This window comes from Brevundimonas sp., assembly GCF_047617075.1.
Classification (GTDB): Bacteria; Pseudomonadota; Alphaproteobacteria; order Caulobacterales; family Caulobacteraceae; genus Brevundimonas.
In genome coordinates this window covers 1-107,606 of sequence record NZ_JBLGCI010000005.1, presented here as the reverse complement: position 1 = coordinate 107,606, position 107,606 = coordinate 1, and the positions used below count along the sequence as shown (strand labels likewise).

General features: G+C 68.6%; 115 protein-coding genes and 2 tRNA genes (1 of these 117 running past the window's edge). 49 read left to right on the top strand and 68 right to left on the bottom strand.

Going from position 1 to position 107,606, the window contains the following annotated elements; translation table 11 throughout:
- The 3 genes from ACI8U3_RS07060 to ACI8U3_RS07050 all read left to right on the top strand — a co-directional run.
- Positions 1 to 805: the 3' portion of an MJ0042-type zinc finger domain-containing protein gene (locus ACI8U3_RS07060; RefSeq protein ID WP_415014162.1), read on the top strand. 62 nt of this gene lie to the left of the window's left edge; 805 of the gene's 867 nt are visible here — the last part of the coding sequence; its start codon lies beyond the left edge, outside the window; the stop codon is at positions 803 to 805.
- The gene (locus ACI8U3_RS07055; RefSeq protein WP_415014161.1) at positions 798 to 1,328 is read left to right on the top strand and encodes a phosphoribosyltransferase; all 531 of its coding nucleotides are present in this window, start codon (positions 798 to 800) and stop codon (positions 1,326 to 1,328) included. Before ACI8U3_RS07060 ends, ACI8U3_RS07055 begins: the two co-directional genes overlap by 8 nt.
- A gap of 89 nt (positions 1,329 to 1,417) precedes the next feature.
- On the top strand, positions 1,418 to 1,762 hold the full coding sequence (locus tag ACI8U3_RS07050) for a hypothetical protein (RefSeq protein WP_415014160.1): 345 nt from the start codon (positions 1,418 to 1,420) through the stop codon (positions 1,760 to 1,762).
- Here ACI8U3_RS07050 and ACI8U3_RS07045 read toward each other — a convergent pair whose 3' ends face one another.
- Positions 1,763 to 2,491 carry a ribonuclease T2 family protein gene (locus ACI8U3_RS07045; protein ID WP_415014159.1) on the bottom strand — a complete coding sequence of 243 codons (729 nt, stop codon included), beginning with the start codon at positions 2,489 to 2,491 and terminating at the stop codon, positions 1,763 to 1,765.
- A gap of 112 nt (positions 2,492 to 2,603) precedes the next feature.
- Between ACI8U3_RS07045 and ACI8U3_RS07040 the strand changes: the two genes are divergently transcribed.
- The gene (locus ACI8U3_RS07040) at positions 2,604 to 3,557 is read left to right on the top strand and encodes an ABC transporter ATP-binding protein (RefSeq protein ID WP_415014158.1); all 954 of its coding nucleotides are present in this window, start codon (positions 2,604 to 2,606) and stop codon (positions 3,555 to 3,557) included.
- Positions 3,554 to 4,315, top strand: coding sequence for an ABC transporter permease (locus ACI8U3_RS07035; RefSeq protein ID WP_415014157.1), 762 nt, complete (start codon positions 3,554 to 3,556; stop codon positions 4,313 to 4,315). Before ACI8U3_RS07040 ends, ACI8U3_RS07035 begins: the two co-directional genes overlap by 4 nt.
- Here ACI8U3_RS07035 and ACI8U3_RS07030 read toward each other — a convergent pair.
- From ACI8U3_RS07030 to ACI8U3_RS07010, 5 genes are all read right to left on the bottom strand, one after another.
- A complete protein-coding gene (locus ACI8U3_RS07030) occupies positions 4,305 to 6,452 on the bottom strand; it encodes a histidine kinase dimerization/phosphoacceptor domain -containing protein (protein WP_415014156.1) in 2,148 nt (715 codons plus the stop codon). The genes ACI8U3_RS07035 and ACI8U3_RS07030 overlap by 11 nt on opposite strands.
- Before the next feature lie 10 nt (positions 6,453 to 6,462).
- Entirely contained in the window at positions 6,463 to 7,020 is a 558-nt protein-coding gene (locus tag ACI8U3_RS07025; RefSeq protein ID WP_415014155.1) for a biliverdin-producing heme oxygenase, read from the bottom strand.
- 126 nt (positions 7,021 to 7,146) lie between these two features.
- Entirely contained in the window at positions 7,147 to 7,695 is a 549-nt protein-coding gene (locus ACI8U3_RS07020) for a lipocalin family protein (RefSeq protein WP_415014154.1), read from the bottom strand.
- A 45-nt stretch (positions 7,696 to 7,740) separates the two neighbouring features.
- Positions 7,741 to 9,249: a sodium/proline symporter PutP gene (putP, locus tag ACI8U3_RS07015; RefSeq protein WP_415014153.1), complete on the bottom strand. Its 1,509-nt coding sequence runs from the start codon at positions 9,247 to 9,249 to the stop codon at positions 7,741 to 7,743.
- A 43-nt stretch (positions 9,250 to 9,292) separates the two neighbouring features.
- Positions 9,293 to 9,682, bottom strand: coding sequence for a hypothetical protein (locus ACI8U3_RS07010; RefSeq protein ID WP_415014152.1), 390 nt, complete (start codon positions 9,680 to 9,682; stop codon positions 9,293 to 9,295).
- 128 nt (positions 9,683 to 9,810) lie between these two features.
- Between ACI8U3_RS07010 and ACI8U3_RS07005 the strand changes: the two genes are divergently transcribed.
- From ACI8U3_RS07005 to ACI8U3_RS06995, 3 genes are all read left to right on the top strand, one after another.
- On the top strand, positions 9,811 to 10,302 hold the full coding sequence (locus tag ACI8U3_RS07005; RefSeq protein WP_415014151.1) for a MerR family transcriptional regulator: 492 nt from the start codon (positions 9,811 to 9,813) through the stop codon (positions 10,300 to 10,302).
- A 3-nt stretch (positions 10,303 to 10,305) separates the two neighbouring features.
- Positions 10,306 to 12,084, top strand: a complete 1,779-nt coding sequence (locus ACI8U3_RS07000; RefSeq protein WP_415014150.1) for an acyl-CoA dehydrogenase C-terminal domain-containing protein — start codon at positions 10,306 to 10,308, stop codon at positions 12,082 to 12,084.
- Positions 12,085 to 12,238: 154 nt separating this feature from the next.
- Positions 12,239 to 13,402 carry an acyl-CoA dehydrogenase family protein gene (locus ACI8U3_RS06995; RefSeq protein WP_415014149.1) on the top strand — a complete coding sequence of 388 codons (1,164 nt, stop codon included), beginning with the start codon at positions 12,239 to 12,241 and terminating at the stop codon, positions 13,400 to 13,402.
- Between the two features lie 6 nt (positions 13,403 to 13,408).
- Here the strand turns inward: ACI8U3_RS06995 and ACI8U3_RS06990 are convergent, their stop codons facing one another.
- Entirely contained in the window at positions 13,409 to 14,206 is a 798-nt protein-coding gene (locus tag ACI8U3_RS06990) for an SDR family oxidoreductase (protein WP_415014148.1), read from the bottom strand.
- Positions 14,203 to 14,532 carry a nuclear transport factor 2 family protein gene (locus ACI8U3_RS06985; RefSeq protein WP_415014147.1) on the bottom strand — a complete coding sequence of 110 codons (330 nt, stop codon included), beginning with the start codon at positions 14,530 to 14,532 and terminating at the stop codon, positions 14,203 to 14,205. The genes ACI8U3_RS06990 and ACI8U3_RS06985 overlap by 4 nt, the downstream gene beginning before the upstream one ends.
- 52 nt (positions 14,533 to 14,584) lie before the next feature.
- On the opposite strand from ACI8U3_RS06985, the gene ACI8U3_RS06980 reads away from it, so the two are divergent.
- From ACI8U3_RS06980 to ACI8U3_RS06955, 6 genes are all read left to right on the top strand, one after another.
- The gene (locus tag ACI8U3_RS06980; RefSeq protein ID WP_415014146.1) at positions 14,585 to 14,953 is read left to right on the top strand and encodes a winged helix-turn-helix transcriptional regulator; all 369 of its coding nucleotides are present in this window, start codon (positions 14,585 to 14,587) and stop codon (positions 14,951 to 14,953) included.
- A gap of 53 nt (positions 14,954 to 15,006) precedes the next feature.
- Positions 15,007 to 15,798 (top strand): 16S rRNA (uracil(1498)-N(3))-methyltransferase, encoded by a 792-nt coding sequence (locus tag ACI8U3_RS06975; RefSeq protein WP_415014145.1) that lies wholly within the window; start codon positions 15,007 to 15,009, stop codon positions 15,796 to 15,798.
- Positions 15,799 to 15,862: 64 nt separating this feature from the next.
- Complete coding sequence (locus ACI8U3_RS06970) at positions 15,863 to 17,230, top strand: glutamate--cysteine ligase (protein ID WP_415014144.1); 1,368 nt, start codon at positions 15,863 to 15,865, stop codon at positions 17,228 to 17,230.
- 129 nt (positions 17,231 to 17,359) lie between these two features.
- Complete coding sequence (locus ACI8U3_RS06965; protein WP_415014143.1) at positions 17,360 to 18,910, top strand: ATP-binding protein; 1,551 nt, start codon at positions 17,360 to 17,362, stop codon at positions 18,908 to 18,910.
- A gap of 46 nt (positions 18,911 to 18,956) precedes the next feature.
- The gene (locus ACI8U3_RS06960; RefSeq protein ID WP_415014142.1) at positions 18,957 to 19,706 is read left to right on the top strand and encodes a DUF72 domain-containing protein; all 750 of its coding nucleotides are present in this window, start codon (positions 18,957 to 18,959) and stop codon (positions 19,704 to 19,706) included.
- A 56-nt stretch (positions 19,707 to 19,762) separates the two neighbouring features.
- Positions 19,763 to 20,824, top strand: a complete 1,062-nt coding sequence (locus ACI8U3_RS06955; RefSeq protein WP_415014141.1) for an NAD(P)-dependent alcohol dehydrogenase — start codon at positions 19,763 to 19,765, stop codon at positions 20,822 to 20,824.
- On the opposite strand, the gene ACI8U3_RS06950 is transcribed toward ACI8U3_RS06955, so the two are convergent.
- Complete coding sequence (locus ACI8U3_RS06950; RefSeq protein ID WP_415014140.1) at positions 20,821 to 21,474, bottom strand: thiamine phosphate synthase; 654 nt, start codon at positions 21,472 to 21,474, stop codon at positions 20,821 to 20,823. The genes ACI8U3_RS06955 and ACI8U3_RS06950 overlap by 4 nt on opposite strands.
- Here ACI8U3_RS06950 and ACI8U3_RS06945 point away from each other — a divergent pair.
- Positions 21,473 to 22,147, top strand: a complete 675-nt coding sequence (locus ACI8U3_RS06945) for a YggS family pyridoxal phosphate-dependent enzyme (RefSeq protein WP_415014139.1) — start codon at positions 21,473 to 21,475, stop codon at positions 22,145 to 22,147. The two genes, ACI8U3_RS06950 and ACI8U3_RS06945, sit on opposite strands and share 2 nt — an antisense overlap.
- A gap of 81 nt (positions 22,148 to 22,228) precedes the next feature.
- A complete protein-coding gene (locus tag ACI8U3_RS06940) occupies positions 22,229 to 22,915 on the top strand; it encodes a response regulator transcription factor (RefSeq protein ID WP_021696190.1) in 687 nt (228 codons plus the stop codon).
- Here the strand turns inward: ACI8U3_RS06940 and ACI8U3_RS06935 are convergent, their stop codons facing one another.
- The 5 genes from ACI8U3_RS06935 to ACI8U3_RS06915 form a co-directional block, all read right to left on the bottom strand.
- Positions 22,916 to 23,740: a S1 family peptidase gene (locus tag ACI8U3_RS06935; protein ID WP_415014138.1), complete on the bottom strand. Its 825-nt coding sequence runs from the start codon at positions 23,738 to 23,740 to the stop codon at positions 22,916 to 22,918.
- Positions 23,741 to 23,759: 19 nt separating this feature from the next.
- Entirely contained in the window at positions 23,760 to 24,203 is a 444-nt protein-coding gene (locus tag ACI8U3_RS06930; protein ID WP_415014137.1) for a DUF350 domain-containing protein, read from the bottom strand.
- Between the two features lie 103 nt (positions 24,204 to 24,306).
- Positions 24,307 to 25,470 carry a 23S rRNA (adenine(2503)-C(2))-methyltransferase RlmN gene (rlmN, locus tag ACI8U3_RS06925; protein ID WP_415014136.1) on the bottom strand — a complete coding sequence of 388 codons (1,164 nt, stop codon included), beginning with the start codon at positions 25,468 to 25,470 and terminating at the stop codon, positions 24,307 to 24,309.
- A gap of 73 nt (positions 25,471 to 25,543) precedes the next feature.
- Positions 25,544 to 25,918, bottom strand: coding sequence for an ammonium transporter (locus ACI8U3_RS06920; protein WP_415014135.1), 375 nt, complete (start codon positions 25,916 to 25,918; stop codon positions 25,544 to 25,546).
- Positions 25,915 to 26,211 carry an autorepressor SdpR family transcription factor gene (locus tag ACI8U3_RS06915; protein ID WP_415014134.1) on the bottom strand — a complete coding sequence of 99 codons (297 nt, stop codon included), beginning with the start codon at positions 26,209 to 26,211 and terminating at the stop codon, positions 25,915 to 25,917. Before ACI8U3_RS06915 ends, ACI8U3_RS06920 begins: the two co-directional genes overlap by 4 nt.
- 102 nt (positions 26,212 to 26,313) lie before the next feature.
- Between ACI8U3_RS06915 and ACI8U3_RS06910 the strand changes: the two genes are divergently transcribed.
- The gene (locus ACI8U3_RS06910) at positions 26,314 to 26,523 is read left to right on the top strand and encodes a ParD-like family protein (RefSeq protein WP_415014133.1); all 210 of its coding nucleotides are present in this window, start codon (positions 26,314 to 26,316) and stop codon (positions 26,521 to 26,523) included.
- The gene (map, locus tag ACI8U3_RS06905; RefSeq protein ID WP_415014132.1) at positions 26,520 to 27,290 is read left to right on the top strand and encodes a type I methionyl aminopeptidase; all 771 of its coding nucleotides are present in this window, start codon (positions 26,520 to 26,522) and stop codon (positions 27,288 to 27,290) included. Before ACI8U3_RS06910 ends, map begins: the two co-directional genes overlap by 4 nt.
- Before the next feature lie 163 nt (positions 27,291 to 27,453).
- Here map and ACI8U3_RS06900 read toward each other — a convergent pair whose 3' ends face one another.
- From ACI8U3_RS06900 to ACI8U3_RS06870, 7 genes are all read right to left on the bottom strand, one after another.
- The gene (locus ACI8U3_RS06900; RefSeq protein WP_415014131.1) at positions 27,454 to 28,206 is read right to left on the bottom strand and encodes a dienelactone hydrolase family protein; all 753 of its coding nucleotides are present in this window, start codon (positions 28,204 to 28,206) and stop codon (positions 27,454 to 27,456) included.
- A gap of 1 nt (position 28,207) precedes the next feature.
- A complete protein-coding gene (gene purH / locus ACI8U3_RS06895) occupies positions 28,208 to 29,812 on the bottom strand; it encodes a bifunctional phosphoribosylaminoimidazolecarboxamide formyltransferase/IMP cyclohydrolase (RefSeq protein ID WP_415014130.1) in 1,605 nt (534 codons plus the stop codon).
- 78 nt (positions 29,813 to 29,890) lie between these two features.
- Positions 29,891 to 31,666 (bottom strand): heparinase II/III family protein, encoded by a 1,776-nt coding sequence (locus ACI8U3_RS06890; RefSeq protein ID WP_415014129.1) that lies wholly within the window; start codon positions 31,664 to 31,666, stop codon positions 29,891 to 29,893.
- Positions 31,663 to 32,328: a ribulose-phosphate 3-epimerase gene (rpe, locus tag ACI8U3_RS06885; RefSeq protein ID WP_415014128.1), complete on the bottom strand. Its 666-nt coding sequence runs from the start codon at positions 32,326 to 32,328 to the stop codon at positions 31,663 to 31,665. Before rpe ends, ACI8U3_RS06890 begins: the two co-directional genes overlap by 4 nt.
- A 110-nt stretch (positions 32,329 to 32,438) precedes the next feature.
- Positions 32,439 to 34,088 carry a chaperonin GroEL gene (groL, locus tag ACI8U3_RS06880; RefSeq protein ID WP_415014127.1) on the bottom strand — a complete coding sequence of 550 codons (1,650 nt, stop codon included), beginning with the start codon at positions 34,086 to 34,088 and terminating at the stop codon, positions 32,439 to 32,441.
- A 57-nt stretch (positions 34,089 to 34,145) separates the two neighbouring features.
- Positions 34,146 to 34,433, bottom strand: a complete 288-nt coding sequence (groES, locus tag ACI8U3_RS06875) for a co-chaperone GroES (RefSeq protein ID WP_021698725.1) — start codon at positions 34,431 to 34,433, stop codon at positions 34,146 to 34,148.
- Positions 34,434 to 34,568: 135 nt separating this feature from the next.
- The gene (locus tag ACI8U3_RS06870; RefSeq protein WP_415014126.1) at positions 34,569 to 36,008 is read right to left on the bottom strand and encodes a tetratricopeptide repeat protein; all 1,440 of its coding nucleotides are present in this window, start codon (positions 36,006 to 36,008) and stop codon (positions 34,569 to 34,571) included.
- Positions 36,009 to 36,176: 168 nt separating this feature from the next.
- On the opposite strand from ACI8U3_RS06870, the gene ACI8U3_RS06865 reads away from it, so the two are divergent.
- Positions 36,177 to 36,626: a YMGG-like glycine zipper-containing protein gene (locus ACI8U3_RS06865; RefSeq protein ID WP_415014125.1), complete on the top strand. Its 450-nt coding sequence runs from the start codon at positions 36,177 to 36,179 to the stop codon at positions 36,624 to 36,626.
- 71 nt (positions 36,627 to 36,697) lie between these two features.
- Here ACI8U3_RS06865 and pgi read toward each other — a convergent pair whose 3' ends face one another.
- A complete protein-coding gene (gene pgi, locus ACI8U3_RS06860) occupies positions 36,698 to 38,302 on the bottom strand; it encodes a glucose-6-phosphate isomerase (protein ID WP_415014124.1) in 1,605 nt (534 codons plus the stop codon).
- Between the two features lie 105 nt (positions 38,303 to 38,407).
- On the opposite strand from pgi, the gene ACI8U3_RS06855 reads away from it, so the two are divergent.
- On the top strand, positions 38,408 to 38,854 hold the full coding sequence (locus ACI8U3_RS06855; RefSeq protein WP_415014123.1) for a hypothetical protein: 447 nt from the start codon (positions 38,408 to 38,410) through the stop codon (positions 38,852 to 38,854).
- 3 nt (positions 38,855 to 38,857) lie between these two features.
- Here ACI8U3_RS06855 and ACI8U3_RS06850 read toward each other — a convergent pair whose 3' ends face one another.
- The 4 genes from ACI8U3_RS06850 to ACI8U3_RS06835 all read right to left on the bottom strand — a co-directional run bounded on the left by ACI8U3_RS06850 (position 38,858) and on the right by ACI8U3_RS06835 (position 44,997).
- Positions 38,858 to 39,532 carry a thioredoxin family protein gene (locus ACI8U3_RS06850; RefSeq protein WP_415014122.1) on the bottom strand — a complete coding sequence of 225 codons (675 nt, stop codon included), beginning with the start codon at positions 39,530 to 39,532 and terminating at the stop codon, positions 38,858 to 38,860.
- A 29-nt stretch (positions 39,533 to 39,561) separates the two neighbouring features.
- The gene (locus ACI8U3_RS06845) at positions 39,562 to 41,703 is read right to left on the bottom strand and encodes a protein-disulfide reductase DsbD family protein (RefSeq protein ID WP_415014121.1); all 2,142 of its coding nucleotides are present in this window, start codon (positions 41,701 to 41,703) and stop codon (positions 39,562 to 39,564) included.
- A gap of 85 nt (positions 41,704 to 41,788) precedes the next feature.
- Positions 41,789 to 42,643 carry a haloacid dehalogenase-like hydrolase gene (locus tag ACI8U3_RS06840; RefSeq protein ID WP_415014120.1) on the bottom strand — a complete coding sequence of 285 codons (855 nt, stop codon included), beginning with the start codon at positions 42,641 to 42,643 and terminating at the stop codon, positions 41,789 to 41,791.
- Positions 42,640 to 44,997: an ATP-binding protein gene (locus tag ACI8U3_RS06835; RefSeq protein ID WP_415014119.1), complete on the bottom strand. Its 2,358-nt coding sequence runs from the start codon at positions 44,995 to 44,997 to the stop codon at positions 42,640 to 42,642. The genes ACI8U3_RS06840 and ACI8U3_RS06835 overlap by 4 nt, the downstream gene beginning before the upstream one ends.
- A 119-nt stretch (positions 44,998 to 45,116) precedes the next feature.
- On the opposite strand from ACI8U3_RS06835, the gene ACI8U3_RS06830 reads away from it, so the two are divergent.
- Positions 45,117 to 45,536 carry a metallopeptidase family protein gene (locus ACI8U3_RS06830; RefSeq protein WP_415014118.1) on the top strand — a complete coding sequence of 140 codons (420 nt, stop codon included), beginning with the start codon at positions 45,117 to 45,119 and terminating at the stop codon, positions 45,534 to 45,536.
- Between the two features lie 186 nt (positions 45,537 to 45,722).
- Here the strand turns inward: ACI8U3_RS06830 and ACI8U3_RS06825 are convergent, their stop codons facing one another.
- Genes ACI8U3_RS06825 through tsaD form a run of 3 tightly spaced genes read right to left on the bottom strand, consistent with a single transcriptional unit; the run spans position 45,723 to position 48,248 of the window.
- Complete coding sequence (locus ACI8U3_RS06825; RefSeq protein WP_415014117.1) at positions 45,723 to 46,106, bottom strand: Rieske (2Fe-2S) protein; 384 nt, start codon at positions 46,104 to 46,106, stop codon at positions 45,723 to 45,725.
- Positions 46,106 to 47,107, bottom strand: a complete 1,002-nt coding sequence (locus ACI8U3_RS06820; RefSeq protein ID WP_415014116.1) for an NAD(P)H-dependent glycerol-3-phosphate dehydrogenase — start codon at positions 47,105 to 47,107, stop codon at positions 46,106 to 46,108. The genes ACI8U3_RS06825 and ACI8U3_RS06820 overlap by 1 nt, the downstream gene beginning before the upstream one ends.
- 10 nt (positions 47,108 to 47,117) lie before the next feature.
- Positions 47,118 to 48,248 (bottom strand): tRNA (adenosine(37)-N6)-threonylcarbamoyltransferase complex transferase subunit TsaD, encoded by a 1,131-nt coding sequence (gene tsaD / locus ACI8U3_RS06815; protein ID WP_415014115.1) that lies wholly within the window; start codon positions 48,246 to 48,248, stop codon positions 47,118 to 47,120.
- A 58-nt stretch (positions 48,249 to 48,306) separates the two neighbouring features.
- Between tsaD and hemC the strand changes: the two genes are divergently transcribed.
- The 3 genes from hemC to ACI8U3_RS06800 all read left to right on the top strand — a co-directional run bounded on the left by hemC (position 48,307) and on the right by ACI8U3_RS06800 (position 50,083).
- Positions 48,307 to 49,245, top strand: a complete 939-nt coding sequence (gene hemC / locus ACI8U3_RS06810; protein WP_415014114.1) for a hydroxymethylbilane synthase — start codon at positions 48,307 to 48,309, stop codon at positions 49,243 to 49,245.
- A complete protein-coding gene (locus ACI8U3_RS06805) occupies positions 49,245 to 49,967 on the top strand; it encodes a uroporphyrinogen-III synthase (RefSeq protein WP_415014113.1) in 723 nt (240 codons plus the stop codon). Before hemC ends, ACI8U3_RS06805 begins: the two co-directional genes overlap by 1 nt.
- Before the next feature lie 40 nt (positions 49,968 to 50,007).
- Positions 50,008 to 50,083: transfer RNA gene (locus ACI8U3_RS06800), tRNA-Thr, on the top strand.
- A gap of 21 nt (positions 50,084 to 50,104) precedes the next feature.
- Here the strand turns inward: ACI8U3_RS06800 and ACI8U3_RS06795 are convergent.
- Genes ACI8U3_RS06795 through sdhC form a run of 6 tightly spaced genes read right to left on the bottom strand, consistent with a single transcriptional unit; the run spans position 50,105 to position 54,266 of the window.
- Positions 50,105 to 50,437: a PilZ domain-containing protein gene (locus ACI8U3_RS06795; RefSeq protein WP_415014112.1), complete on the bottom strand. Its 333-nt coding sequence runs from the start codon at positions 50,435 to 50,437 to the stop codon at positions 50,105 to 50,107.
- 46 nt (positions 50,438 to 50,483) lie between these two features.
- Complete coding sequence (locus tag ACI8U3_RS06790) at positions 50,484 to 50,804, bottom strand: 2Fe-2S iron-sulfur cluster-binding protein (RefSeq protein ID WP_415014111.1); 321 nt, start codon at positions 50,802 to 50,804, stop codon at positions 50,484 to 50,486.
- Positions 50,805 to 50,813: 9 nt separating this feature from the next.
- Positions 50,814 to 51,617 carry a succinate dehydrogenase iron-sulfur subunit gene (locus ACI8U3_RS06785; RefSeq protein ID WP_415014110.1) on the bottom strand — a complete coding sequence of 268 codons (804 nt, stop codon included), beginning with the start codon at positions 51,615 to 51,617 and terminating at the stop codon, positions 50,814 to 50,816.
- A gap of 2 nt (positions 51,618 to 51,619) precedes the next feature.
- Positions 51,620 to 53,404 carry a succinate dehydrogenase flavoprotein subunit gene (sdhA, locus tag ACI8U3_RS06780; protein ID WP_415014109.1) on the bottom strand — a complete coding sequence of 595 codons (1,785 nt, stop codon included), beginning with the start codon at positions 53,402 to 53,404 and terminating at the stop codon, positions 51,620 to 51,622.
- A gap of 8 nt (positions 53,405 to 53,412) precedes the next feature.
- Positions 53,413 to 53,817: a succinate dehydrogenase, hydrophobic membrane anchor protein gene (gene sdhD / locus ACI8U3_RS06775; protein WP_415014108.1), complete on the bottom strand. Its 405-nt coding sequence runs from the start codon at positions 53,815 to 53,817 to the stop codon at positions 53,413 to 53,415.
- Positions 53,814 to 54,266 (bottom strand): succinate dehydrogenase, cytochrome b556 subunit, encoded by a 453-nt coding sequence (gene sdhC, locus ACI8U3_RS06770; RefSeq protein WP_415014107.1) that lies wholly within the window; start codon positions 54,264 to 54,266, stop codon positions 53,814 to 53,816. Before sdhC ends, sdhD begins: the two co-directional genes overlap by 4 nt.
- A gap of 173 nt (positions 54,267 to 54,439) precedes the next feature.
- On the opposite strand from sdhC, the gene ACI8U3_RS06765 reads away from it, so the two are divergent.
- Both ACI8U3_RS06765 and ACI8U3_RS06760 read left to right on the top strand, forming a co-directional pair.
- The gene (locus tag ACI8U3_RS06765) at positions 54,440 to 55,051 is read left to right on the top strand and encodes a hypothetical protein (RefSeq protein ID WP_415014106.1); all 612 of its coding nucleotides are present in this window, start codon (positions 54,440 to 54,442) and stop codon (positions 55,049 to 55,051) included.
- Between the two features lie 31 nt (positions 55,052 to 55,082).
- The gene (locus ACI8U3_RS06760) at positions 55,083 to 56,219 is read left to right on the top strand and encodes a serine hydrolase domain-containing protein (RefSeq protein WP_415014105.1); all 1,137 of its coding nucleotides are present in this window, start codon (positions 55,083 to 55,085) and stop codon (positions 56,217 to 56,219) included.
- Here the strand turns inward: ACI8U3_RS06760 and ACI8U3_RS06755 are convergent.
- Complete coding sequence (locus tag ACI8U3_RS06755) at positions 56,216 to 57,187, bottom strand: NAD(P)H-quinone oxidoreductase (RefSeq protein WP_415014310.1); 972 nt, start codon at positions 57,185 to 57,187, stop codon at positions 56,216 to 56,218. The two genes, ACI8U3_RS06760 and ACI8U3_RS06755, sit on opposite strands and share 4 nt — an antisense overlap.
- An 80-nt stretch (positions 57,188 to 57,267) precedes the next feature.
- Between ACI8U3_RS06755 and ACI8U3_RS06750 the strand changes: the two genes are divergently transcribed.
- Entirely contained in the window at positions 57,268 to 57,474 is a 207-nt protein-coding gene (locus ACI8U3_RS06750) for a DUF1192 domain-containing protein (protein WP_415014104.1), read from the top strand.
- Positions 57,475 to 57,581: 107 nt separating this feature from the next.
- Entirely contained in the window at positions 57,582 to 58,085 is a 504-nt protein-coding gene (locus tag ACI8U3_RS06745) for a DUF1465 family protein (RefSeq protein ID WP_415014103.1), read from the top strand.
- Positions 58,086 to 58,087: 2 nt separating this feature from the next.
- Here ACI8U3_RS06745 and ACI8U3_RS06740 read toward each other — a convergent pair whose 3' ends face one another.
- Both ACI8U3_RS06740 and rpmE read right to left on the bottom strand, forming a co-directional pair.
- Positions 58,088 to 59,683 carry a L,D-transpeptidase family protein gene (locus tag ACI8U3_RS06740; RefSeq protein ID WP_415014102.1) on the bottom strand — a complete coding sequence of 532 codons (1,596 nt, stop codon included), beginning with the start codon at positions 59,681 to 59,683 and terminating at the stop codon, positions 58,088 to 58,090.
- 154 nt (positions 59,684 to 59,837) lie between these two features.
- The gene (gene rpmE, locus ACI8U3_RS06735) at positions 59,838 to 60,062 is read right to left on the bottom strand and encodes a 50S ribosomal protein L31 (protein WP_415014101.1); all 225 of its coding nucleotides are present in this window, start codon (positions 60,060 to 60,062) and stop codon (positions 59,838 to 59,840) included.
- Between the two features lie 147 nt (positions 60,063 to 60,209).
- Between rpmE and ACI8U3_RS06730 the strand changes: the two genes are divergently transcribed.
- The 3 genes from ACI8U3_RS06730 (at position 60,210) to ACI8U3_RS06720 (ending at position 63,599) form a co-directional block, all read left to right on the top strand.
- On the top strand, positions 60,210 to 62,054 hold the full coding sequence (locus ACI8U3_RS06730) for an ABC transporter transmembrane domain-containing protein (protein ID WP_415014100.1): 1,845 nt from the start codon (positions 60,210 to 60,212) through the stop codon (positions 62,052 to 62,054).
- A gap of 95 nt (positions 62,055 to 62,149) precedes the next feature.
- Positions 62,150 to 62,362, top strand: coding sequence for a hypothetical protein (locus ACI8U3_RS06725; RefSeq protein ID WP_415014099.1), 213 nt, complete (start codon positions 62,150 to 62,152; stop codon positions 62,360 to 62,362).
- 40 nt (positions 62,363 to 62,402) lie between these two features.
- The gene (locus ACI8U3_RS06720; protein ID WP_415014098.1) at positions 62,403 to 63,599 is read left to right on the top strand and encodes a CaiB/BaiF CoA transferase family protein; all 1,197 of its coding nucleotides are present in this window, start codon (positions 62,403 to 62,405) and stop codon (positions 63,597 to 63,599) included.
- 50 nt (positions 63,600 to 63,649) lie between these two features.
- On the opposite strand, the gene ACI8U3_RS06715 is transcribed toward ACI8U3_RS06720, so the two are convergent.
- The 6 genes from ACI8U3_RS06715 to ACI8U3_RS06690 all read right to left on the bottom strand — a co-directional run bounded on the left by ACI8U3_RS06715 (position 63,650) and on the right by ACI8U3_RS06690 (position 67,244).
- Positions 63,650 to 63,724: transfer RNA gene (locus ACI8U3_RS06715), tRNA-Gly, on the bottom strand.
- Positions 63,725 to 63,807: 83 nt separating this feature from the next.
- Positions 63,808 to 64,749, bottom strand: coding sequence for a TraB/GumN family protein (locus ACI8U3_RS06710; RefSeq protein ID WP_415014097.1), 942 nt, complete (start codon positions 64,747 to 64,749; stop codon positions 63,808 to 63,810).
- 55 nt (positions 64,750 to 64,804) lie between these two features.
- Positions 64,805 to 65,449, bottom strand: coding sequence for a hypothetical protein (locus ACI8U3_RS06705; RefSeq protein WP_415014096.1), 645 nt, complete (start codon positions 65,447 to 65,449; stop codon positions 64,805 to 64,807).
- A gap of 11 nt (positions 65,450 to 65,460) precedes the next feature.
- Positions 65,461 to 65,649, bottom strand: a complete 189-nt coding sequence (locus ACI8U3_RS06700; protein WP_045318646.1) for a helix-turn-helix transcriptional regulator — start codon at positions 65,647 to 65,649, stop codon at positions 65,461 to 65,463.
- Positions 65,650 to 65,651: 2 nt separating this feature from the next.
- Entirely contained in the window at positions 65,652 to 66,101 is a 450-nt protein-coding gene (locus ACI8U3_RS06695; protein WP_415014095.1) for a hypothetical protein, read from the bottom strand.
- 102 nt (positions 66,102 to 66,203) lie between these two features.
- Complete coding sequence (locus ACI8U3_RS06690) at positions 66,204 to 67,244, bottom strand: 2'-deoxycytidine 5'-triphosphate deaminase (protein WP_415014094.1); 1,041 nt, start codon at positions 67,242 to 67,244, stop codon at positions 66,204 to 66,206.
- A gap of 90 nt (positions 67,245 to 67,334) precedes the next feature.
- On the opposite strand from ACI8U3_RS06690, the gene apaG reads away from it, so the two are divergent.
- Positions 67,335 to 67,742 carry a Co2+/Mg2+ efflux protein ApaG gene (apaG, locus tag ACI8U3_RS06685; protein WP_415014093.1) on the top strand — a complete coding sequence of 136 codons (408 nt, stop codon included), beginning with the start codon at positions 67,335 to 67,337 and terminating at the stop codon, positions 67,740 to 67,742.
- 126 nt (positions 67,743 to 67,868) lie between these two features.
- Here the strand turns inward: apaG and ACI8U3_RS06680 are convergent, their stop codons facing one another.
- Positions 67,869 to 68,384, bottom strand: coding sequence for a GcrA family cell cycle regulator (locus ACI8U3_RS06680; RefSeq protein ID WP_196838349.1), 516 nt, complete (start codon positions 68,382 to 68,384; stop codon positions 67,869 to 67,871).
- Positions 68,385 to 68,598: 214 nt separating this feature from the next.
- Between ACI8U3_RS06680 and ACI8U3_RS06675 the strand changes: the two genes are divergently transcribed.
- Both ACI8U3_RS06675 and ACI8U3_RS06670 read left to right on the top strand, forming a co-directional pair.
- Positions 68,599 to 69,417 (top strand): ABC transporter permease, encoded by an 819-nt coding sequence (locus ACI8U3_RS06675; protein WP_415014092.1) that lies wholly within the window; start codon positions 68,599 to 68,601, stop codon positions 69,415 to 69,417.
- A 33-nt stretch (positions 69,418 to 69,450) separates the two neighbouring features.
- Positions 69,451 to 70,338 carry a M28 family metallopeptidase gene (locus tag ACI8U3_RS06670; RefSeq protein WP_415014091.1) on the top strand — a complete coding sequence of 296 codons (888 nt, stop codon included), beginning with the start codon at positions 69,451 to 69,453 and terminating at the stop codon, positions 70,336 to 70,338.
- 3 nt (positions 70,339 to 70,341) lie between these two features.
- On the opposite strand, the gene ACI8U3_RS06665 is transcribed toward ACI8U3_RS06670, so the two are convergent.
- Complete coding sequence (locus tag ACI8U3_RS06665) at positions 70,342 to 71,010, bottom strand: J domain-containing protein (RefSeq protein WP_415014090.1); 669 nt, start codon at positions 71,008 to 71,010, stop codon at positions 70,342 to 70,344.
- Positions 71,011 to 71,065: 55 nt separating this feature from the next.
- On the opposite strand from ACI8U3_RS06665, the gene ACI8U3_RS06660 reads away from it, so the two are divergent.
- The 4 genes from ACI8U3_RS06660 (at position 71,066) to ACI8U3_RS06645 (ending at position 75,296) form a co-directional block, all read left to right on the top strand.
- The gene (locus tag ACI8U3_RS06660; RefSeq protein WP_415014089.1) at positions 71,066 to 71,368 is read left to right on the top strand and encodes a BolA family protein; all 303 of its coding nucleotides are present in this window, start codon (positions 71,066 to 71,068) and stop codon (positions 71,366 to 71,368) included.
- Positions 71,369 to 71,443: 75 nt separating this feature from the next.
- Positions 71,444 to 73,276, top strand: coding sequence for an ATP-binding protein (locus ACI8U3_RS06655; RefSeq protein ID WP_415014088.1), 1,833 nt, complete (start codon positions 71,444 to 71,446; stop codon positions 73,274 to 73,276).
- A gap of 58 nt (positions 73,277 to 73,334) precedes the next feature.
- Positions 73,335 to 74,276, top strand: coding sequence for a mechanosensitive ion channel family protein (locus ACI8U3_RS06650; RefSeq protein ID WP_415014087.1), 942 nt, complete (start codon positions 73,335 to 73,337; stop codon positions 74,274 to 74,276).
- A gap of 3 nt (positions 74,277 to 74,279) precedes the next feature.
- Positions 74,280 to 75,296 carry a threonine aldolase family protein gene (locus tag ACI8U3_RS06645; RefSeq protein ID WP_415014086.1) on the top strand — a complete coding sequence of 339 codons (1,017 nt, stop codon included), beginning with the start codon at positions 74,280 to 74,282 and terminating at the stop codon, positions 75,294 to 75,296.
- A 42-nt stretch (positions 75,297 to 75,338) separates the two neighbouring features.
- Here ACI8U3_RS06645 and ald read toward each other — a convergent pair whose 3' ends face one another.
- Entirely contained in the window at positions 75,339 to 76,454 is a 1,116-nt protein-coding gene (gene ald / locus ACI8U3_RS06640; protein ID WP_415014085.1) for an alanine dehydrogenase, read from the bottom strand.
- Between the two features lie 131 nt (positions 76,455 to 76,585).
- Between ald and ACI8U3_RS06635 the strand changes: the two genes are divergently transcribed.
- Positions 76,586 to 77,062 (top strand): Lrp/AsnC family transcriptional regulator, encoded by a 477-nt coding sequence (locus ACI8U3_RS06635; protein WP_415014084.1) that lies wholly within the window; start codon positions 76,586 to 76,588, stop codon positions 77,060 to 77,062.
- Positions 77,063 to 77,094: 32 nt separating this feature from the next.
- Positions 77,095 to 77,502 (top strand): hypothetical protein, encoded by a 408-nt coding sequence (locus ACI8U3_RS06630; protein WP_415014083.1) that lies wholly within the window; start codon positions 77,095 to 77,097, stop codon positions 77,500 to 77,502.
- A 1-nt stretch (position 77,503) separates the two neighbouring features.
- Here the strand turns inward: ACI8U3_RS06630 and ACI8U3_RS06625 are convergent, their stop codons facing one another.
- The 6 genes from ACI8U3_RS06625 to ACI8U3_RS06600 form a co-directional block, all read right to left on the bottom strand.
- On the bottom strand, positions 77,504 to 78,955 hold the full coding sequence (locus ACI8U3_RS06625) for an NAD-dependent succinate-semialdehyde dehydrogenase (RefSeq protein ID WP_415014082.1): 1,452 nt from the start codon (positions 78,953 to 78,955) through the stop codon (positions 77,504 to 77,506).
- 63 nt (positions 78,956 to 79,018) lie between these two features.
- On the bottom strand, positions 79,019 to 80,686 hold the full coding sequence (locus tag ACI8U3_RS06620; RefSeq protein WP_415014081.1) for an MFS transporter: 1,668 nt from the start codon (positions 80,684 to 80,686) through the stop codon (positions 79,019 to 79,021).
- Between the two features lie 130 nt (positions 80,687 to 80,816).
- Complete coding sequence (locus ACI8U3_RS06615; protein WP_415014080.1) at positions 80,817 to 80,954, bottom strand: entericidin A/B family lipoprotein; 138 nt, start codon at positions 80,952 to 80,954, stop codon at positions 80,817 to 80,819.
- Between the two features lie 89 nt (positions 80,955 to 81,043).
- On the bottom strand, positions 81,044 to 82,768 hold the full coding sequence (locus ACI8U3_RS06610; RefSeq protein WP_415014079.1) for a sensor histidine kinase: 1,725 nt from the start codon (positions 82,766 to 82,768) through the stop codon (positions 81,044 to 81,046).
- A 4-nt stretch (positions 82,769 to 82,772) separates the two neighbouring features.
- A complete protein-coding gene (locus tag ACI8U3_RS06605; RefSeq protein WP_415014078.1) occupies positions 82,773 to 83,384 on the bottom strand; it encodes a sigma-70 family RNA polymerase sigma factor in 612 nt (203 codons plus the stop codon).
- Positions 83,381 to 83,608 (bottom strand): NepR family anti-sigma factor, encoded by a 228-nt coding sequence (locus tag ACI8U3_RS06600; RefSeq protein WP_415014077.1) that lies wholly within the window; start codon positions 83,606 to 83,608, stop codon positions 83,381 to 83,383. Before ACI8U3_RS06600 ends, ACI8U3_RS06605 begins: the two co-directional genes overlap by 4 nt.
- 203 nt (positions 83,609 to 83,811) lie before the next feature.
- On the opposite strand from ACI8U3_RS06600, the gene ACI8U3_RS06595 reads away from it, so the two are divergent.
- A complete protein-coding gene (locus ACI8U3_RS06595; protein WP_415014076.1) occupies positions 83,812 to 84,606 on the top strand; it encodes a response regulator in 795 nt (264 codons plus the stop codon).
- Positions 84,607 to 84,661: 55 nt separating this feature from the next.
- Here ACI8U3_RS06595 and ACI8U3_RS06590 read toward each other — a convergent pair whose 3' ends face one another.
- Positions 84,662 to 84,949, bottom strand: a complete 288-nt coding sequence (locus ACI8U3_RS06590) for a hypothetical protein (RefSeq protein ID WP_415014075.1) — start codon at positions 84,947 to 84,949, stop codon at positions 84,662 to 84,664.
- A gap of 332 nt (positions 84,950 to 85,281) precedes the next feature.
- Here ACI8U3_RS06590 and ACI8U3_RS06585 point away from each other — a divergent pair, with 332 nt between their 5' ends.
- Positions 85,282 to 86,301 carry an NADP-dependent oxidoreductase gene (locus ACI8U3_RS06585; RefSeq protein ID WP_415014074.1) on the top strand — a complete coding sequence of 340 codons (1,020 nt, stop codon included), beginning with the start codon at positions 85,282 to 85,284 and terminating at the stop codon, positions 86,299 to 86,301.
- Positions 86,302 to 86,303: 2 nt separating this feature from the next.
- Positions 86,304 to 86,714 carry an acyl dehydratase gene (locus ACI8U3_RS06580; RefSeq protein WP_415014073.1) on the top strand — a complete coding sequence of 137 codons (411 nt, stop codon included), beginning with the start codon at positions 86,304 to 86,306 and terminating at the stop codon, positions 86,712 to 86,714.
- Positions 86,715 to 86,786: 72 nt separating this feature from the next.
- Here the strand turns inward: ACI8U3_RS06580 and ACI8U3_RS06575 are convergent, their stop codons facing one another.
- Positions 86,787 to 87,578, bottom strand: coding sequence for a SapC family protein (locus ACI8U3_RS06575; protein WP_415014072.1), 792 nt, complete (start codon positions 87,576 to 87,578; stop codon positions 86,787 to 86,789).
- A 220-nt stretch (positions 87,579 to 87,798) separates the two neighbouring features.
- Here ACI8U3_RS06575 and ACI8U3_RS06570 point away from each other — a divergent pair, with 220 nt between their 5' ends.
- Together ACI8U3_RS06570 and ACI8U3_RS06565 are read left to right on the top strand one after the other, a co-directional pair.
- Complete coding sequence (locus tag ACI8U3_RS06570; RefSeq protein ID WP_415014071.1) at positions 87,799 to 88,173, top strand: Fur family transcriptional regulator; 375 nt, start codon at positions 87,799 to 87,801, stop codon at positions 88,171 to 88,173.
- A 61-nt stretch (positions 88,174 to 88,234) separates the two neighbouring features.
- Positions 88,235 to 89,062, top strand: a complete 828-nt coding sequence (locus ACI8U3_RS06565; RefSeq protein WP_415014070.1) for an alpha/beta fold hydrolase — start codon at positions 88,235 to 88,237, stop codon at positions 89,060 to 89,062.
- Here ACI8U3_RS06565 and ACI8U3_RS06560 read toward each other — a convergent pair.
- Together ACI8U3_RS06560 and ACI8U3_RS06555 are read right to left on the bottom strand one after the other, a co-directional pair.
- On the bottom strand, positions 89,053 to 89,577 hold the full coding sequence (locus tag ACI8U3_RS06560) for a CHAP domain-containing protein (RefSeq protein WP_415014069.1): 525 nt from the start codon (positions 89,575 to 89,577) through the stop codon (positions 89,053 to 89,055). The two genes, ACI8U3_RS06565 and ACI8U3_RS06560, sit on opposite strands and share 10 nt — an antisense overlap.
- 123 nt (positions 89,578 to 89,700) lie before the next feature.
- On the bottom strand, positions 89,701 to 90,153 hold the full coding sequence (locus ACI8U3_RS06555; protein WP_415014068.1) for a COG3650 family protein: 453 nt from the start codon (positions 90,151 to 90,153) through the stop codon (positions 89,701 to 89,703).
- Between the two features lie 82 nt (positions 90,154 to 90,235).
- On the opposite strand from ACI8U3_RS06555, the gene dcm reads away from it, so the two are divergent.
- Positions 90,236 to 91,366, top strand: coding sequence for a DNA (cytosine-5-)-methyltransferase (gene dcm, locus ACI8U3_RS06550; protein WP_415014067.1), 1,131 nt, complete (start codon positions 90,236 to 90,238; stop codon positions 91,364 to 91,366).
- Here the strand turns inward: dcm and ACI8U3_RS06545 are convergent.
- From ACI8U3_RS06545 to ACI8U3_RS06530, 4 genes are all read right to left on the bottom strand, one after another.
- The gene (locus tag ACI8U3_RS06545; RefSeq protein WP_415014066.1) at positions 91,350 to 91,673 is read right to left on the bottom strand and encodes a hypothetical protein; all 324 of its coding nucleotides are present in this window, start codon (positions 91,671 to 91,673) and stop codon (positions 91,350 to 91,352) included. The two genes, dcm and ACI8U3_RS06545, sit on opposite strands and share 17 nt — an antisense overlap.
- Before the next feature lie 17 nt (positions 91,674 to 91,690).
- Complete coding sequence (locus ACI8U3_RS06540; protein ID WP_415014065.1) at positions 91,691 to 92,053, bottom strand: DUF1318 domain-containing protein; 363 nt, start codon at positions 92,051 to 92,053, stop codon at positions 91,691 to 91,693.
- 12 nt (positions 92,054 to 92,065) lie between these two features.
- On the bottom strand, positions 92,066 to 92,254 hold the full coding sequence (locus ACI8U3_RS06535) for a YnbE family lipoprotein (RefSeq protein ID WP_415014064.1): 189 nt from the start codon (positions 92,252 to 92,254) through the stop codon (positions 92,066 to 92,068).
- A gap of 81 nt (positions 92,255 to 92,335) precedes the next feature.
- On the bottom strand, positions 92,336 to 95,551 hold the full coding sequence (locus tag ACI8U3_RS06530) for a YdbH domain-containing protein (protein WP_415014063.1): 3,216 nt from the start codon (positions 95,549 to 95,551) through the stop codon (positions 92,336 to 92,338).
- Between the two features lie 325 nt (positions 95,552 to 95,876).
- On the opposite strand from ACI8U3_RS06530, the gene ACI8U3_RS06525 reads away from it, so the two are divergent.
- Entirely contained in the window at positions 95,877 to 97,232 is a 1,356-nt protein-coding gene (locus tag ACI8U3_RS06525; RefSeq protein ID WP_415014062.1) for a peptidoglycan DD-metalloendopeptidase family protein, read from the top strand.
- Here the strand turns inward: ACI8U3_RS06525 and mnmD are convergent.
- From mnmD to ACI8U3_RS06490, 7 genes are all read right to left on the bottom strand, one after another.
- Positions 97,223 to 99,019, bottom strand: a complete 1,797-nt coding sequence (mnmD, locus tag ACI8U3_RS06520; RefSeq protein WP_415014061.1) for a tRNA (5-methylaminomethyl-2-thiouridine)(34)-methyltransferase MnmD — start codon at positions 99,017 to 99,019, stop codon at positions 97,223 to 97,225. The genes ACI8U3_RS06525 and mnmD overlap by 10 nt on opposite strands.
- 108 nt (positions 99,020 to 99,127) lie before the next feature.
- On the bottom strand, positions 99,128 to 99,385 hold the full coding sequence (locus ACI8U3_RS06515) for a hypothetical protein (protein ID WP_415014060.1): 258 nt from the start codon (positions 99,383 to 99,385) through the stop codon (positions 99,128 to 99,130).
- A 124-nt stretch (positions 99,386 to 99,509) separates the two neighbouring features.
- A complete protein-coding gene (gene motA, locus ACI8U3_RS06510) occupies positions 99,510 to 100,379 on the bottom strand; it encodes a flagellar motor stator protein MotA (RefSeq protein WP_415014059.1) in 870 nt (289 codons plus the stop codon).
- A gap of 385 nt (positions 100,380 to 100,764) precedes the next feature.
- Complete coding sequence (gene lpdA / locus ACI8U3_RS06505) at positions 100,765 to 102,159, bottom strand: dihydrolipoyl dehydrogenase (protein ID WP_415014058.1); 1,395 nt, start codon at positions 102,157 to 102,159, stop codon at positions 100,765 to 100,767.
- Between the two features lie 156 nt (positions 102,160 to 102,315).
- Positions 102,316 to 103,971, bottom strand: coding sequence for a 2-oxo acid dehydrogenase subunit E2 (locus ACI8U3_RS06500; protein ID WP_415014057.1), 1,656 nt, complete (start codon positions 103,969 to 103,971; stop codon positions 102,316 to 102,318).
- Position 103,972: 1 nt separating this feature from the next.
- On the bottom strand, positions 103,973 to 105,040 hold the full coding sequence (locus tag ACI8U3_RS06495) for an alpha-ketoacid dehydrogenase subunit beta (protein WP_415014309.1): 1,068 nt from the start codon (positions 105,038 to 105,040) through the stop codon (positions 103,973 to 103,975).
- A 214-nt stretch (positions 105,041 to 105,254) separates the two neighbouring features.
- The gene (locus ACI8U3_RS06490) at positions 105,255 to 106,508 is read right to left on the bottom strand and encodes a thiamine pyrophosphate-dependent enzyme (RefSeq protein ID WP_415014056.1); all 1,254 of its coding nucleotides are present in this window, start codon (positions 106,506 to 106,508) and stop codon (positions 105,255 to 105,257) included.
- A gap of 150 nt (positions 106,509 to 106,658) precedes the next feature.
- Here ACI8U3_RS06490 and ACI8U3_RS06485 point away from each other — a divergent pair, with 150 nt between their 5' ends.
- Together ACI8U3_RS06485 and ACI8U3_RS06480 are read left to right on the top strand one after the other, a co-directional pair.
- Complete coding sequence (locus ACI8U3_RS06485; RefSeq protein ID WP_196838340.1) at positions 106,659 to 107,144, top strand: Lrp/AsnC family transcriptional regulator; 486 nt, start codon at positions 106,659 to 106,661, stop codon at positions 107,142 to 107,144.
- A 32-nt stretch (positions 107,145 to 107,176) separates the two neighbouring features.
- A partial coding sequence (locus tag ACI8U3_RS06480) for a pirin family protein (RefSeq protein ID WP_415014055.1) occupies positions 107,177 to 107,606 on the top strand: 430 nt, incomplete at its 3' end.

Genomic DNA, 107,606 nt, shown 5'->3' with positions numbered 1-107,606 from the left:
GAACGGGCGACGCGTGCGCTGTCAGTCCTGCGCCCACACCTGGCGCGCGACTCCCAATGATGAGCCGCTGGAGCTCACCGCAAAGGCCGAAGAACCGACGGCCTTCGGCAAGCGGGACGATGTCTCCCCCGAATCCCTGGCCGAGGCGCCGGCGCCGGAGCTGCCCAAGGCGTTCCGCGCCCGGGCCGAGCAGCAGCGCCGCATGCGCCGGGCCGCCGCCGTGGGCGGGGTCTGGGCCGGGCTGGCCTGCCTGTTCGTGGGCCTGCTGGGCGCAGCCTGGCTGTTCCGGGTTCAGGTGGTGGAGATGGTCCCCCGCACCGCCGCCGCCTACGCCGCCGTGGGCGCCCCGGTGAACCCGGTGGGACTGGAGTTCGCCTCGGTGCGCGCCCGCCCCGCCCCCAATGACCATGGCCGGGTGCTGGTCTCGGGGGCCCTGAGGAACGTTCGGGACCATGCGGTCACACCGCCGGTGGTGCGCATCGCCCTGCTGGACGCCGAGGGCCGCGAGATCGGGCATCAGATGCTGACCGTGCCCGGCCCGGCCATCGAACCCGGCGCGGTGCTGGGCTTCGCCACCCTGGCGCCGGACCCGCAGGCCCAGGTGGCCGACATTGGCGTAGCCTTCGACCTGACCGCCCGGCCTCAGCCGCCTCCGGCCGCCGTTCCGCCGCCGGACGCCTCTGTGCAGTTCCGGCCCGAGCCCATACTGCGCGGGCCCGTGGGGCTGGAGACGCCGGAAGAGGCCGTTGAGGCCGAACCCCTCGACACCCTGCCCCGCGAGGCGCTATCCGCCTCGCATGGCTGACCCCGCAACGCCCGCCGTTCTCCTGCCCGAAGCCCAGGTCGCCGCCCATGTGGCGGATCTGGCCGCGCGCATCGCTCCGGTCATCGACGACGAGACCATCGCCGTGTGCCTCCTGACAGGCGGGCTGTGGTTCGCCGCTGACCTGACCCGCGCTTTGGCCCGGCTGGGCCGCCATGTGCGCTTCGACGCCCTGTGGCTGGCCTCCTACGGCGACGGCAAGGCCAGCAAGGGCCAGGTGGAGGTGCGCGCGCCGTGCCAGCGCTCGCTCCAGGGCGCCCGGGTGCTGATTCTGGACGACGTGTTCGACACCGGCCTGTCCCTTGCCGAGGCCGTGCGCATCACCCGCGAGGCGGGCGCCGCCGAGGTGCTGACCTGCGTCTTCGCCCGCAAGCCCTGGCCCGAACCGCGCGCCCTGACCCCCGACTTCGTGGGCTGGGAGGCGCCCAGCCGGTACCTTGTGGGCTATGGTCTGGACGCGGGCGGGCGGCTGCGCGGCCTGCCCGACATCTGCGCCCTGGATTAGATGCCGTGAAGCAGGCTCTCGCCTCAGGCTGGAGCCGGACGCGCCCGGGCGCGTTCATCCCCGGACGCCACCTCTAGGAGCCCTCGCCCATGCGCCGCCTGATCGCCCCCGTCGCCGCCCTGGCTATGCTGGCCGCCTGTCAGCAGGCCGAGGAGCCTGCGCCCCCGACGGCTGAAGCGCCGGCGACCCCCGCGCCGACCCAGCCGGCCCCTGAACCGGCGACCGGGACGCCGGCGGCCGAACCGGTCAGCTGTGAGGCCGAGCTGGGGCTGGAGGCGGCCCAGGCGCTGGTCGAGCGGTGCGTACGCGTCAGCCCGGCCACCCGCCCGCCCTGCAACGTGGCCAACCCCTGCGCCATGATCCAGGGCGAGATCGACCGCAGCTGCGCCCTGTGGGAAGACGACGACAACGTCCCCGCCGAGTGCACGGCCTGATCAGCCTTGCGGCTGGACCGTCAGGACCGCGTGATCCGGCGCGCCGAGACCGCGCGGGCAGGCGCCCGGGGCGTAGGTGAGGTCGTAGCACAGTCGCACCTCGCGTAGCCGTCCGTCATCGGTGGTCGCCAGATAGACGCCGTCGCGGCGCAAACGGGGATTGGCCCGGACCCAGGCGTCGCGAAGCGACCCGGCGGTGGTGCGGGTCGGGGGTTCAGGGAGGCTCAGCGCGCTCCACAATTCGGCCGACTGGTCGAAATAGGCGTCCGGATCGTCCCAGCCGCAGGTACCGTGCGCGGCCCATTCGTGCTGGAGCAAGGCCTCCGACGGCACCATGCAGAAATGCTCGCGCACCTCGGCCTCGGTCATGGCCCGGGCGGGGCTGATCGAGCAGTAGCGGGGATGATCCCCCTCGGCCGCGTTTGGCCAAAGCCCGTGCAGGAACCAGCCCACCTCGCGATCCTGGGGCGTCAGGGCGTAACCGCGCCCGTCGCGGTTGCCTTCCTGCCAGTAGGGCCCCCACGCGATGGCCAACATGTAGTAGGCGACCTCTGCGTCCGCGACGATCTCGTCGGCGTCGGGTGTTTCCGGGCCCACCGGCGTGAGGCGGTCCGGAACGGTGCAGGCCTGGGCGGCCGGGGTCGCGGCCACGGGCGAAGAGGCCTCGGGCTGGGACCGGCAGGCGGCGGCGAAAAGGATCAGCGGGATCAGGGCGAGGGCGCGGTTCATGCTGTGTCTTCTAGCGGCTGCATATGACGGCTGCGACAAATTGTGCGTGCGGCGCCTTGTGATCCCCGGCGAGGCGACCATCTTGTCGGGACCGCACAGCCGAGGGGGCCGTATGTCCGCAGTATCCATAGACGGCCTGACAAAGACCTACGCCGGGGGGCATCAGGCCCTCAAACGCGTGGATCTTGAGATCGCCAAAGGCGAGATCTTCGCCCTTCTGGGTCCTAACGGGGCGGGCAAGACCACCTTGATCAGCATCGTCTGCGGCATCGTCAACGGGACGACGGGCACGGTGCGCGCGGGCGGGTTCGACATCCAGAAGGATTATCGCAAGGCCCGGTCCATGATCGGCCTGGTGCCCCAGGAGCTGACCACCGACGCCTTCGAGACAGTGTGGGCCACAGTGACCTTCAGCCGGGGCCTGTTCGGCAAGGCGCCGAACCCGGCCATGATCGAGCAGATCCTTCGCGACCTGAGCCTGTGGGACAAGAAGGACGCCAAGATCATGACCCTGTCCGGCGGCATGAAGCGCCGGGTGATGATCGCCAAGGCCCTGAGCCACGAACCCGAAATCCTGTTCCTGGACGAACCCACCGCCGGCGTGGACGTGGAGCTGCGCCGGGACATGTGGAACCTGGTGCGGGGCCTGCGTGAGAAGGGCGTGACCATCATCCTGACCACCCACTACATCGAGGAGGCCGAGGAGATGGCCGACCGGGTGGGGGTGATTTCCAAGGGCGAGCTGATCCTGGTCGAGGAGAAGACCGCCCTGATGAAGAAGCTGGGCAAGAAGCAGCTGACCCTGAACCTACAGGAGCCGATGACGGCCATTCCGCCGGAACTGTCCGAGTGGGCGCTGGCGCTGAAGGCCGACGGCGCCGAGCTGGAATACGTCTTCGACGCCAACGCCGAGCGCACCGGCGTGCCCAGCCTGCTGCGCAAGCTCAGCGACATGGGCATCGGGTTCAAGGACCTGAACACCCGCCAGAGCTCGCTGGAGGACATCTTCGTGGGTCTGGTGCACGACAGTTCGCGCGATGCGCCCGAACAGGAGGCCGCGCGATGAACGGTTATGGAATCTGGGCCATCTATCGGTTCGAGATGGCCCGCGCCCTGCGCACCGTGTGGCAGAGCATCGTCACCCCGGTGATCACCACCTCGCTGTATTTCGTGGTGTTCGGCGCCGCCATCGGCTCGGCCATGACCGAGGTGAACGGGGTGCCCTACGGCGCCTTCATCGTGCCCGGGCTGGTGATGCTGAGCCTGTTCACCCAGTCGATCTTCAACGCCTCGTTCGGCATCTATTTCCCGAAGTTCACCGGCACCATCTACGAGATCCTGTCGGCCCCGGTCAGCTATATCGAGATCGTCATCGCCTATGTGGGGGCGGCGGCCACCAAGTCGATCATCCTGGGGGTGATCATCCTGGCCACCGCGCGGCTGTTCGTGCCGCTGGAGGTGCTGCACCCGCTGACCATGATCACCTTCCTGGTGCTGACGGCGGTGACCTTCAGCCTGTTCGGTTTCATCATCGGCATCTGGGCCCAGGGCTTCGAACAGCTGCAGTTCATTCCCATGCTGGTGATCACGCCGCTGACCTTCCTGGGCGGGTCGTTCTATTCCATCGACATGCTGCCGGGCGTGTGGCGCACCGTCAGCCTGTTCAATCCGGTGGTCTATCTGATCTCGGGGTTCCGCTGGAGCTTCTTCGGAACCTCGGACGTGAACATCGCCGTCAGCCTGACGGCGACCCTGTGCTTCTTCGCCATCTGTCTGGCGATCGTGGCGTGGATCTTCAAGACCGGCTACCGCCTCAAGAGCTAGACGGCTGGATCGGGGCGGTAACCACCACCCGAAGGCCCGGATCGTTGGGCAGGTGCTCGATCCGGCCCTCCAGCTGTTTCACCAGGCTGTCGATCATGCGCGAGCCGAAGCCGCCGCCCTGGGCCGCGCCCTCGGCCTGACCCTCGCCCTGATCGGCGACGATCAGGCGTAGTCGGTCACGGTCCTCCTCCAGGAGGATTGAAACGGGCCCCGGGCAGCCGCCATAGGCGTACTTCTGGACATTGATGATCAGCTCGGTCAGCACCAGTCCCAGACTGACCGCCCGTGTGGTCTGGATGGAAACCGGCGCAAGGGTCATCTGCACGTCCCGGGCCCAGTCCGCGCCCATGGACTCGATCAGCTCGTCGCCCAGTTCGCGCAGGTAGCGCGACAGGTCGAGGGTCTCGAACTGGTCGGCCCGGTAGAGTCGGTTGTGGACCAGACCCACGGCCTTGATGCGGCGACGCGCCTCTTCCAGAGCCACGGCGACCGACGCCTCCTCCCTGTGCTCGCGCACCTGCAGGGCCAGGAAGCTGGAGACCAGCTGAAGGCTGTTCTGGATGCGGTGGTTCACCTCGCGCAGCAGGAAGTCCTGCTGCTTCAGCAGGGTGTCCTTGTCCGCTACGGTTTCGCGCAGGGTGTCGTTCAGGCGGCGCAGCTGGCGGGCCGAACGCAGGTCGAAGATGGACTGCCGCAGGCGCGTGGCGCTTTCCACCTGGGCGGCGGTCCAGCGGCGCGCGCGGCCCCGAACCGTCTCGGCCCAGGCGTCGAAGGAGGCGCGGGGGGTCAGCTCGCCCGAGGGGCCGTGCTTGACAGCTTCATGGGGATTGCCTGCCCAGCGCACGGTTTCCACCTGTTCGGCGCGGAACCACATCATCACGAAGGGTTCTTCGGTGGTGACGGTGAAGGCCAGCATGCCGCTGGCGCTGGACGCCCAATCGGCGGCGGCCGGATAGAGTTCGGGCAGGCGGTCCGTGACCAGGGGCTCGGCGCGGCCGCGCCCGGCCGCCCATCGGGCCAGCTCCGGCAGCGCCTCTTCCGGCGGGCACGAGCCGTATCGCGCGATCTGGTCCCCCCGCAGCACCACAGCCCCGTCCGCGTCCAGCAGCTGGGCGACCCGGGACAGGTGGCGGCCCAGCGGCCGGTGCAAGGGTTCGCTGAACGGCAGACGCGCCACCAGCTCGTCCTCGAGGCCACGCAGGCGCAGGCGCTCGCGATAGATTTCCGCCTCCTCGCGCGACTTGATCTGGCGCGACAGATTGCGGGCCAGACTGGCGGCGGCGACACGCACCTCGTGGGTCATCAGCTGGGGCCGGGCGCTGTGACAGGCGACAAGCCCCCACAGCTCGCCGTCCTTGACGATGGACACCGAGGCCGAGGCGCCCACGTCCATGTTGCGCAGGTACTGTAGGTGGATCGGCGAGACGCTGCGCAGGGCGCAGTCGCTCATGTCCAACGCCTCCTCGGCTGCAGGGCGCAAGGGCTGCGGCTCGTAGCGAACGTTGGGGATCACGCGGACCAGATTGCGCACATAAAGCGCTCGGGCCTGACGCGGAATGTCGGCGCCGGGAAAGTGGTGGTTCATGTAGGACGGCAGTTCCGGAGAGCCGTCCTCCGCCAGCACCACGCCGGATTCGTCATCCAGAAAGCGGTAGATCATGACCCGGTCGAAACCGGTCAGGCGGCGAAACTCGCGCGCGGCGTGCTCGCACAGGGAGCGCACGCTGGCGGCGCGCTCGAAGGCCGTGCCTGCGCGGTCAAGCCGGCTCAGAAGGTCGACGCCGAGATAGGCCTCCTGGGAACTCTGCTCCACCTCGACGATCTGCACGTCGCCGGCGGCGTGGGTCGTCACGTCGTAGTCCAGTCGCGAGAGCGAGCGCCAGCGCGCCACATGACCCGTCAGGCCGGACGCCATCATCTCGCGAAGAGTGTCGGCGACCGCCGCGCCGAGGACGTCCGACACCGGCGCGCCCTGCCAGTCCTCTATGCCGGCGAGGCCCTCGATGTCGCCGCCCGCGCGGCGGATGGTCAGGTCCGACCGATCCAGCACCATGACGAAGCCATGGGGCTGAATGGCTTCCGGAATGTGGATCGGCTCGCGCGCGCAGGCATCCAGGTCGAGAGCCGTATCCGTCATGTTCCGCGCCTCACTCAGTCAACCACATTCGCGCCAGTCGAAACCCGTCCAGGGCGCCGGCGACGATTTCTTCCGCGTCCGCCCGGCCTGCGGCATGCTCGCGGCCCAGAACTTCGATAAACGCACGCCATCGCGCGCCCGTCTGGTCCCCATAGGGATCAAAGAACGACAGACCGCGCTGGTCCACGTCCGTATCAGACAATTGCCGGTGAATCACCCGCCCGCCCAGCGACGAGCCTTCGAGCACATAGAACAGGCCCAGCGCATAGCCCAGCGAGGTCACCGTGGGCCGTTCGCGTGACGGTGCAGGCTTTCCGCCCAGCGCCAGCAGGTCGGCTCCGATGCGGGGCAGCCGCCGCCGCGCGGCGAAGTCCAGGCCTTCGACGGTTTCAAGCCAGGGGGCAAGGCAGTGCTCGGCGTCCGCGTGAAAGCCGTAAAATCCGGCCACCAGGGCGCGGCGCCGCTCCAGGTCTGACAAGCGCGCTTCCAGATTGACCGCGCCTTCCAGCGCCAGGTGCTCGGCGCCGGTCGCGCCGCGCAGGATGACAATGATCTCGGGTTGCTTCATCCGGAAAGCGTAACGGCGGTCTTTGGTGCGAAGGCGCCGCAAACTTGGCCGCAGACCGCGATACGGCCCCGCACGAGGCCACATCAAGGCCGAAACAAGAGCTTGGCCGTTAAATTCGCTGAGTAATCAGTTCGGCAAGGGCTCCGGAAACTCCAGCCGGTCGGTGTCGTAGCCCAATTCCGCGGCGCGACGGACCAGCGCGTCCAGCTCGGCCTGGGTCGGAACCTCGCGGGTATAGATGAACAGCTTGTCGAAGGACGGATCAGAGGAAATGAACCAGCTGTAGTCCTCGGCCCGGTCCAGCACCCAGTACTCCCAGACGATCAGCCAGAGATAGCGCACCCGCAGCTTGGCGTTGGTTCCCGGGTCCACAAAGGTCCCCACGCCGGAAATGGCCCGCTCGCGCCCCTGGGGCGTGTCCACCTGACAGGTGTCGCGCACGTCCACCTTGCCGTCGTCGCGCAGCGCATAGGCGGTGGCGCCGGCCACGCAGCCGTCGGTAATGTCCATGGGCAGGCGCGCCACTTCCAGCCAGCGGCCGGAATAGAAGCGCTCGGCGTCGATGGACTGCAGGGGCTGGGGCGCCCCGGGGCCGGAGCCGCCCCCGCTGAGGCTGGCGCATCCGGCCAGGGTCAGGATCAGGCCGACTGCGGCGATCAGGCGAAGAGCGGACATGGGCAGGCTCCGTAGCTGGGTCAGGTTCAGCTACGAAGCCTGGGTTCACTCGGATGAGCGAGCGGCGTGAAGTTCGGCCTTGGCCTGGTCGAAGGTGGCGACGACGCTCTCGGGCGGCCGCCCCATAAGGCTGACGATCACCGTGGCCAGGGTCGCCAGAATGAAGCCGGGCACGATCTCGTAGATCACCGTGGTCAGGGCCTCGCCGCTCGGCAGGACCGGGACGAAGACCCAGAACAGCACCGTCACCGCGCCCACGATCATGCCGGCCAGGGCGCCGTTGCGGGTCACGCGGCGCCATAGAAGGCTGAGGATCACAAGCGGTCCGAAGGCGGCGCCGAACCCGGCCCACGCATTGGACACCAGGGTCAGGACGTTGCTGTCGGGATCATAGGCCAGATAGATGGCCACCAGCGACACCAGCACCACCGCCAGACGGCCTACGGTCACCAGCTCCCTCTGGCTGGCGTTGCGGCGGAAGAAGACGCCGTAGAAGTCTTCGGTCAGCGAGCTGGACGAGACCAGCAGCTGGGACGAAATGGTGCTCATGATCGCCGCCAGGATGGCCGCCAGGAGGAACCCGGTCACCAGCGGATTGAACAGCACGTCGGACAGAATGATGAAGATGGTTTCAGGGTCCGCGACCTCAACGCCGTTGCGCGTGGCGTAGGCCAGGCCCGTGAGGCCGGTGGCCAGGGCGCCGACGATGGTCACGGCCATCCAGGTCATGCCGATGTTGCGGGCTGCGGGGATATCCTTGACCGAGCGGATGGCCATGAAGCGCACGATGATGTGCGGCTGGCCGAAATAGCCCAGCCCCCAGGACAGGGCGGATATGATTCCGATCAGACTGGTGCCGGTCAGAAGGCCCAGCAGGGCCGGGTCGATGCCGCGCACGGTTTCGGTCAGGCCGCCCACACCGCCCACGTCGGTCAGGGCCACGATGGGCACCACGATCAGGGCCACGAACATGATGCAGCCCTGCACGAAGTCGGTCATGCTGACGGCCATGAAGCCGCCGAACAGGGTGTAGGCGACCACCACCCCGGCGGTGACCCACAGGCCCCAGGCGTAATCGACGCCGAAGGCGCTGTCGAAGAGCTTGCCGCCCGCCACCAGGCCGGACGAGGTGTACAGGGTGAAGAAGATCACGATCACCACCGAGGAGATGATCCGGAGCAGCCGCGACCGGTCCTCGAACCGCTTTTCGAAATAGTCGGGGATGGTGATCGCGTCGTTGGCCAGCTCTGTGTAGACGCGCAGGCGCGGCGCCACGAGCAGGTAGTTGGCGAAGGCGCCGACGAACAGGCCGATGGCGATCCATGACGCGGACAGGCCGGAAACGAACATGGCGCCCGGCAGGCCCAGCAGCATCCACCCGGACATGTCCGATGCGCCCGCCGACAGGGACGTCACGGCCGGACCCAGCTTCCTGCCGCCCAGCATGTAGCCGGACACGTCGCTGGTGGATTCCTTGAAGGCGTAAAGCCCGATGCCCAGCATCAGAAGGAAATACAGGGCGAGGGTGATGATCGTTCCGGTTTCCATCCCCATGGCGTAGCAGCGTTGCCGCAGGGATGAAACCGGGGGTCGGAATTTACCCCGATGCGCCGTTCAGGGACAGATAACCGCGCTCCACCATCCGCCGCATGGCCTCATAGGCCTCGCTGAGCTCTTCGAAGACCAGCCGCATCTGCGCCAGCCGCTCCGCCTGTTCGGCGCTGACCGGCCCGGCTACGGACGTGAGGCGCAGCGCCTCGGCCACCCAGGCGGCGCGGGCGTTGGCGGCGGCCACGGCCAGCCGCTGGAAGGCGGCCATGTCGGCGGGCCCCAGCTTCTGGCCGATCAGTTCGCGGTTCGAGATGAAGGCGGCGTAGTCAATCTGTTCCAGCTGGCCGCGCAGGCGGCGCTGGTCCTCCGGGCTGATGTCCTGCGGCTCGAAATGGTCGCGGACGCGCCGGTAGCTGGAAGTCATCGTGGACGCCATGACGCCCCTCCCGTGAACGCGACCCGGTGGTCGCGGCGACAGGATCGCGCGCCTCGGTTAAGGCTTGGACAACGGCGGCCTGTGCGGAAAAAGCTTCCCTTTACGCACACGTCAAGTTATGAAGCGGCATGGCGTCCGCAGACGATCACCGCACCTATTCGATCCGCCAGCTCTGCCGCGAGTTCGGGGCCACGGCGCGTGCGCTGCGCTTCTACGAGGACAAGGGGATGCTGTCGCCGGCCCGCCGGGGCCAGACGCGGGTCTATGACGCCAAGGACCGGGCGCGGCTGAAGCTGATCCTGCGCGGTCGCCGCATCGGGTTCACCCTGGCCGAGATCCAGGAGATGATCGATCTGTATGACCGCAAGGACCACAACGTCCATCAGATGGCGGTCGCCCTGCCCCGACACCGCGCCCAGGTGGAGGCGCTGAAGCGTCAGCGCGAGGATCTGGACGAGGCCATCAAGGTGGCCGAGGCCGCCTGCGAAGCCATGGAAAAGCGGCTGTCGGAACACCGGCCCGACCTTCTGCCCGGCGCCGAGGACTATGAGTCCGCCCTGCGCGCGCGACTGAACCATCACCACGACGACGATCAAGATTTCTTCAAAGCGAGAGCCTGACCCATGGCCTACAAGGCGCCTGTCCGCGACTTCCAGTTCATTCTCAACGAGGTGCTGGAGATCGACCGCTACGAAAATCAGCCCGGCTTCGAGGACGTGTCCTCCGATCTGGTGGGCCAGATCCTGGAGGAAGGCGCCAAATTCGCCGAGGAGGTGATCGCGCCCATCAACCGCGCGGGCGACCAGCACGGCTGTGAATGGAAGGACGGCGTCGTCACCGGACCGCCCGGCTGGAAGGAAGCCTATCAGCAGATGGTGGAGGCCGGCTGGCCGGCCCTGCACGCCCACACCCAGTACGGCGGCCAGGGCATGCCAGCGGTGGTGTCCATGGCCGTGGGCCAGATGACGGCGGCGGCCAGCCCCGCATTCAGCATGTATCCGGGCCTGACGGCGGGCGCCTATGCGGGCCTGCACGCCAACGCCTCGGACGCCATCAAGGACCGCTATCTGCCCAAGCTGGCCACCGGCGAATGGGGCGGCACCATGAACCTGACCGAGCCCCAGTGCGGCACGGACCTGGGCCTGATTCGCACCAAGGCGATCCCCAACGGCGACGGCAGCTATGCCATCACCGGCCAGAAAATCTGGATCTCGTCGGGCGAGCACGACTTCACCGACAACATCATCCATCTGGTTCTGGCCCGCATCGAGGGCGCCCCGGCCGGCATCAAGGGCATCAGCCTGTTCGTGGTGCCCAAGGTGTTCGTGAACGATGACGGCTCGCTGGGCGAGCGTAACGAGGGCGTCCAGTGCGCCGGCCTCGAGCACAAAATGGGCATCCACGGCAACGCCACCTGCGTCATGTCCTATGAGAACGCCAAGGGCTGGCTCGTGGGCGAAGAGAACCGCGGCATGCCCGCCATGTTCGTGATGATGAATGAAGCGCGGCTCGGCACCGGTCTTCAGGGTCAGGCCATCGGCGACGCGGCGCTGCAAGCCGCCGTGGAGTTCGCCAACGACCGCCTGCAGGGCCGCAGCCTGACCGGGCCCAAGAACCCGGACGGCCCGGCGGACCCGATCATCGTGCACCCTGACGTGCGGCGCATGCTGCTGGAGTCCAAGGCCTATATCGAGGGCGGCCGCGCCTTCATCCTGTGGACCGCGCTGCAGGCCGACCTGCAGAAGTCAGAGGACGAGGCCGTCGCCACCAAGGCCAAGGATTACATGGGCCTGATCACCCCGGTGGTGAAGGCGTTCCTGACCGACCGGGGCTTCCATGTGACCAGCCTGGCCATGCAGGTGCACGGCGGCTCGGGCTACACCGAGCACTTCACCGCCTCCCAGTCCCTGCGCGATGCGCGGATCACCATGATCTATGAGGGAACCAACGGGGTTCAGGCGCTGGATCTGGTGGGCCGCAAGCTGCCGGCCAACGGCGGCCGCGCGGTCATGAGCTGGTTCGCCGACATCGACGCCTTCGTGGGCGCCAACGGCGGGGACGAGGCGACCCAGCCCTTCATCGACGGCCTGGCCGACGCCAAGAAGAACCTGCAGGAAGCCACCATGTGGCTGATGCAGAACGGCATGCAGAACCCCGACAACGCGGGCGCGGCCTCCACCGACTATCTGCACATCTTCGGCCTGACCGCGATGGCCTACATGTGGGCCCAGATGGCGGTGGCGGCGCAGAAGAAGGCGAGCGACAGCGACCCGTTCTACGCCAACAAGCTGGCCGTGGGCCGCTACTTCGTCGAGCGCATCCTGCCCGACGCCGAGGCGCACCTGAAGAAGCTGAAGACCGGCTCGGACGTGCTGATGGCCCTGCCGGCGGAGGCGTTCTGAGGCCCTGAAACCGTCATCCTCGGGCTTGTCCCGAGGACCCATTGCTCAGCCGCACGACAGGCTGCCGATGGTTCGATCGATCACCTCGCCCCGGCCGCACGTGCAGCGGACCCGTGGGTCCTCGGGACAAGCCCGAGGATGACGGATTAGCTGAATGAACATCCTCAACATCCCCGCCCCTGACTTCATGGCCGAGGAGGAGATCACCCTCTTCTCCGACAGCGTCGGCAAGTGGATCGACGAGCACGCCGGGCCCGAGAAGATGGCCGAGTGGATCGCCGCCTCGTCGGTGCCGCGCGAGCTGTGGACCAAGGCCGGAGATGCCGGCCTGCTGAACCTGTCCATGCCCGAGGAATGGGGCGGCATGGGTGGCGACTACCGCCATGAAGTGGTGCTGATGGAGCAGCTGGGCTGGAAGGGCGCGGACCATTTCGGCATCTCGCTGCACAACGCCATCGTCGCCCCCTATGTGGCGCACTACGGCTCGGACGAGCAAAAGGCCCGCTGGCTGCCGAAACTGGCCACGGGCGAACTGGTGGGCGCCATCGCCATGACCGAGCCGGGCGCGGGCTCGGACCTGCAGGGCGTCAAGACGACGGCCATCAAGAAGGGCGACCACTACGTCCTGAACGGCTCCAAGACCTTCATCACCAACGGCCAGCTGGCCAATTTCATCATCGTGGTGGCCAAGACCGATCCGGCCGAGGGCGCCAAGGGCATCAGCCTGGTGGTGGTGGAGACGGACGGGCTTGAGGGCTTCGAGCGCGGCCGCAACCTGCACAAGATCGGCATGGAGGCCAACGACACCTCCGAGCTGTTCTTCAACGACGTGAAGGTGCCGGTGGAGAACATCATCGGCGAGGCGGAGGGACGCGGCTTCTATCACCTGATGGAGCAACTGCCCCAGGAGCGCCTGAACATCGCGGTGCAGGGCGTCGCGGCGGCCGAGCGCGGGCTGAAAGAGACCCTTGCCTACGTCAAGGAGCGCAAGGCGTTCGGCAAGCGGGTCATCGACTTCCAGAACACCCAGTTCAAGCTGGCCGAGGTCAAGACCAAGCTGACGGTGGCGCGGGTGTTCGTGAACCATTGCATCGGTCTGCACCTGAAGGGCCAGCTGGACGCCGCCACCGCCTCCATGGCCAAATACTGGGTCACCGACATCCAGGGCGAGACCATCGACGAGATGCTGCAGCTGCACGGCGGCTATGGCTACATGACCGAATATCCCATCGCCCAGCTGTACAAGGACGCCCGCGTCCAGCGCATCTACGGCGGGACGAACGAGATCATGAAGCTGCTGATCGCCCGCACGCTCTGATCCGGGTCAGACGGTGGGCACGGTCCCGCCGTCGATCAGATATTCAGCGCCGTGAACGGCGCCGGCCCGGTCCGACGCGAGGAAGGCGACCAACTCGGCGACCTCCTCGGGCCAGGCGGGACGCCCTATGGGAATGCCGCCCAGGCCGTCCAGGATGGCTTGTCTGGCGGTGGCTTCGTCCGAACCGTCGGCCTCGGCTATGCGCGATACCAGCGCCTGGGCCGCCGATGTGTTGATCCATCCCGGCGCAACCGAAACGACCCGGACCCCCTTGGGCCCGACTTCCTTCGACAGCGCCTTGGAGTAGGTGGACAGCGCAGCCTTGGCGGCGGCGTATGCGGTGGTGGATTCGGGCAGGGGCAACCGGCTCTGGATGCTAGACACATGGATCACCACGCCCCGCCCGCGCTTCACCATGCCGGGGACGAGTGCGCGATCCAGCCGCACGGCCGGCATCAGATTCAGGTCCAGTTCAGCGCGCCACGCGGCATCGTCCAGTGCGGCGAAGCCGCCGCCGGGCGCACTGGACCCGCCCAGCACATGGACCAGGGCGTCAAGACGTTCGGCGTCATCGCCCAGCGCCTTCACCAGATCCGCGACCCCCTGCGCCGTCGTCAGATCGGCGGCGACGAACCGGCCCGGCCCGGGCTCTTCCGGCCGGGTGCGGGCTGCGGAAACGACGGCTGCGCCCGCCGCCGACAGACGCCGGACAACGGCCAGCCCCGTCCCCTTTGTGCCGCCGGTGACCAGCACCGTTCGGCCGGAAAATTCGGATGGGTCGATGCGGAAGACAGGCGGGGTCAAAGCGTGATCTCCAGCGTCTCGATGCCGTCCGGTCCCATGGCGAAGCGGTAGGTGAAGTCCAGCGGACTGCCGGGGAAGGTTCCTGTCACGCGCGCAAGGACGATGTGATGGTCGGCGTCCCGGCTCACGGACAGGATGTCGTTATGCATCCGGTAGCGTCGCAACGTGTCTTCAGCCCAGGCCGAGATGGCGGCGCGCCCCCGGTGATCCGCCCGCTCGTCGCGCACCAGCCCATCCGGCGCGAAGGCGGCGGCCACATCCTCGATACGGCCCAGATTGACCGCATCAAAATAGGTTCGGATGGCCGTCGGTGTTTCTGGAGGCATGGTTCTATCTCCGTGGTTTGCACTGGAGACGAGGTGAGCCTAAGCTGCACAAATGACAAGTACAGACAAAAAAGTCAGGTACTTACCTGAAGGTAAGCCCCAGCGTACGCCGCTGACCGCCGCCGAGGGCGTGGCGGCCGCCTTCCGGATTCTGGAAGGCCGCTGGAAGATGCTGATCCTGTTTCACCTGTTCAGCGGCGACGCCTTGCGTTTCTCAGAGCTGGAACGCGCGATTCCGACCGTGTCCCAGAAGATGCTGATTCAGCAGTTGCGCCAGCTGGAGAGCGACGGCGTGGTGCAGCGCATCGTCTATCCCGAGGTGCCGCCGAAGGTGGAGTACCGTCTGACGCCCTGGGGACACGACCTTTGCCCGGCCCTGGACGCCATCCTGACCTGGGCGGAGAGCAGACCGACCCCCTGACGTCCGGGCCGACAGGCGGTACCGTCCTGTGACAAAGCATATTATTCAGGACCATGATCCGTCTTTACGTCCGCTCAGACCTATCCCCCGGCGCCGCCGTTGCGCCCACCGTCGATCAGGCCCGCTACCTGACCCAGGTGATGCGGCTGAAAGCGGGGGATGACCTGCTGATCTTCAACGGCCGGGACGGCGAATGGCGCGCCGTTGTGGCCGAGGTGCTGAAACGCGGCGTGGTTCTGAAAGCCGAGGAACAGGTGCGGCCGCAGGCCTTCGGACCGGACCTGGACCTGATCCTGGCGGTGGTGAAGAAGGCGCGGGTGGAGACGGTGGTTGAGAAGGCCGCCGAGCTGGGCGCGCGGCGTGTGCGGCTGACCCTGACCCGCTACACCAACGCCGAGCGTCTGCGCATGGACCGGCTGGACACAATCGCCGAGGAAGCCGCCGAACAGACCGGCCGTCTGGACGTGCCCGAGATTCACGATCCGAAGAAGCTGGACGCCCTGCTGGACGGCTGGCCCAAGGGGCGCCGGCTGATGTTCTGCGACGAACGGGGCGGTCCGCCGGCCTTCGAGGCTTTGCGCGACGGACATACCCCCTCCACCGCTTCGCGGTCCCCCTCCCCCGATGGGGGAGGAGAGTCCTGGTCCATCCTGATCGGGCCCGAGGGCGGGTTTTCGCCGGAAGAGCGCGAGCGCCTGTTGTCCCTGCCCTTCGCCACGCCCGTGTCGCTGGGCCCGCGGGTTCTGCGGGCGGACACCGCCGCCATATCAGCCATGACCCTGTGGCAGGCCGCGCGGGGCGACTGGAAGGGCGCGCATGTGACCACATGGACCGAAGGGGCTTGAGCATTCGCCTCCGTCCGCCCATCTAGCCGCCACAGGCCGCGCATGCGGCGAAGGGGCGACCGACATGGCCGACGACGCGAACGAGCCGCTGACGCTTGAGGCCATGGCCGGTTATCTGGCCGAGGGAATCAAGCCCAAGGAGCAGTGGCGCATCGGCGCTGAACACGAGAAGTTCGGCTTCCTGAAGGACGGCTTCGGCCGTCCGGACTATGACGGCCCGTCGGGCATCCGCGCCATGTTGATGGGCCTGACCCGGTTCGGCTGGGCGCCCGTGGAAGAGGGCGGGCATGTCATCGCCCTTGAGAAAAGGAACACCGAGGGCTTCTCCGCCTCGGTCAGCCTTGAGCCCGGCGGCCAGTTCGAGCTGTCAGGCGCGCCGCTGAAGGACATCCACGACATCTGTTCGGAGACCGGCCAGCATCTGGTCGAGGTCAAGATGGTGGCCGACGAGCTGGGCCTCGGATTCCTGGGCCTGGGCTTCGACCCCCTGTGGACCCGGGCCGACATCCCGGTGATGCCCAAGGGCCGATACGACATCATGCGCGCCTACATGCCCAAGGTGGGGAACCTCGGGCTCGACATGATGCTGCGCACCTGCACCATCCAGGCGAACATGGACTTCGACAGCGAAGCCGACATGGTGATGAAGTTCCGCACCTCCCTGGCGCTGCAGCCCATCGCCACGGCCCTGTTCGCCAACAGCCCGTTCACAGAGGGCAAGCCCAACGGCTTCCTGTCCGCCCGCGCCAATGTCTGGACCGACACCGATCCGGACCGCACCGGCATGCTGGATTTCGTGTTCGCCGACGGCTTCGGGTTCGAGACCTATGCGGCCTACGCGCTGGACACGCCCATGTATTTCGTCAAGCGCGACGGCAAGTATGTGGACGCCTCGGGCCAGTCGTTCCGCGCCTTCATGAAGGGCGAACTTCCGGCGCTGCCAGGCGACACGCCCACGCTGAAGGACTGGACCGACCACCTGACCACCCTGTTCCCCGAGGTGCGGCTGAAACAGTACCTGGAGATGCGCGGCGCCGACGGCGGGCCGTGGAGCCGCATCTGCGCCCTGCCGGCCCTGTGGGCGGGCGTGTTGTATGACGCGCCGTCGCTGGCCGCCGCCTGGGACCTCTGCAAGGACTGGGACATCACCGATCACGAACGCCTGCGCCGCGACGTGACGCGTCTGGGGCTGAAGGCCGAGGTGGCTGGCCGTTCGGTCCAGGATGTGGCGAAGGACATGGTCGCCATCGCGCGTCAGGGCCTGAAGAACCGCGCGAGATTCTCCGGCGGCATGGTGGACGAGCGCGGCTATCTGGCCGAACTGGAAGACATCGCCGAAAGCGGCGTCACCCCGGCCGAACGTCTGCTGGAGGCGTATCATGGCCGCTGGAGCGGCGACGTGCGTCAGGTCTATGCGGAGCAGGCCTACTGACGCCGCAACAGGAGTTTAACGGGTCGGGATTAGTCTGGGGCCAGTTCGCCTTGAGAGCCCTCCCTCATGACCTGTCAGCCGCTCGAAGTCTCGCCTCGTCCGACTGACGCAGGGCGCTCGGCGTCCGGCGTGGATCTGAACACCTTCTTCGATGTGTCGCTGGACCTGCTGGTGGTCCGGGAGCTGGATGGGACGGTGGTCAAGGCCAGCGCGTCCTGGCTCAGCATGCTGGGTTATCGTCCCGACGAGATCGAGGGCCGGGACCTGCCGCGCCTGATCCATCCCGAGGATCTGGCCGCCACCCGGGCCAGCATCGTCGAGGTGGAAAGCCGGCGCCCCGGCGATCCGGTGCTGGGCCAGGTGAATCGTTATCGGCACAAGCACGGTCACTACGTCACCCTTGAATGGCGCGCCCAGCGCCACGGCGACCGCATCTACGCCGTGGCCCGGGACGTGACCGACAAGGTGGCCGCCGAGCGTGATCTGATCGAGGCCAAGGCCGCCGCCGAGGCGGCCAGCCGCGCCAAGTCCGACTTCCTGGCCAATATGAGCCACGAGATCCGCACGCCCCTGAACGGGGTGATCGGCATCGTCGACGCCCTGTCGCGCACGCCCCTGTCCCCCGATCAGGCCGAGATGGTCGCCCTGATCGCCTCGTCAGGCGTCACCCTGGAGCGGCTGGTGTCCGACATTCTGGACGTCTCCAAGATCGAGGCCGGGCAGCTGGATCTGGAAGAGCGACCCTTTGACCTGGACGAGGCCCTGGCCGCCCCGCTGGACGTCATGCGGCTGCGAGCGGAAGACAAGGGGCTCGACTTCGTGGTCCAGCGCGCGCCGGACGCGCGCGGCATGTTCGTGGGCGACAGCACCCGGATCCGCCAGGTGCTGGGCAATCTGTTGTCCAACGCGGTCAAGTTCACCCATCAGGGCGCAATCACCGTCCGCGTCGATGTGACGGATCCCTCTGACGGCCAAACCGCGCTGAAATTCGAGGTCGAGGACACCGGCGTGGGCTTTGATTCCGATCACGCCGCGCGCCTCTTCGATCGGTTCAATCAGGCCGACGCCACCATCACCCGCCGGTTCGGCGGCACCGGCCTGGGCCTGTCCATATGCCGGTCGCTGGTGGAGATGATGGGCGGGCGCATCGCCGCCACCTCCGCCCCCGGCGCCGGCAGCCGGTTTGAGGTGGAGATTCCGCTGAGCCGGGCCGCCTCCCTGGCCGACTATGACGCCCGCGACCGCACGCCGACCCTGACCGGCGGGGGACTGGACCGGCCCCTGCGCGTCCTGCTGGCCGAGGACCACCCCACCAACCAACGGGTGGTGCAGCTGATTCTGGGCGCCCACGCCGCCGAGGTGGTCATCGCCGAGGACGGCGCCCAGGCCGTGGCCGCCTTCGCCGACGACCGCTTCGACGTGGTGCTGATGGACATGCAGATGCCGGGGATGGACGGCCTGACCGCCACCCGCGAAATCCGCCGGCTGGAGGCCGAGCGAGGCGCGACCCCAACCCCCATCGTCATGCTGAGCGCCAACGCCATGACCGAGCACCGGGATCAGTCCCGCGAGGCCGGGGCCGACATCCATGTGCCCAAGCCCATCACCGCCGCCACCCTGCTGGCGGGGATCGCGGCGGTGACGGCGCAAGGGTGCGCGGGCGAACAGACTGCGTCATAATCCGGCGTGGCCGCGCCGTGCGGCTGAAGACGGAGGGGGACCGGTCATGAGCGGAGCCATCCACATCGGCGTCGGCGGCTGGACCTATGAGCCGTGGCGGGGCGTGTTCTATCCGGAGGGTCTGGTCCAGAAGCGCGAGCTGGAATACGCCGCGTCGAAGCTGAGCTCCATCGAGATCAACGGCACCTACTATTCCACCTTCAAGCCCGACAGCTGGCGCAAGTGGCGGGACGAGACGCCGGACGGGTTCGTCTTTTCGGTCAAGGCCAGCCGCTACTGCACCAATCGCAAGATCCTGTCCGAGGGCGGCGACAGCTTCGATCGGTTCCTGTCCCAGGGCCTGACCGAACTGGGCGACCGGCTGGGGCCGATCAACTGGCAGTTCATGGCCACCAAGAAATTCGACCCGGAGGATTTCGAGGGCTTCCTGAAGCTGTTGCCGAAGGAAAAGGACGGCCTTCGCCTGCGCCATGCGCTGGAGGTGCGTCATCCCAGCTTCGATGTGCAGGAATTCTACGATCTGGCGGCGAAATACGGCGCGGCCATCGTCTACGCCGAGGACGACGAGGCGCCGGAGTGGCCGCGCATCGACCAGGACACGGCCGATTTCCGCTACGCCCGGCTGATGTCCAGCCGCGAGGACGAGCCCGCCGGCATGACTGCCGTAGAGCTGGACGCCGCGGCGGACCGGGTGAAGGGCTGGAGCGCCACGGGCGAGGTGTTCGCCTATTTCATCGCCGGGGCGAAGGTGAGGAACCCGGCGGCGGCCCAGGCGCTGATCGAAAGGGTCTCTTGACGGTTGCGCCTGACGCCCCCGGACCACACCTAAGCTGACGCTTTCAGGAGATCTCCATGCCCATCGCCACCCGCGCCTTCGCCGCCGTCGCCGCCGACAAGCCGCTCGAGCCCTACCGCTTCGACCGTCGCGATCCCGACGCGGACGACGTGGCCATCGAGATCAAATACTGCGGCGTCTGTCACTCGGACCTGCACATCGCAAAGAACGATCTGGGCGGCACGCGCTATCCCATCGTGCCGGGTCACGAAATCGCGGGCGTGGTGACGGCGGTGGGCGGGAACGTCAGCCGCTTCAAGGTCGGCGACCGCGTGGGCGTCGGCTGCATGGTGGACAGCTGCCGCACCTGCCCGGCCTGTCAGGAGGGCGAGGAGCAATACTGCGTCCCCGGCATGACCCAGACCTATGGATCGGCCGATCCCAAGGGCGAGGCGGTGGGCCAGACCATCACCCAGGGCGGTTATTCGGACCGCATCACGGTGAACCAGGACTTCGTTCTGCGCATTCCCGACAGCCTGCCGCTGGACGCCGCCGCGCCCCTGCTGTGCGCCGGCGTCACCACCTGGTCGCCCCTGCGCCACTGGGGCGTGGGCGAAGGCTCGAAGGTCGCCGTGGTGGGTCTGGGCGGCCTGGGCCACATGGCGGTCAAGCTGGCCCACGCCATGGGCGCCGAGGTCACTGTACTGTCCACCTCGGACCGCAAGAAGGCCGACGCCGAGCGCATGGGCGCGAAACACTTCCTCATCAACTCCGACAAGGCGGCCATGCAGGCTGCGGCGGAGAAGTTCGACCTGATCATCAACACGGTCAGCGCGACCCACGAAATCGCCGGGCACCTGAACCTGCTGGCCCGGGACGGGACCATGGTCATGCTGGGGCTGACCACCGAAGCCATGCCCGTATTCGCCATGCCGCTGCTGTGGCGCCGCCGTTCGGTGGCCGGCAGCCTGATCGGCGGCATCCGCGAGACCCAGGAGATGCTGGATTTCTGCGCCGAGCACGGCATCGTCTGCGACATCGAGACCATCGCCCCGGACCAGATCAACGAGGCCTACGCCCGTATGGAGAAGTCGGACGTGCGCTACCGCTTCGTCATCGACATGGCGAAGATGAACTAGGGCGCCCTGGCCGGGTGGAAGGCACGGGCGATTCCTTCCACCGCAGCCACGCCGCAGGCCCCGCTGGCCGAAAGGTCCGCCGCGTTGCCGGCATGAACGCCGCCCAGGGCGATCACCGGCAACCCGGCTGTGCGCGACCAGTCGGCGAAGCGCTGGACACCCAGCGCAGCGCCGCCGGACGGGCTGGTGGTGGGAAAGACCGGCGACAGCAGGGCCGCGTCCAGCCCCAGGACCGCCGCGCGCGCCAAAGCCTCTGGCGAATGGGCCGCCCCGGTGACCAGGGCCAGTCCCCGCGCGCGCGCCTCGGCGGCCAGATCGAGGGCGCGCTCGGGCAGATGCACGCCGTCGGCGCCGACGGCCACGGCCAGCGCCACGTCCAGCCCGATCAGCAGGCGCACCCCCGCCGCCCGCGTCACATCCCTCAGCCGCCGGGCGTCCGCCGCCGCCCCGGGCCTGCCGAAGGTGCGGTGGATCACCGCCGCGCCTGCGGGCAAGTTTTCGGCGATCGCCCAGGGATGAGGCGTGCGGTCCGGGTCGGTGACCAAGATCAGGGGCGGAAGGGCCGCTGCTGATGGGCTGACACGAGCGGCGGCGCGGTTTAAGGCCTTGGCCGTCTCCCACAACCGGGTCGCTTCGTCGGACAGGACCATGGATTCTCTCGTCGCCTCAGCCCTGGACACGGTGCGCCGCCGGATCGCCAGGGCGGCGCGCGCGGCGGGGCGGGATCCTTCGGATATCACGCTGACCGCCGTTTCCAAGCAACAGCCCGACCCCGCCATCCAGGCCGCCCTGGACGCCGGCCAGCGCGTGTTCGGCGAAAACCGGGTTCAGGAGGCGCAGGGCCGCTGGACCGAACGGCGGGCCGCCCTGCCCGACCTTCATCTGCGCCTGATCGGCCCCCTGCAGTCCAACAAGGCGGATCAGGCCCTGGCCCTGTTCGACGTGATCGAGACCCTGGACCGGGACAAGCTGGCGCGGGCGCTCGCCGAGGCGGGGATGAAGGCAGGGGTCCGGCCCCGGGTGCTGATCCAGCTCAACACCGGCGAGGAACCCCAGAAGGCCGGCGTTCTTCCCGCCGAGGCGGACGCCTTCATCGCCCGGGTCCGTTCCGAGTACGACTTCGACCTTCAGGGCCTGATGTGCATTCCGCCGCTTGAGGAAGAGCCGGCCATGCATTTCGCGCTGCTGGCCCGGATCGCGGCGCGCAACGGCCTTGAGACCCTGTCCATGGGCATGAGCGGGGATTACGAAACCGCCGTGCGGTTCGGCGCGACCCATGTGCGTGTCGGTTCAGCCCTGTTCGGCGCCCGTTGCGGCGGCTGATCGGACGAGAAGTCCCGCAAGACGTGCGAATTTCGCCGTTCAAGCCTTGGCGAGAGGCGCGGCGCTCGCCATTCTTGTTCCATGGCGCAATCCAAGACTCTCCTGATCATCGACGACGACACCGAGCTGCGCGAGGCGCTGGCCGAACAGCTGGACATGCATGACGAGTTCCGGACCGTTCAGGCCGCCACGGCGACGGACGGCGTACGCATGGGCAAGGAGATCCGCGCCGACCTGATCCTGCTGGATGTGGACCTGCCCGACATGGACGGGCGCGAGGCCTGCCGCCAGCTGCGCAAGGCCGGGGTCAAGACACCGATCATCATGCTGACCGGCGCCGTGGCGGACTCCGATGCGATCCTGGGTCTGGACTCCGGCGCCAACGACTATGTGACCAAGCCGTTCCGGTTCGGCGTACTGCTGGCGCGGATCCGCGCCCACCTGCGCAGCCACGAACAGTCCGAAGACGCGGTCTTCACCGTCGGGCCCTACGAGTTCCGGCCCGCCGGCAAAATGCTGATGGGCCCCAAGGACAAGAAGATTCGCCTGACGGAGAAGGAAACCAACATCCTGAAGTACCTCTACCGCGCCGGCGCCAAGCCGGTGTCGCGGGAAGAGCTGCTGGCGGAAGTGTGGGGTTACAACGCCGGAGTGACCACTCACACCCTGGAGACTCACATCTATCGTCTGCGTCAGAAGATCGAGCCCGAACCGGGCCAGGCGCGACTGCTGGTCACCGACGCGGGCGGCTACCGCTTGCAGCCCTGATCACCCCAGGCACACCACCTGCGCCACGCGCAGTTCGCGGCGCAGGTCGTCGGAGACGCGGCCGTAGTTGTCGATGGTGACCGGCTGGCCCAGCACCGGCTCGTCGGCGGGCGCGGCGCCGCGCACAACCGGGGACAGGGTGTCGGGCGAGGTGGTGTAGATGCGGCCCCGGCGCGGCGCCTCGGCGATGGTCACGCCCACCACCCGCCCCTGACGGTCCACCGCCGGCGCGCCGGACAGGCCGGCCAGGGTGCCCGCCATGCCGTCGGTGCGCCCCACTTCGGCCCAGGCCAGAACCGGTTCGTCTCGCGCGCCCCGTCCGCTGATCCTCAGGGTCTCGCGGCCCAGAAGGCGCGACGTCACCTCGCCCGGCGATCCTTGCGGATAGCCCGGGTGAAACGCCCGCTGGCCCTGACGCAGGGGCGCATCCACCGCCAGCGGCAGGGCCGTGGGCCCGCCGTCGGTGATCAGCAGGGCCACGTCCGCGCGCGGCGCCAGTCGCACATCCGCCGCCACAGCCCGTCCGCCGCCCACGATCAGGGCGGGCCGGCGGCACCCCTCCACCACATGGCGCGCGGTCAGCCAGCGTCCGCGCGACGATATGGCGAAGGCCGTGCCCATGGAGGGCTGGAAGTTTGGCGGGGTTTCCACCACCACCGTGGGGTCGAATGGCGTGACGGGGCCCAGCAGGGCGCCCTCGGTCTCGTCGGGGGGCGGCGGGGCCGGCGGGGCGTCGGCGCGCTCGCGCCGGTCCACCGCGACCAGCACCAGGGCCAGGATCACGACCCCGTAGATCAGCCAGTCCGGAACCCGGGGAAAGCGCACGGTGTGGTTCGGACCCCCGTCAGCCGGTCAGCGCCGCGGCCAGGATCAGGGCCGTGGCGATCTTGGCGGAAACCAGCAGCACCGCCGCCGGAACCTCGCCGTCCTGGATACGCTGGGGCAGGCCGGTCAACACCATGTCCACGACGCGGAACGCCAGCAATTGCATGACGATGGTCGCCACGCCCCAGATGACGATGTCGCGCACCGATGTGGACACCGACAGGCTCACCGACAGCGGGATCGCCAGTCCCACCAGCACCCCGCCCAGGGCCACGGCGGCGGCGGCGTTGCCTTCGCGGATCAGTTCGATCTCTTTCCACGGCGTCAGCATGGCGTACAGCGACGACCCGGCGAACAGCAGGCCGATGGTCACGGCCGCATGCATCAGGGCGATGGGAAACCCGGCCGCGAAGGCCTGGACTTCCGGGCTGGACAGGCTGGGAACGAGCGACTGCGGATCCATGGCGCTTCATATAGGGGCGAAGGGTGTCGAAAGCCTTGCCTGAATCACGCCCCAATCCGCAAGCGCACACGGGTCACACGGCGAGGAATTCGCCGATGGGTTGTCAGGCGGCCGCCTCGGACGCCGGCGGCGGCCGTCTCGCGCTGGCCCGCAGCTTCTCGCTCTCGGACTTCAGCTGTCCGCACGCCGCCAGGATGTCACGCCCGCGCGGGGTGCGGATCGGGCTGGCGTAGCCGGCCTTGTTCAGGATCGCCGCGAAGCGCTCAATGGTCTTCCAGTCCGAGCACTCGTAATCGGTCCCCGGCCACGGATTGAACGGGATCAGGTTCACCTTCGCCGGAATGCCGGAAATCAGTTTCAGCAGCGCGTGCGCTTCTTCCGGGCTGTCGTTGACGCCCTTCAGCATGACGTACTCGAACGTCACCCGCCGGGCGTTGGACAGACCCGGATAGGCGCGGATGCCCGCCATCAGGTGTTCCAGATCGTACTTCTTGTTCAGCGGCACCAGCACGTCGCGCAGGGCGTCGTTGGTGGCGTGCAGGCTGATGGCCAGCATGGCCTGGGTCCGCGTGCCCAGCGCGTCCAGCTGCGGCACGACGCCTGAGGTGGAGACCGTGATCCGGCGGCGCGACAGGGCGATGCCCTCATTGTCCGAGATGATGTCGATGGCGTCGGCCACGTTGTCGAGATTGTAGAGCGGCTCGCCCATGCCCATGAACACGATGTTGGACAGGCGGCGATCTTCCTTGGGCGACGGCCATTCACCCAGATCGTCGCGGGCCACCTGCACCTGGGCCACGATCTCGGCGGCGGTCAGGTTGCGCACCAGCTTCTGTGTGCCGGTGTGGCAGAAGGTGCAGTTCAGGGTGCAGCCCACCTGCGACGACACGCACAGGGCCCCGGCCCGGCCCACATCGGGAATATAGACCGCCTCGATCTCGATGCCCGGCGCGGTGCGGATCAGCCATTTGCGGGTGCCGTCCTTCGACACCTGACGCTCGACGATCTCGGGGCGGGCCAGGGTGAAGGCTTCGGCCAGCTTGGCCTGGGTGTCCTTCGCGATATTGCTCATGGCCGCGAAATCGGTGACGCCGTAGTGGTGGATCCAGCCCCAGATCTGGCTGGCGCGCATCTTCGCCTTCTCCGGCGGGCAGATGTCGGCGTCGATCAGGGCCTGACGCAGCCCCGCGCGCGTCAACCCGGACAGATTGACGGGGGCCGCTGCGGCCGCGCTGGAAACACGCGAAAGATCGAGGGTCACGCCCACGGGCAAAGGTCCATGCGTTGAAAGGAGACCGCCCCTATAGCACGAAACGGAGCGGATTTAAGGTGGGGCGCCGTCAGGCCTCCACGGGCCTGCCGCGAAGCCACAGACAGTAGCCCACCGTCACCGCCATGCCGGCGATGATCGCGCCGCAGCCGACCCACAGCGCCACGGGCAGCGGCGCGAAGGCCCACAGACCGGCGTAGATCAAGCCGCTGATCGCCAGCGACCATCCCCCGACCCGCTGGGCCTTGCGCGCCCGCTCGCTGGGCGCGAACCGCTTGGGCATCCGGTTGCCGAACGCGGCGACCATAAGACCGGTGGCGCCGATGACGATGCGCGTGGTCGTGTCATGATCGATGACGCCCTGGCTGCGGGCGTAGCTGGCGCAAAGGGCAAGAACGAGTATGCCCCCGCCCCAGGCCAGATCCCGAATGAGATCCTTTTTCATGGGTGATCCTTTTTGATCGCGCCCGACGACTCTGCGCCCGGGCTGAATGAACCGACGAAGCCCAGCAGCGCATCCTCGAGCACCGTGAGCTTCAGGTGATAGATGACGGACTTGCCCGCCTTCTCGGCGTGAACCAGGTCGGCTTCCTTCAACACCGCGAAGTGCGCCGACATGGTCGGTTTGGAGACGTCGAATTTATCGCTGAGCTCGCCCGCGCTCATGGGCCCCTTGCGCAGGAGCTGCAGCACCCGGCGCCGGGTCGGATCGGAAAGGGCTCTGAAAACCTGGCTCATAATGTGATGATTAGCTAATCATCGAAATGAGTCAATGCTTGTTGCGTCCGGCCGCTGCGAATATATGGAATATATTCACTTCATATATACTGAGGAGCGCCCATGGGCATCGTCAACATTGAGGATGAGCTGCACGAGCAGCTGCGCCGGGCCAGCCGCGCGTCGTGCCGATCGATCAATGGTCAGGCCGCGTTCTGGATCAGGATCGGCATGCTTTGCGAACTCAGCCCGAACCTGACCTTCCGCGAGATCGTAGCGCGCGAGCTCAAGGCGGCGGGCGTGGAGGCCCCCGACCTGACCGCCGCCGCATGATCAAGAGCCCCGCCGAGGTCGAGCTCATGGCCGAATCCGGTCGCCTGCTCGCCTCCGTGTTCACCCATCTGGACAGCCTGCCGCTGGCGGGCATGAGCACGCTGGAGATCAACGACCGGGTCGAGGCCTTCATCACCGGTCAGCTGAACGCCCGGCCCGCCAGCAAGGGCCAGTACGGCTACGGCTTCGTGCTGAACAGTTCGCGCAATGCGGTGGTCTGCCACGGCGTGCCGTCCGCAGACGACATCCTCACGGGCGGCGACATCGTCAATCTGGACATCACCCTGGAGAAGAACGGCTTCATCGCCGACTCGAGCAAGACCTACCTCATCGGAACCGTGAACGCCCCGGCCCGGCGGCTGGTGCGCACCACCTACGAAGCCCTGTGGAAAGGCATTGCGGCCGTCCGTCCCGGCGCCCGGCTGGGCGACATCGGTCACGCCATCGAGCGCCACGCGAAGAAGGCCGGCTATTCCGTGGTGCGGGAGTATTGCGGCCACGGCATCGGCCGCGAGATGCACGAGGCGCCCCAGGTGCTGCATTTTGGCCGGCCCGGAACCGGCCCGGTGCTCAAGGAGGGCATGGCCTTCACCATCGAGCCCATGCTGAACCAAGGCCGCGCGGCGGTCCGCACCGAGGACGACGGCTGGACCGTGGTCACCGCCGACGGCAAGCTCTCCGCCCAGTTCGAACACACTGTCGCGGTGACGAAAACCGGCGTCCGGGTGCTGACGTTGCGGCCCGACGAGCGCCGCTCAGCAGCCTGAGCGGTAAAGACGTGGCGAACTCCAGCCCACCTCATCCACTCGTCATCGCCGGGCTTGTCCCGGCGATCCATACCCTCGGAGGGGCCAAGGCGAGCCCTGAATGTTCAGTGCGTATGGATTCCCGGCACAAGGCCGGGAATGACGATTGTGGGGGGCATGAACCTCAAACCTGGGCGCCCAGCGCCTCCCCCAGAAACCCCGCGAACCGTTTCAGCGCCTCTGCGGTCAGGGCCTCGTCGTGGCGCATGGGGCCGGCGCCGGTGGGTTCGTCGAAGGCGTGGGTGCCGTCCACGGTCCAGCGCTCGATCTCCACATCGCCGCAGGCTGTATCCAGCACCCGCTCGGCGTTGCGCACCGTGGTCAGGTGGTCGCGCGCGGCGATGATGGCCAGGGTCTTCGGACAGTGCCGCCAGGGCCGGAACCGCCCCGTCGCCGCCACCCCCACATAGGGATAGACCAGAACCGCCGCCTTGACCCCCGACAGGTCCGCCGCCGCCGGATCGCGCAGCAGCATCTCGCCCGCCATTTCTCGCGGCGCGCTCAGGGCCTCCATGATGGACCAGCCCCCGTGGCTCCAGCCCGCCACGGCCAGTCGCGAGCCGTCCACATCCGGCCGTTGCGACAGTCCCCACACAGCCGCCATCACATCCCCCGCCCGGGCCCAGCCGCGCAGGCGAACCCCGGTGCAGACCGTGGCCAGGGCGAACGCCCGGCTCCATCCGCGCGGCGCATAGCTATCGATGATGAAGGCGCGCATCCCCGCCGCCCTCGCCGCCTCGGCGTAGCGCGGCAGATGATCCCTCAGCCCGCCGCAGCCGTGGAACAGCAGCACCGCCGGTCGCGCCCGGTCGTCGTCCGGCCCCACATGCCGCACTTGGGGCTCCAGCATGGCCCAGCGCTGCGCGGTGGTGTCCATCCTAGTGCCGGAAAACCCGCACGCCGGTGAAGGCCATGGCCACGCCCTTCTCGTCGGCCGCCGCAATGACCTCCTCGTCGCGGATCGAGCCGCCGGGCTGGATCACCGCTGTGGCACCCGCCGCCACCGCCTCCAGCAGGCCGTCGGCGAAGGGGAAGAAGGCTTCCGACGCACAGGCCGAGCCCTGCGCCAGCGAGTGGGCCAGACCCTTGGCCTCACCTGCTTCCTTGGCCCGAATGGCGGCGATGCGGGCGGAATCGCGCCGGTTCATCTGGCCCGCGCCGATGCCCGCCGTCTGGCCCGCCTTGGCATAGACGATGGCGTTGGACTTCACGTGCTTGGCCACGGTGAAGGCGAACAGCATGTCGCGCACCTCCTCGTCCGTGGGCTGGCGTTTCGTCACGATCTTGAGGTCCGACGGCGTGATGCGGGCCAGATCGCGGGACTGCACCAGAAGGCCCCCGGCCACCGAGCGGAACACTTGCCCCGCCTGCATCGGATCGGGCAGGCCGTCGGTGATCAGCAGGCGCAGGTTCTTCTTCGCCGCGAACACGGCCTTCGCCGCCTCGTCCGCGCCCGGCGCGATCACCACCTCGGTGAAGATGTCGGTGATCAGCTTCGCGTCGGCTTCCGTCAGGGGCCGGTTGACCGCCACCACCCCGCCGAAGGCCGACACCGCGTCGCACTCCAGCGCCCGGGCGTAGGCTTCAGACAGGTCCCGGCCGATGGCCACGCCGCACGGATTGGCGTGCTTGACGATGACGCATGCGGGCTCATCGAACTCGGCCACCAGCTCATAGGCGGCGTCGGCGTCGGCGATGTTGTTGTAGCCCAGCTCCTTGCCCTGCAGCTGTTGGGCATTGGCCACGCCGGGGCGGCTCTCCGAGGTGCGGTAGAAGGCGCCCGCCTGGTGCGGGTTCTCGCCATAGCGCAAGGTCTGGGCCAGTGTTCCGGCGATGGTCTTGCGGGCGGGTGCGGCGTCATCCACCTGCCCGGCGAACCAGCCGGACACCGCCGCGTCATAGGCCGCCGTGCGCGCGAACGCCCGAGCCGCCAGCCGCTTTCGCAGGGCCAGCGAGGTGGTCCCGTCCGCCTTCAGGGCCGCCACGGCCTCGTCGATGGATTCCCGGTCCACGCAGACCGCCACATAGCCATGGTTCTTGGCCGAGGACCGGATCATGGCCGGGCCGCCGATGTCGATGTTCTCCACCGCCGAGGCGAAGTCGCCCCCGCCCGCGATGGTCGCCTCGAACGGGTAGAGATCGATCCACACCAGATCGATGGGCCCGATGCCGTGCTCGGCCATGGCCTTCGCGTGCTCGGGCGCGTCGCGCACCCCCAGCAGGCCGCCGTGCACCACCGGGTGCAGGGTCTTGACCCGTCCGTCCATCATCTCCGGGAAGCCGGTCAGGTCGGCCACGTCCTTGACCGGCAGGCCCGCCTTCTCGATGGCCGCCCGGGTGCCGCCCGTGGACACCAGCTCCACCCCCAGATCGACCAGGGCGCGGGCCACGTCCTCGAGCCCGGACTTGTCGGACAGGGAGATCAGCGCCCGGACGGGTTTGACGGCGTCGGGGGCGGGCGGAAAGTCGGGCGCGGCGGGCATGGGAATCCGTTCTGGCGGGGGAGGGGGAACGGCGCGCCCGTTACCACGCGCCGCCCGGTTTCGCCACCTGCGGAGCGCCTATCCCGCCTCGCCGCTGGCCCCGGCCGGACTCAGCTTCCAGCGGATTTTCGTTTCCGCGTCGGTGCGGGCCGAGCCGCGCAGCACCAGCTGCAGCGAGCGCCGCGTCAGCCCCTCCACCACATGGACCGAAGGTTCGATGTCCACGTCCGGCGCGTCGCTGCGGAACCACCAGCCCCGGCCCGAGGCGCCGCGCAGCAGGATGCTGCGCTTGTCGCGCGCCAGCGACGCCTGAACCCCCGGCTCCAGATGGAAACGGACGGCGTAGGGCGCCGCCATCGGTCGGGCCGCGTCCTTGTGCCCGTCGCACGGATACAGTCGCTCCTCGGCCCGCAGCTCGTCCAGCCGCTGGTCCAGATACAGCCGCCGCTGATGCTTCAGGCCATAGCGGGGCGCCCAGCCGTCGTGCTCGATCTCCAGCCACACGGCGCCCTCGGCCGCGCGGTGCTGGGCGTCCACGTGGATCGCGGGCCCCACCAGACGCGTGCCCAGCAGGTCCGCCTTCCACCCGGTCAGGGGCTGGGCCATGGCCCCGTCGCCCAGACACAGGGTCGAGCCGGCGGGCGTCAGGCGCATGGCCTGGCGCTCGTGGGCGCGCGGGGTCCAGCCGCAGTTGGTGACGATGCGGTCCCGGCCGCAGATGATCTCCATGGCCCCGGTCTGGGCGCAGGCGGAGCCGCTCCACGGGCCGGTGGCAGGCGGGGCCGCATCGGCGATCAGGGTCAGCAGCGGCGTGTGCGCCCGGGCGTAGCCGCCGGGGCCCATGCCCTCCACCGGGCCGGGATCGTCCTCGTCGTGGGCGCGGGCGGCGGCGACCAGCGCCGGGTCCAGCGCCCCGCCGCCCTGGAACGCGGCCAGCCGCCCGTCGGGCAGGGTCAGGGTGCGCAGCCCCATGGTCAGCCGCCCGATGGCCAGCGCCAGTTCCGGCGGCGGCGTCTCGGCCAGCTGCAGCAGAACGTCATCGAGCGTCAGCAGGTCCAGCAACAGCTCCAGCCCCGCCTGCGGCGAGCGGCTGGCGTGGGCGCCGTCCTCGCGCACCGTGTGCTTGAGGGCGGAGGCCAGCTTGTTCAGGGCGCGGCGGCGCAGCGAAGCCCCCGCCTTGCCGCCAAGGGCGCATCCAGCCACGGCGGCGGCGGTGCGCTGCAGCGCGTTCTCGGCGAGGCCGCCGGGCGGGCGCAGAAGCTGTCTCGCCTGCCGGGCCAGAATGTCCGCCAGCAGGGCGCGGTCCGCTTCATTGGCCACCGACGCCATGCGCCGCGCGGCGCAGGCCAGGTTGAACACCCGCCGCGCCAGAATGTCCGGCTGCCATGAGAACGGCGACCAGTGCGAGAACACCGCGTGCCAGCCCAGGGTCAGACGCAGCGCCTCGCGCGCGCCCTTCTCACCGGCCAGCATGAGGGACGGCAGCCAGGCGAACTCGTGCAGGGCGACCGCGAACGAACGACTGGGGCTGGGCCGGTTCCAGGGATCCTCCGGGCTTCTCAGGTCCATGGACATGCCGGACAGCATCATTCGCCCGCCCAGAAGCGCGCGCCCGATCTCGGCGTCGGTCGGCCGGAAGTCGCGCGGGGTGGCGGCGAAGCCGTCGGCGCGGGGCCACTTCAGGGTCTGGTGATAGCCGGGCAGGCCGTACAGCTCGATGAACGACTGCCGGGTCAGGATGCGCCCCGCGATGGCCGGGATCAGCCGCCAGCCGCCCGGGCTGGGCGCGGCCTTCACCGGCGCGGGCGCGGGCGGGCGCGAGGGATCGGCGAAGGGGGCGCTGGGCAGTTTCACGCGGCGGCCTTCAAAGCCTTTATGTTGTCGGCGTAGGCCTCAGGCCCGCCCTTGAACACCGATGATCCGGCCACCAGCGCATCGGCGCCAGCGGCGACACAGGCGCCCGCATTGGCCGCCACCACCCCGCCGTCCACCTGCAGGTGCGCGGGGCTGCCGGCCCGGTCCAGAATGGCGCGGGCGCGCTCGATCTTGGTCAGGGCGCTGTCGATGAATTTCTGTCCGCCGAAGCCCGGATTGACCGACATGATCAGCACCAGGTCCACCAGATCCACGACCTCCTCAAGGATCGACAGTGGCGTGGCCGGGTTGAACACGATACCCGCCTTGGCCCCCAGGCTGCGGATCGTGCCCAGGGTCCGGTGCAGGTGCGGCCCGCTCTCCGGATGGACGCTCAGGATGTCGGCGCCCGCCTCGCGGTAGGCCTCCAGCCACGGATCGACGGGTGCGACCATCAGGTGCACGTCGAACGGCAGGGTGGAATGGGGCCGCAGCGCCTTCACCACCGCCGGGCCGATGGTCAGGTTCGGCACGAAATGACCGTCCATCACATCCACATGCACCCAGTCGGCGCCCGCGGCCTCGATGGCCGCAACCTCCTGGCCCAGCTTCGCGAAATCGCTGGCCAGGATCGACGGACAGATCAGGGGCGTTTTTTCCATGCCCCGACTTACGGCGGGCGAGCATGGGGGGCAAGCCGGGAGGGGCCACGAAAAAGGGCGGAGCCATGCGGCCCCGCCCTTCCTGTTCAGTCTGAACGGAGTGAACTTCCTTAGAAGTCCATGCCGCCCATGCCGCCCATGCCGCCGCCCATGTCCGGGGCGCCGCCGCCCGAGGACTTCTTGGGGGCGTCCGCCACGGCGGCTTCGGTGGTGATCAGGATGCCGGCCACGGAGGCGGCGTCCTGCAGGGCGGTGCGGACCACCTTGGCGGGGTCGATCACGCCCATCTTCACCAGGTCGCCGTACTCCTCGGTCTGGGCGTTGAAGCCGAACGAGGCGTCCTTGTTCTCCAGCACCTTGCCGACCACGATGGAGCCTTCGACGCCCGCGTTCTCGGCGATCTGCCGGATCGGGGCCTGGATGGCGCGGCGAATGATGGCGATGCCGGCCGTCTGATCGGCGTTGTCGCCCTTCAGGCCTTCCAGCGCCTTGCTCGCCTTCAGCAGGGCGATGCCGCCGCCGGGGACGATGCCTTCTTCAACGGCCGCGCGGGTGGCGTTCAGGGCGTCGTCGACGCGGTCCTTCTTCTCCTTGACCTCGACCTCGGTCGAGCCGCCGACGCGGATCACCGCGACGCCGCCGGCCAGCTTGGCCAGACGCTCCTGCAGCTTTTCCTTGTCGTAGTCCGAGGTGGTGTCCTCGATCTGGCGCTTGATCTGGGCGATGCGGCCCTCGATCGCGTCCTTCTCGCCGACGCCGTCAACGATGGTGGTGTCGTCCTTGGTGATGGTGACCTTCTTGGCCTTGCCCAGCATGTCCAGGGTGACGTTTTCCAGCTTGATGCCCAGGTCTTCCGAGATCACCTGGCCGCCGGTCAGGACGGCGATGTCCTCCAGCATGGCCTTGCGGCGATCGCCGAAGCCCGGCGCCTTGACGGCCGCGACCCGCAGGCCGCCGCGCAGCTTGTTGACCACCAGGGTGGCCAGGGCCTCGCCCTCGATGTCCTCGGCGATGATGACCAGCGGACGGCCCGACTGAACCACGGCTTCCAGGATCGGCAGCATGGCCTGCAGCGAGGACAGCTTCTTCTCGTGGAGCAGGATCAGAGGCTCCTCGAGATCGGCCTCCATCTTGTCGGCGTTGGTGATGAAGTAGGGCGACAGGTAGCCGCGGTCGAACTGCATGCCTTCCACGACGTCCAGCTCGGTCTCGGCGGTCTTGGCTTCCTCGACCGTGATGACGCCTTCGTTGCCGACCTTGTCCATGGCCTTGGCGATCATCTCGCCGACTTCCACGTCGCCGTTGGCCGAGATGGTGCCGACCTGGGCGATTTCCGAGTTGGCCGAAACCTTCTTGGAGTTGGCCTTGATCTCGGCGAGGACGGCGGTGACCGCCTTGTCGATGCCGCGCTTCAGATCCATCGGGTTCATGCCGGCGGCGACCGACTTCAGGCCTTCCTGCACGATGGACTGAGCCAGGACCGTGGCGGTGGTGGTGCCGTCACCCGCCTTGTCGTTCGTCTTCGAAGCGACTTCGCGGATCATCTGGGCGCCCATGTTCTCGAAGGCGTCTTCCAGCTCGATTTCCTTGGCCACCGAAACGCCGTCCTTGGTCGAGCGCGGGGCGCCGAAAGACTTCTGGATGACCACGTTGCGGCCCTTGGGACCCAGGGTGACCTTCACCGCATTGGCGAGGACGTTGACGCCGCGCAGCATCTTGTCGCGCGCGTCGGTGTTGAACTGTACGATCTTGGCGGCCATGTTCGGCAGCTCCTATCTATATGTTTTCTTTGGAAAAGGCCTCAGACGTCGGGTGCTTTAGGACAGCACGCCCAGGACGTCGGATTCCTTCATGATGATCAGGTCGTCGCCGTCGATCTTCACTTCCGTGCCCGACCACTTGCCGAACAGGATACGGTCGCCGGCCTTCAGCTCCAGGGCGTTGACCTTGCCGCTGTCGTCACGGGCGCCGGGGCCCACGGAGACGACTTCGCCTTCCTGGGGCTTTTCCTTGGCGGTGTCGGGGATGATGATCCCGCCCTTGGTCTTGGATTCTTCTTCCACGCGCTTGACCAGCACGCGGTCGCCGAGAGGACGAAACGCCATCTGTATGATCTCCTTAAAGGATCGAGTTCCTGACCCGAGGCGGAGACTGTTAGCAGCCGCTGCACCCGAGTGCTAATGCGCTCGGCAGATAGGCCGGGCGCCGGGGCCGGTCAAGGGATCAGGCGGGATGAATTTTCAGCGCGGCGCGTGCGCGAGGGCCCAGTCGGCCCGAACCTGCCGCCCGAAAAGAGGCTGGGTCCGGCGAAGGGCGCCGGCATGCAGACCGGTCCCCGTCCCGATGCGCTGAAACAGGGCCGTCTCCGCCTCATCAAGCCGCAGTCGCGCCTCGGCCGCCCGGCCGTCGTCCAGCAGGAAATCGGCCACGGCGACGGTCTGGCGCATGGCCTCGGGATGTCCCGGCGACAGGCGTGTGCGCGCGATCTCGAGGGTCCGCCCATAGACCGCCTCGGCCTCGGCCTGACGATCCAGCCGCGCCAGAGTCAGGGCGTAGCCGTCCAGGGTGGCGAGGATGTCGGGGCTATTCGCCCCCACCGCGGGCTCCAGCGCCGCCAGCGCCCGCACGAACAAAGGCTCGGCCTCCGAATGCTTGTCCTGATCGCCCAGGATCAGGGCCAGGTTGGCGAAGGCGATGCCGGTGAACGGGTGGTCCGGTCCTGCGACCTGCACCAGCAAATCCGCCGCGCGGCGGAATATGGGGTCGGCTTCCGGCGATCGCCCGGTCATGCGCAGGTGCCAGCCCAGATTGGTCAGGCACTGGGCGAGAAGCTCATCATCCCCGGAGCCTTCGGCGATGCGCACGGCGCGCCGATAGACCGGTTCGGCCGCATGCTCGCGGCCCCGGCGGCGCAGGATGTTGCCCAGATTGGACAGGGCGATGGCCACGCTGGGATGGTCCGGGCCGCTCGCGGCCTCATAGACCGTCAGGGCGTCGCGGTAGGCCCGGTCCGCCTCGTCATACCGGCCCTGGGCCTGCAGGCTGACCGCCAGTTGGTTCATGGCGTCGGCGGTGAGGGCATCCGCCTCTCCCAGATGCTCACGGCGCAAGGCCAGGGCGCGGCGGGCATGGCCCTCCGCCTCCTCGGCGCGGCCCAGGAAATCCAGAATGCGGGCGCGGTCGTAGGCCAGGGCCGCCTGCCCCGGCCCATCCAGCGCTTCGCCGCCGAGCGCCTCGGACCGGTCCAGCAGGGTCAGGGCTTCGGCGTAACGGCCCTGATTGGTGCGGATGCGCGCCAGGGAGGCGGTGGCCCGCCCGGCCGCCGGGTGGGCGTCAGGCCCTGCCGCTTCCAGCCGTTCGGCCGCTTCCGCCAGCACCGCATAGGCCCCGTCCACATCGCCCAGCGCCAGACGGGAGCGCGCCGCGTCCGTGAAGGCTTCCGCCGCCTCTGCGGCGTTGTTGTTCAGGATCAGGGCGCGCCCGGCCTCGGCGAAGGTTTCCGCCGCCGCCGCATGATCGCCGGCGTCGCGGCGCGCCGCCGCCTGACGGGTCAGGATCTGCGGGTCGGCGGCAACGGCGACCCGTGACCCCGCGCCGGTCTGGGCCAGAACAGGATGCGCCCCCGCCAAACCCATGGCGGCGGCTGCCAGAATGCAGATTGACCCGGCTCTTAGCGACATGGCGCCTCCCGTAACGACGGTATGGCCTGCCCGCACGGGCCGCAAGGCTGTGATCCGCCTGAACCACAGATGAACGAGCGGCTCCGGGGGTGTTCAGGCTGGATCGCCATGATGAAGGCTCAACAGACAGCCGCCGTTTCCGGCGGATGCGATCGAAAGGAGCCGATCATGATGAAATTCCGCACCCTGGCCGCCGGCGCCGCGGGCGCCCTGGCCCTGACCGCCGTATCCGCCGCCCCCGCAGCGGCTGACGACCGTGAACGCGACGCCCTGGTCGGCGCCGGCATCGGCGCCATCGCCGGCGCGCTCATCGGCAACGGCGACGGAAACTACATCGCGGGCGGCGCTGTTGCCGGCGCGGCCCTGGGCTACGCCAGCGCTGACGACGATGATCGCCGCTATTACCGCAACGGTCGCTACTACCGGGACGGCCGTTATTACCGCAACGCCGAGGAATGGCGCCGTTACAACAACCGCTACGACCGTCGCTATGACCGCCGGGCGGATCGTCGGGACTGGCGTCACGAGCGCCGCGAGGACCGCCGCGACTGGCGTCAGGATCGCCGCGAGGATCGCCGGGATTGGCGCCGCGACCGCCGTGACGACCGTCGCTGGTAAGCCATAAAGACGACGCCAGATCGTCTCTCTCCGAGGGGGCGGGCCTGAAAGGGTCCGCCCCTTTCGCTTGGTCAGTCGGACAGGCGCTCGACCAAGGCTGAGGTTGAGGGGTCGTGGGGCCGGGCCTGACCGCTTTCCACCTCGCCCAGGATGGTGCGGGCCATGGCCTTGCCCAGCTCGACGCCCCACTGGTCGAAGCTGTTGATGCGCCAGATGATCCCCTCCACGAACACCTTGTGCTCATACAGGGCGAGCAGGGCGCCCAAGGTTTCGGGGGTCAGGCGCTCCATCAGAATGGCGGTGGACGGCCGATTGCCGGGGAAGGTCTTGTGCGGGGCCAGACGGTCCGCTTCGGCGGGCGCATGGCCGGCCGCGGTCAGTTCATCCCGCGCCGCCTTCAGAGATTTGCCCATCATCAGCGCCTCGGCCTGGGCCAGGGCGTTGGCCCACAGGGCGGGCTGGGGCCGGTCTTCCTCGTCGCGGGCGACGATGACGAAATCGGCGGGGACTGTTTCCGGCCCCTGATGCAATTGCTGGAAGAAGGCGTGCTGGCCGTTGGTGCCGGGCTCGCCGAACACCACCGGACAGGTCTGGCGCGGGACGGGCGAGCCGTCTTCGCGGATGCGCTTGCCGTTGGACTCCATCTCCAGCTGCTGGAGGAAGGCGGCCAGACGGCGCAGGCGGTGCGCGTAGGGCGCCACCGTGCGCGCCCCGCGCCCCAGTCCGTTGACGTTCCAGATTTCTGCGGCGGCCATCAGCACCGGAGCGTTCCGCTCCAGCGGCGCGTCGCGGAAGTGGGCGTCCATGTCCGCCGCCCCGTCCAGCATGCGCTGGAACAGGTCGGGCCCCAGGCCGATGGCGCAGGACAGGCCCACCGCCGACCACAGGGAATAGCGCCCCCCGACCCAGTCCCGGAACGCGAAGGTGCGGCCGCAGCCGAACCGCTCCGCCAGCTGGGGCGCGGCGGTGACGCCGATGAAGTGCCGGTCCAGACCGTCGGCGGGCAGGGCGGCGGCCAGCCACTGACGGGCCAGCTCGGCGTTGGCCAGGGTCTCCTGGGTGGTGAAGGTCTTGGAGACCACGATGACCAGGGTGGTTTCCGGGTCCAGTCCGGTCAGGGTCTGGTCCATCTCGGCCCGGTCGATATTGGCCACGAAGCGGACCTCGATGTCCGGCGTGCGGGGCGACAGGGCGTCCCACACCAGTCGGGGCCCCAGATCCGACCCCCCGATACCCACATGGACGACGGCCTTGAACGGCTTGCCCGTGGCGCCCGTCTCATCCCCTGACCGCACGGCTTCGGCGTAATCGGCCATGGCCTTGCGCACCGCCTCCACCTCGCGCGACACCGGCTCGCCCAGGGCGCGATAGTCGCCGCCGGGCCGGGCCCGCAGCGCGGCGTGCAGCACGGCGCGACCCTCGGTGAAATTGACCGCCTCGCCGCCGAACAGCCGCGCCCGCGCCGCCGCGATTTCGGCCCCGTGCGCCAGACCCAGCGCCGCCTCCAAGCCCTCGCGGGTCCAGCTCTGCTTGGACAGATCGACGGTCAGGCCTGCAGCCTGAACCGTCAGCCGCGACAGGCGGTCCGGGTCGGCTGTGAACTGATCGACGATGCGCACGCCGCGATCCCGGGCGGCGACGGAGTCAAAGGCGGTCCAGGCGGCGTCGAGATCCATGGCGGGCTCCCAGGGGCGTTTCATCAGGGTCAACACATCGTTTACGGGGCGGGCGTAAGCCGGGGCAACCGGCATTCCGTCGAATCGCCGCCGAAGGAGCCCGCCATGTCCTGCGGAGTGATGATCGCCGCCGCCCTGATGCTGACCGATCCCTCGGTCGCCGCAACGCCGGCGCCCGCATCGTCGGTCGAGACGCCGGTGGCGGGCGAGCCGCTGTTTCTGGACATCGTGTCCCGCTCACAGGCCCTGAAGGGGGTCGTGGACGGCTGGATCGAGACCGGTTTCAACGCCCATGCCTTCGCCGGCTTTCGTCAGGACGCCGAGGCGCTGGCCGCGCTGGACATGCAGGGGCATGTCACCCTGCGCGAGCGCAATGTGGATGGCGATCTGAAATGCATCCTGCGCGGCATCGCCGAGGACATGCCCGGTCGCCTGGAGGCGGTGGAGACCGCCCCCAACGAGCGTGAGCGGGGCGTGGCGCTCAGCGAGCTGTCGCACCTGCTGGACGACAACGCCGCCGTCATCCTCGCCCCGCCGCAACCGGGCTCCTGACGATCAGGCCGCCTCGGCGCCCTCTTCCAGTTCGTCAGCGTATTTGATCGAACAGCCGTAAGGCTGGGCGAAGGGCGTCGCTACGGGCCGTCCCGCCCCGTGGTCGTCCAGCGCCGCGCGCACATAGTTGGTGGCGCCGTCCAGCGTCGCCACGTCCGAACTTGGCCGATCGTCGATGCCGCCGGTGAAGATGATGCGACCTTCCTCATCGATCACGCGCATGTCGGGGGTGGTGACCGCGCCGTAAGCCCGGCCCGTCTCGCCGGTGGGGTCCGCCAGCAGATGGGTGAAGTTCGCGTCGTACTCGCCCCGCCAGCCGCGCGCGTCCTCGCCCTCCACATAGCCTTGGGTTCCCGGGGCGGACGAGATGATGGTCAGCCAGACCACGCCGTCTTCGGTCGCCTCTTCCTGAAGCTGCTGCATGGCGCCGGTGTAGTGCTTGCGCACATAGGGGCAGTCCTCATTGGTCCATTCCAGAACCACGACGCGGCCCCGGAAATTGGACAGCGACACCTGCTCGCCCTCGGCGTTCGCCAGGGTGAAGTCCGGCGCCATCTGACCTTCAGCCTCGGCGGTCTCTGTGGTTTCGGGCGCGTCGGCAGGGGCCTCGGCCTGCTGCCCGCAGGCGGCGAGAACGAGGGCGGACGCGGCGGCCATGGCCAGGATGCGGATCTTCATGGGATAGGCTCCTTGGTTGGTCGAAGGGATCAGGCGGCGTCGTTCAGGGCCTCGGCCACGAGGCCGGGGGTCAGAAGCTGGGGCAGGATGCGCGGCGCGTCCGAACCGGGCGAATAGACCAGATAAAGCGGAACGCCCGAGCGGCCGTGCCGCTCCAGCTCCGCGGCGATGGCGTCGTCCCGCAGGGTCCAATCTGCGACCATATAGACCGCGCCAGTGGTCTCGACGGCGCTGCGCACCCGCTCGGACGCCAGGGCGGCGCGTTCATTGACCTTGCAGGTGACGCACCAGTCGGCGGTGAAGTTCACGAACACCACCCGGCCCTCGGCCCGGGCGGCCTGAACCGCTTCGGGCGACCACGGGGTTGAGGACAGGGTCGAACCTTCGCTCCCCGGCGTCCCGACCGCGTCCGGCGCGCGGGCCAGAGAGGCGCCGGCGCCCGCGAACCCCACGGCCGCGACGATGGACAGGACGGCGGCGACGCTGCTGACCATGCCGCCGCGCCCCTCGGCCCGCGCCGTCTGGCGCCAGCCCCACAGAAACAGGCCCAGCGCCAGCATCAGGGCGCCGGCCATCAGCAAGGCCAGGGACTCCGCTCCCGCCTGTCGGGCGAACACCCAGACCAGCCACAGGGCCGCGCCGTACATGGGGAAGGCCAGAACGCCCTTCAGCCGGTCCATCCACGGACCGGGGCGCGGGAACCGCTTCAGCAGGCCGGGCGACAGGCTGACCGCCACATAGGGCAGGGCCAGACCCAGCCCCAGCATCAGGAACACCGACACCGCCATGGGCGCCGGCATCACCAGCGCGGCCCCCAGCGCAAAGGCCATGAAGGGCGCGGTGCACGGCGCCGCCACCACCACCGCCAGCACGCCGGTGAAGAAGGCCCCCGCGCCGCCGGGCAGGCGCGACAGGCGTCCGCCCGCGCCGCCCTCGGCCAGCCCCTGCGCCGCCATGCCCACACCGAACACGCCCGACAGGTTCAGGCCCACCGCCAGCATCAGCAGGGCCAGCCCCGCGATCACGCCCGGCGACTGCAGCTGGAAGCCCCAGCCCACGGCCTGCCCTGCGGCCCGCAGCCCGATCAGGGCCACGGCCAGAATCAGGAAGGTGGTCAGCACTCCGGCCAGGAACGCCAGCCCGTCGCGCCGCGCCTCGCCCGGCTCGTGGGCCGAGGCCGACAGGGACGCCGCCTTCATGGCCAGAATCGGGAACACGCACGGCATCAGGTTCAGGATCAGCCCGCCGACCAGGGCGAACAGCGCCGCCTGCAGGAACACGCCCACGCCAGTGGGCTTCGCGCCCTCCGCCAGCGCGCCCTCGCCGCTGGTTCCCGCCAGCGGCTCACCCACCTCCGCGATGATCTCCCAGGCGCCTTCCGACGTGGACAACACCCCCGCCATCGGCCCGGAAAGGCCACCGGTCAGGATGGCCCGGCCCGCCGTCAGGGTCAGCGACAGGCCGTCCGGTCCCCGCTCGCCCGGCTGGTCTGCCGGATGATCGATGACCCCGCCCTCGAAGGGGAAGAAATAGACGTCGGACAGGCCTTCATCTGTCAGGGCGTCGCCCGTGACGCTCAGCAGCACCGTCTCACCCTGACGCGTCACGCGCGCGGTCAGGTCGCCGGGGCGCGGCGCGGTCTCGAGGATGCGGGAAATGGCCGCCCCATGCGCCCGGTCCAGCGGCGCCTCTCCGTCATCCACCCGCAGATCCAGCGTCAGGGTCAGCTCGTCCGGCACGCACATCTCGTCGCTGCACACCATGAACAGGGCGTCGACGGACAGCGGCAGGACCGATCCCGGCGCCGCATCGGCCGGAATCTCGATGGGAACCGGCAGATAGACCTGATCCGAATAGCCGTAGTTCATCAGGCTCTGCAGTCGCTGACGCTCGGGCAGAGGCCAGACGATGTCGCCCGCCTCCACCCCGCCGGGCAGGGTCCAGTCCAGTTCGGTGGGGCCGCCGGAATCCCCGGGGTTGCGCCAGTAGGTGTGCCAGCCCGGCTCGATGTCCTGGCGCACGGCCACGATGGCGGTAGAGCCCGGCGCGGCCCACTGGCTCATGGGGACCAGTTCGGCGGCGATGCGCTCGGTGCGCTGCACCTGCGCGCTCACGGGCAAGGCCGCGCACCAGACAAACAGACCGATCAGGACAGCCGACAGCAGGCGCATTCAGTCTCCACGGGTGTTGCGGTTCTGACGGGCCGAACCCTACCCGTCCGGCGCGCGGGCGCAACCGGAACCGGCGCCGCAGGCTCTATTGATCGGCGGGCATGGTCCCGGCGTTCACCGCGATACGACCGATCAGGCCCTTGACGATCAGGTCCAGCGGCGAGCCCTCGCGATAGTCGGCGGCGGCGACGAAATTGACCCGATCCTCCGAGATCAGCGAATAGATCTTCGCCTGGTCCCGCTCGGAATTGCGCGGGTCATAGACGGCGATGGAGAAGCCGCCCTTGGTGTGCATCATCTTCATGGTGGGCACGTCGGTGTCCCCGTCGCCCAGGAAGATCATGCGTTCGAAAGGGACCGGCCGCTCGTCGTCGGGAATGAAGCGGTTGATGCGCTCGTGCTCATAGTGGTTCAGCACGCCCTTGTTGATGCGGAACAGGTACTGGGTCTTGGTGGTGTAGTTCACCCCCACCGCCGGCCACACGGCCACGCCCTTGTCATCATAGACGAATTTGGACGCGAACACGTGGCGGAAGGCGTCCCGGATGGGGCACCCGTCGATCATCTCCTCCAACCCGGCCGAGATGATGTAGTGCTCGATGTCCAGACCGTAGCGCGCGCCGAAGGCGTCGATGCGCTCGAACCAGCCGGGCCCGGTCAGATCCGTCTTCAGCCCGTCGAACAGCTTCACGTCATGGCCGTGCTCGCGCAGATCCCGGCGGGTGATCGGCTGGCCGTTCTCCCGCGCCCGGGCCAGCATCAGCTGCATGTACATCAGGATGTTGTCGCCGTCGGCTTCGCGGGTCAGGCGGTCCGCCTCGCCCCAGAAATCGCCGATGCCCATGCCCACGGAGGGGATGAAGGTCACCTCCTGCATGTTGCCGCGCGCCAGGGTGCCGTCGAAATCGTAGATCAGGGCGGTCTTGAGCGGTTTCGTCATGCCCGGCTCTCCTGAAGATCGAGGCCCAGCTCGGGATGGGCCGCCGATGTCACCGTGTCGTGGGGCAGATGCAGGATGAAGCTGGCGCCCTTGCCCGGCTCGCTCTCCACCTCGGCCCAGCCGCCGTGCAGCTCGATCAACGCCTTGACCAGGGCCAGGGCCACGCCGGGACCGCCCCGTTCGCGCTGGATGTAGCGGTCGAAGACGTGCGCCTGCAGGTGATAGGGGATGCCGTGGCCCGTGTCGGTGACGCGGAACCGGGTCTCGCCCACGCCGCGCGCGGCCTCCAGAGTGACCCGACCGCCCTCGCTGATGGAGCGGGCCGCGTTGTCCAGCAGATGATCCAGCGCCTGGACCAGTCGCTTCTGGTCCGCACGCACCGCGCCGATCTTGTCCGGGCAGATCACCTCGACCACACCGCCGCGTCCCTCCACCCGCGCGCGCACCCGTTCGGCGCACTGGTCCAGCACGTCACAGACGCGCACGTCGCCGAGACTCAGGTCCATCTCGCCCGCGTCGATCTGGGCCATGTCCAGCACATCATCAATGGAGCGGGCCAGCTGGCTGGCGGCCACGCGAATGGCGCCGGCGTGCTGCCGCGACCGTTCGTCCAGCGCCGCCTGCGCCTCCAGCAACTCCGAATAGCCGACGATGGTGGTCAGGGGCGTGCGCAGTTCATAGGAAACGCTGCCCACGAACTGCCGCTTCAGCTCCTGGCTTTCCTTCAGGGCCGCTTCGCGCTCGCTCAGCGCCTGTTCCAGTGCGCGCCGCGCGGTGACGTCGGCGAAGGCCACCAGGGTCGCGCCGTCGGGCAAGGGGCGCGTCTGCCAGGCCGCCAGCCGCCCATCCCGGGTGCGTGTCTCGCCCGACACCGCCACGCGGCTCTCCGGGTCCGGGTCCGCGACCCGCGCCTTCAGACCCAGCCACAGGGCGGGGTCCGGCGCCGTGCGCTTGCACAGCTCGGCCAGGGAATCGAAATCGCCAGCCTCGCCCAGCTGGTCGGCGGTGACGCTCCAGAAGCGCTCGAACGCCTCATTGTGCAGACGCAACCGCCCGTCCGAACCGAACACCGCCACCGCGTCGTTCAGCTTGTCCAGGGTGGCGCGCTGCACCTGGATCTGGGCGTTGTAGCGGCTGCGCAGGTCCAATTCCCCGGTGATGTCCGAGAACAGCAGCAGAACCCCGCCCAGCGGGTGCGGCTGGCGCACCACGCGCAGGGTCCGGCCGTCCGGCAGGGACCAGCTGTCGTCCGGCGCCGCCTCGGTGGCGCCGTAGAACTCCAGCTCCTTCGCCTTCCACGCGGGATAGTCGTCCCGCTCCGGCAACTGGCGGCGCTGGCGCAGGCGGTCCAGCAGCTCCGCGTGGGTGGGCCGGTCGTCCAGCCAGGCCGGATCGACGCCGAACAGCTGCTGGAAGGCGGTGTTGTGATAGGCCAGTCGCTTGGACGGACCGAAGATGGCCACGGCGTCAGCCAGATGGTTCAGGGTCTCGTCGTGGCCCTCCACATGGCGGCGCAGGGTGTCGCGGGTTTCCTCGGCCTCGGTGGCGTCGATGGCGAAGGCGGCCGCGCCCATGATCTCGCCCGCCTCGCCGCGGCCCAGCGGCTCGGCGACGATCCGCCAGGCCCGCCGGCGTCCGCCACCCGAGGTCCAGCGAAACGCTTCCTGACGCAGACCCAGCCGCGCCGCCTCGGCCATCAGGGCGTCGGCGCCCCGGTCAAAACTGAGCCCCCGCTCGCGCGCGTCCTCGACGCTGGTCGCCTTTACCTCATCCAGCCAGGCCCGATTGGCCCAGGCCAGCCGCCCGGCGCCGTCCACCCGCCATGCGGGCACGGGCGACAGGTCGGTCAGGGGCTCGGCCTCACCTGCGCCTTCGTGGATGCGGGTCTCGTCGCCGGACAGCTTCAGCCAGGCTGCGCCGGCCGAAGCCCGCCCCTGCACCCGCAAGGCCCCGCGCGGCGTGCGGGCGATGAAGTCGCAGGGCGCGCCCCGTTCACGCAGTCGCTCCAGCCGGTCCGCGTTTTCGGGCGAGGTCGCCGCCAGGGCCGCAACCACGTCGCCGGGCTCGTCCGCGCCGAACAGGATGCGCCGCACATTGGCCTGATCCGAGGGTTCGCCCAGCAAATCGCCGGCTTGCCCGTCCGGGCTGGGTGACAGGGCGATGAAGGCTTCTCCGAAGGCGCCCAGGCTGGCGTCGCGGTCGGCGAGCCGGCCCTCGGCGGCCGTCAGGCGGCCGGCGTCCTCCATGGCGCGCGTCAACATGCGCCGCCTCAGCCGCCAGGCCCAGGCGCTGACCGACAGGGCCAGCCCCGCCGCCCCGGCGGCGGCCACAAAAGCGATGTCGGCCTCAGCCATGGTCCTCACCCGCCGATTCGGCGTTCACCATAAACTGAAACGGGGGATTTCCATCCCCCGGAGGCGTCATGGGGCCACGGTGCGTTGCCAGCGGAACGATCAGGCCCGATATGCGCAGCATGACCGACGCCGTTTTCGCCTGGGCCGACCAGTCCGCCCCGTCCCTGGATGACTTCGCCCGTCTGGCCGAAGCCGCCTTCGCCGACCTGCCGGGTGAGTTCCGCGCCCACACCGGCGAGGTGGAATTCCGCATTCTGGACTTCGCCGACCCGGACACCCTGTCGGAAATGGGTATCGAGGATCCGTTCGAACTGACCGGCCTGTATCATGGCGTCGATCTGTCCCAGCGCAGCGTGTCCGACCCCTCGCCCCAGCCCTCGCGCATCTATCTGTATCGCCGCCCGATCCTGGATGAATGGAGCGAGCGCGGCGACGTGGGTCTGTCCGAAATCATCGCCCACGTCCTGATCCACGAGATCGGCCACCACTTCGGCCTCAGTGACGACGACATCGACGCCATTGAGGCCGGGCTGCGCTGATCCGTCTCCTCCCCGCTTGCGGGGAGGGGGACCGCCCCGGCGACTCAGCCGGGGTGGTGGAGGGGGCGACTCGGTTTCGCTGGATGAATCGCTAATCCCCGACCGACAGCGCCGCCCCCTCCGTCACGGGCGCTGAGTCGCGCCCGCGCCACCTCCCCATCCCAAGCGATGGGGAGGAGACATGGCCTACGCCGTGCGGATCACCCCGCCCGAGGCCTCCACCGGCCAGGGCGTCAGCCGCCCGCCGGCGCACGGGCCGCCCACGCATTCGCCGGTCAGCGGCTTGAACACCGCCCCGTGCCAGCCGCACAGGATCAGCGCGCCGTCCCGCGTCAGATATTGGTCCAGCTCCACCGCCAGTGGAAAGCCCTGGTGGGGACAACGATCGACCCATCCGGCGACCTGATCGTCCTTGCGCACCACGAAGCCGTGGAAATACGCCTCGCCGATCTGCAGCACGAAGGCGCGCGAGCCGGGATCGGCGATGTCGCCCTCCGCGCACAGGGTGACCCCCGGCGGCGTCTTCCAGACCCGCTTGCGTTCAGCGGGCGGCGTCTCCGGTTCCGCCACTAGTCCGCCTCGAGCCGGATGGGTCGCGTCAGCAGGGCGTCGATGGCCTGATCCACGCTCCAGCGCCCGGCCAGCACCTCGGCGGTGGCGGTGCATATGGGGGCGTCCACCGCCAGCTTTTCGGTCAGATCGCGCACGGCCGGGGCGCTCTCATAGCCCTCGGCCACGGACCGCTTGCCGGCCAGAGCTTCTTCCACCGTCTGGCCCCGGCCCAGCGCCAGGCCCAGGCTCATGTTGCGGGACTGCGGGCTGGAGCAGGTCAGGACCAGATCGCCCAGACCGCACAGGCCGCGCACGGTCTCGGGCCGACCGCCCAGCGCCTCGGCGATGCGGGTGACCTCGGCGAAGCCGCGGGTGATCAGGGCGGCGTGGGCGCTGCGGCCCAGTTCGCGCCCCTCGACGATGCCGCAGGCGATGGCCAGTACATTCTTGATGGCGCCGCCGATCTCGGCGCCCACCAGATCATCCGCCAGATAGGGACGGAAGGTCGGGGTGGCGATGGCCGCCGCGATGGCCTTGCCCAACGCCTCGTCCTCACAGGCCAGGGTCACGGCGGTGGGCAGCCCCTTGGCCACCTCTCCGGCGAAGCTGGGGCCGGACAGGACCGCCGACGGCGTGTCGGGCAGCACTTCGGCCAGCACCTCGGTCATCAGCTTCAGCGAGCCGCGCTCGATACCCTTTGAGCACAGCACCACCGGCGCGCCCCCGCCGGTCTGGTCCCGGAACGCCTCCAGCGTGGCGCGCAGGTGCTGGGCCGGCGGCACCGCCAGGATCAGGTCGCAGCCCTTCAGGTCCGCCATGTCGCCGGTGGCGGCGACGCCGTCCTCCAGCGTCACGCCGGGCAGGAACAGATCGTTGCTGCGCCGCTGCCGGATGCTGTCCACCACCTCGGCCTCGCGGGCCTGCAGGGTGGTCTTCAGCCCGGCCCGCGCGCAGACCTGGGCCAGGGCGGTGCCCCAGGCCCCTGCGCCGATCACCCCCGCCGTCCTGAATCCGGCCATGCGTTCTCCCTTACGCCTTCGCGCCTTTACGGCCTGTTTTATAGAGCGGGTCGGCCAGCGCCGTCGCCTCGTCCAGCGGCCAGCGCGGGCGCGCCGCCACGTCGATGTCCGAAACCAGCCCCAGCGCCAGTCGTTCCGCTCCCGCCAGGGCGATCATGGCCGCATTGTCGGTGCAGTAAGCCAGCGGCGGGGCCAGAAAATCAAACCCGCGCGCGGTCGCCGCCCGCTCCAGCTCTGTCCGCACGGTCTTGTTGGCCGCCACCCCGCCCGCCACCACCAGCAGGCGATGGTCATGGCGGCTCGCATAGTCGTCCATGGCCCGCGCCGACCGCTCGGTCAGCTGGCGCGCGATGGCTTTCTGCACCGCGTCGGCCAGATCGGCCCGGTCCTGCTCGGTCTCACAGGTCGCCGCCAGCTTCGCCGCCGCCGTCTTCAGACCCGAGAACGAGAAGTCGCAACCCTTCCGTCCCAGCAGGGCCCGGGGCAGCTCGAACCGCGACCCGTCGCCGGTCGCCGCCAGCTTTTCCAGCGCCGGGCCGCCCGGATAGCCAAGGCCCAAAGTCTTGGCGATCTTGTCGAAAGCCTCCCCCGCCGCGTCGTCGATTGTGGCGCCCAGCCGGGTCATGTGGCCGATGCCCCGCACTTCCATCAGCTGGCAGTGCCCGCCCGACACCAGCAGCAACAGGAACGGATAGGGCGCGGGCGCCGCCAGACGGGCCGACACTGCGTGGCCCTCCAGATGGTTCACCGCGATCAGGGGAATGCCCCGCGCCAGGGCCACCGCCTTGCCGAAGCTGAGCCCCACCATGACGCCGCCGACGAGGCCCGGCCCGGCGGTCGCCGCCACCGCGTCCAGCCCCTCGAAATCCACGCCGGACTCTTCAATCGCCCGGCGCGCCGTGCCCGCGATGGCCTCCACATGGCTACGGGCCGCGATCTCGGGCACCACCCCGCCGAAGGGGGCGTGATCCGCAATCTGGCTGTGCACCACCGAGGACAGCACCTGCACCGTTCCGTCGGGCGCCTGGCGCACCACCGAGGCCGCCGTCTCGTCACAGCTGGTCTCCAGCCCCAGCACGGTCAGGACGCGCGGTTCCACTGACGTTGCCGCCGCCGCCTCGCTGCTATAGTCCGCGCCCATGCTCATCGGGTGGAGGTAGCCCCCCGCCCCCGCCCGCGCAACAGAAAGCCCGCCCGCCTTGCCCACGCCCCTTCGTCTCGGAACCCGCCGCTCGACCCTGGCCATGGCCCAGTCCGGCATGATGCAGCGCGCCGTGGCCCGGGCGCTGGGCGCCGCCGAGGACAGCGTGGATGACGCGGTGGTCCTGGTCCCCATCGTCACCACGGGCGACCGCATCCAGGACCGACGCCTCATGGACGTGGGCGGCAAAGCCCTGTTCACCAAAGAGATCGAGCAGGCCCTGATCGATGGCCGCATTGATCTGGCGGTCCACTCCCTGAAGGACGTGCCCGCCGACATGCCGCCGGGTCTCGTGCTGGCCGCCATCCCCGAGCGGGAGGACCACCGCGACGCCTTCGTCAGCGTCAACCATTCGGGCCTCGACGACCTGCCTAACGGGGCCTTGGTGGGAACCGCGTCCCTGCGCCGTCAGGCCCAGCTGCTGGCCGCCCGCCCGGACCTGCGCATCCAGATGCTGCGCGGCAATGTTGACACCCGCCTGAACCGCCTCGCCGCCGGAGACTTCGACGCCATCCTGCTGGCCGCCTCGGGGCTGAACCGTCTGGGCCGGTCCGAGGTGATCACCACCTGTCTGGACGTGGAGCGCTTCGTGCCCGCCCCCGGTCAGGGCGCCCTGGCCATCCAGACCCGGTCCGAGGACGCCCTCGCGCCCTGGGCCGCCGCCCTCAACCACCGCCCCACCGCCGTCGCCGTGACCGCCGAGCGCGGCGCCATGCTGGCGCTGGAGGGCTCCTGCCGCACCGCCGTCGGCGCCTATGCGTTCATCGAAAACGACCGCCTGTCCCTGACCGCTGAAATCCTGGCCCCCGATGGCTCGGCCCGCTGGCGGCATTCGGGTGAAATCCAGTCCCCCACTACCGAGACCGCCCACGATCTCGGCGTCCGCATCGGCGACGCTGTCCATGCCGACGCGGGCGATCAGGAACTGCCCGCCTGATGGACCGGTCCGCCCACGCGCCCCTGCGCCTGTGGGTCACCCGCGCCCGCCCCGGCGCCGAGGCCACCGCCGCGCGTCTGAAGGAAATGGGTCATCGGCCGCTGATCTCGCCCCTGCTGGCGATCCGTCGTCTGAAGCCGCGGCTCGATCTTGCCGGCGTCGGCGCGGTCGCCTTCACCAGTCGCAATGGCGTCGCCGCATTCGCCGCGCTCAGCCCCGAACGCGCCCTGCCGGTCTTCGCCGTGGGCGACGCCACCGCCGAGGCCGCGCGAGATGCCGGTTTCCGGAACGTACGCTCCGCCGCCGGGGATGTGACCGCCCTGTCCGCCCTGATCACCGTTGAACCTGCAGAGGGAAGCGTCCTGATCGCCGGCGCCCGCGAACCCGCCGGCGACCTGCCGGGCGCCCTGAAGGCTGCTGGTGTGAAGACCCGCGCGGCCGCCCTCTACGCCGCCGTCGCCGCCACGGGCGGCCGCGGCCTTGTTGCGCTGAAAGCCGGCAAGCTGGACGGCGTCCTGATCCATTCACCCCGCGCCGCCCGGCGTCTGGCCGACCTGACCATGGGCCTGGTCCCCGCCGCCGGCGCCGTGCCCGCCTTCTGCATCTCGCCCGCCGCCGCCGCGCCCCTCAGCGCATCGCCCGCCTTCGCCCCACTGGCCGCCGCGCACCCCGACGAAGGCGCCCTTCTGTCCCTTCTTGGCAAGCCGCGCCCGCCCGTATAAAGAGCCGTCCTCGCGCGCGGCCATCCGCCCCGCGCACCGGGCCGCCTTAGCTCAGCCGGTAGAGCATCGCATTCGTAATGCGAGGGTCGCGTGTTCGAGTCACGCAGGCGGCACCATTTTTTTCCGTGAATGCCGTCTTATCGCCCGCCCATGCGGCGCCAGGCGTCGCGGGCGGGGGCGAAGCGTTGGGCGACCAGACCGCCCAGCCGGGATTCGGCGGTGATCTTCAGGCCGACCTCGTGGCCCTTTTTCCAGGCGACGCGGCCCTCGCGCCCAACGCCGCCGGGAATGTCCACCACCACGATGATATCGGGCAGGGCCAGGTCGCGCTGAAGCCGGATGCGCAGGCCGCCTTTGGATTCATCCAGCAGTGCGCAGCCCACTTCCAGACCCGGGGCCACCACGACGCCGGGCGCATTGGTGGCGCGGCGCGGCTCGGCCCGGCGGTCGTCTTTTCCCTTGAAAATCATACGCGGATGAACGCCCGACGGTGAGGAACGTGCCCCGTGGAGGGCGTCAGTGCTGGTTCTCGGGCAGGCGCACGATCAGACCGTTCAGATCGTCGCTGACCCGGATCTGGCACGACAGGCGCGAGTTGGGCTCCACCGCCTCGGCGAAATCCAGCATGGACTCCTCCATGGCCGACGGCCGTCCGGTCTCGGCCTGCCAGTCCGGGTCCACATACACATGGCAGGTGGCGCAGGCGCAGGCGCCGCCGCAGTCCGCGTCGATGCCCGGCACATTGTTGCGGATGGCGCCCTCCATGACGGACAGACCGGTCTTCACGTCCACGACGTGCTCGGTCCCGTCATGCTCGATGTAGGTGATTTTCGCCATCGGGTCCGCTTAGGCCTCGGCCTTCGCGCGCTTCCGTTCCTTGGACACCATCAGCTTCTTGGTCTCGGCGATGGCCTTGGCCGGGTTCAGGCCCTTGGGACACACCTGGGTGCAGTTCATGATGGTGTGGCAGCGGTAGAGCTTGAAGGGGTCCTCAAGGTCGTCCAGCCGTTTCTGGGTCGCGTCGTCGCGGCTGTCGGCGATCCAGCGGTAGGACTGCAGCAGGGCCGCCGGGCCCAGATAGTCCTTCTGGTTCCACCAGTAGCTGGGGCACGAGGTGGAGCAGCAGGCGCACAGGATGCACTCGTACAGCCCATCCAGCTTCTCGCGATCCTCGGGCGACTGCAGCCGCTCCTTATCCGGGTCCGGCTCATCGGACTGCAGATAGGGCTGGATCGAGTCGTACTGGGCGTAGAACAGCGACAGGTCGGTCACCAGGTCCTTGACCACCGGCTGATGGGGCAGCGGCGCGATGGAGATGGTGGAGGAGGAACACTCCTCCCATCCCTTGGTGCAGGCCAGGCCGTTGCGGCCGTCGATGGCCATGGAGCACGATCCGCAGATGCCCTCGCGGCACGAGCGGCGGAACGCCAGGGTCGGGTCTATGGTGTTCTTGATGTGGATCAGCGCGTCCAGCAGCATGGGCCCGTGATCGTCGGCCGAGACCTCGAACACGTCCCAGCGCGGCGCCTCGTCCACCTCGGGATCATAGCGATAGACCTTGTAGGTCTTGACGTTGGTCGCGCCTTCGGGGGCCTTGTGGACCTTGCCCGTGGTGGGTTTGGAACCGCGCGGAAGGGTGAGCTGGACCATGCTTAGTAAACCCTCGCCTTGGGCTTGATGTAGTCGATGTCGCTGGACATCGTGTACTCGTGGACCGGTCGGTAATCGATCGCCACGCCCTGCCCCGGACGCTTCCACGCCAGGGTGTGCTTCATCCATTCCGCGTCGTTGCGGTCCGGATAGTCCTCGCGGGCGTGGGCGCCGCGGCTTTCCTTGCGGTTGGCCGCGCTCTCGATGGTGACCAGCGCCTGATCGATCAGGTTGTCGTATTCCAGGGTCTCGACCAGATCGGTGTTCCAGATCAGGCCGCGATCGGTGGTCTTGATGTCGTCGCCGGCCGCGTGGATGGCGCGCAGCTTGGCCACGCCCTCGTCCAGGGTCTTGCCGGTGCGGAACACCGCCGCGTCGGACTGCATGGCCCGCTGCATGTCGTCGCGCAGCTTGGCCGTGGGCGTGTCGCCCGAGGCGTGACGGAAGCGGTCCAGACGGGCCAGGTGCGCGTCGGTGGCGCCGGCGGGCGCGGCCGGGACCGGCGCGGCCTTGTCCACCACCTCGCCGGCGCGCAGGCCGGCGGCGCGGCCGAACACCACCAGATCGGTCAGGCTGTTGGAGCCGAGACGGTTCGCGCCATGCACCGAAACGCACGCCGCCTCGCCCACGGCCATCAGGCCGGGCACCACCGTGTCGGCGTTTTCGCCCACCTTGGTCAGCACCTCGCCGTGATAGTTCGTGGGGATGCCGCCCATGTTGTAGTGCACCGTCGGCAGGACCGGGATCGGGGCCTTGGTCACGTCCACGCCCGCGAAGATCTTGGCGCTTTCGGAAATGCCCGGCAGGCGCGCGTGCAGGGTCTTGGGATCCAGGTGATCCAGATGCAGGAAGATGTGGTCCTTGTTGGGACCGACGCCGCGGCCTTCACGGATCTCGATGGTCATGGAACGGCTGACCACGTCGCGGCTGGCCAGGTCCTTGGCCGAGGGGGCGTAGCGTTCCATGAACCGCTCGCCCTCGGAGTTGGTCAGATAGCCCCCCTCGCCCCGGGCGCCCTCGGTGATCAGGCAGCCGGCGCCGTAGATGCCGGTGGGGTGGAACTGCACGAACTCCATGTCCTGCAGCGGCAGGCCGGCGCGCAGCACCATGGCGTTGCCGTCGCCGGTGCAGGTGTGGGCGCTGGTGGCCGAGAAATAGGCGCGACCGTAGCCGCCGGTGGCCAGGATCACCAGCTTGGCGCGGAAGCGGTGCAGCTGGCCGTTGTCCAGCTGCCAGGCGGTCACCCCGGTGCAGGCGCCGTCCTGCATGATCAGGTCCAGAGCGAAATACTCGATGAAGAACTTCACCTCGCGGCGCACCGACTGGCCGTACAGGGTGTGCAGGATGGCATGGCCGGTGCGGTCGGCGGCGGCGCAGGTGCGCTGCACCGGGCCCTCGCCGAAATTGCGGGTCATGCCGCCGAAGGCCCGCTGATAGATGCGGCCGTCCTCGGTGCGGCTGAACGGCACGCCCCAGTGCTCAAGCTCGTAGACGGCCTTGGGCGCCTCGCGCACCAGATATTCGATGGCGTCCTGGTCGCCCAGCCAGTCCGACCCCTTGACGGTGTCGTACATGTGCCACTTCCAGTCGTCCTCGCCCATGTTGCCCAGTGAGGCGGAGATACCGCCCTGCGCCGCCACGGTGTGGGAGCGGGTCGGGAAGACCTTGGTGACGCAGGCGACCTTCAGCCCCTGCTGGGCGGCGCCGAGCGCGGCGCGGAGGCCGGAGCCGCCGGCGCCCACGACGACGACGTCGTATTCGTGATCGACGAATTCATAAGCAGCCATATCTGAACTCAGGCCCCGAAGCCGGCGGGCAGCGGCGCAGACCCCAGCGCCAGCCGCGTGATGAGGAAGACGCCGGCCGCGGCCAGCACCAGGAAGATCAGGTTCGACAGGCCCAGCAGCAGGGCCTTGTTGTTCGGACGGTGGATGTAATCCTCGATGATCACTTTCCAGGCCAGGGCGGCGTAGCCCAGGAACACGACGAGGGTCAGGGCCGCCAGCACCGCATTCAGCGGGCGGCCGAACCAGGCCATCACGGTCTCATAGTCCGCGCCCGCCAGGGTGAAGGCGCTGAAGGCCGTCCAGACGCCCAGCGGGATAAGGGCGAGGAGCGAAACCCGCTCAACGACCCATTCGCCCGAGCCGTGGCGCTCGGAGATCTTCACGCGGTTCTTGTACTGGGCATAGCCGCTCACAGCGAAACCCTCCCCGAAGCGAACAGCACGACCCAGAACAGGACCGCCAGCACCACCGGCCCCCACACAGCGATGTGCGACAGCAGGTTCGCCGAAGGCACGCTGAGACCGTTGCCCGTGTCGTTATATACGTGGCGCGCGCCGTTCAGGATGAACGAGAACAGCACCAGCGTCAGGCCGAACCCGATGATCAGGCCCAGAGGCGATCCCATGAAGCCCGCCGCGCCCGCGAACGCCTCCGGCCCGAAGGCCAGGGCCGTCAGCCAGCCGATGACCAGGATGGCGCCGAAGCTGGCCGCCCCGATGGTCGCGCGGAACAGGATCGAGGCCAGCATGGTCACGTGCCAGCGCCAGATCTGAAGGTGAGGAGACAGGGGCCGGATACGGCCGTTGGGCTGGCGCACGAAACGGCCGGTCTGGTCGTCGTCGGCGTCTGAGGCGGTCGACATGCGAATCGTTCTCAAACCGTTGTAAAATCAGCGATGATGCAGTGCCGAAGGCTTTACGAACCGGCGCATGGGGGTGTCAACGCGCCCAGGCGTCACAGTTGACAAGTGCGGGTCGAATTCGCGTCTCGCAAGGCCGCGCTTGCGCCGCGGGGTTCAGCCGCTAGCTTGTCTCCATGATCTGGCTCGCCGCGACCCTCGCCATGACCGCCGTCCAGGACGGCCCGGTTCCCTATACCGCCGCCTCGCCCACGTCGCAGGAACGCTATTCCGGCCCGCCGGTGCGGCCTTATGAGCCCTCCTGGGACACGCCGCAGGCCGAGGGCGACGCCTATATGGTCACGCGGCGGGCACTGGAGACGCCCGTCGTCCTTCAGGCCTACGACGGAACCTACGAAGCCACGCCGACGGACGCCGAGGTGGTCTATCAACAAGGCGTGACCTCCGCCGCCATGCGCGCCAACGCCCTCATGGGACCTCTTGACGGCCTCTGGCGCGTGGCCGCGTCAGATGGAACGCCGGTGCTGGAGCTTCTGATGATGGACCGGGGCGACGGGGCTTTGGTGGAAGGCGCCTGGCGCGAGCCCGCGGCGCCCGAGGCCGCCCTGACCAGCCGACGCCTCGGCGCCCTGTCGCTGGTTGTACGCTCGGGCCAGACCCTGGTCATTGACGTGGACGACCCGGACGGACCCGCTCGCCTCGAGCTTGAGCGCGACGGCGCCGGATGGCGCGGAACCCTGGAGCGAAACGGGGCCGCCACGGCTGTGGTCATGGCGCCGCTCGGCTGACATTGCGGCTCGCAGGGCTTAAGTGCGGGGCATGATCGATATCCACGGACCCTGCCCCGACCGCTTCGCCGCCGTGAAGGACGCCTTCGCCGCCAATTTCACCGGCGCCCCGGAAGGGCTGGACGAACTGGCCGCCCGTTTCTCCGTCTGCATCGGCGGCGAGACGGTCATCGACCTGTGGGCAGGCCACGCCGACGCGGCGAAGACCACGCCCTTCACCGACCGATCGCTGGTCCCGGTCTTCTCCACCGGCAAGGTGGTCATGAGCCTGATGATCGCCACGCTCGTGGAGCGCGGTCTCGTCACTTACGACACCCCGGTGGCCGACGTCTGGCCCGCATTCGGACAGGCGGGCAAGGACACGATCACCCTGGGCCAGCTGATGAGTCATCAGGCGGGTCTGGCCGGCTTCGACCAGACCGTCGACCCATCCGTCTGGTTCGAGCCCGAGGCGGTGCTGGAGCGGCTGGCCGCCCAGCCCCCCATGTGGGAACCCGGAACCGCGTCCGGCTATCACCCCATCACCATCGGCTATCTGGCGGGCGAGGTGTTCCGCCGGCTGGACGGGCGGACCATGGGCACGGCCCTGCGCGAGGACTTCGCCGAGCCCTTCGATCTCGACCTGTGGATCGGCCTGCCGGAGGACCAGCACGACCGCGTGGCCCAGTTGCGCAAGCCCTCGGCCCCGCCCGATCTGGGGACCATCGACGCCGTCAAGAAAGCCGCCTTCCTCGATCGCGGCTCGGCCCCCGGTGGTCGCGGCTCGACCGAGTGGCGCAAGATGGAGATTCCGTCCGCCAACATGCACGCCCGCGCCGACGCCCTGGCGCGCATCATGGGCGTGCTGGCGGGCGGCGGAAAACTGGACGGCAAGACCATCCTGTCGGCCGAAACCCTGGCCGAGGCGACCCGCCAGCGCATCCACGGCCCCGATCGCGTCCTGCCCTTCACCATTCGCTGGGCGGCGGGCTGGATGCGCAACGAGGGCCTGAACATCTTCGGGCCGAACCCGGGCACGCTGGGGCACTACGGCTGGGGCGGCTCCTGCGCCATGGCGGACCCCGAGACCGGCGTCTCGGCGGCCTATGTGATGACCCGCCAGTCGCCGCACCTGATCGGCGACCCGCGTGCACTGCGGCTGTTCGAGGCGCTCTACGCCGCGCTCTAGACGGCCAGCACGACCTTGCCGGTGTGCGCGCCGGCTTCAAGAAAGCTGTGCGCCTCCGACGCGGCCTCCAACGGAAAAACGCGATCCACGACCGGCCGGACGCGGCCGTCCGCGATCCAGGGCCACAAGGTCGTTTCGACCGCCTCGGCCAAACGCGCCTTTTCGTCGGCGTTCCGGCCCCTCAGCGTCGATCCGGTCAGGGTCAGGCGGCCGCGCATCAGGCGGGACAGATCGACCTCGGCCATATTTCCCGACTGGAAAGCGATCACCACCCAGCGTCCGCCCGGTTTCAGCGCCTGAAGGTTCTGCTGCGCATAGGCTGCGCCGACCATGTCCAGCACCACGTCCGCCCCGCCCGCGTCCTGTACGGCTTGCAGGAACTGTCCGTCCGAAGCATCGATCGAGACGTCGGCGCCCAGCGCCGCCGCCGCCTTCGCCTTGTCCGCGCCGCGCGAGGTGGCGATGACCCGGGCGCCCGCCCCCCTGGCCGCCTGGATCGCCATGACCCCGATGCCGGATGTGGCCCCGTGCACAAGCAGGGTCTCGCCCGTCGCCAACCGGCCATCCTCGAACACGTTGGTGAAGACGGTAAAGGCGGTTTCGGGCAGGGCCGCCGCCTGAATGAAATCAAGACCGGCGGGGATCGGCAGCACATGGCGCGCATCCACCACCGCGTACTCGGCATAACCGCCGCCGCCCAGCAGGGCGCAGACCCGGTCGCCGGGCCGCCAGCGGTTCACGTCCGCCCCAACGGTCTCGACCTCGCCCGCCACCTCCAGTCCCAGAATGTCCGGCGCGCCCGGCGGCGGCGGATAAAGGCCCTTGCGCTGAAGGATGTCAGGCCGATTGATCCCGGCCGCCCGCACGCGGATCAGAACCTGACCCGGCCCGGGTTCCGGCGTGGAACGCTCACCTATCACCAGCGCCTCGGCGGCGCCCTTGCCGCCTTCAATCTCGATCACCCGCATGTCCGGCCCTTGCAATCCCTGACGTCCGCGCGTTTTCATAAGCGGTCAGGGGACGGACGCAAAGGCGAGGGAGCAAGGCGATGGTTTTCGAGGATGCGGGTCCCCGTCCGGCGCGCGGCGCGGCCGTCAGGGATCTGACGCGCGAGGATCTGGACCTCTATTCGGTCGAGGATCTGGATGAGCGCATCGAGGCGTTGAAGGCGGAAATCGTCCGGTCCGAGGCGGCGCGCGCGTCCAAACAAGCCCGAAAGAGCGACGCGGACGCCCTGTTTTCCTTCAAATCCTGATATTTGCGCCGGATTGACGCGAAACTGGGGGCGGTCATGGCACGCGGGTTGCAATCCCGGTCGGCGGCGCCAGCATGGGTGTCGGAATCGGGCGCCGGGAACAGTGCATGTCTGAGTTGACCGCCAGCGGATCGAACGTGGCTCCCGCAACGGGAGATTTCTCGCGCTCGGAGCTTTTCGACCGGACCTTTCAGGAGGGCATGGAGCTGGTGGAGGACACCGCCGCCTATCTGGATGGCGACGGTCGGCGAGACTCCAAGCTGCTGTCGCGCGCCGCCGCCCTGGCCTATGCCGCCGAAAGCATGAAGCTGACCACGCGCCTGATGCAGATCGCGTCCTGGCTGCTGGTCCAGCGCGCCGTACGCGAAGGCGACATGTCGCCCCAGGCCGCCGCAGAGCGCCGCCACCGCCTGGCCGAGCGCAAGCTCGAGACCACCCCGACCCATGCGGAACTGCCCATCGCCCTGGTGGAGTATCTGGTCCGTTCGGAAAAGCTGTACGACCGGGTGCTGTATCTGGACCGGCGCATGTACGGCGATGAGGCCGTCACGGCCGGCCCGAATCCGGTCCAGAGTCAGATCGATCGTCTCGCCGCCGCCTTTGGCGGCTGAACTTACGGACCGACGTCCTCCTCGTCCGGCTGGGCCGCGCTCACCGGCTGGGGCAGGCTGAGATTGATGCCCAGAGCCTCGGCCAGCCGGGCGTCGCGGTCATAAACGTCTTCACGGAACGCCACCCGTCCCTGACCGTCCACGAAGGCGGTCCAGTACAGCAGGCGTACGCTGATCTCGCGGCCCGTCTCCACCCGCTGTGTGCGGCGGCTGTCCAGCGCCGTATCGAACTCGGACAGGCGCGTCGGATCGGGCGACAGCAGCAATCGGGCGAAATCCACGGCGTTCTGCACCCGCACGCAGCCGTGGCTGCGATGGCGGAAGGCGCTGTTGAACGCCGCCTTGGACGGCGTGTCGTGCAGGAAAATGGCGTGGCTGTCCCGCAGCTCGAACTTCACATAGCCCAGGGCCGCATTGGGACCGGCGCGCTGGATCACATTGCCCGCCGAGCCGATGTACATGTTCTGGGACGCCAGATAGGCCGGACCGCGCGGCAGGATCTCGTTGCGCGCGATGGAGGCCGGCACATACCAGGGCGGATTGGCCACCACCGAGGCGAATGGCTTTTCAAGGCTCGGCGTCTGGTTGCCGGCGGTGCCCACGACGACGCGGTTGGAGTGCACCGGCCGGTCGTCCTTCCAGTAGACCATGATGGCCGCGGCGACATTCACCTCGATGCGCTCGGGTGACAACTCGCGCTTCAGCCAGCGGCGGCGCTCAAGGTTCAGGGCGATCTGACGGGCCCGGTCCTCGGCAGAGGCGGACAGGGAACGCTGGGTCGCAGGCCCGATGCGGCCGTCGACGCCGAGGCCATGCCGCAGCTGGAAGCCGCGCACCGCCTCCTCCAGATCGGGGCCGTAGACGTCTCCGTTCAGGGCCAAGGCCCGGGCCTGACGATCGGTCAGATCCCCTTCCGCCGCCAGGCGGGCGATCAGCGCCGGGACCCGGCGGTCCATGGCGCCCGGCTCGATGGTCGCGCCCTGGGAAAAGGCCGGCCAGCCGCCGGTCTCGCGGATCAGACGGCGATAACGCACATAACCCGCCGAAAGATTGGTGTAGCCGATATCCGTGGGCGCCAGGCCCTCGAACCAGTCCAGCACCCGGTCGCGCGACACCGCATCGTGCAGGCCGGCGGCCAGATCCGCCCGGTTCTTCTGCATCTCCCACAGGTTCTCGACCGTCTCGGGACGCACGGCGCCTTCGGCCAGCACCCGCGCGTAGCCAAGCGCCGAAATCGAGGTGCGGATGTCGGCGCTGGCCGGATCGGAGGCCAGACCGGCGAAGTCGAAATAGTCGGCGCCGGACAGACCGTGGCGCTCCGCCCGCTCGGCCACCTGACCCAGAGCCCGCACACGCGCCGCCGTCCAGATCGGCCGCCATCCCGCCATCTCGTACAGGCGGCGCAGTTCGGGCCGGAGCGCGGCGGGGGCGCGGTTCAGCTGGACGTTGAAACTGTCGTAAAAGGCCCGCGCCGCCGGATCGCTCGGCGGCGGGGTCGGCGCCGTGACGCCGGGTTGGCTTGTGTAGGGCGTCTGGGCCTGCACGGCCGAAGCCAGGGCCGAGGCGGCCGCCGCCAGGGTCAGTTGTCGTCGATTCATCGCCATCAGAAAGCCCAGTCTTGTCCGGCGTCATCCGCCGGGACGCCCCAGTTGTCCCAACACGCCAATCCTACCGGCGTTCCGGCCAAACAAAAAGCGCCGGTCGCGAAACCGGCGCTCTTGTTCGTCGCGGCTGTGGCCCGAAGGCCGCGCCTTACTTCTTGAGGAAGCCGCCGTACTTGTTGGTGAAGCGCGACACGCGGCCGCCGCGATCCAGCAGCGCCTGGTTGCCGCCGGTCCACGCCGGGTGCGTGGTGGGGTCGATGTCCAGGTTCAGCGTCGCGCCTTCCTTGGCGTAGGTCGAGCGCGTCTGGTAGGTGGTCCCGTCCGTCATCACCACATTGATGAAGTGATAGTCGGGATGAATGTCCTTTTTCATCGGTCCGGCGTGTCCTGAATAGCGCCCCGTAACTGGGTCGGGACGATACCGACCGTCCGCGCGCAGAAAATGGAAACCCGCCGGAAGCCCCGGCGGGAGAGGGGCGGCGTTTACACCCATGGGCCTTCTGAGGCAAGAGGCGCGGCCATGACCGCTCCTGAACCGCTCCCCCGCGCCGACCTTCACGACCGTCCCGGTCCCGGCGCGGTGCTGGCCGACGCCATGCGCGAGGGCGCCGACCGACGCGCGCGGCGACGCGACATCCGCCCGCTGGGGCGGTTGTTCCCCTTCCTGATGCGCCATTGGGGCAGCGCCCTGATCGCGGGCGCCTGGCTGCTGGTGTCCACCGCCGCTTCGCTGGGCCTGACGGTGACCGCTCGCGGCGCCATCGACAACGGCTTCGAGAACGGCGGGGCCGATCTGGACGTCTGGTTCCTGATCCTGGGCGCCAACGCCGTCGGCCTGGGGCTGGCCACGGCGTTCCGCTATTTCTACGTGACCAAGACCGGCGAGCGCATGATCGCCGACATGCGTCAGGCGGTATTCGCCCGGGTGATGGGGCTGGACCCGGCCTTTTTCACCCATATGCGCACCGGCGAGGTGCTGTCGCGTCTGACCACGGACATCCAGCTGGTGGATGCCTTGCTGACCACCGCCGTGTCCTACGCCCTGCGCAATCTGCTGACCCTGATCGGCGCCACCATCCTGCTGTTCATCGTCAGCCCCAAGCTGACCGGCATGGTCATGCTGGCCACGCCCTTGCTGATCGCCCCGCTGTTCCTGTTCGGCCGCAAGGTGCGCAGCCTGACCGTGGAATCCCAGGACCGGTTCGCCGGCGCCGTGGGCTTCGCCGGCGAAAGCGTGGACGCCATCGAAACAGTGCAGGCCTTCGGCCGCGAGGCGACCGCACGATCCCGCTTCGACGGCGCGGTGGAGGCCGCCTTCGCCGCCTCCCTGCGCCGCATGACCGCCCGGGCGTGGATGACGGCGCTGGTGATCGCGGTGATGTTCGGCGGCGTGGCCCTGGTGCTGTGGCTGGGAGCGCGCGACGTGGTCGCCGGGACCATGACGCCGGGCGCCCTTCTTCAGTTCGTTCTACTCTCGGTGTTCGCCGCCGGGGCCGTGGGCGCCCTTGGCGAAAGCTGGGGCGAGGTGCAGAAGGCCGCCGGGGCCATGGAGCGCATCGACGAACTGATGCGCGCCGAGCCGTCCATCGCCCCGCCCGCCGCGGCCCGCGCTCTGCCCTCACCCCCGGGCGGCGAGGTGGCCTTGTCCGATGTGTCGTTCGCCTATCCCGGCCGTCCGGACCTGCCGGCGCTGAAGGGCTTCGATCTGACCGTCAGGCCCGGCGAGACCGTGGCGCTGGTCGGCCCGTCCGGCGCGGGCAAGTCCACGGTGTTCCGCCTGTTGCTGCGTTTCTACGACCCCCAGGCGGGACAGGTGCTGGTGGATGGCGTCGATGTGCGGGAGGCTGACCCCGAAAACGTGCGCGCCCGTTTCGCCTGGGTGTCGCAGGAGGCGCCGCTGTTTTCAGGTTCGGCGCTGGAAAACATCCGCTTCGGCCGCGAGGACGTGACGCTGGAGGAAGCGCGCGAGGCGGCCGAACGCGCCCAGGCCCTGGACTTCCTGGACGCCCTGCCCCAAGGCCTTGAAACGCCGCTGGGCGAGCGGGGCCGGTCCCTGTCGGGCGGTCAGAGACAGCGCCTCGCCATCGCCCGGGCTCTGGTGCGCCACGCGCCGATTCTTCTGCTGGACGAAGCCACCAGCGCCCTGGACGCCGAGAATGAACGCCTGGTTCAGTCGGCGCTGGACGAAGCCATGGAAGGCCGAACCACACTGGTGATCGCGCATCGGCTCGCCACCGTGCTGCGCGCGGACCGGATCGTGGTCATGGACCAGGGCCGGGTGGTTGAGAGCGGCGATCACAAGACCTTGATGGCGCAACGAGGCCTGTACGCCCGGCTGGCTGATCTGCAGTTTCGAACGCAATGAGCAAAGCGCGCTGTGCGTGCTATCATCGGCCTGTGGATGAACCCTCGCCCCGGCGACGGGTTGATGTCTTGATGAACAACAATCGGGAGACTGACATGCGCATTGCACTGCTCGCCATGGCCCTGGTCCCGCTGGCCGCTTGCGCCACCGGCCCGACCGGCGACCGCTACCATGAGGAACTGGACCGTCTGCGTCAGGACTGCCAAGAGCGCGGCGGCATTCTGAGCCCCACCGGAACGCAGAGCGGCCGGCCCAACACCGACTACGTCTGCGAAATCCGCGGCGGCGGCGGATTGACTCGCGACTGAAGCCTTTCCGCCGCCGCCCGACGGGACTAGACCGGGCTTCATGAACGATCCCCAGTCGCCTTCCGCACCGTTGTCCGGCGTCCGCGTACTTGATCTTTCGCGCGTTCTGGCCGGGCCCTGGGCCACCCAGTTGCTGGCCGACATGGGCGCCGAGGTGATCAAGATCGAGCGGCCCGGCGCCGGCGACGACACCCGCGGCTGGGGCCCGCCGTTCACCACCCGTGCGGACGGCTCGCCCGGCGACGCCGCCTATTTCCTGTGCGCGAACAGGGGCAAGAAATCGGTGGCCCTGGACATCGCCAGCCCGGAAGGGGCCGCGCTCATCCGCCGCATGGCCGCCGACGCCGACATTCTCGTCGAGAACTTCAAGACCGGCGGCCTCAAGAAGTACGGCCTCGACTACGACAGTCTGAAGGCGGTCAATCCCGGGCTGGTCTATTGCTCCATCACCGGGTTCGGCCAGACGGGGCCGCGCGCGCATCAGGCGGGCTACGACTACATGATTCAGGCCATGGGCGGCCTCATGTCCATCACCGGTCAGCCGGACGGGGCGCCGGGGGCGGAACCCATGAAGGTGGGCGTCGCCGTCGCCGACCTGTTCACCGGCCTTTACGCCTCGAACGCCGTTCTGGCGGCCCTGACCGCCGCGCGCGAAACGGGCGAGGGCCGGCACATCGACATCGCCCTGTTCGACGTCCAGGCCGCCGTGCTGGCCAATCAGGCGACCAATTTCTTCGTGTCCGGTACGGCGCCGACCCGCATGGGCAACGCCCATCCAAACCTGTCGCCCTACCAGCCCTTTCCCTGCACGGACGGCATGGTGGTGATCGCGGTCGGCAATGACAGCCAGTTCCGCAACCTCTGCACGGCCCTGGGGGAGCACGATCTGGGAACCGATGATCGTTTCGCCGTCAACGCAGGGCGCGTGGCGAACCGCGCAGAGCTGGGCCCCATCCTGTCGGCGCTGACAGCGCCCCTGACCATGGCCGACCTGATGCGGCGACTGGAGCGCGCCGGCGTGCCGTGCGGCCCGGTCAACACGGTGGATCAGGTCTTCGCCGAGCCCCAGGCCGTGGCGCGCGGCCTGACGGTCGAACAGACCCGCAACGACCTGAACGCGCCCATCCGCACCGTCGCCAGTCCCGTTCGCATGAACGGGGCGGCCGCCGTCAGTGACAAGCCGCCGCCCGCCCTGGGCGAGCACACGCGGGAAGTTCTGGCGCGATACGGAGGCTGAAATCAGCGTCCGCACAGGTCGTGGCGGAACGCGTCGATTTCCATGACGTCTGGAGCGGGCGGGGGGAATCGAACCCCCGACATTCAGCTTGGGAAGCTGACGTTCTACCTCTGAACTACGCCCGCGAGGCTCACTCGCCTTATCCGATGAATGGGCGAACAAGAAAAGGCCCGGCGCGCGCGCCGGGCCTTTCCTCATGGGCGTGACATCAGCGGCGGGTGACCGTGACGCCCCGGTCTTCCAGCATCGACTGGACACTGTCGTCGCCGGCCAGGTGCGCGGCGCCCACGGCGATGAAGGCCGTGCCCGAGCCTTCCAGCATCGTCTGGATCTGCCCGGCCCAGTCGGCGTTGCGGTCGACCAGCAGGACGTCATAGAGCTGGCCCCACTCAGCCTGCATTTCGTCCACCACCAGTGCCTCGAAACCTTCCACGTCGCCGGCGGCCCACAGTTCGACCATGGCGTCCAGCATCTCGTCCGCCTCTTCCCAGGTGGCCAGGGACTGGCGCAGGAACTCCAGCTGGACCTCTTGCGGAAGGTCATGGAAGAAGCGGAACTGCTGCTCCAGGGTCTCGAAACCGCGCACCGGCGTTCCCGCCTCATCGGCGGAGGCCTTCAGCCGGGTGTCCACGCCGGACGCCGGGTCATAACCGGCCCGCACGGTGGCGGCGACGGAGACCTGAAGACCGACCAGCCAGGGCTGCATGACTTCGGTGGCCGCGATGGGAACGCCGATGGCGGCGGCCGCGGCGGCCAGCTGGGCGTTCTCTTCCTCGGTCAGCAGGCTGGACAGGGGCGCGCCGCCGATGTTCAGGCCGTATTGCTGGATCAGCGGCATGGCCGCCGCCTGGTCGTCCACATTGGGCACCTCAAGCCACAGCTCGGTCGCCTCGGCCAGGGCGGCGTCCAGTTCGGCCGTACGCCACTGGGTTTCCGGCTTCAGCAGGTGCACCGTGCCGAACAGATAGATGGTGGAGTCCGCGTCAGAGACGACCCACATGGCCGGCCCCTGGGGCGGCGCCGCCTCCTGGGCCATGGCGAAGCTCGGCGTTCCCGCGACGGCGGCGAACAGGCCGACGCCCAGGGCGGTTCCGGCGGCCAGACGGGCGGCCAGGCTGCCCACATGCTTGATGCGATTGATGATGGTCATGGTCGTTATCCTTTTTGAACAGTCGGTTTGAAGGTTTGGCGGGGTTGGAAAGATGTCAGCTGAGGCCTCGGCGCAGGCCCACGACGGCGGAGCAGATCAGATAAAGGCCCATCACGACGACGAGGATGTCCCAGGCCGTCAGGGCCGGCGCGACACCCAGCCGTTCGGCTACCGCCCAGCCGAACAGGGCCGCCTGACCGATCCAGAAGGCCAGGGCGCCGGATTCCACGATGACCCGCCGGATCATCTCGTCGCCGCGTCGCCACAGGCTGAGGTTCAGACCCGTGTGCAGGACGAAGACCGCCGCGATGGCGATCAGGGTCATGACGGGGGCGGTGTTGCCCGACAGGGCCGCAGCCACGGGCGCCGCCAGCAGCAGGCCGGACAGTGCCAGGACGATCCCCTGAAGGCGCATGTCCCGCACCTCCCGCGGGTCCGCCGGTTCGTCAGTCGAGGTGACGGCGGCCAGTGCGCGGCCGTTGCGGGAGGCCGCCAGCACCGACACGCCCCCGGCGACCAGCATGACGGCCACGACAAGGGCCACAGCGTCGCTCCAGCGCAGCAGGTCGGGCGAGGGCAGGATCACATACTCGGCGAGCAGGGTGGCGGAGACGTAGCCGACGACGGCGCCGGCGACAGCCAGTCCGGCCAGCTTGAGCAATCTGGAGCGCGTATCGGGGGATTTCTGAAGGGTGGTCATCGGTTTCTCCTTCACTCGGAAAAGATGTCTTCGATGGCCAGGCCGAAGGTTCTGGCGATCTTGAAAGCGAGGGGCAGGGACGGGTCGTAGCGGCCGGTTTCCAGCGCATTGACGGTCTGGCGCGACACCCCGAGCTGGTCGGCCAGGTCCGCCTGGCTCCAGTCCCGCTCGGCGCGCAGCACCTTGAGGCGATTGTTCATACTCAGACCCTCTTGGAGACCCACCAGGCGAACCAGGCGACGCCGTAGCCGATCAGCATCGGCAGCAGCACCAGACTGGCGCCCGCGATCAGTAGGGAGCTGTAGGTAGCGCCGGCGGGGACCGGGGCGTCGCCGCCGTAGGCTTCCGCCAGCATCAGGGCGCCGATCCCGACGCACATCCCGATGGAGCCGCCCCAGTACCAGGCCCATTTGTGGGCCTCGCGCACCGCCTCGTCGGCGCGGATCCACCACCAGACGGTGCCGGCGATCACCAGACCGAAAATGACGAACAGGATCAGGGCGCTCAGGACAGGACCCGGCAGGTCGCCGGTGTCCTCAAGCCAGGCGTAGACGCCGCCGGTGACGCCGCCGAGCAGCAGGCAGACACCCATCAGGAGCCAGAAACGTCCGGCGCTGCTCATCTTGCGGCGGGGGCGGGGCGAGGCGGTCATGGAAATGGTCCTTGTCTAAGTGACAAGCGACCTTTACTCCGCAGAGCTCGTTTATGTCAAGCGTCATTGACAAAAAATCAAACGACCTTGTCCAAAAAGGCGTCAGGCGCCGGGCCAGGCCCTGAAATGCTTGGATAATTTCAGACCCTGGCGCTGATAGTGCGAGCCGCCCTCGCCATACAGGCGCTCGGGTCGTTCGGTCAGCGGTTCATAGACCAGCCGCGCCACGGTCTGGCCGTGTTCCAGCAGGAACGGGGTGTCGTGGGTGCGCACTTCCAGCACGCCGCGCGATCCGGCCCCGTGGGCCTCGTCGGTGCCGAAGCCGGGATCGAAGAAGCCGGCGTAGTGCACCCGGAACTCGCCCACCGACGGGTCGATGGGGGTCATCTCGGCGGCCTGATCGACGGGGATCTCCACCGCCTCCATGGAGGCCAGGATGTAGAACTCGCCCGGGTCCAGCAGCAGTTCGCCGGGGCGGCCATTCCGGCTGCGCGCCTCCAGCGGCTCCCAGAAATCGCGAGGATCGTGGCCGTCTTCCCGGTCCAGGTCGATGATGCCCGCATGGCGGCGGCCCCGGAAGCCGATGATCCCCTCGCTCAGCTCCACCCCGACGCTGCGGGTCTCCAGCCGCGGCGGCTCGCCCGCCTTCAGACGCAGCTGGTTCAGCCGCGTGCCGGGGCGCACCAGAACCGAGAAGGTCTGGGGCGCGATCTCCAGATACAGCGGGCCGTCATAGCCCTCGGCCACGTCGTCGAAGGCCAGGCCCCGGTCGGTCAGCAGGCGCACGAACACGTCCACCCGGCCGGACGAGCTCTTGGGATTGGCCCGCGCCAGCAGCCCCGGCGGCAGCTTCAGCCGCTCCTGAAGCTCGGCGATATAGACGCAGCCCTTCTCCAGAACCGCGCCGCCCTCAAGATCGATCATGTGCATGGCCACGTCGTCGATGCGCTCCTGCACCCGCCGCCCGCCGGGCAGGAACGAGGCGCGCACGCGCCAGGCGCGGGCGCCCAGACGCAGGTCCAGGCTGGCGGGCTGCACCTGATCGGCGTCAAAGGGCGTGGCAGATGTGACCGCTCCGGCGGCGATGAGCGTCTCTATGGACTGACAGGGCAGGATGCCGGGGCGCGAGAAGTCGAAGGTCATGGTCAAAGCTTACACAGATTCCGCGACGGCGAGGGGGAAAGGCGCAAGGTCGCGGTTGCGCCCTGTGCATGGGTCCGTAAGGGTGGCGGCATGAAACGCAAGGGTTCCTACGAAGCCGAAACACGGGGCATCCGGGTCCGGGTCACGCCCATGTATCTGGACGGGGAGTCCGATCCCGAGGAACGCCGCTGGATCTGGGCCTATCACATCGAGATCGAGAACCGCAGCGAGGCCGAGGTTCAGCTCATGGCCCGCCACTGGATCATCACAGACGCCATGGGCCATGTGGAGGAGGTGCGCGGCTCGGGCGTGGTGGGCGAGCAGCCCGTGCTTTCGCCGGGCGACACCTATGCCTATGCCTCGGGCTGTCCTCTGGCCACATCGTCGGGGGCCATGCAGGGCGCCTACCGGATGGTGGACGAGGCGGGCGTCAGCTTCGATGTGACGATCCCGGCCTTTTCGCTGGATGTGCCGGACGCGCGGCGGGTGCTGAACTAGCAAGGCGGGTGAGGGGCCGCGCCAACCCGGAGAATCGCGGCCCCGCCCCAGGCCCGCCGGCGAAACCGGCGGGGCGGACAGCGGCCCCTTACGGGGCGTTCGTGACAGCCCTGTGGCTGAACCGGGTCAGATGTAGCGACGCAGCGAGCGGGCCAGTTCGGTGGCGCCGTCGCGCGAGCCGCGGCGGATCTGCGGCTGATAGGCCAGCTTTGCGTGCTCCACGCAGTAGGTGGCGCCTTCGTCGGAGCGGCGCCCGCAGAAGCTGAAGTCGGACGAGGTCGGGTCGCCGATGGGCCATTTGCACATGTGGGCGCCGAGAGTCAGCACCGTGGCCGTGCCCGGCATGTCCGGAATGCGTGGCGCGGGCGGGGTCGGCGGCACGGGCGCGGTGCGCGGCTGGGCCGCCTCGATGCGGCGCGGGGCCGAGGGCTGCGCCGGGCGCGGACGCGGCGCGCGGAAGGTGGTGCGGGCCGGCTGCGAGGGCGCCGCGCGGCCGGACAGGCCAAGGCGGTGCACCTTGCCGATCACGGCGTTGCGCGTGACGCCGCCGCCCAGCTGCTTGGCGATCTGGCTCGCGGACTGGCCCTCCAGCCACAGCTTCTTCAGCGCGCCAACGCGGTCTTCGGTCCAGCCCTGAGACATGCCACCCTCCAAGGTCGCTGATTCAACATCTTGTGCGAAGGGCGTCCTGCACGTCCTTCAACCACAACTGATCGTAAACCACTCCTTAAGGGACGCAACATCTGGCGCCGGTCGTATCCACAGAAACCACATCTTGAATCAATGTTCGGCGAATCTGGCGGGGGATAAGACCCCCCGGCTTGCGAAGCCCGCGCCGAAAGCGCATCTGGCGCCCATGACTGATCTAAGCCGTCTGACCGCCACGCCCCCCAGCCCCCGCGCCTATCCGGGCATCAACTGGATCGGGGTCCAGACCCTTTACCTTCGCGAGGTCCGGCGGTTCATCAAGGTGGGCGCCCAGACCGTGGCGGCGCCGGTGGTCACCACTCTGCTCTACATGATGGTGTTCGTAGTGGCGCTGCAGGGCGGCCGACCGCCCCTGCTGGGCATTCCCTTCTCGGAATTCGTGGCGCCGGGCCTGATCATGATGGCGATCCTGAACAACGCCTTCGCCAACGCCTCGTCCAGCCTGATTCAGGCCAAGATCATGGGCACGGCCACCGACTTCCTGACCCCGCCGCTCAGCCCGCTGGAGCTGATGATCGGCTTTTCTCTGGGCGCGGCGACGCGCGGCATTCTGGTGGGGCTGGTGACGGCCATCTGCGTGCTGCCCTTTGCGCGATTGGGCGTGGCCAACATCGCCGCTATCCTGTTCTTCGGGGTCATGGCGTCCATGCTGATGGGCATGCTGGGCGTGCTGGCGGGCCTGTGGTCGGAAAAGTTCGACCACCTGGCCGCCGTGCAGAATTTCGTGGTCATGCCCATGACCTTCCTGTCGGGCGCCTTCTATCTGGTGGAGCGCCTGCCCGAGCCCTTCGCCACGCTCAGCCATTTCAACCCGATGTTCTATCTGATCGACGGGTTCCGTTACGGCTTCATCGGCCATGCCGAGGGCGACCTGACGGTCGGGATCATCGCCAGCCTGCTCATCACCGCCGCCCTGGCCGTCGTCTGCTATCTGGTGTTCCGCAGCGGCTGGCGGCTGAAGAGCTGATCGGCTAAGCGTGGCCGGAACAAGGATACCGCCATGCTTCGCACCCTGACCGCCGCCTGCGCCCTTCTGGCTCTCGCCACGCCTGCCCTGGCCCAGGACGAGGCCGCCCTGCGAGAGGCGGTCGCGGCCTATGAGCAGCCCTCCAACGCCGAACGACTGGCGGTGCTGACCGGCCAGCTGGATGCGGCGGGGCTCGCCTATGAAATCCAGACCTTCGAAGGCGGCGCGCGCGGTCAGCCCATGACCGGCTCCAACGTCATCGTCACCCTGGGCGAGGGCGATCGGGACCTGCTCCTGACGGCCCACTACGACGCCGTGGTGCTGCAATCGGGCGAGCTGGCGGACGGCCTGGTGGACAACGCCGCCTCCACCGTCGCCCTGATCGAGGCGGCGAAGGTTCTGCGGGATCGCGACCTGAACCACCGGGTCCGGGTCATCTTCCTTGATCAGGAAGAGCTGGGCCTGATCGGCGCCCGGCGCTGGATCGAGGCCAATGGAACCGAGCGCGTGACGGCGGTGGTCAACTCCGACGTGGCGGCCTTCGGCGATACGCTGATGTACGGCGAGAACAACGGCGAGCGTTCGGCCTTCGTCCTGACGGCGCTGCGCGAGGAATGCGCGGATCGCGGCCTGACCTGCGTCGGCTTCCCGGTCTATCCGCCCAGCGACGACCGCGCCTTCATCGCCGCCGAGGTTCCGGTGGTCTCCATCGGCTTCCAGAACCGCGTCGGCGCCCACCAGATGTGGCTGGCCTTCAACGGCGGGGAAAACCCTGGTCTGGCGGAGGGCTTCGTCCCCGAGGTGTTCCAGCTGATCCACTCCGAAGGCGATGTGATCGAGGCCGTCGATCCCGCCACCGTCGCCCTGGCGGCCGATGTCTATGTGGACGTGATCACCCGTCTGGACGCCACAGCTCAGTAGCCGTCAGGCCATCTTCGCCTTGGTCAGGGTCTTCCAGGCCCGGATTACTCTTTGCAGCTTGTCTTCCGCCGACCGGTCCCCGCCGTTGTGGTCCGGATGGCAACGCTTGAGCAGGGCGTGGTAGCGCGCGCGAATGGCCGCCTTTTCGGCGCCCGGCTCCAGATCCAGATCAGCCAGGGCCTGACGCTCCAGCCGACCGATGTGCGCGGTTTCCGGCCCCTCAGCCTTTCGCCCCTGATGATCCTGCCCGAACATGGCGAACGGGTCTGACCAGCGGCCGGCGCCGGTCTTGTTCGCCGTACCGAGTTTCGAGGCGAAGGCGGCGGCCTCGCGCGACATGCGCCCGGCCTTCATTTCCCAGGTGGGACGCCCGCCGGTCATCTGCTCGTTCTCATAGCGAGCCCGGATCTCGCCCTCGCTCATGCCGGCGTAGAAGTTCCAGCTCTTGTTGTACTCGGCGGCGTGGGCCTGACAGAACTCATAGAACTCGTTCAGCCGCTCGCGCGAGCGGGGCGCGCGGGCGGTGGCGGCCTTGCTGCAGTCCGGGTGCTGGCACGGCTTCTCGCCGGGCTTCAGGCGAAGCACGTCTGCCGCGGCTTCCTCCTCCTCGGGGCGCGGCGGCTTGATCCGCATGTCCTTGAAGCGAGGCTTGTATTGAAAAGAAGCTGACATCACCCGAAGTGTAGGTCCGATTTGGACGTCATCAAGGAAGCCGGGCGGAAAACCTATGAATGAAGGCCCTGTTGCGACGATAATTCGCAAAAAACTGACTGCGGCCCTCTCTGCGGCCCGTGTGGAGATCGAGGACGACAGCGCCCGGCACGCCGGCCACCATCATGAGGGCGGCATGGACGCGCGCCCCGGCGGCGAGAGTCATTTCAACCTTGAGGTGGTCTCGCCCGCTTTCGAGGGCAAGGGGCGGGTGGAACGCCAGCGCATGATCAACGCCCTTCTGGCCGAAGAACTCGCCGGTCCGGTCCACGCCCTTTCGATCCGTGCCCGGACGCCTTCCGAAGCCGCAGCGAAATAGAAAATTCTCCGTTCACCCCCTCTTAGCGGTTCACCTATAGCGTTCGCGCCGGACTGTTCAGATTGGGGACTGAATATGGCGGGACCGGCCGGAAGCGCGGACAGCGCGAAGACGACGCAGCAGACGCCCGGGCGCTCTCGCGAGGCCGCCACCGTGCTGCAAAGCATCCTCGAGACCGGCAACCTGCGCTACTGGATCATCGCCAGCTGGGCCCTGGCCCTGGCGACGGCCGTGGGGCCCGTTCTCGCCCTGGCCTGGTTCGTCATCACCATGACCGCCGGATGGATTCGGGGTCGCGTGGAGAAGAAGGTCGCCGCCACCGGACGGCGCGACTACAGCGCCACCTTCACCACCGTGGCCTTTCTCACGACCTTCGCCTGGGCTCTGGCGCCGGGACTGGCGTGGTTCCTGGGCGGGCCCTACGGGCCGGCGCTGGGCGTGGCGCTTCTGTGCGCCGGCTATGTGATGGTCTTCACCCAGATGCGCACCGCGCCGCGACAGGCGCTGGTCATCTCGGCGCCCTACAGCCTGCTCACCCTCGGCATTCTCATTTCCCTGTGGGGCAGCCCGGGCTTCCTGACCCTTCTGGCCGTCGTGCCTGTTCTTGGATCCGCCATCCTTGTGCTGGTCATCATCACCATGATGAAGGAGCGCAAGATCGAGGCGTTTCAGGAGCATCAGGCCCATCTGATCGGCGAGCTCGAGGCGGCGCGCGATAAGGCCGATGCGGCCAACGAGGCCAAATCGAACTTCCTGGGTGTGATCTCCCACGAACTGCGCACGCCCATGAACGGGGTTCTGGGCGCCGCCCAGTTGATGGGCGCGACGCGGCTGGACCATACCCAGAAGGAATATCTGTCGATCATCCGCAACTCGGGCGACAATCTGCTGTCGCTTCTCAACGACATCCTCGACATGACCAAAATCGAGGCCGGCAAGATGACCTTCGAAGTGGTCGACGTGGCGCTGCAGGACCTTCACGAGCGGGTGACCGGTCCCTTCATGGCCCAGGCTCAGGCCAAGGGACTGACGTTCATCTCCGAGTTCGCCGGCGAGACCCCCGCCGTGGTGCGCGGCGATCCGCTGCGCGTCTGTCAGGTGATCCAGAATCTGCTGTCCAACGCGGTCAAGTTCACGGACGACGGCGAGGTGCGTTACACCGTGCACAGCCAGCGCGTCGCCGATGACCGCGTCCGCTTCCGCTTTTCCGTCAAGGACAGCGGCCCGGGTATTTCCGACGAGGATCTGGGCCGGTTGTTCCAGCCCTTCACCCAGCTGGACGGCTCGTCCACCCGCCGCTTCGGCGGAACGGGGCTGGGCCTGACCATCTGCCGCCGACTGGCGAACATCATGGGCGGAGAGATCGAGGTCAGCTCCGTGCTTGGCGAAGGCTCCACCTTCGCCTTCGTGGTGGAGGCCGAAGTGGCCCAATGGTCCAGGTCCGAAGCCGTGGAGGCCATCGGCGCCGAGGTGGGAGACGGACAGTCGCTGAAGGTTCTGGTGGTCGAGGATCACCCGGTCAACCGCATGATACTGGAGGCCTGGATGTCCTCCTCCGGACACGTCACCGCCTCGGCCGAGCACGGACAAATGGCGCTGGACGTCGCTGCGGCGGACCACTTCGACCTTATCGTCATGGACGTGAACATGCCGGTCATGGACGGGCTGACGGCGACCCGGGCCCTGCGTCAGACTGACGGCCCGAACCGCGACACGCCGGTGGTGGTTCTGTCCGCCTCAGCGCGCACCGAGGATCACGAAGCTGGCATGGCCGCCGGGGCCGACGCCTATCTGAACAAGCCCATCGACTTCAAGGCTCTGGCCGGCGTCATGATGCGGGCGCGCGACGGCCGCGACGCCGTGCGCGAGGTGCAGAGCTTCGTGCTGGGCGAGTCAGCGGCCGCCTGAACGGGGAATTCGGTCCGGGTGGTTTAAATGCCCTGCCCAGTCGCGTTAAACCGGGCCCATGACCGACATCTCCACCGCCCTTGCCGCCGTTGCGGCCTCATCCGACCGCGCCATCGCCATGGACGCCGCCCTGGTGGCGCGCGCCACACAGATGGCCGGCGACCTGGCCGTGAACCTCAGCGTTGCGGCCCTGATCGTCGTCGCCACCTGGTTCGGCTCCAAATGGGCCGCCGGCGCCGCCCGCCGCGCCCTGGGCCGGGTCCGGGGCCTGAGGGAAGACAAGACCGTCGAGGGCTTCATCGTCCAGGTGGTCCGGGTCGTCGTCATCTCCGTGGGCCTGATCGCGGTGTTGCAGCGTCTGGGCGTCCAGACCACCTCCATCATCGCCGTCCTGGGCGCCGCCTCCCTGGCCGTCGGCCTGGCCATGCAGGGCACATTGTCCAATGTGGCGGCGGGCGTACTGCTGCTGATGCTGCGGCCCTACCGTGTCGGCGATCTGGTGAGGATCGGGGACGCAACCGGCGTGGTTCAGAGGCTGGACCTGTTCACCACCCAGTTGACCGACGCCGACAACGTCAAGATCGTCGCCCCCAACAGCCAGGTGCTCGGCGACGTGATCCTGAACATTTCGGGCCAGGCCACGCGGCGGGTGGCGATCGATTTCACCGTCTCCTACAGCGCCGATCTGAACGAAGCGCGCGAGGTGATCCGCTCCACCGCCGCCGCGCACGGCAAGGTGCTGGGCGACACCCCGGTGTGGACGGGCGTCACCGGCCTGCTGGACAGCGCAGTCCAGATCACCCTGCATGCCCATGTCCTCTCAGGCGACTGGTGGCAGACCCGGGCGGACCTGTTCCAGACGATCAAGGAGGCCCTGGACGAGGCGGGCATCGAGATTCCCTTCCCCCAAGCGGTCGAATATTTCGGCGGCAATGTGGGTAAGGCGGCCGAGCTGGATCAGGCCCCGCCGGAAGCCCTCACCCCGTCGAAAGGTCAGTAGGCCGTGCGCTACGATTTCGGTTCGGACAACACGGCGGGCATGGCGCCCGAGGCCCTGGCCGGAATCCAGGCGGCCAACGCGGGGTTCGCGCGCGCCTATGGCGCCGACGACGTCACGGCGCGCGCTGCGGACCTGATCCGTCAACGTCTGGACGCCGACGCCGAGGTGCGCTTCGTCTTTTCCGGCACGGCGGCCAACGCCATCGCCCTGTCCATGCTGACCTTTCCCTTCGAGGCGGTGCTGGCCCACCACGCGGCCCATGTGTGCACCGACGAGACCGGCGCGCCGGGCTTCTTCGGCCAGGGCGTCGGCCTGATCGGACTGCCGGGCTTTTCCGGGAAGATCGACCCCAAGGCCATGACTGCGATCCTGGACGAGCCCGAGGTCGGGCACCGCCAGCCGCCGGCCGCCCTGTCGGTGACCCAGGCCACTGAGTACGGCGCGGTCTATACGGCCGATGAGCTGCGCCAGCTGATCGAGCCGGTGAAGGCCAGGGGCTACGGCGTGCACATGGACGGCGCCCGTCTGGCCAATGCGGCGGCCGGCGGGTTCGACCTGACCGAGATCGCGCGACTGGGCGTCGATGTTCTGGTGTTCGGCGGCGCCAAGGCGGGGGCGCCGTGCAGCGAGGCCATCGTTCTGTTTGACAAGAGTCTGGCCCGCCGCCTCGACAACCGGCTGAAGCAGGCCGGACAGATGGCCTCCAAGGGCCGCTTTCAGGCCGCGCCGTTCCTGGGCCTGCTGGAGAGCGGCGCCTGGGAAACGGGCGGCGAACACGCCAATCTGATGGCCCGCCGTCTGGCGGAGGGGATCGTCACCCACAGCCGCTTCGTCTTGGCCCATCCGGTGGAGGCCAACGCGGTGTTCGTGCGCATGCCCGCCGGCGCCCACCGCCGTCTGAACGAGGCGGGCTGGGCATGTTACCGGTTTGACGACGGCTCGGTGCGTTTCGTCTGCTCATGGGCCACGACCGAGGCGGCGGTGGACGAGCTGGTCGCGGCGATCCGCACGATCAGCTGAAGCCGCCGCCCCCTCCCGCGACGGGAGAGGGCGGTCAGGGCGTCAGTCTTTCCAGACGCCGTAGGGATCGACGTAGTCCATGCCCAGGGCCTCGGCCACGGCGGGATAGGTGATCTTGCCGTCCATCACGTTCAGGCCGCGCGCCAGGTGGGGATCCTTCTTCAAGGCGTCCAGGCCGTGCTCGGCCAGGGCCAGGCCGAAGGGCAGGGTGGCGTTGTTCAGGGCCTCGGACGAAGTGCGCGGGGCGGCGCCCGGCATGTTGGCCACGCAGTAGTGCACCACGCCGTCCACCTCATAGGTGGGATCCTCGTGGGTGGTGGGCCGGCTGGTCTCGAAACAACCGCCCTGGTCGATGGCCACATCCACCAGCACCGAGCCGGGCTTCATGCGCGACAGATGCTCGCGCTTGATCAGCTTGGGCGCCGAGGCGCCGGGCACCAGCACCGCGCCGATGACCACGTCGGCCTTGAGGATCTCCTCCTCGATGGCGTTGATGGAGGAATAACGCGTAATGACCCGGCCCGAGGTGGACTCGTCGATCTCGCGCATGCGGGGGATGGAGCGCTCCATCACCACCACCTCGGCGTTCAGGCCCAGGGCCATGCGGGCCGAGTTCATGCCCACGACGCCGCCGCCCAGCACCACCACGCGGGCCGGCGAAACGCCGGGCACGCCGCAAAGCAGCAGGCCCATGCCGCCGTTGTGCTTCAGCAGGGTCTCGGCGGCGGAGAACACGGCGATGCGGCCGGCCACCTCGGACATGGGCGCCAGCAGCGGCAGGCCGCCCTTGGAATCCGTGACCGTCTCATAGGCGATAGCAGCGCAGCCGGACTCCAGCAGACCCTTCGTCTGATCGGGGTCGGGCGCCAGGTGCAGATAGGTGAACAGGATCTGGTCCGGCTTCAGGCGCGGCCACTCGGTCTTCTGCGGCTCCTTCACCTTCACGATCATCTGGGCCTGATCGAAGACCGCGGCGGCGTCGGGGACGATCCTGGCGCCGCAGGCCTCATAGGCGTCGTCGGCGAAACCGGCGCCCAGACCGGCGCCCTTCTCGATCAGAACCTCGTGGCCGCGGGCGGCGTATTCGCGCACGGCGGTCGGGGTCAGGCCGATGCGGTGTTCGTTGGGCTTGATTTCCTTGGGCACGCCGACGCGCATGATGATCTCTCCCTGAGCTTGGTCCCGGTGACGGGTTGGGACGCAATCTACGCCCGGGCGCGGGGCAGGTTCCTGCTTCTTTTCAGCGCCTGATCCGCGTAAACACGCAGGATATTGCGTCAGGAGCCGCCATGAAGACCGTTTCCGCCGTTGAACTGGATACTGTCGACCGGAAGATGCTGCGCACCCTGCAGGAGGACGGCCGCATCAGCAATGTGGATCTGGCCCGCGCCGTGAATCTGTCGGAGTCCGCCTGCCTGCGCCGCCTGCGGGCCATGGAGACGGCGGGCGTCATCAGCCGCTACACCGCCATCATCAACGAGCGCGCCGTGGGCCTGCCCATCAGCGTGTTCGTCACCGTGACCCTGTCGTCCCAGTCCGAAAGCGCCCTGACCGCCTTCGAGACCGCCATCGCCACTGTCCCCGAGGTGGTGGAGTGCCACCTGATGACCGGCGGGTCTGACTATCTGTTGCGGCTGGTGGTGCGGGACGTGGATGATCTGGAGCGGGTCCACTCCAAGGAACTGACCCGCATCCCCGGCGTGACGCGGGTGTCTTCATCGGTGTCCATGCGCACGGTGGTCAAGCGCGGCGCCTTGCCGGTTTGACTCAACCGGGGGTCAAGAGGATGATTTCGGCCATGGGCTTTTCTGAATCTCCCGCTGTCTGGACGGATCGTGAGCCGACGCTCGACGAGGAGATCACTGCACTCGAAGAGGAGGATATCTTCGAGATGGCCAATCTTCCGCCCGACTGGACCGGCGTCCTCGCGACCATTTTCATCTCGACCGCCCTGGGCCAGCACGGTCCCCGCGTGAAGCTCTACCTAAAGCCGGGGCGTCACCAACCCAGCGCTTCGATCTCCATCGGACCAAATCCTCGCATCCTGGCCAGCAGCCTGGACGAGCGGGATCTGAAGCGGATCGCTCCCAAGGCCCTGGAATGGGTGACGCTCAACCATGAAGCTCTCACGACCTTCTGGTTCGAGGGCGAAAGCCTGGCGATCGCGGACGTCGCGGATTTCGCACGGTCCCTGAAGAAAGTCTGACCTACTTCAGGTTCAGGGTCACCGCCTTGATGTCCAGATATTCCTCGATGCCGTGGGCCGAGCCCTCGCGACCGTAGCCGGACTGCTTGACCCCGCCGAAGGGGGCCACGGGCGTGGAGACCATGCCCGCGTTCACGCCGACGATGCCGTTCTCCAGCCCCCGGGCCACGCGCATGGCGCGGTCCAGATCGCGGGTGAAGACGAAAGAGGCCAGGCCGTAGGGGCTGGCGTTGGCCTTCTGGAGGACTTCCGCATCGTCCTCGAAGGCGAACACCGGCACCAGCGGGCCGAAGGTCTCTTCCTCGCGGAACAGCGCGTCGTCGCCGCCCAGGGTCACGGTGGGCTGGAAGAAGCGGCCGCCCAGATCATGGCGGGACCCGCCGGTCAGCACCTTGCCGCCTGCCGCCTGAACCTTGGTCAAGTGATCCTCGACCTTGTCCAGGGCCTTGTCCTCGATCAGCGGGCCCACCTTCACGTCCGCCTCAAAGGCGTTTCCGACCTTCAGCTTCGCCACTTCGGCGGCCAGGCGGTCTGCATAGGTCTCGGCGATGGAGGCGTGCACATAGACACGGTTGGGACAGACGCAGGTCTGGCCGGAGTTGCGGAACTTGCCCTTGATGGTCTCGGCTACGGCCAGATCCAGATCCGCGTCCTCGAACACGATCAGGGGCGCGGCGCCGCCCAGTTCCATGGAGACCCGCTTCAGCGTCGGGGCGCACTGCTCCGCCAGCTTGCGGCCCACCGGGGTCGAGCCGGTGAAGGACAGCTTGCGGATCAGGGGCGAGGCGGTCAGGACGCCGCCGATGGTGGCCGCGTCGCCGGTGATGATCGACAGGGCGCCTGTGGGCAGGCCCGCCTCATAGGCCAGTTCGACCAGGGCGATGGCGGTGAAGGGGGTCTGGCTGGCGGGCTTGACCACCGCCGTGCAGCCGGCCGCGAAGGCCGGGCCCAGCTTGCGCGCCAGCATGGCGGCCGGGAAGTTCCACGGCGTGATCAGGGCGCACGGCCCCACCGCCTCCCTGAAGGTCACGATCAGATGCCCCAGCGGCGTGTCCTGGGTTTCGCCCAAAATGCGTTCGGCTTCGCCCGCCGACCATTTGATGAAGCCGTTGGCGTAGGTCACCTCGCCTTTCGCCTCGGCCAGGGTCTTGCCGTTCTCAAGCGCCATCAGGGCCGCGATGCCCTCGGCGTTCTCGTCGATCAGGGCGGCCCAGCGGCGCAGGAAGGCGGCGCGCTCGTGCGGGTCGGAACGGGACCAGTCGGCGAAGGCGTCGTGCGCGGCCTGGATCGCCCGTTCGGTCTCGGCCGCGCCCAGATCGGGCACATGGCCGATGACCTCGCCCGTCGCCGGATCGTCCACGGCGATGCCCTCGCCCTTCACCGGGATCGCCTCGCCCGCGATCAGGGCGTGTTCACGGATCAGCGCGCGGCCGGCGGCCTTGGGGTCGGACATGTCGAAGCTCCTGACGAGGGGGAGGGTGCCACAGACGAACGCAAACGGGCCGGACCGGCTGCATCACGTCTGGATGGAATCCAGATCGCGGCCCTTGGTCTCCGGCAGCCAGATCAGGCTGACGATCACCGCCACGGCCGTAAAGGCCACCGAATACCACAGACCGAAGTAGATATCCCCGGACCAGGCCACCAGGGCGAAGCTGGCCGCGGGCAGCAGGCCCCCGACCCAGCCGGTGCCTATGTGGTAGGGCAGGCTCATGGCCGTGTAGCGCACCCGGGTCGGGAACAGCTCCACCAGGGCGGCGGCCTGGGGCCCATACAGGGCCGTGGCGGCGATGATGAACACCAACAGGATGCCGAAGACGGCGGGCAGATTCATACGCTCCGGATCGGCCCGTTCCGGATAGCCGGCCTCGAGCAGGGCCCCGCGCACCCGCGCCTGCACATCGGCGCGGGCGGCTGCGACGCCTGCGGCGTCCAGACTGGACGCCTCCAGCGACGGGATAAGGCGGTCGCCGATGCGCACCATCGCTGTGGTTCCTTCCGGGGCGGCTTCGTTGCGGTAGCTGACGCCCGCATTCGACAGCACGCCCTTGGCCAGGTCGCACGATGAGGCGAAGGCGGCGCGGCCCACCGGATCGAACTGCACCGCACAGGTGGCTGGATCGGCGATGACCGTCACCGGGGCCGAGACCTGGGCTTCGGCCAGGGCCGGATTGGCGGCCCGCGTCAGGGCCTGGAATCCGGGGAAGAAGGCCACCAGAGCCAGGATCATGCCGAACAGCATGACGGGCTTGCGCCCCACCCGGTCCGACAGCCAGCCGAAGAACACATAGAGGAACGCCGAGCACACGGTCACCGCCAGCACCAGGGCGTCCACCGTGGCCACCTCTACCTTCAGCACCCGCTCCATGAAGAAGCGGGTGTAGAAATAGCCGGCGTACCAGACCGCGCCCTGGGCGATCATGATGCCGAACAGGGCCAGCAGCACGAACCGGCCGTTGCGCCAGGTCAGGAAGGATTCCCGGAACGGCGCGCGCTTTTCCGTGCTTTCGGCGGCCATGCGCTGGAAGGCCGGGCTTTCATGCAGCTTCATGCGGATCCACAGCGAGATCACCAGCAGGAAGGCCGACAGCAGGAAGGGGATGCGCCAGCCCCATTCATTGAACGCCTCGGTCCCCACGATCAGGCGGGTGACGATGATCACCACCAGCGCCCCGATCAGACCCAGCGCCGCGGTGGTCTGGATCCAGCCGGTCAGAAAGCCGCGCTTCTCATTGGGGGAATGCTCGGCCACGAAGATGGCGGCGCCCCCGTACTCGCCGCCCAGGGCGAACCCCTGAAGGATGCGCATGCTGATCAGCAGGATCGGAGCGATGATGCCCGCCTGGCTGTAATCGGGCAGAAGGCCGATAGCGACGGTGGCGACCCCCATCAGGGTGATGGTCACCAGGAAGGTGGTCTTGCGCCCCACCTGATCCCCGAACCAGCCGAACACCAGGGCGCCCAGGGGCCGCACCACGAACCCGACCCCGAAGGTCAGCAGCGCCAGGATATAGGAGGTCGCCTCCCCCACCTCGGCGTAGAAATGCCGCGCGATGATCGCGGTCAGTGAGCCGAAGATGAAGAAGTCATACCATTCGAAGGCGGTGCCGGCGGCCGACGCCCCCACGACGGTGCGAAGACCGGGCCCCTTGCCCGCCTGATCCGCTGACGCCTGTGCGCTCATTCCATGTCCCCCCGCCGCCTCTGCGGACGGCCGGACCGCACGCTAGAGCGTGAATTCCCCGGGGTCCAGATACACGAAAGCCCCGCAGCCAGGGGCCACGGGGCTCGCGATGTCGTTCGGCTTCAGCCGATCAGCAGGTCGCGCCTTCGGCGCAGTTCTCGACGGCCTGGCCGGCGGCCTGGGCGTCCTCGCCGACACCGGCGACGGTGTTGCAGGCGGCGACGGTCAGCATGGCGGCGGCGGCCGCGAGGGCGAAAATCTTGCGCATGGTGTTGCTCCTATGGCCCCGGCGGCGCCGGAGCGTGACAGTGACAGTCAAGCTAACGTCACCACACCCTTGCAGTTCCCGAACACAGCTCAGGTCAGCGCGCCGTGTACGGAAGGCGGCGGCGGTTCGGGCGGGGGAAAGGTGAGCCGCGCGATCGTGCCGCCGCCCGGGGGCGTGGTGAAACTCACCTCGCCGCGAAGCTGGCGAGCGAACGCCGTCATGAGCGTACGCCCGACACCGCCGTCCAGCTGCGAGATATCCGCGCCGGGACCGTCGTCCTCAACTTCCAGTCGGCAGGCGTTTTCCTCCACCACAAACCGGACCTGCAAGGTTCCGCCGCGCCCCGCGAAGGCATGTTTCTGGGCGTTGGAGATGGCCTCGACAGCCCACAGGGCTAGGGGCGCCAGACGGTCAGGGTCGATGACCAGAGAGTCCGCGGTGACCTGGCTGGAAACCACGGGCCCCCGGCCGGATTCCGAGGCGACCAGCTGGCCGGTGAGCTCCCGCAGGAAATCCGCCAGATCCGCTTCTCGAATGTCGGGGCTCTGGTACAGGGTGCGATAGATCAGGGCCAGGGCCGAGATGCGCTGTCGCGTGTCGCCGATGGCCGCACGCGCCGCCGGGTCCGTCAGGGCTCTCTGCTGCATGCTGAGCAGGGATGAGATGATCTGGAGATTGTTCTTCACCCGGTGGTGGATCTCGCGCATCAGCGCATCTTTTTCCTCAAGCGCATCCAGCAAGGATTGGTCGCGCTCGCCGATCGCCTCCGCCATGTCGTCAAGAGTTCGGGCCAGAACGCGGATCTCCGCCGGGGCATTCTCCGCCTGGACCGGACGCACGGTGAAGCGCCCCTTGGCGTAGATGGCCGCGACGCGTTCGAGATAGTCCAGCCAGCGGATCACGATCCGATCTGTGAAGATCATCACCGCCAGAAAGGCCATAAGCCAGGCAGCCAGGGGCAACAGAAGCGTCCCGGTGGGGTTCAGCTGGGCCCAGGACAGCAATCCGGGGTCCGGCGTCGACAACAGCACATAGACGTCGCGCCCCGCCAGGGCGGCGCCGGCGTAGAGCCGGGATCGTCCCGAGGCGTCCCGCGCCCGAAACTCCACCGCGCCCTCACGCGCCCTGTCCACCCATCCCGAGAGCCCGTCCCCGCCCTGGGTCTCAAACGCCTCGGGATCTGTGGCCGTCAACAGCGCGCCCGAGGCGTCCGTCAGCGCCACCTGGGTGCCCTCTGGAAGGGCGCGGTCCCTGACGTCGGGCTGCAGCGCCGACAAGGGAATCACCGCCGCAAGCACCCCGTCGAAGGCGCCCATCGGTCGTTCGGAGCGCACCGCCGCCAGCAGCGCCGGCTCGGTCGCCAGCCTGTCGGGCGCGCGCGTCAGGACCACGGTCTCGCCGCCCTGAAGCCGCGAGAACCAGTCCGTGTCCCGAACCGTCAAGCCGCCCTGGACCGAGTTCGATGCGCAGGCCACCCGACCGCTGGGACTGAAACGGTAAAGCGCGTCATAGCCGTCAAGCTCGGCCACCAGGGCCCTCAGCCGCGGCGCACAGTACAGACCGATGGACTCCGGCCGCAGAACCTCCAGCAGCACCGAGGCGCTGTCCAGCCGCGCCTTGGCCGTCGTGACGCTGCGCTCCGCGGCCAGCACGAGGTCATTGCGCCTGTCCTCGGCTTCCCGCTGGAAAGCCGCCTGGGTCTGGATGGCGCTGAGAAGCAGGATCGGCAGCAATCCGACCGCCATGGCCGCAGCCAGGCGAAAGCGGATTCCCTGCGCCCTGGTGGAGGCGAACCGTCGCCCCAGCCGGACCATCGCCCTAGTCCTGCCTCGGCGCGCTCAGCCGATCGGCGTCGGCGAGGATCGAGCGCATGGCGTCGCCTGCGGCCTTGCCGTCCCGGGCGTAACCGCCCTGCTCCAGGGTTTGCTGCAAGGCCCGGCGGGCGCGGCTCACGCGACTCTTCACTGTGCCGACCGCGCAGTTGCAGATTTCAGCGGCTTCCTCGTAGGCGAAGCCGCCGGCGCCCACCAGAACCAGCGCTTCGCGCTGCTCCTCGGGCAGGCTCGCCAGAGCCAGCCGGAGTTCATCCAGCGCAACGGGCGCCTCAGGGTCGTCAACGGCCACCAGAGTCCGTTCGGCCGCCTCCTGATCCAGTTGCGACTGACGCCAGGATCGGCGCTTCTCCGAATAGAACTGGTTGCGCAGGATCATGAAGGTCCAGGCCTTCATGTTGGTGCCCATCTGATAGCTTGCCCGCGCATCCCAGGCTTTCATCATGGCGTCCTGGGCCAGATCATCGGCAGCCGTCGGGTCGCCCGCCAGAGTGCGGGCGAATGCGCGCAGGTGCGGGATCAGGGCGACCAGCTGACGCTTGAAGGCTTCGTCGTCCGTCGAAGGAGGTTTCGGAGCCGCAGATCGCGCGCCCGTCATGAGCCGCCCTCGGCCTTCTTGTCGGCCTTGCGCAATATGTCGAGGAATTCGTCCGGCACCGGTTCATTGACCACCTGGTCGAACATGTGCCGCAGCTTCACGCCAATGGCTTGCTGACGCAGGCGCGCCTCCTCCAGCCCGTCGTCGCCGTGTCCGTCATCATCGGGGACCGGAGGCCGACGCGATGGATGTGATTGATCGATCATGAAGCGCTTGCCGCCCACTCTTTGATGATGCGCACGCCTTGGCGTGTCAGTTCGGGACGGTCAACGCCTTCTGTCAGGCGGAGTTCCTGCATGACGCGGATTTAATGCTCAAGCTTCGCCTTTCGATCGGGAACCGTTGCCCGCTGGATACGTTCCCCGCATCACCGCCCGGCGTTTCTCAAGCGCCGGGTCAATGAACACCTAAGTCGGGGAATCAAAGAATGAGCCTGCTGGCGAGACTTGCGCCTCACCTACCTTATGTCCGCCGCTATGCGCGCGCTCTGACCGGTGATCAGGGAACGGGCGACAACTATGTCCGTGTTGCGCTTGAGGCCCTAGCAGCGGGAGAGCAGCAGCTCCCCGCATCCATGACGCCCCGCGTCGCGCTTTATCACGTGTTTCACACCATCTGGGTCGCGACGGGTGCGAAGCTCGAGGACAAGAGCGGGCTGGAAGGCGGCGAGGACGCCTCGCAGCGCCTGCTGAAGATCGCGCCCAAGTCGCGTCAGGCCTTCCTTCTTACCGCGCTGGAAGGGTTCACGCCTTCGGAGGCGGCCCAGATCCTGGACGCGGAACTGGCCGATATCGAAGGCCTGATCGGTGAAGCCCAGCGAGAGATCGACGCGGAGCTCGCGACCGACGTCCTGATCATCGAGGACGAGCCGATCATATCGGCGGACATCGAGTCCCTGGTGACGGAACTGGGTCACAAGGTATCGGCCACGGCCACCACCCACGACGAGGCCGTCGACGCCGTTTGCCGCCATCGGCCCGGCCTTGTGCTGGCCGATATTCAGCTGGCGGACGGATCGTCCGGCATCGATGCGGTCAAGGACATCCTGAAAAGCATCAATGTGCCGGTGATCTTCATCACCGCCTTCCCGGAGCGCCTGCTCACCGGCGAGCGGCCGGAGCCCACCTTCCTGATCACCAAGCCCTTCCAGCCGGAAACGGTGAAGGCGGCGATCAGCCAGGCGCTGTTCTTCCATCCAGCGCGCCAGACCGAAGCGGCCTGATCGCGCTGCATGTCCCGCGAATGAAAAGGCCCGGCTCATCGCCGGGCCTTTTTGCTTACTCAGGCGTGGCGGGCGCTTCGCCATCGCTCGGAAGCGGCGGGGCCGAAGCATCCCCTTCGAAGGTCCGGGCCGCGGCCGCTTCTTCCGGCGCGGTTTCCAGCTCGCCCAGCTCTTCCTGGGTTCCGCCCCACAGCAGCATGTAGATCAGGACGATCAGGATCAGGGAAACGGCCAGAACCACGAGAATCCGAACGCCGCCCCGCCCCTGTCGCGCCCGCTGCGGGGAGACCACCGGGCCGTGGTCTTCGGAATTGCCGTGATCGTTGGGCGGCTGTTGAGTCATGGATGATGCTCCGTTTCTGGGACAGCCCTTGCGGCTGTTTTTCCTGTGTCACAGGACAAACGTTCGCAAGGCTTGGCCGTTCCGAAGCTTGGCCGTTCGCCTCCGACACGAATTAATTTCAGGGCTCGGGAACTCGTACGAGAGGTCGGTGTTCTCATCATGCGGAGGCGGCGACGCCCCCCCGACTTGAGACTGGCGCAAGCCAGTCTGTCGCCTCCGCGCCTCATTCTCGATGATGCTGACTTGGGCGGGTCCTTCACGGACCCGCCCTTTTCTTTTGGGTTGATGCCGGTCAAGGTGCGTCCTGAAAGAAAACGTCCCGGAGACCCGATATGGCCCTCACCAATCGCCAATGGATCCTGCGCCAGCGCCCGAAAGGTCTGGTGCAGTCCACAGACCTGGAGCTGGTGGAAAGCCCGGTTCCCGACCTGAAGGACTCAGAGGTTCTGGTTCGCACCATCTATCTGTCGCTGGACCCCACCAACCGCACCTGGATGAATGACGCCGAAGGCTACCTGCCCGCCGTCAAGCTGGGCGAGGTCATGCGGGGCCTCACGCTGGGCGTGGTGGAGGACAGCAAGTCCGAACGCTTCAAGAAGGGCGACATCGTCACGCCCATCTCCGGCGGGTGGGCGCTCTACGTCGTGGTTCACGAAGACGGCCTGCGCCCCGTGCACCGGGCGCCGGGCCTGCCGCTGACCGCCAACCTCAGCGTCCTGGGTATGACGGGCCTGACCGCCTATTTCGGCGTCACCGACGTGTGCCGGCCCGAGCCCGGCCAGACCATGGTGATCTCGGCTGCGGCGGGCGCGGTCGGGTCAATCGCCGGGCAGATCGCCAAACAGAAGGGCGCCCGGGTCATCGGCATCGCCGGCGGGCCGGATAAGTGCCGCTGGTTGACCGAGGAGCTCGGCTTCGACGGCGCCGTGGACTACAAGAACGAGGACGTGGGCGAGGCCCTGGACCGGCTTGCGCCGGACGGCATCGACATCAACTTCGAGAACGTCGGCGGCGACATCATGAACGCCGTCTGGAACCGCATGAACGTGCACGGCCGAATGGCGGTGTGCGGGCTGATCTCGGCCTACAACGCGACGCGGCCGCCGCCCTCGCCCAATTTCGCGCGCATCATCACCCATCGCCTCAGCATCCGGGGCTTCCTGGTTCTGGATTACGCCCCCCGCGCCCGGGAAATGGTCGCAGAGATGGGACCTTGGCTGGCCGATGGAAAAATCCAGTGGAAGGTCCATGTGGACGAGGGGCTGGAATCGGCCCTGGAGTCCCTGAACCGCTTGTTCACCGGCGACCATGACGGCAAGCTGCTAGTCAAGGTGTCCGAGGAGCCAGCCTGATCATGACCGAATCGCCCGACCGCCTGCATTTCGAGGATATTCAGGTCGGTCAGGTCATCCCCATAGGGGCCTGTGCAGTAGATGAGGAAGCGCTGGCCTCCTTCATCACCCGGTTCGCCCCGCAATGGCCGGCGGCCGACGGCGCCCCGGAGGCCATGATCTACGCCCTCTGGCGAAAGCTGGCCGATGAAGCGGAGCGGGACATGGCGGTCAGCAAGGGGCTGGCGGTCGACGCCCTGCGCTTCATCCGCAACCCGCCCACGGGGGAGCTGCTTCGGGGGCGAATCACCGTCATGGGCAAGGATCCGGTGGGGGACGGCCGCGGCGTGGTCATTTCCCAGCACGACCTGCTGGACGAGGACGGCCGTCTGGTTTTTTCCTGCCTGACCCGAACGCTCCTCATGCGCCGCTGAGGCGAACGGTCGTCACAAATGAAAAAGGGCGGCGGATCGCTCCGCCGCCCCTGTCATGTCGCGCGCTGCCGATCAGGCGTTGGCGGCGGCCGGAACGCGCTCGGCGCGATCCAGGGTCAGGGCCACCAGTCTGTCCCAGCCCAGCAGCGAAACCAGATGGGCGTAGATCTGGCCCAGGGCGCCGTTGTCACGCAGTTCGGCCAGCTTCTCGGCGGGCAGAGCCTTCAGCTTCTCCTCGGAGACGGCGTAATACTGGGCCAGCTTCTGAACCGGTCCGGGCGAGCCGTCGGCATTGCGCGGCGTGAAGGTCGCCTCCTTGACCTCGAACAGGTCCAGTTCCTCGAGAACCTGAACGAAGCGAATGGTGCGCTGACGCTCCAGCTCGAAGTCGTTGCAGAACTTCATGGCCTGCTCAGTGAAGGCGCTGGGCTTGCCGTCTTCGAACAGGGGCGCCTGCCCGCCTTCCGCCAGGAACGGCGCACTGCGGTCGATGCACAGAACCATGCGGTTGTTGTCTTCGTCATTGGCGAAGACGAAGGGGTAGCGGCGCACGAAGGCCGGCAGATAGGCGCTGGAGGTGTACTGTCCGGCCTCGTCCACGAACAGGTTCTGGTCCTGACGCAGGCCCATGATCGCCACCGGCGATTTCGGCTCGCCCAGGAACACCACCGGGAAGGACAGGGCGGCCGGCGAAAACTCGGTCACCGTCAGGGGCACCGCGTTGGTGGCGCCGACGAAGGCATAGGGCTTCTCAGCCTGGTTCACGCCCAGCTTGCCGTGGCGCTCCGCATTGAGCGGTTCGGGCTGGCTGTAGAACAGGACGTTGCCGGAGATCGGGCTTTCAGGCGCTTGGGTGTCAGACATGAACTCGAGGCTCGGGTTGGAAAAGGGAGCGCGCCTTCTAGCCCACACGGCGTTCAACGGCAACGCGGGACGAAACGTTGCGCTTGCGGGCCCAAGCCATTAGCTGGTTCCCATGGGCGAAGGTTGCGCACACCACCGGCAGGACTTCGGCCTGGCTCCAGCGGACGTCAAGGCTGCCCTTGCGGAAGCCGAAAGCCGGTGCGGGAGGCGCGGCGAACGCATGACACCGCCCCGTCGCCGGGTTCTGGAACTGCTGCTGGCCTCAGGCGAGCCGGTGAAGGCCTATGACCTCATCGCCGCCTATGGAACAGACGGACAGGCCGCCAAACCGCCGACGGTTTACCGGGCGCTTGAGTTCCTGGAGCGCCTGGGCCTGGCTCACCGCATCGCCTCCATCAGCGCCTACGTGGCCTGCAGCCATGGCGAAAAGACCCATGCGGCCGCCTTCCTGATCTGTGACTGCTGTGGTGCGGCGGTGGAGGTCAGCCCGCCGCCCGAAGCGGGCCTGGCCGGTTCCGCCGGACAGAACGGCTACGTTCTGGAGCGCGTGACCATTGAGGGTCATGGCCTGTGCGCCGACTGTCGCGCGGGCTGAATCGGGTCCGGCCATGATGTCCCGTTGGGGTGTGACCGTCCCTGGTCAGTCGGACGGATCCATGTCGGTGCTGGACCTCGGCGAGCGCACACGCCCCGTCGACCTGATCTTTGTTCACGCCAATGGATTCAACGCGGCCACATACCGGTTTCTGCTCGAGCCTCTTGCGGGAGAGCGCCGCGTTCTGGCCCCGGACCTGCGCGGGCACGGGCGCAGCACCTTGCCTGCGGTCCCCGCCTGGCGACGCGATTGGCACGATTTCCGGGAGGACCTGGTCGCCCTGATCGACGCCGTGGACGGCCCGCCCATGGTGCTCGCCGGGCACTCCATGGGCGCCGTGGCGGCCCTTCTTGCCGCAGAGAGGCGCCAGCATCGCGTGAAGTCCGTGCTCATGCTCGATCCGGTCATCCTGCCGCGCGCCGCCTCCCTTTTGATGAGCTGGCCGCTGGCCGGACGGATGGCGCGTCGCTACCCGCTCGTGGCGGCGGCCCTGCGCCGCCGCACCCGTTTCAAGGATCGGAAAGAGGCCATAGACGCCTATCGCGGTCGCGGCGCCTTCCGGGACTGGCCTGAGCAGGTTCTGGCCGACTATGTGAGCGACGGGTTCCGGGAGGTGGACGACGGTGTCGAGCTGATCTGCGCGCCGGGCTGGGAAGCCTCGAACTACGCCGCCCAGGGACACGATCCCTGGCCCGTCCTGCGCCGGATGGAACGGCCAGTCCGTATCCTGAAGGCAGAGCGGGGATCGACGTGCAGCCTCGGGCCCGCGCAGATCAAAGGCGTCACCGTGGATGTGGTCGCGGAGGGCAACCATTTCTTCCCGATGATTGCCCCAGACGCTGCGCAGGACGCCCTCAGTCGGACCCTGTCGTCACCGGCTCAGGGTTGACCCTGAGTCTGGGTCTGGGCGGTCTGGATGGCGTCGCGGGTGGCGCTCTCGGCGCTGCGATAGACGAAGCCGTAGGTGGGATAGATGGTCGAGCCCAGGTTGTTGATCGGGTTGTACCAGACCTTGACCCGGCTCCAGTCGCCGTCGGGCGAGACGTCCACCACCGTGACGTTCTCCTCGACCCGGCCGCGGCTGCCGCCCCAGTTGGCGTGGGTCACGCGGATCACGCGCTCGGTCAGGATGTCGCTGACCACCGCCACGTGGCCCCGGTTCATGCGGCCGTGAGGCTGGAACACCAGCACGGACCCGGCCTCGGGCGCGTCGCCGGTGCGGAAATTGTTCACCGCCTGACGCCACCAGGTCCAGGCGTCGCCGAAAATCTGGATGCCGGAGAGAAGGCGGGCGAAGGTGACGCACTGCCAGTAAGGTTCATCGGCGCGGACGGTCTGGGGCGTGGCCAGGGTGAAAAATCCCAGCGAGGCCGCAACCAGGGCGGCGGTGAGCCGTTTCGACATGTTGGCGTGCTCCGGACGTTTTCGCGTCGCAAGCTGTAAATCATGTTCGCCAAGGGTTGAAGAACCCTTTCCGGGCTCAATTTGGGCATTTTCGGGGCAAGCGGCGGCGGAAAAATTCGCCGGTCAGGCCCGCGGCCGGCCCTGTTCGTCCGTGTTCATCAGGAAGTCCACCGAGGCGGCGCAGCCGTTCAGCACGTCCTCGCCGATCTCGACCCGCGCCGTCAGCGGATAGGTGCGGTCGCTCATGCCGTCCGAACAGGCGGTCTCGATCAGGGTGACGCTGAGCGTCCGGCCCTCATCGGTCTGGCCGCTCCACATGGCCGTGGTCCCCGCAATCTGCGGCCCGTCGTTCGGCGCCCGTTCCTCGGGCCGGTCCACGCCGGAATAGACCAGTCCCGCCCCGTCGATGTTCACCGCCCAGAACGGCTCGGTCCCCAGCGCCCGCAGCGGCTCGTTCAGGCTGACATCGCCCAGAACCAGTTCCGGTTCCGCAGGCTCCGGCGCGGGGGCGGGCTCTTCGCCCTGCGAACAGGCGGTCAGAAGAACGAGCGGGGCGATAAGGGCGAGGGCGCGCATGGGACTGTCTCCGTTTCGGCGGCAGATTGCGCGCGGGCACGACACCCGTGCAAGGGGGCGCCGGGTAAGCTAGCGTCGAACCATGCCGAATCGCGAGCCCTTCAGCCTTTATGAGTTCTTCGCCGGGGGCGGCCTTGCCGGTCTCGGGCTTGACGGCTTTCGCACGACTTTCGCCAATGATCTGGACGGGGCCAAGGCCGCCAGCTGGCGCGCAAACCACGCCGACCCCGAAATCCTCAAGCTCGCCGATGTCTGGGATCTGACGCCGGACGACCTGCCGGGCCGGGCGGACCTGGCCTGGGCCTCCTCGCCCTGTCAGGACGTCAGCCTGGCGGGCGCGCGCGGCGGCCTAGACGCGCGGCGCTCGGGCGCTTTCTGGGGCTTCTGGCGGCTGATGACCGGTCTGGCCGAACAGGGGCGGGCTCCGGGCCTGATCGTCATCGAGAACGTCATGGGCCTGCTGACGTCCAACCATGGCCGCGACTTCGCTGCGGTCTGCCGGGCGTTGCATGACGGCGGCTATGTCTTCGGCGCGGTGGAGGCGGACGCGGCCCTTTGGCTGCCCCAGTCAAGGCCGCGCCTGTTCATCATCGCCGCCCGCCGGCCCGTAGAGAGCGCCGGTGAGGGCGCCGAGCCCTTCCATTCCGGCCGCATCCGCGCCGCCCATGACGCCCTGCCCGACGATCTGAAGGCGGCCTGGGTCTGGTGGCGGCTGTCCGCCCCGCCCCGCCGCAATACCGATCTTGCGGCCCTGCTCCAGCCCGATGACGCCGTCGACTGGCTGGATGAAGAGCGGGCTGCGGCTCTGCTGGACCTGCTGTCGCCCCTGCATCGCGCCCGACTGGACGCGGCCGTCGCCACGGGCGAGCGCCGCGTGGGCGCCGCCTATCGCCGGGTTCGGGTGGAGAACGATCAGAAGGTGCAGCGGCTGGAAATCCGCTTCGACGGCCTCGCCGGCTGTCTGCGCACCCCGGCGGGCGGCTCGTCACGCCAGTTCGTGGTGGTCTGCGACAAGGGCCGGACGCGCGTGCGCCGCCTGACGGGGCGCGAGGCGGCCCGGCTGATGGGTCTGCCGGACAGTTACGTCCTGCCCGCCAGCGAAGTGGCGGCGTTGAAGCTGATGGGCGATGCGGTGGCCGTGCCGGTGGTGCGCGCTCTGGCGGACCAGATCCTGCGACCCTTGCTGGACGGCGCGGTCAGAACCGCCGCCTGATCCGCTCGTTGATTGATTCCGTCGATTCCACCCGGTCGTCATGGCCGCTGCGGTGGGAGTGGAAGGCCAGCAGCATCAGGCCCGCCGCCAGCACAGCCGTGCCCACCGCGCCGATGCTCAGGGCGATCCAGCCGTGAACCGTCATGGGCGACGCGCCCATGGCCTGCCAGCCCCACCCCATGGCGGCCACCGACAGCCCCGCCAGAACGGCGGCGCCCAGCAGAACCGACGCCACACGGGCACGCGGCCCCGGCCCCCTTCGGGGCGGGGCCGGCGATCCCCAGGGACCGGGCGTGGACGCAGCCATGGCTCAGCTCCGCCGGATCAGTTCTGGACCCACTGGCCCTGGGCGTTGCGGTACCACTCGCCGTCGGCCAGACGCGCGCGCAGCAGAGCCTCGAACATGCGGGCGGCGGCCACCTCGGTGGACACGCCCGTCTCCTCGGCGCGGGCGGCGTAGGCTTCCCGGCGCGCGGCGTTGGTCACGCGCACGGCTTCCTGCAGGGCGGCGTCCGACGACCCGGAACGAAAGCCCAGGTAGCCGTCGGCCTGCTCGCCCACCACGCCCTCGACCTTGGCCTCGTCGATCATGGCCTTCTGGGCGTTGGTCTGGGCCATGGAGGCGCCGGCCACGCCGAGGGCGGCGACAGCGGCGCCGATCACGAACAGCTTGCGGAAATTCATCATCCGATCCTCCGATCAGAACAGGTTGGGGTTCTCTTCCAGGAGATCACGCAGCTCCTGGTCGAGACGGACACGCACGTCGGCGTCCAGCTTGGCGTAGATCTGGATGGGATCCACCTGCAGCCGGATCGTCGGCGCACAGGCGACCACGCCGCCCACCAGGGCCATGGCGCAGACAGCGGCGATTTCGCGTTTCGAGATCATGGGCGGCGGGCTCCACGGTTTGAACGGTTCACATCCATAAGCACCATCTAGCGTGAACCCGCGCTGAACGGCGAAGTTTCATCATTCGTCATCGGTATTTTCCTCGACTTCGCCGCGCCGGGCCCGGTTCAGGGACATGATGTCCGACACCAGCTCGTTCAGGTTCAAGGTGGTGTCCAGGGTCAGGTCGATCTCGGTGCCCGACGGCAACGGCAGTTCCCGGTTCAGGAATTCCCGGCTGATCAGCTCTGACAGGGTCAGGCGCAGCTCCTGCCGCTGCGGCGGATCATGCCGGCCCCGGATGCGGAACAGCACCCCCAGTCGGCCCTCATCCAGGCTGTTGACCTCGGCGGTCAGGATGTCGAAGGCCAGCTCCTCCATGGCCTGATAGGCCAGATCCTGCACCACATTGGGCGGCACGTCCTCGCCCCCGCCGCCCGCCTCCAGCCCGCTCAGGGCCTCGCGCGCGATCTCTAGCCGGCCGGGCTGAACCGCATAGAGCGACCCATTGGTGACCCGGAATCCATTCTCGGCGTCCCAGGTGAAGGGCACGCGCCCGGACACCACGGCGTTCAGGGCCACCTGCTCGCCGAAGCCGGCGCCGCCGATCAGTTCGCCCAGTTGCACGTTCTCGAACACCAGCGTCCCGCCGAAGGGCTGGGTCCGGTCCAGCGGCACGTCGAACGGCTCGATCACCACGCGCCCGCCGGCCACGTCCAGATCCGCGCCGGACACCTGGAACGACCCCGCGCCCAGTTCGAACAGCAGATTCAGGTCCGTCACCGAGGCCAGGGCCTGGATGCCCTCGGCGGTCAGGCGCTGGTCCGGCGCGGTGACCAGCGGCGTCAGGCTGGTGAAGGCCACCTCGCCGTTCAGGCCCGTCACCGGCCCGGCCGGGCTGACGAAATCCAGGTCGTCCACGGTCAGCACGCCGCTGCTGGTCGCGCCTTCCGGCGTCCAGTCGAACCGGCCCGTAAAGCCCGCGCCGCCGGTCACCGGCGGATCGACCAAGCCCTCGGTCAGGGGCGTCACATCGTCCGGCTGCAACCCGTCCTCGGCGAACACCAGGCCCGAGGCGTCGAAGGCCACGCCCCCCGCTTCGATCCGGCCGTCGTGCTTCAGGTCCACGCTGCCCAGCCGGTGACGTCCCGACGACAGCTCAAACCGCCCCAGCCAGACGTCGTCCGCGAGGGATGCGCTGCCCGTGGCGTTCAGCGGATAGAACCGCTGCGGCTGGGTGGTGTCGGCCACCCGCGCGGTCTCCACGCCCGCGTCCATCGCCAGTCCCGCCTCGGTCCCGCGCACGGTCAGAGGGCCGGTCATGTCGCTGAACTGCATGGCCAGGAAGGGAACCTCGGCGGCCGCATCCTGCATTCGCCCGGTCGCCGTCCAGCCGCCGTCCGTCACCGTGACCAGCGGCCCGTCGCCGGCGCACAGGTCGCCGGCCAAATCGCGCGCGTCATTCTCGCCGAAGGCCAGCTGAGCCGCCGTGATGGCCACACAGCCGTCCGGCCGGAAGGTCAGCCGCCCGCCGCCGGAGGTCAGCATCCCCGCCGCCGCCACGTCGATGTCGCGGGCGAAGCCGAAGTTGAAGCCCGCCGCGCCGTCCAGAACCGCCGCGAACCCGTCCGGAGTCAGACGCCAGTCCGGAACCTGAACCCGCACGTCCGTCTCGGGCGCGGTCGCGGCCAGGATCAGCGCCCCGCCGCCGGTCTCGCCCGGTCGGGCGGCGTACAGGGGCGCGCCCGGGTGCGCGCCGAGGGTGACCAGCCCGCCGTTCAGGGGCGTGATGCGCGCCGCCTGACCCAGCGCCAGTTCCGTCCCCGTGCTTCCGGTTCTTAGCCGGAACGACGGCGCCTCCAGACCGAAGCCGCCCAGCGCCCGCTTCAGGGCCGCCAGTTCGGGCGGATCATCCACGCCCGGCGCGCCCAGCAGCGGCCAGCGGCCCTGGTCTGCCTGAAGGCGTCCAGCGGCCTCCACCAGCACCACGCCCTCGCCCGTCACGTCGGTGTCCATCCGGCCGTCGATGCCGCTCAGATTGAGGTCGCCGAACGTGAGACTGCGTGCGCGGACGGAGGCCGGCGCGGTGATCTCGAAGGCGCTCGCCTGCCCCTCGCCGCCGCGCCCGCCTGCCGACACCGCGTCCGACCGCAGATCCAGATCCGTGAGGACCAGCTCGCCTGAACGCATCCGGTCCGTCAGCAGGGTCATGGGGCCGTCCAGCCGCCATTGTATGCGCCCGTCCCGGCGGCTCACGTCCAGTCCCGTCTCGCTGAACGACACCCGCGCCATCTCGGCGCTGGTCTGGCCCAGGGCCAGGGCGTCGGCGCCGACCATGCCTTCGCTTTCGCCCGTCAGCTCGAACGCCTCGAGCCAGCCGCTGATCCGGCCGTCCAGGGCGACGCGCGCGCCGACGGCCCGGCCGGCGAAATCTCCCGCTTCCAGCCGCCCGGCCGCCAGGGTTGCGGTCAGGTCAAGATCGCCCTCGCTGCGTCGCTCATCCAGGTCGGGATAGGGGGCCTCGCCGCTCAGCCCGACGCGCACCGCCTCGCCCGACAGCCCCGGGGCCGCCATGGCCTCGAAGATCGCCGCGAGATCCAGCCGTGTCCGCTCGCCGGTCGTCGCCAGGTCCAGCCGGGCCCCGGACAGATTGATCCGCGTATCGCCGCTGACCAGCGCCGCCTCGCCCGCCCGCGCGCTCAGGCGCATCAGCCGGCCGTCCTCGATCCGCGCGTCCGCGCTCACGTCCAGCGGACCGTAGTCCGTGCCCAGATTCAGGCGGCCCTGTTCGATCAGAACCAACGGGCCCCGCGCCTCGGGACCCGGCGGGCGATCCCGGAATTCCTCGATCAGCGGGTCCAGCGACCCCATGCTGAAAACGCCGTCTCGCCAGCTGGCCCGCAACACGGGGCGGAACAGACGGATGCGGCTGGGCGTCGCCCCCAGCCCGGTTTCCGACCACGGCAGGCCCAGGGCGTAGTCCACCTCGACCCGCTCGACTGTGAAGTCAGGATTGTCCGGGTCGCCCACGCGGATGCGGGCCGTCAGCGTATCCAGCTCCAGCCGTTCGACCTCGATCTCGGCCTCGATGCCGCGCCGTTCCAGCCATCCGATGAGAACCTGCCGCGCGGCCTCGCGCCGGGCGGCGTACAGCGTCAGGGTCGCCGCCAGCAGCAGGCCCAGAACAACCAGCAGCACGATGACCAGCCGCCCCGGCCCGCGCCCGGATCGAACACGGCTCCGGCGGCCATCGGGAATGATGGGCGAGGATGGCTGAGTTTCCCGGGTTTCGCTCACGCGCGCTCCATCCTGCATGCCCCTCCATGAGATAGCCGGAACGCGCCACCGCGCAAACCGGCCGCTCACGGTCCCGTACGGCGCGCTCCTGCCCTGCGGCTGTGACGGCATTCGGGCGAAAGGCCATCGATCCGCCATGAACGCGGTTAAAACACCACCTGGATGGAGAAACCTGTGGCGGTTAACGATTTGTAACGGGATGCTTCCCATTAAGGGACAGGCAAGTTATAGCCTTCCGCTCGCCTTTGACGGGTTGACCAGCCCGGACGAGACAGTTTTCAGTGACCAGGCGCCACCTGACGGCGCTGCCGATTGACGGGGACCGATGGCTCAGTTCGATCCACGCCGCCAGCCCAAGCGCTTCACGCCGCACATGTTCACGGCCGCCGCAGCCGTGGCTGTGGCGATGCTGGCCGGCAAGCTCTATCAACCGGTGACGGCGGCTGAAGTTCCCCCGCTGTCCGCTGAACAGATCGCCGCCCTCGAATTCGCGGCCTTTTCCTCCGCCGGCGCCCCCGAGGGCATGAACCAGCCCGAAACCGTGCAGGTGCAGATCCAGCGCGGCGAGACTCTGGAGCAGGCCTTCCTGCGCACAGGCATCGGCGCCGACGAGGCCCGGGCCATCGTCCGCACCCTGGGCAACGCCTACGACGTAGTGAACATTCGCGCGGGTCAGCGCTTCGAGACCGCCATCTCGCGCCCCCGCGCCGGACGCGGCGACGCCCGCCTGATCGGCCTGACCGTCCGCACCGGCCCCGCCACCCAGCTGACCGTTTCGCGCAGCTTCGACGGCGCGCTACGCCTGCGTGAGCTTGAGGAACAGGTTTCCAACGAGACCACCGTCGCCACCGGCGAAATTCACGGCTCCCTGTCCGCCTCGGCGGGCCGTCTGGGCGCCAACTCGCGCATCGTGGCCCAGGCCGTGCGTCTGTTCTCCCACAAGATCGATTTCTCGCGCGACATCCAGGCGGGCGACGGCTTCACCCTGGTGTTCGACCGCACGGTGACCGAGAGCGGCCGCACCGTCGACACGGGTGAGCTGATCTACGCCGAGATCAAGGGCCAGGTGTTCTACCGCTTCAAGCCGGAGGGCTCGACCGAAGCCCGCTATTTCGACGCTGACGGCAAGAATATTCGCGGCTTCCTGCTGCGGACGCCGGTGGACGGCGCCCGCATCAGCTCCAACTACGGCGTCCGGCGCCATCCCATCTCGGGCTATCGCCGCATGCACCAGGGCATGGATTTCGCCGCGCCCACCGGCACGCCGGTGTTCGCCGCGTCCGACGGCGTGGTCGTCGAGGCGCGCCGCTGGGGCGGTTACGGCAACTGGGTGCGGATCCGGCACGGCAACGGCTGGGAAACCGGCTACGCCCACCTGTCGCGCTTCGCCCGCGGTCTGCGTCCCGGCCAACGGGTGAGCCAGGGCGACGTGGTCGCCTATGTGGGCTCCACCGGCGCCTCCACCGGCCCTCACCTGCACTATGAAGTCTGGCGCAACGGCGCGCGCGTCAATCCGCGCGGGGCCCAGATCCCTTCAGGCTCCGAGCTGGCCGGCGCCGAACTGGCCGCCTTCCAGGCCGAACGCCGCCGCATCGACGCCCTGATCGCGGCGCGCCGCGCCGGCGCCGCCGCCCCGACCCAGCAGGCCGCCGCCGAAGGTCTCCGTCCCGCTCAGGGCTGATCCGGCGAGCGCCTCCGGATCGCAGCCCGATCGAGACCCACGCGCAGCGCCGACGCCCTTGGCAGCGGTGACGGCGTTCCGGTGATCAGGCTCGCCACGTGATCCGCCAGCAATGGGGCGACCGCGAAGCCGCGTGACCCCAGCCCACCGAGAATGAATAGCCCCTCGTCCAGCCGCCCCGCCAAAGGCAGCCGGTCCGGCGTCACGGCGCGGGTCGCTGCGCCGGAGCGCACCTGAAGCGAGGCGATACGTTCCGCGAGGGCGGGCAGAACCGCTCCCAGGGTCTCCAGATTGCGCCGAAGGTCATCGCCACGCACGCCGGTGTCGGTTTCATCCCGGTCATGGGTGGCGCCGAACAGAACGCCGTCACCGGTCGGGGCCACGTAACCGCCCCAGGTCGCGCCCGAGGCCGGGCCATTGTCCAGCCTCGCCCAACTGGCCTGCCCCCGGACCGGCCGCAGGTCCGGAGCCCCCAGGCCCGACGCCCCCCACCCTGCGGCCAGCACCACCGCCTCGGCTTCGACCAGGACGTTCGCCTCTGAATCCAGCACGCGCCAGACTCCGCCTCGCCGCTCAAGCCGCGCGACCGAGCCGCCGATACGCCGTACCCCGTCCAGCCAGGCCTCGAGGATCGCCGAGGGCCGAACGCTCATGGCCCCGGCCATCAGAAGACCGCCCTGCCCGAGGGGCTCGCCCACGCGCGCCGAGGCCTCGGCCGAATCCAGCCGCTTCATTTCACCCGGCGCCCACAAGGCCTGGGCCGCCACCTTGTCGAACCGGGCGGCGTCGCGCGGCCCATGCTCCAGCTTCAGCACCCCGCGTGAAATCACTGCGGTGTCAACGCCCCCATAAAGCCGCCCGGCGCGCTCCAGCGCCTGGGCGAACAAGCCGGCCAGCACCGTGTCGCCCACATCCATCCGAGGCGTGACGAGGGCGGCCGGAAAGCCCGACGCCGCCGGGCCCCCGTCCGCGATCACCACCACCTCGACGCCCTGTGCGCCCAGGGCCCGGGCCAGACTGGCGCCCGCGATCCCGGCGCCGATGATCGCCACGCGCCCCCGGACCGCGTCCGTCGCCCTGTCCGTCGCCGCGCCCGGCAGGATCGCCTCCAGCCGCTCGCGCTTGCGTCCGTGGCCGGGCCGCTTGTCCACCTGAAAGCCGCGCTCGGCCAGGCCCCGGCGCACGGCTCCGGCCACGGTGAAGGTGCCCAGGCGGGCTCCCGGCGCCGACCGGGCCGCGACGCCGTCCAGCACCGCGCCGGACCACATGTCCGGGTTCAGCGCGGGCGAGAACCCGTCCAGGAACCAGGCGTCCGCCGCCCCGCTCCACTGGTCCAGCGCCCAGGCGGCGTCGCCCACCGCCAGATCGAAGGTGGCGTTCCACTCGGGCAGGTCGACGCGGTGAAATCCGGGCGTCGCCGGCGGCCAGCGGTCCAGCATCGCCCGGGCCGCATCGGCGATCTCGGGCCACGCCGACAGGGCGCGCGCCGCGTCCTCGCGGGTCACCGGAAAGCCTTCGATGGAAAAGATATGCAGCCGCCCGCTCGCCCCGCTTTCGCGCCACAGGTGCAGCAGGGCGGCGATGTTCAGGCCCGTGCCGAAGCCCAGCTCGGCGACGGTGAAATGCGCCCGCCCGGCCCAGGCGTCCGGCAGGCCGCAGCCCGCCAGGAACACGGCCCGGCTTTCGGCCAGCCCGTCCTCCAGCGCGTAATAGACGTCGCCGAACCGCCGCGACCGGGGCGCGCCCGGCACGGACCAGTCCAGCGGATTGTCGGGCGTTTCAACCATGCTCGGCTAGAGCACCGCCATGGCCCAGCGATCAAGCCCGGACATGGAAAAAGGGGCCGTCCTTTCGGACGACCCCTTTCCAATCGCTTTGCTCTTGCGAGCGAAGGATTACTCGGCGGCCGGAGCCATTTCTTCAGCGGCTTCTTCAGTCGCTTCGCCAGCGGCTTCGGCGGCTTCGCCGGCGGCCATGGCGGCGTCTTCAGCGGCGCCTTCGGCGGTGGCGGCGGCGTCAGCAGCCGTGTCAGCAGCGGCGTCGGCTTCGACAGCGGCTTCTTCGGTGGTGGTTTCTTCGGCGGCCGGCTGGCAGGCGGCGACGGACAGGGCGGCGACGCCGGCGGCGGCGACGAGCAGTTGACGGATGGTCATATCGGATATCCTTCAGAAGGGTGGTGCGGGGTCATGATTCCCGCATCGCCAGATAACGCGATCGTGAGGCCACCCGTCAAGGGAAATTCTCACGGGTTCGTGATTGCGGCCAAGCTTTCGCCGATCAGCCCGCCGCGCCCACGTCTGACAGCGCCTCTTCCAGCTCGGCGAACGAGGGCTGGGCCGTGGACGGCACGTCGCCCCGGCCGATCTCCACCGAGATCTGCGCCGCGTTGCCGTGCAGGTGCGCCACCAGCACCGACTGGATGATCTTGTAGTAGGCCGCGTCCCCGTCGATGATTTCCTTCAGGCGCGTGGCCAGCGGCCCCACCAGGCCATAGGCCAGGAACACGCCCAGGAACGTCCCCACCAGCGCCCCGCCGATCATGCCGCCCAGAACCTCGGGCGGCTCGGTGATGGCGGCCATGGTCTTGATGACCCCCAGCACCGCCGCGACGATGCCCAGCGCCGGCAGGGCGTCGGCGGTGTTCTGCAGCGCGTGGGCCGGAGCCAGGGCCTCGTGGTGGTGCTTCTCCAGCTGCTTTTCCATGGCGTCCTCGACCTGGTGCGGGTCCTCGAGGTTCATGGTCATCATGCGCAGGGTGTCGCAGATGAAGTCGGTGGCGAAGTGGTCCTTCAGGATCTTCGGGTATTTCTGGAAGATCGCGGACTCGCCGGGCTTTTCGATATGGCTTTCGAGGGCGATGACGCCCTTGGATTTCATGGTCTTTGTCAGCTGGAACAGCAGGCTCAGAAGGTCACGGTAGTCGCCCTTCTTCCACTTGGGCCCGGCGAACACCTTCCCCAGGCCCCCCAGAACCCCTTTCAGGGTGGTGACGGAGTTGGAGATCAGCAGGGCGGCCACGGCCGCGCCGCCGATCATCATCATCTCATAGGGCAGGGAGTGCAGGATGACCCCCATCTTCCCGCCCGCGATGGTGTATCCGCCGAACACCATGGCGAACAGCACGATGATGCCGATGATCTGAAACATGGAAGCCAGCCCTTTTCACGCCCTTCTGGCGCGGATTTCAGCGGCACCATGCCCGTTAATGCTTAAGGCCGGGTTTTCATCAAAGGGCGCTATCGCTCGCCGCGCGGCGGCTCGCTGCTTGAGCGCGGGCGCGAGAGCGCCTCGCGCCAATCTTCTCCTCCCCGCCTGCGGGGAGGGGGACCGCGCGGGCGACTCAGCCCGCGTGGTGGATGGGGAGACTCGGTGTTCCCCCAATGAATCGCCAATCCGTTCCCGCCGGCGCCGCCCCCTCCGTCACGGGCGCTGAATCGCGCCCGCGCCCTCAAGCCGCGAGCGCCCGCGGCGCGAGCATAGGGCCCTAAAATGCCCTCAAGCAGCGAGCCGCCGCGCGGCGAGCGATAGGGCCCTAAATATGTATGGCGTGGCCTAGCGCCCGCAGGCTGGCCTCGTGGAACGCCTCGCCCAGGGTCGGGTGTACGTGGATGACGCCGGCCACGTCCTCAAGCACCGCGCCCATCTCCATCATCTGGGCGAAGCTGTTGGACAGCTCCGACACATGCTGGCCCACGGCCTGGATGCCCAGAATGCGGTGGTCGTCCTTCGACGCGATCACCCGCACGAAACCGCCGTCGTCCCCCGCCTCCAGCGCCAGCGCCCGGCCGATGGCGGAGAAGGGGAACACCGACTGGATCACGTCGTCCCGGCCCTTCACGTCGTCGGGGCCCAGCCCCGCCGAGACGATCTCCGGCTCGGTGAAGCACACCGCCGCGATGGTGACCGGATCGAACACCCGGTCATGCCCGGCGATGATCTCGGCGACCACCTCGCCCTGGGCCGAGCCCTTGTGGGCCAGCATGGGCTCGCCGGTCAGGTCGCCCACGGCCCAGACGTTCTTCATGGCGGTGGCGCAGCGCTCATCCACCTTCACAAACGGCCCGTTCATGGCCACGCCCATGTTTTCCAGACCCCAGCCCGTGGTGCGGGGCTTGCGGCCCACGGTCACCAGCACCTTGTCCGCCGCGATCTGGATCGGCTTGCCGTCCTTGGTCGTGACCGACAGCTTGCCCTTTTCGAAGCCCCCGGCGCGGGCGCCCAGATGCAGGGTCACGCCGTGGCGCTCCATCCACTTCATCACCGGGTCGGTGAGGGCCTTGTCGTAGAGCGGCAGGATGCGCTCGGCCATTTCGACGACGGTCACCTCGGCGCCCAGCTTGCGATAGGCGATGCCCAGCTCCAGCCCGATATAGCCGCCGCCGACCACCACCAGCTTCTTCGGCACCTCCGACAGGGACAGCGCCCCGGTGGACGAGATCACGTCCCCCCCGAACGGCAGGAACGGCAGCTCCACCGGCTCGGAGCCCGTGGCCAGGATCACATGCTCGGCGGTGATGCGGATGTCGCCGTCATCGGTGGCGACGGTGCAGGTCTTGGCGTCGCCGAACGTGGCCCAGCCCTTGATGACCTTGACCTTGGCCTTCTTCAGCAGGGCCGCGACCCCGCCGTTCAGCTTTTTGACGATCCCGTCCTTCCATTCGACCGTGGCCTTCAGATCGATGGCCGGCTTCGCCGCCGTGATCCCCAGCGTCCCGCCGTCGGCGGCTTTCACGACCGTCTCGAACTTGCCCGCCGCATGGATGATCGCCTTGGACGGAATACAGCCCACGTTCAGGCAGGTGCCGCCAAGACCATCGCCGCCGTCCACCAGCACGGTGTCGAGCCCCAGCTGCCCGCAACGGATGCCCGCGACGTAACCGCCTGTCCCGGCGCCGATGATGAGGACTTTGGTTTTGATGTTCTGCATCTTCTTTTCCGCTCATCCCCGCGAACGCGGGGAACCAGTTCTGTCCAGCTTGGCACAGCCGCTTCAGGACATCGGCCCGTCATCATGTCTCGCCCGGCCCATCATCCAAAGCACTGGGTCCCCGCGTTCGCGGGGATGAGCGGGGAGAAAGAAAGCCTACCCCATCCACAGCGTCGCCGGGTGCTCAAGCAGGCCCTTGATCCTCTGCACGAAGACCGCCGCGTCATGGCCGTCGACGATGCGGTGGTCGAAGCTGGAGGACAGGTTCATCATCTTGCGCACCACCATCTGACCGTCGATGACCACCACGCGCTCGGCGATCTTGTTGGGGCCGACGATGGCCACCTCGGGGTGGTTGATGATGGGGGTGTGCACCACCCCGCCCAGGGTCCCTAGCGAGGTGATGGTGATGGTCGAGCCGCTCAGTTCGTCCCGCTTGGCCGAGCCGTCCTTGGCCGCCCCCGCCACCCGGGCGATCTCGCCAGCCGTATCCCAGGGGTCGCGCGCCTCGGCGTGGCGGACCACCGGCACCATCAGGCCGTTCGGCGTCTGGGCGGCGATGCCCAGATGCACGGCATTGTGTTGCGTCAGGACGCCCGCCTCATCGTCATAGTGGCTGTTGATGGTGGGCTGGTCGCGCAGGGCCACCACGATGGCGCGGGCGATGAAGGGCAGGACGTTCAGCTTGGGCTGGTCCTTCGTCCTCGTCGCATTCATGTGCGCCCGCAGCGCCTCCAGCGCCGTGACGTCGATCTCCTCCACATACGTAATATGCGGAATGCGCCGGACGCTGTCGGCCATCTTCTCCGCGATCTTGCGGCGCAGGCCGATGATGCGGGTCTCGGTGGTTCCCTCCGCCGCCGCATAGAGCGTACCGCCGGAAGGCGCCGCCGGGGCCGATCCGCCCGACAGGAAAGCGTCCAGATCGGAGTGCTCGATGCGGCCGCCGGGGCCGGAGCCGGGCACGAACTGCAGCTCCACGCCCATGTCGCGGGCGCGCTGACGCACCGCCGGCGAGGCCAGCGGGCGCACGCCGGGGGTCTGGGGCTGGCGCGTTTCCGAGCCCTTCCCCCTGGATGGGGGAAGGGTTGGGTTGGGGGTGGAGGCGGCGGCCGGCTTCGCAGCGGCGGAAGGTGCAGGCGCCGACTCTTTGGCCGCAGGGGCCACGGCCGACCCGCCCTCGCCCGCGAAACTCACCAGCGGCCCGCCGACGGCGAGCGCCTGGCCCGGCTCGCCGTGCAGGATCGCGACGGTCCCGGCGACGGGGCTGGTGATCTCGACGGTAGCCTTGTCGGTCATGACTTCGGCCAGGATCTGGTCTTCCTCGACCGCATCCCCGACCTTCACATGCCAGCTGACCAGCTCCGCCTCGGCGGTGCCTTCGCCCACGTCCGGCAGCTTGAACACGCGGCCGGTCGGAGCGGGCGCGGACTTGCCCCCCTCCGCAGCCTGCGGCTGCGTGCTCCCCCCGGTGGGGGGAGAGACCGTCTCCTCCCCACCTTGTGGGGAGGGGGACCGCGAAGCGGTGGAGGGGTTGGCGGCCTCAGGTTCGGCCGAGGCGTTCCCCGCCCCCTCCACCTCGAACTCCACCAGCGGCGAGCCCACGGCCAGCTGCTGGCCGGGTTCGCCGTGGGCGGCGGTGACCTTGCCCGCCACCGGGCTGGTCAGCTCCACCGTGGCCTTATCGGTCATGACGTCGGCGATGACCTGGTCTTCCTCGACCGTGTCGCCCACCTTCACATGCCAGGCCACCAGTTCGGCCTCGGCGGTGCCTTCGCCCACGTCGGGCAGCTTGAAGACATAACGTCCCATCTTATCGACCCCCGCTCATGACGGCTTTCAGGGCGTCGGCCACGCGCTGCGGGCCGGGGAAATACTCCCACTCGAAGGCGTGGGGATAGGGCGTGTCCCATCCGGTCACACGCGCGATGGGCGCCTCCAGATGATAGAAGCACCGCTCCTGCACCAGCGCCGACAGTTCGCCGCCGAAACCACTCGTTCGCGGCGCCTCGTGCACGATGACGCAGCGGCCGGTCTTCTTCACGCTGGCCTCGATGGTTTCGATGTCCAGCGGCACCAGGGTGCGCAGGTCGATGACCTCGGCGTCCACGCCCGCATGTTCAGCGCCCGCCAGCGCCACCCAGACCATGGTGCCGTAGGCCAGGATGGTGACGTCGGATCCTTCCTTCATCACCCGCGCCTTGCCTATGGGCTCCACATATTTGCCGGTGGGGACCTGGGCCAGGTCCTGCGCTTTCCACGGCGACACCGGCTTCTCGTGCCAGCCGTCGAACGGCCCGTTGTACAGCCGCTTGGGCTCCAGGAAGATCACCGGATCGTCGTCCTCGATGGCGGCGATCAGCAGGCCCTTGGCGTCATAGGGGCTGGACGGGATCACCACCTTCAGGCCCGCGATGTGGGTGAACAGGCTTTCCGGGCTTTGGCTGTGGGTCTGGCCGCCGAAGATGCCGCCGCCATAGGGCGAACGCACCACGATGGGGGCGGTGAACATGCCCGCCGAGCGGTAGCGCAGCTTGGCCGCCTCGGAAACGATCTGGTCGTAGGCCGGATAGATGTAGTCGGCGAACTGGATCTCCACCACCGGGCGCAGGCCGTATGCGCCCATGCCGATGGCCGCCGCCACGATGCCGCATTCGCTGATGGGCGCGTCGAAACTGCGGGTCATGCCGTGCTTGGACTGCAGCTTGTCGGTCACCCGGAACACGCCGCCGAAATAGCCCGTGTCCTCGCCGAAGCTCAGCACATTGCCGTCCTCGGCCATCTTCACATCCAGGGCCGAGTTCAGCGCCTGGATCATGTTCATGGGCACGACATCGCCTTTGGGCGCGACCGACTTCGGCGCCGCGTCCTGATCGACCATGTCCGGCTCCACGCCGTCGGTGCGGTCGGATTCGGTGAAGGTTGTGTTGCTCATTAGAATTCACCGCTCATCCCGGCGAAAGCCGGGACCCAGTTCTGTCCAGCTTGACGCCGGTGTTTCAGGACTGCCGAAAGATGATCGATCTGGCCCGCTGCAACACCCAAAGCGCTGGGTCCCCGCTTTCGCGGGGATGAGCGGAATGACGGGGACAGGCTCATACGCCGACCTCGCGCCGCTGTTCGGTCAGGCGCCAGTCCTCGGTGGCGTAGACCTCCTCGAACATGGTCTTCACGCTGGGGCGCGACTGACCCAGGGTGCCGATGGCCTCGGCCTCGCGGCCCGCCGCGCGGACCTTTTCGACCGCGTCCTTCTCGGCCTCGGCCTGCTGGTCGTCGGACCATTCGCCCAGCTTGATCAGGTGCTGCTTCAGCCGCATCACCGGGTCGCCCAGCGGCCATTTCTCGTGCTCGTCGCCGGGGCGATAGCGGCTGGGGTCGTCGGAGGTGGAGTGCGGGGCGCCGCGATAGGTGAACAGCTCGATCACCGTGGCGCCCAGATTGGCCCGCGCCCGCTCCTCGGCCCACTGGGTCGCCGCCCACACCGCCAGGAAGTCGTTGCCGTCCACCCGCAGGGCGGGCAGGCCGTAACCCACGGCCTTGGAGGCGAAGGTGGTCTCAAGCCCACCGGCGATGCCCTGGAAGGACGAGATGGCCCACTGATTGTTGACGATGTTCAGGATCACCGGCGCCCGGTAAACGGACGCAAAGGTCAGGGCGTTGTGGAAGTCGCCTTCCGCCGTGGCCCCGTCGCCGATCCAGGCGATGGCCAGCCGGTCGTCGCCCTTGTACGCGCTGGCCATGGCCCAGCCCACCGCCTGCGGATACTGGGTGCCCAGATTGCCCGAGATGGTGAAGAAGCCGTAGGCGCGGCTGGAGTACATGATCGGCAGCTGACGGCCCTTGATGGGGTCCGAGGCATTCGAATAGATCTGGTTCATCATGTCGACCAGCGGATAGCCCCGCGCGATCAACAGGCCCTGCTGGCGATAGGTGGGAAAGCCCATGTCCTCGCGCGGCAGCACCATGCCCTGGGCCACCGCGATGGCCTCCTCGCCGGTGCATTTCATGTAGAAGCTGGTCTTGCCCTGGCGGTGGGCCCGGTGCATCCGGTCATCGAAGGCTCGCGTCAGGATCATCGCCTTCAGACCGTTGCGCAGGGTCTCCGGGTCCAGCTTCGGATCCCACGGCCCCACGGCCTCGCCGTCGTCGTTCAGCACGCGCACCAGGCGGAAGGCGTGATCGCGCATGTCCAGCGGCGGCGTATTGGTCTCCGGGCGATCCACCGCGCCGGGTTCGTCCAGCTTCAGGTGGCTGAAATCCGGCGTGTCGCCGGGCCGGCCCGAAGGCTCGGGGATCCTCAGCGACAGCGGTCGTGCGTTCGGCCGCTTGGCCGGGGGCGTCTTGCTCATGGTCCGTCTCAGCGTCTGCGGCCGTTGGCGGGCGGGTTTCCTCAGCGAACGCATAGCACGAGGCTGCGCTCCACGCCCGCCCAATTTTGCCCTTGCGCAAGGACGAATTGGGGTAGATTATTGCGCCAAATCGCAATTTGGAGAAACGGCTTGGCCGAAGAACTGGATCCCATCGACGCCCGCATCCTCGACATCCTGCAACAGGATGCGGGTCTGCCGGTGGCCGAGGTGGCCGAACGGGTGGGCCTTTCGGCCTCGCCGTGCTGGCGCCGTATCAAGAGACTGGAGGATAGCGGCCTGATCCGCAAGCGTGTCACGCTGCTGGACGCCGACCTGCTGGGCCTGGACTTCGAGGTCTACGCCATCGTCAAGCTCAGCCTGCCGTCGAAGGAGAACCTCCAGCTGTTCGAGGAAGCCGTCGGCCACTGGCCCGAGGTGATCCAGTGCGCCACCATCACCGGGCGCGAGGACTATGTGCTGCGCATCATCACTTGCGACATGCACGCCTTCGACCTGTTCCTGCGCGAGAAGCTGCTCAGCCTGGGCATCGTGTCGGACTGCGAGAGCCACATCGTCACCCGCGGGGTGAAGAACGTCACCGCCCTGCCGCTGGCGCTGGTCACGCCGCACGTCTAGTCTCGACCGCCTAATCTGAAAGGGGCCCGGCCATGATCGAGATGGTCATCGACGCACGGAAAAAGGATCTCGGCGGGTTCGAGGTGGGGCGCATCCTGCCTTTCCACGCCCGGCGCATGGTGGGCCCGTTCGTCTTTCTGGATCAGATGGGCCCGGCCGAGTTCGCGCCCGGCGCTGACTCCGTCAATGTGCGGCCGCACCCGCACATCGGCCTGTCGACCCTGACCTATCTGTTCGAGGGCGAGATCATGCACCGGGACAACCTGGGCTACACCCAGGCCATCCGTCCCGGCGAGGTCAACTGGATGACTGCGGGCAAGGGCATCGTCCATTCCGAGCGCACCGACCCGCTGAAGAAGAGCCAGGGCGGCCCCATGCACGGCATGCAGGCCTGGATCGCCCTGCCCGACGAGGCGGAGGAGACCGATCCCGCCTTCTTCCACCACGGCGAGCCCGACCTGC

Excerpts from the sequence above, each read along its gene's own strand:
- sdhA (WP_415014109.1), bottom strand. The coding sequence starts at position 53,404 with ATGGCTGCTTATGAATTCGTCGATCACGAATACGACGTCGTCGTCGTG.
- ACI8U3_RS06845 (WP_415014121.1), bottom strand. The coding sequence starts at position 41,703 with ATGCGCCTGCTGTCGGCTGTCCTGATCGGTCTGTTTGTCTGGTGCGCG.
- ACI8U3_RS06560 (WP_415014069.1), bottom strand. The coding sequence starts at position 89,577 with ATGTCGAAACGGCTCACCGCCGCCCTGGTTGCGGCCTCGCTGGGATTT.
- ACI8U3_RS06760 (WP_415014105.1), top strand. The coding sequence starts at position 55,083 with ATGATCGATATCCACGGACCCTGCCCCGACCGCTTCGCCGCCGTGAAG.
- ACI8U3_RS06900 (WP_415014131.1), bottom strand. The coding sequence starts at position 28,206 with ATGGACACCACCGCGCAGCGCTGGGCCATGCTGGAGCCCCAAGTGCGG.
- ACI8U3_RS06690 (WP_415014094.1), bottom strand. The coding sequence starts at position 67,244 with ATGACCTTCGACTTCTCGCGCCCCGGCATCCTGCCCTGTCAGTCCATA.
- ACI8U3_RS06680 (WP_196838349.1), bottom strand. The coding sequence starts at position 68,384 with ATGTCTCAGGGCTGGACCGAAGACCGCGTTGGCGCGCTGAAGAAGCTG.
- putP (WP_415014153.1), bottom strand. The coding sequence starts at position 9,249 with ATGGGGATGGAAACCGGAACGATCATCACCCTCGCCCTGTATTTCCTT.
- ACI8U3_RS06720 (WP_415014098.1), top strand. The coding sequence starts at position 62,403 with ATGAACGATCCCCAGTCGCCTTCCGCACCGTTGTCCGGCGTCCGCGTA.
- ACI8U3_RS06580 (WP_415014073.1), top strand. The coding sequence starts at position 86,304 with ATGACCGAATCGCCCGACCGCCTGCATTTCGAGGATATTCAGGTCGGT.
- ACI8U3_RS06970 (WP_415014144.1), top strand. The coding sequence starts at position 15,863 with ATGGCCGACGACGCGAACGAGCCGCTGACGCTTGAGGCCATGGCCGGT.
- ACI8U3_RS06730 (WP_415014100.1), top strand. The coding sequence starts at position 60,210 with ATGACCGCTCCTGAACCGCTCCCCCGCGCCGACCTTCACGACCGTCCC.
- ACI8U3_RS06840 (WP_415014120.1), bottom strand. The coding sequence starts at position 42,643 with ATGACGAAACCGCTCAAGACCGCCCTGATCTACGATTTCGACGGCACC.
- ACI8U3_RS06500 (WP_415014057.1), bottom strand. The coding sequence starts at position 103,971 with ATGGGACGTTATGTCTTCAAGCTGCCCGACGTGGGCGAAGGCACCGCC.
- ACI8U3_RS06755 (WP_415014310.1), bottom strand. The coding sequence starts at position 57,187 with ATGCGGGTGATCGAGATTGAAGGCGGCAAGGGCGCCGCCGAGGCGCTG.
- ACI8U3_RS06930 (WP_415014137.1), bottom strand. The coding sequence starts at position 24,203 with ATGGATCCGCAGTCGCTCGTTCCCAGCCTGTCCAGCCCGGAAGTCCAG.
- ACI8U3_RS06700 (WP_045318646.1), bottom strand. The coding sequence starts at position 65,649 with ATGAACAATCGCCTCAAGGTGCTGCGCGCCGAGCGGGACTGGAGCCAG.
- sdhC (WP_415014107.1), bottom strand. The coding sequence starts at position 54,266 with ATGTCGACCGCCTCAGACGCCGACGACGACCAGACCGGCCGTTTCGTG.
- ACI8U3_RS06665 (WP_415014090.1), bottom strand. The coding sequence starts at position 71,010 with ATGTCAGCTTCTTTTCAATACAAGCCTCGCTTCAAGGACATGCGGATC.
- ACI8U3_RS06750 (WP_415014104.1), top strand. The coding sequence starts at position 57,268 with ATGGTTTTCGAGGATGCGGGTCCCCGTCCGGCGCGCGGCGCGGCCGTC.
- lpdA (WP_415014058.1), bottom strand. The coding sequence starts at position 102,159 with ATGCAGAACATCAAAACCAAAGTCCTCATCATCGGCGCCGGGACAGGC.
- ACI8U3_RS06695 (WP_415014095.1), bottom strand. The coding sequence starts at position 66,101 with ATGACCGCCTCGCCCCGCCCCCGCCGCAAGATGAGCAGCGCCGGACGT.
- ACI8U3_RS06785 (WP_415014110.1), bottom strand. The coding sequence starts at position 51,617 with ATGGTCCAGCTCACCCTTCCGCGCGGTTCCAAACCCACCACGGGCAAG.
- tsaD (WP_415014115.1), bottom strand. The coding sequence starts at position 48,248 with ATGGGCGCGGACTATAGCAGCGAGGCGGCGGCGGCAACGTCAGTGGAA.
- ACI8U3_RS06590 (WP_415014075.1), bottom strand. The coding sequence starts at position 84,949 with ATGACTCAACAGCCGCCCAACGATCACGGCAATTCCGAAGACCACGGC.
- ACI8U3_RS06705 (WP_415014096.1), bottom strand. The coding sequence starts at position 65,449 with ATGACCACCCTTCAGAAATCCCCCGATACGCGCTCCAGATTGCTCAAG.
- ACI8U3_RS06975 (WP_415014145.1), top strand. The coding sequence starts at position 15,007 with ATGATCCGTCTTTACGTCCGCTCAGACCTATCCCCCGGCGCCGCCGTT.
- ACI8U3_RS06670 (WP_415014091.1), top strand. The coding sequence starts at position 69,451 with ATGCTTCGCACCCTGACCGCCGCCTGCGCCCTTCTGGCTCTCGCCACG.
- ACI8U3_RS06575 (WP_415014072.1), bottom strand. The coding sequence starts at position 87,578 with ATGTCTGACACCCAAGCGCCTGAAAGCCCGATCTCCGGCAACGTCCTG.
- ald (WP_415014085.1), bottom strand. The coding sequence starts at position 76,454 with ATGCGCGTCGGCGTGCCCAAGGAAATCAAGCCCAACGAACACCGCATC.
- ACI8U3_RS06610 (WP_415014079.1), bottom strand. The coding sequence starts at position 82,768 with ATGGTCCGGCTGGGGCGACGGTTCGCCTCCACCAGGGCGCAGGGAATC.
- ACI8U3_RS07050 (WP_415014160.1), top strand. The coding sequence starts at position 1,418 with ATGCGCCGCCTGATCGCCCCCGTCGCCGCCCTGGCTATGCTGGCCGCC.
- ACI8U3_RS06525 (WP_415014062.1), top strand. The coding sequence starts at position 95,877 with ATGGCTCAGTTCGATCCACGCCGCCAGCCCAAGCGCTTCACGCCGCAC.
- ACI8U3_RS07000 (WP_415014150.1), top strand. The coding sequence starts at position 10,306 with ATGGCCTACAAGGCGCCTGTCCGCGACTTCCAGTTCATTCTCAACGAG.
- groES (WP_021698725.1), bottom strand. The coding sequence starts at position 34,433 with ATGGCGTTTCGTCCTCTCGGCGACCGCGTGCTGGTCAAGCGCGTGGAA.
- ACI8U3_RS06955 (WP_415014141.1), top strand. The coding sequence starts at position 19,763 with ATGCCCATCGCCACCCGCGCCTTCGCCGCCGTCGCCGCCGACAAGCCG.
- ACI8U3_RS06795 (WP_415014112.1), bottom strand. The coding sequence starts at position 50,437 with ATGATTTTCAAGGGAAAAGACGACCGCCGGGCCGAGCCGCGCCGCGCC.
- dcm (WP_415014067.1), top strand. The coding sequence starts at position 90,236 with ATGCCGAATCGCGAGCCCTTCAGCCTTTATGAGTTCTTCGCCGGGGGC.
- ACI8U3_RS06830 (WP_415014118.1), top strand. The coding sequence starts at position 45,117 with ATGACCGACGCCGTTTTCGCCTGGGCCGACCAGTCCGCCCCGTCCCTG.
- motA (WP_415014059.1), bottom strand. The coding sequence starts at position 100,379 with ATGTTTCAGATCATCGGCATCATCGTGCTGTTCGCCATGGTGTTCGGC.
- ACI8U3_RS06585 (WP_415014074.1), top strand. The coding sequence starts at position 85,282 with ATGGCCCTCACCAATCGCCAATGGATCCTGCGCCAGCGCCCGAAAGGT.
- ACI8U3_RS06790 (WP_415014111.1), bottom strand. The coding sequence starts at position 50,804 with ATGGCGAAAATCACCTACATCGAGCATGACGGGACCGAGCACGTCGTG.
- pgi (WP_415014124.1), bottom strand. The coding sequence starts at position 38,302 with ATGGATCTCGACGCCGCCTGGACCGCCTTTGACTCCGTCGCCGCCCGG.
- ACI8U3_RS06495 (WP_415014309.1), bottom strand. The coding sequence starts at position 105,040 with ATGGTCGATCAGGACGCGGCGCCGAAGTCGGTCGCGCCCAAAGGCGAT.
- ACI8U3_RS07025 (WP_415014155.1), bottom strand. The coding sequence starts at position 7,020 with ATGAAGCAACCCGAGATCATTGTCATCCTGCGCGGCGCGACCGGCGCC.
- ACI8U3_RS06950 (WP_415014140.1), bottom strand. The coding sequence starts at position 21,474 with ATGGTCCTGTCCGACGAAGCGACCCGGTTGTGGGAGACGGCCAAGGCC.
- ACI8U3_RS06535 (WP_415014064.1), bottom strand. The coding sequence starts at position 92,254 with ATGATCTCGAAACGCGAAATCGCCGCTGTCTGCGCCATGGCCCTGGTG.
- ACI8U3_RS06725 (WP_415014099.1), top strand. The coding sequence starts at position 62,150 with ATGCGCATTGCACTGCTCGCCATGGCCCTGGTCCCGCTGGCCGCTTGC.
- ACI8U3_RS06920 (WP_415014135.1), bottom strand. The coding sequence starts at position 25,918 with ATGAAAAAGGATCTCATTCGGGATCTGGCCTGGGGCGGGGGCATACTC.
- ACI8U3_RS06675 (WP_415014092.1), top strand. The coding sequence starts at position 68,599 with ATGACTGATCTAAGCCGTCTGACCGCCACGCCCCCCAGCCCCCGCGCC.
- ACI8U3_RS06740 (WP_415014102.1), bottom strand. The coding sequence starts at position 59,683 with ATGAATCGACGACAACTGACCCTGGCGGCGGCCGCCTCGGCCCTGGCT.
- ACI8U3_RS06960 (WP_415014142.1), top strand. The coding sequence starts at position 18,957 with ATGAGCGGAGCCATCCACATCGGCGTCGGCGGCTGGACCTATGAGCCG.
- ACI8U3_RS06490 (WP_415014056.1), bottom strand. The coding sequence starts at position 106,508 with ATGAGCAAGACGCCCCCGGCCAAGCGGCCGAACGCACGACCGCTGTCG.
- ACI8U3_RS07010 (WP_415014152.1), bottom strand. The coding sequence starts at position 9,682 with ATGGCGTCCACGATGACTTCCAGCTACCGGCGCGTCCGCGACCATTTC.
- ACI8U3_RS06805 (WP_415014113.1), top strand. The coding sequence starts at position 49,245 with ATGGACCGGTCCGCCCACGCGCCCCTGCGCCTGTGGGTCACCCGCGCC.
- ACI8U3_RS06980 (WP_415014146.1), top strand. The coding sequence starts at position 14,585 with ATGACAAGTACAGACAAAAAAGTCAGGTACTTACCTGAAGGTAAGCCC.
- ACI8U3_RS06605 (WP_415014078.1), bottom strand. The coding sequence starts at position 83,384 with ATGACGGGCGCGCGATCTGCGGCTCCGAAACCTCCTTCGACGGACGAC.
- ACI8U3_RS07035 (WP_415014157.1), top strand. The coding sequence starts at position 3,554 with ATGAACGGTTATGGAATCTGGGCCATCTATCGGTTCGAGATGGCCCGC.
- ACI8U3_RS06915 (WP_415014134.1), bottom strand. The coding sequence starts at position 26,211 with ATGAGCCAGGTTTTCAGAGCCCTTTCCGATCCGACCCGGCGCCGGGTG.
- ACI8U3_RS06595 (WP_415014076.1), top strand. The coding sequence starts at position 83,812 with ATGAGCCTGCTGGCGAGACTTGCGCCTCACCTACCTTATGTCCGCCGC.
- groL (WP_415014127.1), bottom strand. The coding sequence starts at position 34,088 with ATGGCCGCCAAGATCGTACAGTTCAACACCGACGCGCGCGACAAGATG.
- ACI8U3_RS06615 (WP_415014080.1), bottom strand. The coding sequence starts at position 80,954 with ATGCGCAAGATTTTCGCCCTCGCGGCCGCCGCCGCCATGCTGACCGTC.
- ACI8U3_RS06655 (WP_415014088.1), top strand. The coding sequence starts at position 71,444 with ATGGCGGGACCGGCCGGAAGCGCGGACAGCGCGAAGACGACGCAGCAG.
- purH (WP_415014130.1), bottom strand. The coding sequence starts at position 29,812 with ATGCCCGCCGCGCCCGACTTTCCGCCCGCCCCCGACGCCGTCAAACCC.
- ACI8U3_RS07005 (WP_415014151.1), top strand. The coding sequence starts at position 9,811 with ATGGCGTCCGCAGACGATCACCGCACCTATTCGATCCGCCAGCTCTGC.
- ACI8U3_RS06710 (WP_415014097.1), bottom strand. The coding sequence starts at position 64,749 with ATGACCATCATCAATCGCATCAAGCATGTGGGCAGCCTGGCCGCCCGT.
- apaG (WP_415014093.1), top strand. The coding sequence starts at position 67,335 with ATGAAACGCAAGGGTTCCTACGAAGCCGAAACACGGGGCATCCGGGTC.
- ACI8U3_RS06620 (WP_415014081.1), bottom strand. The coding sequence starts at position 80,686 with ATGAGCGCACAGGCGTCAGCGGATCAGGCGGGCAAGGGGCCCGGTCTT.
- ACI8U3_RS06635 (WP_415014084.1), top strand. The coding sequence starts at position 76,586 with ATGAAGACCGTTTCCGCCGTTGAACTGGATACTGTCGACCGGAAGATG.
- ACI8U3_RS06540 (WP_415014065.1), bottom strand. The coding sequence starts at position 92,053 with ATGATGAATTTCCGCAAGCTGTTCGTGATCGGCGCCGCTGTCGCCGCC.
- ACI8U3_RS06910 (WP_415014133.1), top strand. The coding sequence starts at position 26,314 with ATGGGCATCGTCAACATTGAGGATGAGCTGCACGAGCAGCTGCGCCGG.
- ACI8U3_RS06555 (WP_415014068.1), bottom strand. The coding sequence starts at position 90,153 with ATGCGCGCCCTCGCCCTTATCGCCCCGCTCGTTCTTCTGACCGCCTGT.
- ACI8U3_RS06570 (WP_415014071.1), top strand. The coding sequence starts at position 87,799 with ATGACACCGCCCCGTCGCCGGGTTCTGGAACTGCTGCTGGCCTCAGGC.
- ACI8U3_RS06650 (WP_415014087.1), top strand. The coding sequence starts at position 73,335 with ATGACCGACATCTCCACCGCCCTTGCCGCCGTTGCGGCCTCATCCGAC.
- ACI8U3_RS06545 (WP_415014066.1), bottom strand. The coding sequence starts at position 91,673 with ATGGCTGCGTCCACGCCCGGTCCCTGGGGATCGCCGGCCCCGCCCCGA.
- ACI8U3_RS06630 (WP_415014083.1), top strand. The coding sequence starts at position 77,095 with ATGGGCTTTTCTGAATCTCCCGCTGTCTGGACGGATCGTGAGCCGACG.
- ACI8U3_RS06855 (WP_415014123.1), top strand. The coding sequence starts at position 38,408 with ATGTCCTGCGGAGTGATGATCGCCGCCGCCCTGATGCTGACCGATCCC.
- ACI8U3_RS06565 (WP_415014070.1), top strand. The coding sequence starts at position 88,235 with ATGTCGGTGCTGGACCTCGGCGAGCGCACACGCCCCGTCGACCTGATC.
- ACI8U3_RS06660 (WP_415014089.1), top strand. The coding sequence starts at position 71,066 with ATGAATGAAGGCCCTGTTGCGACGATAATTCGCAAAAAACTGACTGCG.
- ACI8U3_RS06820 (WP_415014116.1), bottom strand. The coding sequence starts at position 47,107 with ATGGCCGGATTCAGGACGGCGGGGGTGATCGGCGCAGGGGCCTGGGGC.
- ACI8U3_RS07045 (WP_415014159.1), bottom strand. The coding sequence starts at position 2,491 with ATGAACCGCGCCCTCGCCCTGATCCCGCTGATCCTTTTCGCCGCCGCC.
- ACI8U3_RS06865 (WP_415014125.1), top strand. The coding sequence starts at position 36,177 with ATGATGAAATTCCGCACCCTGGCCGCCGGCGCCGCGGGCGCCCTGGCC.
- ACI8U3_RS06625 (WP_415014082.1), bottom strand. The coding sequence starts at position 78,955 with ATGTCCGACCCCAAGGCCGCCGGCCGCGCGCTGATCCGTGAACACGCC.
- ACI8U3_RS06835 (WP_415014119.1), bottom strand. The coding sequence starts at position 44,997 with ATGGCTGAGGCCGACATCGCTTTTGTGGCCGCCGCCGGGGCGGCGGGG.
- ACI8U3_RS07020 (WP_415014154.1), bottom strand. The coding sequence starts at position 7,695 with ATGTCCGCTCTTCGCCTGATCGCCGCAGTCGGCCTGATCCTGACCCTG.
- ACI8U3_RS06945 (WP_415014139.1), top strand. The coding sequence starts at position 21,473 with ATGGATTCTCTCGTCGCCTCAGCCCTGGACACGGTGCGCCGCCGGATC.
- ACI8U3_RS06870 (WP_415014126.1), bottom strand. The coding sequence starts at position 36,008 with ATGTCGCTAAGAGCCGGGTCAATCTGCATTCTGGCAGCCGCCGCCATG.
- map (WP_415014132.1), top strand. The coding sequence starts at position 26,520 with ATGATCAAGAGCCCCGCCGAGGTCGAGCTCATGGCCGAATCCGGTCGC.
- rpmE (WP_415014101.1), bottom strand. The coding sequence starts at position 60,062 with ATGAAAAAGGACATTCATCCCGACTATCACTTCATCAATGTGGTGATG.
- mnmD (WP_415014061.1), bottom strand. The coding sequence starts at position 99,019 with ATGGTTGAAACGCCCGACAATCCGCTGGACTGGTCCGTGCCGGGCGCG.
- rpe (WP_415014128.1), bottom strand. The coding sequence starts at position 32,328 with ATGGAAAAAACGCCCCTGATCTGTCCGTCGATCCTGGCCAGCGATTTC.
- ACI8U3_RS06985 (WP_415014147.1), bottom strand. The coding sequence starts at position 14,532 with ATGCCTCCAGAAACACCGACGGCCATCCGAACCTATTTTGATGCGGTC.
- ACI8U3_RS07055 (WP_415014161.1), top strand. The coding sequence starts at position 798 with ATGGCTGACCCCGCAACGCCCGCCGTTCTCCTGCCCGAAGCCCAGGTC.
- ACI8U3_RS06940 (WP_021696190.1), top strand. The coding sequence starts at position 22,229 with ATGGCGCAATCCAAGACTCTCCTGATCATCGACGACGACACCGAGCTG.
- ACI8U3_RS06745 (WP_415014103.1), top strand. The coding sequence starts at position 57,582 with ATGTCTGAGTTGACCGCCAGCGGATCGAACGTGGCTCCCGCAACGGGA.
- ACI8U3_RS06995 (WP_415014149.1), top strand. The coding sequence starts at position 12,239 with ATGAACATCCTCAACATCCCCGCCCCTGACTTCATGGCCGAGGAGGAG.
- ACI8U3_RS06850 (WP_415014122.1), bottom strand. The coding sequence starts at position 39,532 with ATGAAGATCCGCATCCTGGCCATGGCCGCCGCGTCCGCCCTCGTTCTC.
- ACI8U3_RS07030 (WP_415014156.1), bottom strand. The coding sequence starts at position 6,452 with ATGACGGATACGGCTCTCGACCTGGATGCCTGCGCGCGCGAGCCGATC.
- ACI8U3_RS06515 (WP_415014060.1), bottom strand. The coding sequence starts at position 99,385 with ATGACCATCCGTCAACTGCTCGTCGCCGCCGCCGGCGTCGCCGCCCTG.
- ACI8U3_RS06765 (WP_415014106.1), top strand. The coding sequence starts at position 54,440 with ATGATCTGGCTCGCCGCGACCCTCGCCATGACCGCCGTCCAGGACGGC.
- ACI8U3_RS07040 (WP_415014158.1), top strand. The coding sequence starts at position 2,604 with ATGTCCGCAGTATCCATAGACGGCCTGACAAAGACCTACGCCGGGGGG.